General features: G+C 51.7%; 101 protein-coding genes, 1 tRNA gene and 2 pseudogenes. 50 read left to right on the forward strand and 54 right to left on the reverse strand.

All coding sequences use genetic code 11. The features are described from left to right. Positions 1-39: 39 nt before the first annotated feature. Positions 40-1,449, reverse strand: coding sequence for a sodium:alanine symporter family protein (locus Q0X97_RS08020; protein WP_302066815.1), 1,410 nt, complete (start codon positions 1,447-1,449; stop codon positions 40-42). Between the two features lie 301 nt (positions 1,450-1,750). Here Q0X97_RS08020 and Q0X97_RS08025 point away from each other — a divergent pair, with 301 nt between their 5' ends. After that, complete coding sequence (locus tag Q0X97_RS08025) at positions 1,751-2,479, forward strand: YebC/PmpR family DNA-binding transcriptional regulator (RefSeq protein WP_302066911.1); 729 nt, start codon at positions 1,751-1,753, stop codon at positions 2,477-2,479. A 204-nt stretch (positions 2,480-2,683) separates the two neighbouring features. Next, entirely contained in the window at positions 2,684-3,106 is a 423-nt protein-coding gene (locus Q0X97_RS08030; RefSeq protein ID WP_302066912.1) for a DUF302 domain-containing protein, read from the forward strand. Positions 3,107-3,290: 184 nt separating this feature from the next. Here Q0X97_RS08030 and Q0X97_RS08035 read toward each other — a convergent pair whose 3' ends face one another. After that, the gene (locus Q0X97_RS08035; RefSeq protein ID WP_302066816.1) at positions 3,291-3,662 is read right to left on the reverse strand and encodes an MliC family protein; all 372 of its coding nucleotides are present in this window, start codon (positions 3,660-3,662) and stop codon (positions 3,291-3,293) included. A gap of 291 nt (positions 3,663-3,953) precedes the next feature. On the opposite strand from Q0X97_RS08035, the gene ileS reads away from it, so the two are divergent. After that, entirely contained in the window at positions 3,954-6,740 is a 2,787-nt protein-coding gene (gene ileS, locus Q0X97_RS08040; protein WP_302066817.1) for an isoleucine--tRNA ligase, read from the forward strand. Positions 6,741-6,919: 179 nt separating this feature from the next. Here ileS and argG read toward each other — a convergent pair whose 3' ends face one another. Next, positions 6,920-8,275, reverse strand: a complete 1,356-nt coding sequence (gene argG, locus Q0X97_RS08045) for an argininosuccinate synthase (RefSeq protein ID WP_302066818.1) — start codon at positions 8,273-8,275, stop codon at positions 6,920-6,922. Between the two features lie 169 nt (positions 8,276-8,444). Between argG and Q0X97_RS08050 the strand changes: the two genes are divergently transcribed. Continuing rightward, positions 8,445-9,254 carry a molybdopterin-binding protein gene (locus Q0X97_RS08050; protein WP_302067703.1) on the forward strand — a complete coding sequence of 270 codons (810 nt, stop codon included), beginning with the start codon at positions 8,445-8,447 and terminating at the stop codon, positions 9,252-9,254. 53 nt (positions 9,255-9,307) lie between these two features. Here Q0X97_RS08050 and Q0X97_RS08055 read toward each other — a convergent pair whose 3' ends face one another. Then, positions 9,308-10,525, reverse strand: coding sequence for an aspartate kinase (locus Q0X97_RS08055; RefSeq protein ID WP_302066820.1), 1,218 nt, complete (start codon positions 10,523-10,525; stop codon positions 9,308-9,310). Between the two features lie 617 nt (positions 10,526-11,142). Between Q0X97_RS08055 and Q0X97_RS08060 the strand changes: the two genes are divergently transcribed. Together Q0X97_RS08060 and Q0X97_RS08065 are read left to right on the forward strand one after the other, a co-directional pair. Further along, the gene (locus Q0X97_RS08060; protein WP_302066821.1) at positions 11,143-12,660 is read left to right on the forward strand and encodes a TolC family protein; all 1,518 of its coding nucleotides are present in this window, start codon (positions 11,143-11,145) and stop codon (positions 12,658-12,660) included. Positions 12,661-12,770: 110 nt separating this feature from the next. Further along, complete coding sequence (locus Q0X97_RS08065; RefSeq protein WP_302066822.1) at positions 12,771-13,772, forward strand: HlyD family secretion protein; 1,002 nt, start codon at positions 12,771-12,773, stop codon at positions 13,770-13,772. Between the two features lie 150 nt (positions 13,773-13,922). Here Q0X97_RS08065 and trpB read toward each other — a convergent pair whose 3' ends face one another. After that, positions 13,923-15,125, reverse strand: a complete 1,203-nt coding sequence (gene trpB / locus Q0X97_RS08070; RefSeq protein ID WP_302066823.1) for a tryptophan synthase subunit beta — start codon at positions 15,123-15,125, stop codon at positions 13,923-13,925. A gap of 135 nt (positions 15,126-15,260) precedes the next feature. Then, entirely contained in the window at positions 15,261-15,887 is a 627-nt protein-coding gene (locus Q0X97_RS08075) for a phosphoribosylanthranilate isomerase (protein ID WP_302066824.1), read from the reverse strand. Positions 15,888-16,182: 295 nt separating this feature from the next. Between Q0X97_RS08075 and Q0X97_RS08080 the strand changes: the two genes are divergently transcribed. The 5 genes from Q0X97_RS08080 (at position 16,183) to Q0X97_RS08100 (ending at position 22,009) form a co-directional block, all read left to right on the forward strand. Beyond that, positions 16,183-16,650: an MliC family protein gene (locus tag Q0X97_RS08080; protein ID WP_302066825.1), complete on the forward strand. Its 468-nt coding sequence runs from the start codon at positions 16,183-16,185 to the stop codon at positions 16,648-16,650. Between the two features lie 297 nt (positions 16,651-16,947). Then, entirely contained in the window at positions 16,948-18,180 is a 1,233-nt protein-coding gene (gene gltS, locus Q0X97_RS08085; protein ID WP_302066826.1) for a sodium/glutamate symporter, read from the forward strand. Positions 18,181-18,279: 99 nt separating this feature from the next. After that, positions 18,280-19,296 carry a lysozyme inhibitor LprI family protein gene (locus Q0X97_RS08090; RefSeq protein WP_302066827.1) on the forward strand — a complete coding sequence of 339 codons (1,017 nt, stop codon included), beginning with the start codon at positions 18,280-18,282 and terminating at the stop codon, positions 19,294-19,296. Positions 19,297-19,703: 407 nt separating this feature from the next. Next, entirely contained in the window at positions 19,704-20,465 is a 762-nt protein-coding gene (locus Q0X97_RS08095) for a Slam-dependent surface lipoprotein (protein WP_302066828.1), read from the forward strand. Between the two features lie 131 nt (positions 20,466-20,596). Then, positions 20,597-22,009, forward strand: coding sequence for a surface lipoprotein assembly modifier (locus Q0X97_RS08100; RefSeq protein WP_302066829.1), 1,413 nt, complete (start codon positions 20,597-20,599; stop codon positions 22,007-22,009). 72 nt (positions 22,010-22,081) lie between these two features. On the opposite strand, the gene Q0X97_RS08105 is transcribed toward Q0X97_RS08100, so the two are convergent. Together Q0X97_RS08105 and Q0X97_RS08110 are read right to left on the reverse strand one after the other, a co-directional pair. After that, a complete protein-coding gene (locus tag Q0X97_RS08105) occupies positions 22,082-22,924 on the reverse strand; it encodes an RnfABCDGE type electron transport complex subunit B (protein WP_302066830.1) in 843 nt (280 codons plus the stop codon). A gap of 379 nt (positions 22,925-23,303) precedes the next feature. Continuing rightward, entirely contained in the window at positions 23,304-24,824 is a 1,521-nt protein-coding gene (locus Q0X97_RS08110; protein WP_302066831.1) for a YfcC family protein, read from the reverse strand. A 547-nt stretch (positions 24,825-25,371) separates the two neighbouring features. On the opposite strand from Q0X97_RS08110, the gene Q0X97_RS08115 reads away from it, so the two are divergent. Both Q0X97_RS08115 and Q0X97_RS08120 read left to right on the forward strand, forming a co-directional pair. Then, a complete protein-coding gene (locus tag Q0X97_RS08115; protein WP_302066832.1) occupies positions 25,372-26,805 on the forward strand; it encodes an NAD-dependent succinate-semialdehyde dehydrogenase in 1,434 nt (477 codons plus the stop codon). Between the two features lie 80 nt (positions 26,806-26,885). Then, entirely contained in the window at positions 26,886-27,359 is a 474-nt protein-coding gene (locus Q0X97_RS08120; RefSeq protein WP_302066913.1) for a YchJ family protein, read from the forward strand. 312 nt (positions 27,360-27,671) lie between these two features. Here the strand turns inward: Q0X97_RS08120 and Q0X97_RS08125 are convergent, their stop codons facing one another. Next, positions 27,672-28,460, reverse strand: a complete 789-nt coding sequence (locus Q0X97_RS08125) for an inositol monophosphatase family protein (protein ID WP_302066833.1) — start codon at positions 28,458-28,460, stop codon at positions 27,672-27,674. Positions 28,461-28,606: 146 nt separating this feature from the next. Here Q0X97_RS08125 and Q0X97_RS08130 point away from each other — a divergent pair, with 146 nt between their 5' ends. Further along, the gene (locus Q0X97_RS08130) at positions 28,607-29,332 is read left to right on the forward strand and encodes a 16S rRNA (uracil(1498)-N(3))-methyltransferase (RefSeq protein ID WP_302066834.1); all 726 of its coding nucleotides are present in this window, start codon (positions 28,607-28,609) and stop codon (positions 29,330-29,332) included. Between the two features lie 66 nt (positions 29,333-29,398). On the opposite strand, the gene Q0X97_RS08135 is transcribed toward Q0X97_RS08130, so the two are convergent. Further along, positions 29,399-31,855 carry a heavy metal translocating P-type ATPase gene (locus tag Q0X97_RS08135; protein WP_302066835.1) on the reverse strand — a complete coding sequence of 819 codons (2,457 nt, stop codon included), beginning with the start codon at positions 31,853-31,855 and terminating at the stop codon, positions 29,399-29,401. Positions 31,856-32,318: 463 nt separating this feature from the next. Between Q0X97_RS08135 and Q0X97_RS08140 the strand changes: the two genes are divergently transcribed. Further along, complete coding sequence (locus Q0X97_RS08140; RefSeq protein WP_302066836.1) at positions 32,319-32,456, forward strand: hypothetical protein; 138 nt, start codon at positions 32,319-32,321, stop codon at positions 32,454-32,456. 246 nt (positions 32,457-32,702) lie between these two features. On the opposite strand, the gene rfaD is transcribed toward Q0X97_RS08140, so the two are convergent. The 3 genes from rfaD to pyrF all read right to left on the reverse strand — a co-directional run bounded on the left by rfaD (position 32,703) and on the right by pyrF (position 35,544). Beyond that, positions 32,703-33,704 (reverse strand): ADP-glyceromanno-heptose 6-epimerase, encoded by a 1,002-nt coding sequence (rfaD, locus tag Q0X97_RS08145; RefSeq protein WP_302066837.1) that lies wholly within the window; start codon positions 33,702-33,704, stop codon positions 32,703-32,705. A gap of 61 nt (positions 33,705-33,765) precedes the next feature. Next, positions 33,766-34,749: a D-glycero-beta-D-manno-heptose-7-phosphate kinase gene (gene rfaE1, locus Q0X97_RS08150; protein WP_302066838.1), complete on the reverse strand. Its 984-nt coding sequence runs from the start codon at positions 34,747-34,749 to the stop codon at positions 33,766-33,768. 54 nt (positions 34,750-34,803) lie between these two features. Next, positions 34,804-35,544, reverse strand: coding sequence for an orotidine-5'-phosphate decarboxylase (gene pyrF / locus Q0X97_RS08155; protein ID WP_244741343.1), 741 nt, complete (start codon positions 35,542-35,544; stop codon positions 34,804-34,806). A 206-nt stretch (positions 35,545-35,750) separates the two neighbouring features. On the opposite strand from pyrF, the gene mnmC reads away from it, so the two are divergent. Beyond that, positions 35,751-37,448 carry an FAD-dependent 5-carboxymethylaminomethyl-2-thiouridine(34) oxidoreductase MnmC gene (mnmC, locus tag Q0X97_RS08160; RefSeq protein WP_302067704.1) on the forward strand — a complete coding sequence of 566 codons (1,698 nt, stop codon included), beginning with the start codon at positions 35,751-35,753 and terminating at the stop codon, positions 37,446-37,448. 215 nt (positions 37,449-37,663) lie between these two features. On the opposite strand, the gene Q0X97_RS08165 is transcribed toward mnmC, so the two are convergent. Both Q0X97_RS08165 and Q0X97_RS08170 read right to left on the reverse strand, forming a co-directional pair. Continuing rightward, on the reverse strand, positions 37,664-38,197 hold the full coding sequence (locus tag Q0X97_RS08165; protein WP_302066840.1) for an alpha/beta hydrolase: 534 nt from the start codon (positions 38,195-38,197) through the stop codon (positions 37,664-37,666). Positions 38,198-38,292: 95 nt separating this feature from the next. After that, complete coding sequence (locus Q0X97_RS08170; RefSeq protein WP_302066841.1) at positions 38,293-39,069, reverse strand: exodeoxyribonuclease III; 777 nt, start codon at positions 39,067-39,069, stop codon at positions 38,293-38,295. 169 nt (positions 39,070-39,238) lie between these two features. Between Q0X97_RS08170 and Q0X97_RS08175 the strand changes: the two genes are divergently transcribed. Together Q0X97_RS08175 and Q0X97_RS08180 are read left to right on the forward strand one after the other, a co-directional pair. Next, on the forward strand, positions 39,239-39,505 hold the full coding sequence (locus tag Q0X97_RS08175) for a type II toxin-antitoxin system RelB/DinJ family antitoxin (protein WP_302066842.1): 267 nt from the start codon (positions 39,239-39,241) through the stop codon (positions 39,503-39,505). Next, the gene (locus Q0X97_RS08180) at positions 39,492-39,758 is read left to right on the forward strand and encodes a type II toxin-antitoxin system YafQ family toxin (RefSeq protein ID WP_302066843.1); all 267 of its coding nucleotides are present in this window, start codon (positions 39,492-39,494) and stop codon (positions 39,756-39,758) included. Before Q0X97_RS08175 ends, Q0X97_RS08180 begins: the two co-directional genes overlap by 14 nt. A gap of 110 nt (positions 39,759-39,868) precedes the next feature. Here Q0X97_RS08180 and Q0X97_RS08185 read toward each other — a convergent pair whose 3' ends face one another. Then, entirely contained in the window at positions 39,869-42,382 is a 2,514-nt protein-coding gene (locus tag Q0X97_RS08185) for a TonB-dependent siderophore receptor (protein ID WP_302066844.1), read from the reverse strand. Positions 42,383-42,623: 241 nt separating this feature from the next. Here Q0X97_RS08185 and pyrE point away from each other — a divergent pair, with 241 nt between their 5' ends. From pyrE to Q0X97_RS08215, 6 genes are all read left to right on the forward strand, one after another. Continuing rightward, positions 42,624-43,265 (forward strand): orotate phosphoribosyltransferase, encoded by a 642-nt coding sequence (gene pyrE, locus Q0X97_RS08190; RefSeq protein ID WP_302066845.1) that lies wholly within the window; start codon positions 42,624-42,626, stop codon positions 43,263-43,265. Between the two features lie 221 nt (positions 43,266-43,486). Further along, on the forward strand, positions 43,487-43,906 hold the full coding sequence (locus tag Q0X97_RS08195; protein WP_302066846.1) for an MJ0042-type zinc finger domain-containing protein: 420 nt from the start codon (positions 43,487-43,489) through the stop codon (positions 43,904-43,906). Beyond that, positions 43,903-45,216 carry an amino-acid N-acetyltransferase gene (gene argA, locus Q0X97_RS08200; protein WP_302066847.1) on the forward strand — a complete coding sequence of 438 codons (1,314 nt, stop codon included), beginning with the start codon at positions 43,903-43,905 and terminating at the stop codon, positions 45,214-45,216. Before Q0X97_RS08195 ends, argA begins: the two co-directional genes overlap by 4 nt. 129 nt (positions 45,217-45,345) lie before the next feature. Beyond that, on the forward strand, positions 45,346-45,615 hold the full coding sequence (locus Q0X97_RS08205) for an oxidative damage protection protein (protein ID WP_302066848.1): 270 nt from the start codon (positions 45,346-45,348) through the stop codon (positions 45,613-45,615). 258 nt (positions 45,616-45,873) lie between these two features. Beyond that, positions 45,874-46,779 (forward strand): 1,4-dihydroxy-2-naphthoate octaprenyltransferase, encoded by a 906-nt coding sequence (menA, locus tag Q0X97_RS08210; RefSeq protein WP_302066849.1) that lies wholly within the window; start codon positions 45,874-45,876, stop codon positions 46,777-46,779. 119 nt (positions 46,780-46,898) lie between these two features. Further along, a complete protein-coding gene (locus tag Q0X97_RS08215; protein WP_302066850.1) occupies positions 46,899-47,588 on the forward strand; it encodes a Bax inhibitor-1 family protein in 690 nt (229 codons plus the stop codon). Positions 47,589-47,659: 71 nt separating this feature from the next. Here Q0X97_RS08215 and Q0X97_RS08220 read toward each other — a convergent pair whose 3' ends face one another. The 3 genes from Q0X97_RS08220 to Q0X97_RS08230 form a co-directional block, all read right to left on the reverse strand. Further along, entirely contained in the window at positions 47,660-48,598 is a 939-nt protein-coding gene (locus Q0X97_RS08220) for a metal ABC transporter solute-binding protein, Zn/Mn family (protein WP_302066851.1), read from the reverse strand. Positions 48,599-48,697: 99 nt separating this feature from the next. Further along, positions 48,698-49,573, reverse strand: coding sequence for a metal ABC transporter permease (locus Q0X97_RS08225; protein WP_302066852.1), 876 nt, complete (start codon positions 49,571-49,573; stop codon positions 48,698-48,700). 87 nt (positions 49,574-49,660) lie between these two features. Next, positions 49,661-50,386: a metal ABC transporter ATP-binding protein gene (locus Q0X97_RS08230; RefSeq protein WP_302066853.1), complete on the reverse strand. Its 726-nt coding sequence runs from the start codon at positions 50,384-50,386 to the stop codon at positions 49,661-49,663. Positions 50,387-50,803: 417 nt separating this feature from the next. Between Q0X97_RS08230 and Q0X97_RS08235 the strand changes: the two genes are divergently transcribed. Further along, positions 50,804-51,100 (forward strand): DUF2288 domain-containing protein, encoded by a 297-nt coding sequence (locus tag Q0X97_RS08235; protein ID WP_302066854.1) that lies wholly within the window; start codon positions 50,804-50,806, stop codon positions 51,098-51,100. Between the two features lie 110 nt (positions 51,101-51,210). Then, the gene (gene mutY, locus Q0X97_RS08240; protein ID WP_302066855.1) at positions 51,211-52,275 is read left to right on the forward strand and encodes an A/G-specific adenine glycosylase; all 1,065 of its coding nucleotides are present in this window, start codon (positions 51,211-51,213) and stop codon (positions 52,273-52,275) included. Positions 52,276-52,504: 229 nt separating this feature from the next. Here mutY and Q0X97_RS08245 read toward each other — a convergent pair. Together Q0X97_RS08245 and putA are read right to left on the reverse strand one after the other, a co-directional pair. Continuing rightward, positions 52,505-52,656: pseudogene (locus Q0X97_RS08245) on the reverse strand (signal peptidase); the annotation flags it as partial. A gap of 21 nt (positions 52,657-52,677) precedes the next feature. Continuing rightward, the gene (gene putA, locus Q0X97_RS08250) at positions 52,678-56,295 is read right to left on the reverse strand and encodes a bifunctional proline dehydrogenase/L-glutamate gamma-semialdehyde dehydrogenase PutA (protein ID WP_302066856.1); all 3,618 of its coding nucleotides are present in this window, start codon (positions 56,293-56,295) and stop codon (positions 52,678-52,680) included. A gap of 618 nt (positions 56,296-56,913) precedes the next feature. Between putA and Q0X97_RS08255 the strand changes: the two genes are divergently transcribed. Next, complete coding sequence (locus Q0X97_RS08255; protein WP_302067706.1) at positions 56,914-57,663, forward strand: isochorismatase family protein; 750 nt, start codon at positions 56,914-56,916, stop codon at positions 57,661-57,663. Positions 57,664-57,871: 208 nt separating this feature from the next. Here the strand turns inward: Q0X97_RS08255 and Q0X97_RS08260 are convergent, their stop codons facing one another. The 4 genes from Q0X97_RS08260 to Q0X97_RS08275 form a co-directional block, all read right to left on the reverse strand. After that, positions 57,872-57,994: a hypothetical protein gene (locus Q0X97_RS08260; protein ID WP_302066858.1), complete on the reverse strand. Its 123-nt coding sequence runs from the start codon at positions 57,992-57,994 to the stop codon at positions 57,872-57,874. 28 nt (positions 57,995-58,022) lie between these two features. Further along, positions 58,023-58,649 carry a hemolysin III family protein gene (locus Q0X97_RS08265; RefSeq protein ID WP_302066859.1) on the reverse strand — a complete coding sequence of 209 codons (627 nt, stop codon included), beginning with the start codon at positions 58,647-58,649 and terminating at the stop codon, positions 58,023-58,025. A 129-nt stretch (positions 58,650-58,778) separates the two neighbouring features. After that, positions 58,779-60,224 (reverse strand): dihydrolipoyl dehydrogenase, encoded by a 1,446-nt coding sequence (locus Q0X97_RS08270; RefSeq protein ID WP_302066860.1) that lies wholly within the window; start codon positions 60,222-60,224, stop codon positions 58,779-58,781. A 178-nt stretch (positions 60,225-60,402) separates the two neighbouring features. Then, positions 60,403-61,140 (reverse strand): glutathione peroxidase, encoded by a 738-nt coding sequence (locus Q0X97_RS08275; protein ID WP_302066861.1) that lies wholly within the window; start codon positions 61,138-61,140, stop codon positions 60,403-60,405. Positions 61,141-61,449: 309 nt separating this feature from the next. Here Q0X97_RS08275 and Q0X97_RS08280 point away from each other — a divergent pair, with 309 nt between their 5' ends. The 11 genes from Q0X97_RS08280 (at position 61,450) to pta (ending at position 71,783) form a co-directional block, all read left to right on the forward strand. Next, complete coding sequence (locus tag Q0X97_RS08280; RefSeq protein ID WP_302066862.1) at positions 61,450-61,977, forward strand: C40 family peptidase; 528 nt, start codon at positions 61,450-61,452, stop codon at positions 61,975-61,977. Positions 61,978-62,133: 156 nt separating this feature from the next. Further along, positions 62,134-62,667, forward strand: coding sequence for a septation protein A (locus Q0X97_RS08285; RefSeq protein WP_302066863.1), 534 nt, complete (start codon positions 62,134-62,136; stop codon positions 62,665-62,667). Positions 62,668-62,671: 4 nt separating this feature from the next. After that, positions 62,672-62,962, forward strand: a complete 291-nt coding sequence (locus tag Q0X97_RS08290; RefSeq protein WP_302066864.1) for a YciI family protein — start codon at positions 62,672-62,674, stop codon at positions 62,960-62,962. Continuing rightward, positions 62,962-63,243 (forward strand): BolA family transcriptional regulator, encoded by a 282-nt coding sequence (locus tag Q0X97_RS08295; protein ID WP_302066865.1) that lies wholly within the window; start codon positions 62,962-62,964, stop codon positions 63,241-63,243. Before Q0X97_RS08290 ends, Q0X97_RS08295 begins: the two co-directional genes overlap by 1 nt. 17 nt (positions 63,244-63,260) lie before the next feature. Beyond that, positions 63,261-64,133 (forward strand): peptidyl-prolyl cis-trans isomerase, encoded by an 873-nt coding sequence (locus Q0X97_RS08300; RefSeq protein WP_302066866.1) that lies wholly within the window; start codon positions 63,261-63,263, stop codon positions 64,131-64,133. Positions 64,134-64,154: 21 nt separating this feature from the next. Continuing rightward, positions 64,155-64,913: a peptidylprolyl isomerase gene (locus tag Q0X97_RS08305; protein WP_302066868.1), complete on the forward strand. Its 759-nt coding sequence runs from the start codon at positions 64,155-64,157 to the stop codon at positions 64,911-64,913. Positions 64,914-65,267: 354 nt separating this feature from the next. Continuing rightward, entirely contained in the window at positions 65,268-65,480 is a 213-nt protein-coding gene (gene rpsU, locus Q0X97_RS08310) for a 30S ribosomal protein S21 (RefSeq protein ID WP_003680926.1), read from the forward strand. Between the two features lie 129 nt (positions 65,481-65,609). Further along, a complete protein-coding gene (locus Q0X97_RS08315) occupies positions 65,610-66,056 on the forward strand; it encodes a GatB/YqeY domain-containing protein (protein WP_302066870.1) in 447 nt (148 codons plus the stop codon). Positions 66,057-66,112: 56 nt separating this feature from the next. Further along, positions 66,113-67,888, forward strand: coding sequence for a DNA primase (dnaG, locus tag Q0X97_RS08320; RefSeq protein WP_302066871.1), 1,776 nt, complete (start codon positions 66,113-66,115; stop codon positions 67,886-67,888). A gap of 152 nt (positions 67,889-68,040) precedes the next feature. Continuing rightward, a complete protein-coding gene (gene rpoD / locus Q0X97_RS08325) occupies positions 68,041-69,996 on the forward strand; it encodes an RNA polymerase sigma factor RpoD (protein ID WP_302066872.1) in 1,956 nt (651 codons plus the stop codon). A 281-nt stretch (positions 69,997-70,277) separates the two neighbouring features. Beyond that, positions 70,278-71,783 carry a phosphate acetyltransferase gene (gene pta, locus Q0X97_RS08330; protein WP_302066873.1) on the forward strand — a complete coding sequence of 502 codons (1,506 nt, stop codon included), beginning with the start codon at positions 70,278-70,280 and terminating at the stop codon, positions 71,781-71,783. A gap of 83 nt (positions 71,784-71,866) precedes the next feature. On the opposite strand, the gene Q0X97_RS08335 is transcribed toward pta, so the two are convergent. Next, positions 71,867-74,104, reverse strand: a complete 2,238-nt coding sequence (locus tag Q0X97_RS08335; RefSeq protein ID WP_302066874.1) for a nitric-oxide reductase large subunit — start codon at positions 74,102-74,104, stop codon at positions 71,867-71,869. Positions 74,105-74,518: 414 nt separating this feature from the next. Here Q0X97_RS08335 and nirK point away from each other — a divergent pair, with 414 nt between their 5' ends. The 7 genes from nirK (at position 74,519) to Q0X97_RS08370 (ending at position 84,862) form a co-directional block, all read left to right on the forward strand. After that, on the forward strand, positions 74,519-76,018 hold the full coding sequence (nirK, locus tag Q0X97_RS08340) for a copper-containing nitrite reductase (RefSeq protein WP_302066875.1): 1,500 nt from the start codon (positions 74,519-74,521) through the stop codon (positions 76,016-76,018). 278 nt (positions 76,019-76,296) lie between these two features. Further along, positions 76,297-77,052, forward strand: coding sequence for a formylglycine-generating enzyme family protein (locus tag Q0X97_RS08345; protein WP_302066876.1), 756 nt, complete (start codon positions 76,297-76,299; stop codon positions 77,050-77,052). A 731-nt stretch (positions 77,053-77,783) separates the two neighbouring features. Continuing rightward, complete coding sequence (locus tag Q0X97_RS08350; protein ID WP_302066877.1) at positions 77,784-79,103, forward strand: DUF445 domain-containing protein; 1,320 nt, start codon at positions 77,784-77,786, stop codon at positions 79,101-79,103. Positions 79,104-79,382: 279 nt separating this feature from the next. Next, entirely contained in the window at positions 79,383-80,609 is a 1,227-nt protein-coding gene (locus tag Q0X97_RS08355; protein ID WP_302067707.1) for a multidrug effflux MFS transporter, read from the forward strand. 177 nt (positions 80,610-80,786) lie between these two features. Beyond that, positions 80,787-81,869 carry a prephenate dehydratase gene (pheA, locus tag Q0X97_RS08360; RefSeq protein ID WP_302066879.1) on the forward strand — a complete coding sequence of 361 codons (1,083 nt, stop codon included), beginning with the start codon at positions 80,787-80,789 and terminating at the stop codon, positions 81,867-81,869. Between the two features lie 388 nt (positions 81,870-82,257). Continuing rightward, entirely contained in the window at positions 82,258-83,361 is a 1,104-nt protein-coding gene (gene porB, locus Q0X97_RS08365; RefSeq protein WP_302066880.1) for a trimeric porin PorB, read from the forward strand. A 217-nt stretch (positions 83,362-83,578) separates the two neighbouring features. Continuing rightward, positions 83,579-84,862 carry an AmpG family muropeptide MFS transporter gene (locus tag Q0X97_RS08370; RefSeq protein WP_302066881.1) on the forward strand — a complete coding sequence of 428 codons (1,284 nt, stop codon included), beginning with the start codon at positions 83,579-83,581 and terminating at the stop codon, positions 84,860-84,862. A gap of 75 nt (positions 84,863-84,937) precedes the next feature. Here the strand turns inward: Q0X97_RS08370 and Q0X97_RS08375 are convergent, their stop codons facing one another. Both Q0X97_RS08375 and Q0X97_RS08380 read right to left on the reverse strand, forming a co-directional pair. Then, on the reverse strand, positions 84,938-86,194 hold the full coding sequence (locus Q0X97_RS08375) for an OmpA family protein (RefSeq protein ID WP_302066882.1): 1,257 nt from the start codon (positions 86,192-86,194) through the stop codon (positions 84,938-84,940). 125 nt (positions 86,195-86,319) lie between these two features. Then, positions 86,320-86,958 carry an MBL fold metallo-hydrolase gene (locus Q0X97_RS08380; protein ID WP_302066883.1) on the reverse strand — a complete coding sequence of 213 codons (639 nt, stop codon included), beginning with the start codon at positions 86,956-86,958 and terminating at the stop codon, positions 86,320-86,322. A 75-nt stretch (positions 86,959-87,033) separates the two neighbouring features. Here Q0X97_RS08380 and Q0X97_RS08385 point away from each other — a divergent pair, with 75 nt between their 5' ends. Next, positions 87,034-87,855, forward strand: a complete 822-nt coding sequence (locus tag Q0X97_RS08385; RefSeq protein WP_302066884.1) for a DNA ligase — start codon at positions 87,034-87,036, stop codon at positions 87,853-87,855. Positions 87,856-88,500: 645 nt separating this feature from the next. Here the strand turns inward: Q0X97_RS08385 and Q0X97_RS08390 are convergent. From Q0X97_RS08390 to Q0X97_RS08415, 6 genes are all read right to left on the reverse strand, one after another. After that, entirely contained in the window at positions 88,501-88,665 is a 165-nt protein-coding gene (locus Q0X97_RS08390; protein ID WP_302067708.1) for a hypothetical protein, read from the reverse strand. 107 nt (positions 88,666-88,772) lie between these two features. After that, entirely contained in the window at positions 88,773-89,096 is a 324-nt protein-coding gene (locus Q0X97_RS08395; protein WP_085363837.1) for an addiction module antidote protein, read from the reverse strand. A gap of 46 nt (positions 89,097-89,142) precedes the next feature. Then, a complete protein-coding gene (locus tag Q0X97_RS08400) occupies positions 89,143-89,298 on the reverse strand; it encodes a hypothetical protein (RefSeq protein ID WP_302066885.1) in 156 nt (51 codons plus the stop codon). A 136-nt stretch (positions 89,299-89,434) separates the two neighbouring features. Then, positions 89,435-91,228: a DUF927 domain-containing protein gene (locus tag Q0X97_RS08405; RefSeq protein WP_302066886.1), complete on the reverse strand. Its 1,794-nt coding sequence runs from the start codon at positions 91,226-91,228 to the stop codon at positions 89,435-89,437. Between the two features lie 174 nt (positions 91,229-91,402). Continuing rightward, positions 91,403-92,548 (reverse strand): toprim domain-containing protein, encoded by a 1,146-nt coding sequence (locus Q0X97_RS08410; RefSeq protein ID WP_302066887.1) that lies wholly within the window; start codon positions 92,546-92,548, stop codon positions 91,403-91,405. After that, the gene (locus Q0X97_RS08415) at positions 92,511-92,804 is read right to left on the reverse strand and encodes a hypothetical protein (protein ID WP_302066888.1); all 294 of its coding nucleotides are present in this window, start codon (positions 92,802-92,804) and stop codon (positions 92,511-92,513) included. The genes Q0X97_RS08410 and Q0X97_RS08415 overlap by 38 nt, the downstream gene beginning before the upstream one ends. Here Q0X97_RS08415 and Q0X97_RS08420 point away from each other — a divergent pair. Continuing rightward, a complete protein-coding gene (locus Q0X97_RS08420; RefSeq protein WP_302066889.1) occupies positions 92,803-92,940 on the forward strand; it encodes a hypothetical protein in 138 nt (45 codons plus the stop codon). The genes Q0X97_RS08415 and Q0X97_RS08420 overlap by 2 nt on opposite strands. Positions 92,941-93,066: 126 nt before the next feature. Here the strand turns inward: Q0X97_RS08420 and Q0X97_RS08425 are convergent, their stop codons facing one another. The 10 genes from Q0X97_RS08425 to tpiA all read right to left on the reverse strand — a co-directional run bounded on the left by Q0X97_RS08425 (position 93,067) and on the right by tpiA (position 99,113). Then, positions 93,067-93,486, reverse strand: a complete 420-nt coding sequence (locus Q0X97_RS08425) for a hypothetical protein (protein WP_126303760.1) — start codon at positions 93,484-93,486, stop codon at positions 93,067-93,069. Positions 93,487-93,854: 368 nt separating this feature from the next. Further along, positions 93,855-94,340, reverse strand: coding sequence for a host-nuclease inhibitor Gam family protein (locus tag Q0X97_RS08430; protein ID WP_302066890.1), 486 nt, complete (start codon positions 94,338-94,340; stop codon positions 93,855-93,857). Positions 94,341-94,483: 143 nt separating this feature from the next. Continuing rightward, positions 94,484-94,633 carry a hypothetical protein gene (locus Q0X97_RS08435; RefSeq protein ID WP_302066891.1) on the reverse strand — a complete coding sequence of 50 codons (150 nt, stop codon included), beginning with the start codon at positions 94,631-94,633 and terminating at the stop codon, positions 94,484-94,486. Between the two features lie 15 nt (positions 94,634-94,648). Continuing rightward, positions 94,649-95,074 carry a hypothetical protein gene (locus Q0X97_RS08440; RefSeq protein ID WP_302066892.1) on the reverse strand — a complete coding sequence of 142 codons (426 nt, stop codon included), beginning with the start codon at positions 95,072-95,074 and terminating at the stop codon, positions 94,649-94,651. A gap of 28 nt (positions 95,075-95,102) precedes the next feature. Continuing rightward, complete coding sequence (locus Q0X97_RS08445; RefSeq protein WP_302067709.1) at positions 95,103-95,534, reverse strand: Mor transcription activator family protein; 432 nt, start codon at positions 95,532-95,534, stop codon at positions 95,103-95,105. Then, a complete protein-coding gene (locus Q0X97_RS08450; protein ID WP_126303753.1) occupies positions 95,531-95,758 on the reverse strand; it encodes an AlpA family transcriptional regulator in 228 nt (75 codons plus the stop codon). Before Q0X97_RS08450 ends, Q0X97_RS08445 begins: the two co-directional genes overlap by 4 nt. A 685-nt stretch (positions 95,759-96,443) precedes the next feature. Continuing rightward, positions 96,444-97,661 (reverse strand): integrase arm-type DNA-binding domain-containing protein, encoded by a 1,218-nt coding sequence (locus Q0X97_RS08455; protein ID WP_302066894.1) that lies wholly within the window; start codon positions 97,659-97,661, stop codon positions 96,444-96,446. A gap of 221 nt (positions 97,662-97,882) precedes the next feature. Next, positions 97,883-97,968 (reverse strand) — tRNA-Leu (locus Q0X97_RS08460). A gap of 30 nt (positions 97,969-97,998) precedes the next feature. Next, positions 97,999-98,352 (reverse strand): preprotein translocase subunit SecG, encoded by a 354-nt coding sequence (gene secG, locus Q0X97_RS08465; protein ID WP_302066895.1) that lies wholly within the window; start codon positions 98,350-98,352, stop codon positions 97,999-98,001. Positions 98,353-98,357: 5 nt separating this feature from the next. Next, positions 98,358-99,113, reverse strand: a complete 756-nt coding sequence (gene tpiA, locus Q0X97_RS08470; protein WP_302066896.1) for a triose-phosphate isomerase — start codon at positions 99,111-99,113, stop codon at positions 98,358-98,360. A gap of 276 nt (positions 99,114-99,389) precedes the next feature. Here tpiA and Q0X97_RS08475 point away from each other — a divergent pair, with 276 nt between their 5' ends. From Q0X97_RS08475 to Q0X97_RS08485, 3 genes are all read left to right on the forward strand, one after another. Then, positions 99,390-99,887, forward strand: a complete 498-nt coding sequence (locus Q0X97_RS08475; RefSeq protein WP_302066897.1) for a GAF domain-containing protein — start codon at positions 99,390-99,392, stop codon at positions 99,885-99,887. Positions 99,888-99,961: 74 nt separating this feature from the next. Continuing rightward, on the forward strand, positions 99,962-100,618 hold the full coding sequence (locus tag Q0X97_RS08480; protein ID WP_302066898.1) for a protein-L-isoaspartate O-methyltransferase: 657 nt from the start codon (positions 99,962-99,964) through the stop codon (positions 100,616-100,618). A 97-nt stretch (positions 100,619-100,715) separates the two neighbouring features. Next, positions 100,716-101,036, forward strand: coding sequence for a rhodanese-like domain-containing protein (locus Q0X97_RS08485; RefSeq protein ID WP_302066899.1), 321 nt, complete (start codon positions 100,716-100,718; stop codon positions 101,034-101,036). Positions 101,037-101,082: 46 nt separating this feature from the next. On the opposite strand, the gene Q0X97_RS08490 is transcribed toward Q0X97_RS08485, so the two are convergent. From Q0X97_RS08490 to Q0X97_RS08545, 10 genes and pseudogenes are all read right to left on the reverse strand, one after another. Continuing rightward, positions 101,083-101,673 (reverse strand): uracil-DNA glycosylase family protein, encoded by a 591-nt coding sequence (locus Q0X97_RS08490; RefSeq protein ID WP_302066900.1) that lies wholly within the window; start codon positions 101,671-101,673, stop codon positions 101,083-101,085. Positions 101,674-101,743: 70 nt separating this feature from the next. Continuing rightward, a pseudogene (gene rhuM / locus Q0X97_RS11900) lies at positions 101,744-102,495 on the reverse strand (RhuM family protein); the annotation flags it as partial. An 82-nt stretch (positions 102,496-102,577) separates the two neighbouring features. Next, complete coding sequence (locus Q0X97_RS08510) at positions 102,578-102,745, reverse strand: hypothetical protein (RefSeq protein WP_302066902.1); 168 nt, start codon at positions 102,743-102,745, stop codon at positions 102,578-102,580. A 390-nt stretch (positions 102,746-103,135) separates the two neighbouring features. Next, positions 103,136-103,807 carry an RloB family protein gene (locus Q0X97_RS08515; RefSeq protein WP_302066903.1) on the reverse strand — a complete coding sequence of 224 codons (672 nt, stop codon included), beginning with the start codon at positions 103,805-103,807 and terminating at the stop codon, positions 103,136-103,138. Between the two features lie 2 nt (positions 103,808-103,809). Next, on the reverse strand, positions 103,810-105,069 hold the full coding sequence (locus Q0X97_RS08520) for an ATP/GTP-binding protein (RefSeq protein ID WP_302066904.1): 1,260 nt from the start codon (positions 105,067-105,069) through the stop codon (positions 103,810-103,812). A 258-nt stretch (positions 105,070-105,327) separates the two neighbouring features. Next, entirely contained in the window at positions 105,328-107,613 is a 2,286-nt protein-coding gene (locus Q0X97_RS08525; RefSeq protein WP_302066906.1) for a Tex family protein, read from the reverse strand. A gap of 183 nt (positions 107,614-107,796) precedes the next feature. After that, positions 107,797-108,594 carry a glucose 1-dehydrogenase gene (locus Q0X97_RS08530; protein ID WP_302066907.1) on the reverse strand — a complete coding sequence of 266 codons (798 nt, stop codon included), beginning with the start codon at positions 108,592-108,594 and terminating at the stop codon, positions 107,797-107,799. 406 nt (positions 108,595-109,000) lie between these two features. After that, on the reverse strand, positions 109,001-110,044 hold the full coding sequence (locus Q0X97_RS08535; protein ID WP_302066908.1) for a DUF2157 domain-containing protein: 1,044 nt from the start codon (positions 110,042-110,044) through the stop codon (positions 109,001-109,003). A 105-nt stretch (positions 110,045-110,149) separates the two neighbouring features. Then, a complete protein-coding gene (locus Q0X97_RS08540; RefSeq protein ID WP_302066909.1) occupies positions 110,150-111,469 on the reverse strand; it encodes an MFS transporter in 1,320 nt (439 codons plus the stop codon). 163 nt (positions 111,470-111,632) lie between these two features. Continuing rightward, positions 111,633-112,736, reverse strand: a complete 1,104-nt coding sequence (locus tag Q0X97_RS08545) for an anhydro-N-acetylmuramic acid kinase (RefSeq protein ID WP_302066910.1) — start codon at positions 112,734-112,736, stop codon at positions 111,633-111,635. Between the last annotated feature and the right edge of the window lie 316 nt (positions 112,737-113,052).

Below are 113,052 nucleotides of genomic sequence, written 5' to 3' on the forward strand. Positions count from 1 at the left end.
CAAATAAAAGATGAATGCACCCTTTCGATAATGACCGCTTTATAGATGCTCTTGATAAGGGTAAGACAATTCCTGCCCTGCTTTTTTCTGACGCAGATAATCGTCAAACACTTCCCGCACTTCCTTACGCAATAAAAACAGCGCAATCAAGTTCGGCACCACCATAAAGCCGTTGAACATATCCGACATATTCCAAACCAAATCCACCTTGCCCAGCGTGCCGAGCACTATCGCCGCCAGCACCAGCAGGCGATATACGCTCAGGTATTTGTTTTTAAACAGATAGCGGATATTCGATTCGCCGAAATAATACCAGCCGATAATGGTGGTAAACGCAAAGAAAGTCAAACAAACGGCCAGTAGTTTTTGGCCGAAGCTGCCGAATGCAATATTGAAGGCTTCCTGCGTAACCGCCGCGCCTTTCAAGCCGAGCAGGTTGGCATCGGTAAGCAAAATAATCAACGCCGTGGCGGTGCACACCAGAATCGTGTCGATAAACACCCCTACAAAAGCCGCCATCCCCTGCTGAACGGGATGTTTCACATCGGCGGTGGCATGGGCATGCGGAGTGGAGCCCATACCCGCCTCATTGGAAAACAAACCGCGCGCCACACCGTAACGAACGGCTTCACGCATACCAATACCGGCCAAGCCGCCGCCCAATGCGGCAGGGCTGAACGCCGCCGTAAAAATATGCTGGATCATCGGCACGATATGGTTTGAAAAGCGGAATAAAATCACAATCGCGCACAAAATATACACTATCGCCATAAACGGCACGACCAATTGGGTAACTTTGGCAATACGGGTTACGCCGCCCATGATGATCATGCCTGCCAAAACAGCCAGCATGATTCCCACCGCCAACGACGGAATGTCAAACGCCACCGTTACCGCCGAAGCAATCGAGTTTGCCTGCGTTGCATTGCCGATAAAACCGAGTGCCAGAATAATCGCCACCGAGAAAATCCCGGCCAGCACTTTGGCCGCGGAAGAACCGATTTTCGACGGCAGCCCGCGTGAGATGTAAAACGCAGGGCCGCCGATATATTTGCCGTGGCTGACGATGCGGTATTTCTGCGCCAGCACCGCTTCGGAAAAAATAGTCGACATGCCGAGCAATGCCGAGAGCCACATCCAGAAAATCGCCCCCGGCCCGCCGGCCGTAATCGCCGTGGCCACGCCCGCCACATTGCCCGTACCGATCTGTGCCGACACCGCCACCGCCAGCGCTTGGAACTGCGACAGCGATTTGTGGTCTTTTTCCCCGTCTTGCTTTTTAAACAATCCGCCGAACACCATTTTCATCGCCGTACCGAATTTGGTAATCTGCGGTGCTCCGAGATACACGGTAAAAAACAAGCCGATGCCCAACAAGGCATAAATCAAAAGATAATCCCACAACACTGAATTGACAGCATTCACTACCGAGGACAACATCTCTTCCATGCTTTTCATCTCCGCAATACATAAAACAGCTAATCACATTGCCTTTTCCGCTTACAGCAGAAAAGGAAGCAATCATACCTTAAATTGACTCCTCTGCGACACCATCCGGCAAAGCTTGATTTATAACAGTCTCCCCCGCTTTACCATCAGTATCGGCCCATCCGCCCTCACAGGCCGTCTGAAAACTTTTCAGACGGCCGTGCGCTGCATTCAACCCCAAACCTTTTGTGCTAAAATGCACGCATCAAAATTACCCGCCCGCCCTGTTTACCGCAGGAGCGGCATTGAAAGGAAAAACAATATGGCAGGCCATAGCAAGTGGGCGAATATCCGCCACAAAAAAGAACGTCAAGATGCCAAACGCGGCAAGATTTTCACCCGTCTGATTAAAGAAATCACCGTAGCAGCCAAAATGGGCGGCGGCGATCCCGCATCCAATCCCCGCCTGCGCTTGGCAATGGACAAAGCATTCGACAACAACATGCCCAAAGACAACGTGCAGCGCGCTATCGACAAAGGCACGGGCAATTTGGAAGGCGCGGAATACGTCGAACTGCGCTACGAAGGCTATGGTATCGGCGGTGCCGCCTTGATGGTGGACTGCCTGACCGACAACAAAACCCGTACCGTTGCCGACGTGCGCCACGCGTTCAACAAAAACGGCGGCAACCTCGGCACCGACGGCTGCGTAGCTTTCAACTTCGTGCATCAAGGCTATCTGCTGTTCGCCCCGGGCGTAGACGAAGACGCATTAATGGAAGCAGCCCTCGAAGCCGGTGCGGAAGACGTAGTAACCAATGACGACGGTTCAATCGAAGTCATTACCGCTCCCAACGATTGGGCGGGCGTAAAAGCCGCACTCGAAACGGCAGGTTTCAAATCGGAAGACGGCGACGTTACCATGCGCGCCCAAAACGAAACCGAATTGGGCGGCGAAGATGCCGAAAAAATGCAGAAGCTGATTGATGCGCTGGAAGACTTGGACGATGTGCAAAACGTCTATACTTCCGCCGTATTAAATTTTGAGTGATTTGTAAGTTTCAGACGGCCTAAACGTCTAAATAAACGTCTAAATGTGTATTCAATAAAAAAACAGGTTTACATAAGCCTGCTTTTTATTTGGCTTTTTACCGTTCCACCTCATGCCTTTCTAACATTCGCCCCAAAAGGAGACGTTATGAAACCTTTGAAAACAGCCCTTTACCTGATCGCCGCCGCTACTCTGGCAGCTTGCATGCACACTCCGAATGCAGACAAACACGCCGATTCATCCGTACCCGCCACCCATTCCGTAGCCAGCCGTTACACCTTTAACGAAACCGTTTCCCGTCTGGAAAACACTATCAAAGCCAAAGGCATGGTTGTATTTACCGTTATCGACCACCAAGCCGCAGCGCAAAAATACGGTCTGACCATGCAACCGGCCAAAGTCATTGTGTTCGGCCAACCGAAAATAGGCACGCCGCTGATGTTGAAAGACCCTGAATTCGCCCTGCAGCTGCCCATGCGCGTACTGGTAACCGAAACCAACGGGGAAGTAAAAGCCGTATTTACCGATGTTCGTACCCTTATCCGCGACAGCCGCATTGAATACCGCGATGTGGAAAACACATTGGCCAATGCAGAAAAGCTGATTCGGAAAACCGTTAGCGAATAATGCTTGATATATTACGAGGCCGTCTGAAAACAAACTGAACCTTGAAAACCAAGCACCCAGACCAAAAACCCGATTTCTGTAAAACACAGAAATCGGGTCTATAAAGAAACAATCAAATCGTCCTTTTTCAGCAGTTTAATCCAAAAACCGTCGGACAATTTTTAATCTTCGGAAAGAAAATAAATTATTGGGCTTGACAAGAAGTTTCGGTTACATTGCCGTAGCGGTCGGTAAATGACAAGAAAGCTTGGCCGCCTTTTTCGTGCCATTCGGTTTTCTTATCGCCGGAAACATAGCGTTCACCCGAGCCTGAAACGGAACTTGACAGAGTGGCATTGTAACGTTTGTCATCCAAGCCATACTCCAAAGAAATACGGTCAGTGCCGATACGGTTGACATTTACGGTAAAGCCGTTTTGGCAGCTGAAACCGGACGCAGCTGAGTGGCTGTGGTCATGACCGTGGTTGTGATCATGGTGGTGGGTATGGCTCTCGGTAGCGCAAGCAGCCAACATCAACGCGACAGCCACAGGGGTAAGCATTTTTATAAATTTCATCAAATATTCCTTTTCATTGAAGTCATAGATATCGAGCCGTCCGAAGGCCGGCTACATACACATACTAACAGTCGTTCAGCTCCAATATCATCTGTCAGACATTAAGATTGTAACGTTTAACCTTCATTTACCCGGCTTTTCAAAGGCTGTTGTACTTTTCAGACTGCACAAAGCCTTATAAAATGAAGTAATTTTTTAGGCCAGAAAACAGGCCGTCTGAAAGCGGGCTGTGCGGGTTTCGCCAAAGCCGCTTGAATCACTGCTATATAAATAGATACAACCGAGACAACCATGACCGATTACAGTAAAACCGTCAATCTTCACGAATCACCTTTTCCCATGCGCGGCAACCTTGCCAAGCGCGAACCGGCGTGGGTAAAAGATTGGCAGGAGCAGCAACGCTACCAAAAACTGCGCCAAAAAGCACAAGGCCGCCCGAAATTCATTCTGCACGACGGCCCGCCCTATGCCAACGGCGACATCCACATCGGTCATGCCGTCAACAAAATCCTCAAAGACATCATCATCCGCAGCAAAACGCTGGCCGGTTTCGACGCGCCCTATGTGCCGGGCTGGGACTGCCACGGCCTGCCGATTGAAGTGATGGTGGAAAAACTGCACGGCAAAAACATGCCCGATGCCAAGTTCCGCGAACTGTGCCGCGAATATGCCGCCGAACAGATTGCCCGCCAGAAAAAAGACTTCATCCGCTTAGGCGTACTCGGCGATTGGGGCAAGCCTTACCTGACCATGGATTTCAAAACCGAAGCCGACACCGTGCGTACCCTCGGCGAAATCTACAAAGCCGGCTACCTCTACCGCGGCGAAAAACCCGTACAGTTCTGCTTGGACTGCGGCTCTTCGCTGGCCGAAGCCGAAGTGGAATACAAAGACAAAGTATCGCCCGCTATCGACGTAGCCTATCCGTTCAAAGACAACGCCGCCCTTGCCCAAGCCTTCGGTTTGGGTACCCTCGACGGAGAAGCCTTTGCCGTGATTTGGACAACCACGCCGTGGACATTGCCCGCCAGCCAAGCCGTCAGCGCGGGCGCGGAAGTGGTTTACCAATTAATCGACACGCCCAAAGGCAAACTCGTACTCGCCAAAGATTTGGCCGAAGACGCTTTGAAACGCTACGGCTTTTCAGACGGCCAAACCCGAGTGCTGGCCGAAACCACCGGCGACAAGCTCGAAAACCTGCACATGAGCCATCCGTTTTTAGAGCGCGACATCCCCATGCTCAACGGCGAACACGTTACCACCGATGCCGGTACCGGCTTGGTTCACACCGCACCTTCGCACGGTTTGGAAGACTATTTTGTCTGCCTGAAATACAGCATCACGCTCGACAACCCCGTTAACAGCGAAGGCCGCTACCGCAGCGACGTGCCGCGCGTGGCCGGCTTAACCGTTTGGGAAGCCAACGCCGTGATTATCGAATGGCTGCAAGAAGAAAACAGACTGCTTTCCCACGCCAAAATCGAACACAGCTACGCCCATTGCTGGCGGCACAAAACCCCGCTGATTTACCGCGCCACCGGCCAATGGTTTATCGGCATGGACAAAGCCGGAGCCAGCGGCAAAAACCTGCGCAACAACGCGCTCAAAGCCGTGGACGATACCGAATTCTTCCCCTCATGGGGCCGCGCCCGCCTGCAAGCCATGATTGAAGGCCGCCCCGACTGGGTAGTGTCGCGCCAACGCTATTGGGGCACGCCGATGACCTTCTTCGTTCACAAAGAAACCGGCGAACTGCACCCGCGTTCCGCCGAGCTTTTGGAAGAAGTGGCCAAACGCATCGAAGAAAAAGGCATCGAAGCATGGTTTTCGCTGGATGCCGCCGAACTTTTGGGCGCGGAAGCCGAACAATACGAAAAACTCAAAGACACTATGGACGTATGGTTCGATTCCGGCAGCACCCACTTTTCCGTGCTGAAACAGCGCGACGAGCTGGCTTGGCCTGCCGACCTTTACCTCGAAGGCAGCGACCAGCACCGCGGCTGGTTCCAATCGTCCATGCTCACCGGCTGCGCATCAATGGGCCGCGCACCTTACAAACAACTGCTCACGCACGGTTTTGTGGTGGATCAAAACGGCAGAAAAATGTCCAAATCGCTGGGCAACGTTGTCGCTCCGCAAGAAGTGTATAACGAATTCGGTGCCGACATCCTGCGCTTGTGGACGGCCTCTACCGATTACAGCGGCGAATTGGCGATTTCCAAAGAAATCCTCAAACGCGTTACCGAAAGCTACCGCCGCATCCGCAACACCTTGAGCTTCCTGTTTGCCAACCTGAGCGATTTCCGCCCCATCGAACATGCCGTACCGCAAGACCAAATGGTGGAAATCGACCGCTACGCCTTGATTCTGGCACGCCAACTGCAAGAGCGTTTGGCCGGCGATTACTACCCGCGTTATGCCTTCCACTTCGCCGTGAAAGACATCGTGAGCTTCTGTTCGGAAGACTTGGGCGCGTTCTACCTCGATATTTTGAAAGACCGCCTCTACACCATCCACACCGACAGCCATGCCCGCCGCAGCGCACAAACCGCGCTTTACCATATCACCCGCAGCTTGGTATTGCTGATTTCGCCGATTCTCTGCTTCACCGCAGAAGAAGCGTGGGACATCATCGGCGGCGGCGAAGAAGACAGCGTGCTGTTCCACACATGGCACGAATTCCCGCCCATCAACGAGAAGAGCGAAGCCGAACTCGTGAAAAAATGGCAAGCCGTGCGCCAAGTGCGCGAAGCGGCCACCGCCGCCATCGAGCCGTTGCGCACCGATAAAACCGTCGGTTCTTCTTTGCAGGCCGAAGTCGATATTACCGCCCCCGAAGATTTGGCGGGCTACCTGAAAATGCTCGGCGACGAATTGCGTTTCGTGTTGCTGGTGTCCAAAGCCACCGTTCACAAAGGCGAGGAGCTGGCGGTAACGGCCAAAGTGAGCAGCGGCGAAAAATGCGAACGCTGCTGGCACTACACCGACGACATCGGCGCGGTTGCCGAACATCCCACCATCTGCAAACGCTGTGCAGAAAACGTGGACGGCAAAGGTGAAGAACGCCACTACGCTTAAATATGTTAGTTCTTTTGCTTGAATGAAAGAACAAGAGGCCGTCTGAAAAATCTTTTCAGACGGCCTCCTTGTATTCGGACAGGCTTGGAAATCAGCCTTCCATTTTTACTTTCGCAACAAATAAAAAAGAAGCCTGATGCGTATGCACAGGCTCCTCCGTTATATTCCGGGCAAGCGGATTATTTATCGGCTTTATCAACCATTACCCAGTTACGCAACGAATCGACATGCTTAGACAACAGCCCTGCTTTTGAGTACAAGCCCAACTTAACATGGGTATCGGCAATATCCAGATTGCGCATGGTAAGCTGGCCGATACGGTCGGCCGGCGTGAATGCCGCATTTTCAACTTTTTCCATACTCAGGCGGTGCGGATGGTAAGTCAGATTGGGAGACTCCGTATTCAGCAGCGAATAATCATTGCCGCGGCGCAATTCCAACGTAACTTCACCGGTAATCGCTCTCGACACCCAACGCTGGCCGCTCTCACGCAATATCAATGCCTGCGGGTCGAACCAGCGGCCCTGATAAAGCAGGCGGCCCAAACGCAAGCCGTTGATGCGGTATTGTTCGATGGTGTCTTCGTTATGGATACTGGTTACCAACCGCTCGTAAGCAATGTGCAGCAACGCCATTCCCGGCGCTTCATAGATGCCGCGCGATTTGGCTTCGATAATACGGTTTTCGATTTGGTCGCTCATGCCCAAACCGTGCCGGCCGCCGATACGGTTGACTTCCAAAAACAGCTCTACCGGATTGGCGAATTCCCGGCCGTTCAACGCCACCGGCACGCCTTCTTCAAAGCGTACGCTCACTTCTTCGGGTTTGATTTCTACATTTTCATCCCAAAACGCCACGCCCATAATCGGGTTAACAATGTTGATGCCGCAGTTTAAAAACTCCAAATCTTTGGCTTCGTGCGTGGCTCCCAGCATGTTCGAATCGGTGGAATAGGCTTTTTCCGCCGACATTTTATAGTCGTAACCGTTGGCAATCAGAAACTCGCTCATTTCCTGACGGCCGCCCAATTCGTCGATAAAGGCTTGGTCGAGCCACGGTTTGTAGATACGCAGGTTGGGATTGGTCAGCAGGCCGTAACGGTAGAAACGTTCGATATCGTTGCCTTTGTAAGTAGAACCGTCGCCCCAAACATTAACGTCGTCTTCTTTCATGGCGGAAACCAGCATAACGCCGGTAACGGCCCGACCCAAAGGCGTGGTATTGAAATAAGTCGTGCCTGCGGTTCTGATATGGAATGCTCCGCATTGGATGGCGGTAATGCCTTCGTGGGCAAGCTGGCTGCGGCAGTCGATCAAACGTGCCTCAATGGCACCATACTCTTTGGCTTTTCGGGAAATTGCCTCATAATCGTCTTCATCGGGCTGCCCTAAATTGGCGGTGTAGGCATAAGTTTGTGCGCCCCTCAATTTCATCCACAACAAAGCGGCCGAGGTATCCAGGCCGCCTGAAAAAGCGATACCGACTTTTTGATTCATCGGCAGGTTTTGTAGAATAATATGTTCGTCTTGATTCATGTAAGATCCTATTTTTCTTTCTTTTGTTTAATGATATTTTCCTAACGGCCTTACTAACTGCCAATACCGATTCATTATTGTATGAATCAGTTGATTAGTCCAGCTTTAAAGTTTACTTTCTAGCCGTTTTCCGGGCCGTTTATATATTACACTTTTTACAGGATACGCAATGATCTACTTCAACTTAATCATTATCGGCGACGAAATTCTACAGGGCAGCCGTGCCGACAAACATTTTGCGTTTTTCAAAGCTTTATTGGAACGGCATGGATTAAAGCTCGGTCAGGTGCAATATTTGCCCGACGACCGCGATTTGCTGGTCAAACAGCTCCGCCGCAGCTTTTCAGACGGCCTACCGACTTTTGTTACCGGCGGCATCGGCTCCACGCCCGACGACCACACCCGCCAAGCCGCGGCCGAAGCGTTGGGGTTGCCGGTCGAACGCCATGTCGCCGCCGTGCCGTTTATTGAAGAAACCACCCTCGAACGCGGCGATTCGCTGGATTCCCCGTCGCACAAACAACGCCTGCTGATGGCCGACTTTCCCGCCGGAGCCGATCTGGTGCCCAACCCCTATAACAAAATCGCCGGTTTTTCGATACGCGAACATTATTTCTTTCCGGGCTTTCCCGTGATGGCGCACCCGATGGCCGAGTGGGTGTTGGATACCTACTATGCCGACCGCTTCTACCAAACGGAAAGCGCGCAACGTTCGGTGTGGTTGTTCGGCGTGCCCGAATCGCACGTTGCACCGATTATGCGCGATGTCGAACAGAAATACGGCGGCATTCGTTCCTTCAGCCTGCCGAGCGTGGGCTGGATAAGTAAAAGCGGCGAAAAAATTCCGCCGCACATCGAATTCAGCATCAAAGCCGAAGGCGAAGCCTGCCGCCAAATGGATACGGCATGGTCGGATGTGTTGGCACAATTGGCCGATACCCATGCCCGGATACAGAACCAAGCCCCCGAAGAAGCATAAACAAGAGGCCGTCTGAAAAACTTTTTCAGACGGCCTCTTTGCAATATCGGCGCTTAACCCAAATCGAAAGCTTTATGCAATACGCGGGTGGCCAATTCCATGTATTTCTCGTCAATCAGCACCGAAACTTTGATTTCGGAAGTCGAAATCATCTGGATGTTGATGCCTTCTTCGGCCAGCGTGCGGAACATTTTGGAAGCCACACCCACATGCGAACGCATGCCCAAGCCGACGATGGAAACTTTACATACGGTATCGTCGCCATCGATTTCAGCGGCACCGATGCTGTCTCTCATTGCGCGAAGCAGCTCCAATACCGGTTTGTAGTCGCCGCGCGGCACGGTGAATGAAAAATCGGTCGTGCCTTCGTCGCCTACATTTTGAATAATCATATCCACTTCGATATTGGCATCGGCTACCGCGCCTAAAATCTGATAAGCCACACCGGGTTTGTCGGGTACGCCGCGCACATTGATGCGGGCTTGGTTTTTATCGAATGCGATACCGGATACGGCAGCTCTTTCCATGTTGTTGTCCTCTTCAAAGGTAATTAATGTACCGTCGCCGCCTTCCTGCAAGCTGCTTAACACGCGCAGGCGGACTTTATATTTACCGGCGAATTCTACCGAACGAATCTGCAAAACTTTCGAGCCCAAGCTCGCCAATTCCAGCATTTCTTCAAAAGTAACCGTGTCCAAGCGGCGGGCTTCCGGCACCACGCGCGGGTCGGTGGTGTAAACGCCGTCGACATCGGTATAAATCTGGCACTCGTCGGCTTTCAAAGCGGCGGCCAGCGCAACGGCGGAAGTATCGGAACCGCCGCGGCCCAGCGTGGAAATATCGCCGTTGGCGTTCACACCCTGAAAGCCCGCCACAATCACCACTTTTCCGGCTTTCAAATCGGCACGGACGGCTTCATCATCGATTTCTTCAATGCGCGCTTTGGTATGGGCGTTGTCGGTTTTAACGGCCACCTGCCAACCGGTATAGCTTTTCGCGTCGACACCGATATTCTTCAAAGCCATCGCCAACAGGCCGATGGTTACCTGCTCGCCCGTAGCCAACACCACATCCAGCTCGCGCGGGTCGGGGAAATCCTGCATTTCGTGCGCCAAAGCTACCAAACGGTTGGTTTCGCCGCTCATGGCTGAAACCACCACTACCACGTCATGACCTTCGGCGCGGGTTTTGGCAACACGTTTGGCGACGTTTTTAATACGCTCGGCGGAACCTACCGAAGTACCGCCGTATTTTTGTACGATTAACGCCATTTTTCGTGCTCTCTTGATTTGGATTTGTGAAACTTGGAGAAACAAAATTCATTTAATAAAAGTGCCGCGCTCCGAAACCGGCGTTGCCGCATTTAATAAAACTGTCAATTTGTCCTACCATACCAACGATCGGGGCTATCTTTAAGGTTTAGCCGGAACATTATTACTATTTTTTACACGGAATACAAGGCACATCTGCTTTCAAATTACTGTGTATGTTCGGTTTTATACCGTGCCGTATCCCATCCGGAAACAGAACGCCCGCCACATCGTGCCTCCCCTTCTCCGCCCGCCCGACGATTCCGCCGTTTTTTTCTTAAAAGCGCCTATAAAATGCTTATGACACAGGCTTTCCAACAGGCCGTCTGAAAAAATTTTGCTGCGGCCGCCGCACGGAAGGGAACGGGATGCATTTAACATTTGTCTGAGTTTCAGCGGCCGCATCACCACCGAACAGCATAAGCCGCCGAACATTCCGAATCCATATTTCGTTTAACTGTTAAAGATAGATGCCCTGCACTATTTCTTCTATTGAAGCAAAAAAGGGCCAACTCTATAATTCCAATATTATATATTCAGCCGCATTGCGGCTTTTACTGCATTTAACCGTGTAAACAATGATGAAAAAACCGCTTTTACCGTTTGCTTTTTTAACCTTGCTGGCCGCACCTCTCGCCGCTGCCGAAATGCCGCCGGTTGTCGCGGAAGAAACCCCTTCCGCAACCGACACGCAGCCCGCAGCCAATAGCGAAGACGGCACCGGCACGTTGAGTTTTCAGGAAGCCCGGCAGGAATTGATGCGCAATTCGCCCAAAATCGCAGCGGCACAAGCGTTTGAATCGGTACGGCAATTACAGAGCGAAGCCGCAAAAGGATTGGGCGGCCCCAGCGTGGCCTTGGATGCCACCGCAATCAAATACCGCGTGCGCGGCGAAGCAGACATCAGAGACATCAAACATCAGGCTCTGAACAACACCCGCAGCAGCACTATTTTGAGCGGATTGGATCCTTCCGTATCTTCCTTACTCGACACCGTCACCAACCGCATTGCCGCCCACATTCCCGACGAAGTTTCCTACGATGCCAAAGGCAACACGCACAACGCCACCTTAATCGCCGTATGGCCTATGTATAACGGCGGCACCTCGAAAGCCGCCCGAAATCTGTTGAAAGCCCGTGCCGACGAAGCGGGAGCCGACACCTCGCTTACCGCCAACGAGTTGAACAGCACCTTGGCCGAACGCTATTTCGGCTCGCAGCTTGCACGCATGGCCGCCGGTTTGCACGATCAGGCCGTGCGCACCATTGCGCGCTACGACTACACCGCCAAACGCGCATTGGAAGAAGGCCTGATCGCCAAAGTGGAGCGTTTGGAAGCGCAGACCGCTTTTGAAAACGCCAAGCGCGATGCCGAAAAAGCGCACCACGATGCCGAGCTGGCCGAAACCGCCCTGCGCCGCCTGCTCGGACGTGAAACACCCGTCGAACAAACCACGCCTATTTTCCTGCTGACCAAACCGATCGAACCGCTGACACATTTCCAGCAGCTCGCCTTGGAAAAACACCCCGGCTTCAGCAAAGTGAACGCCAAAAAACATCAGGCCGAAGCACTGCATCAAGCCGGACAAGCGCGTTACAAACCCAACCTCAACCTCTTCGGCGCCTACGAAACCAAAAACAAAGCCAGTTGGATGGCGGGCGTAAACCTGCACTGGACGCTTTACAGCCAAGTCGACCGCAAAGCCATGAGCCGCGCCTCGGCACAACAGATTATCCAAGCCGAAAAAAGCAACGAAGACCTGCGCGAAAACATCATGCTGCTGGTTGAAAAAAATTGGCGCAACGTCGAAAACGCACGCACGGAATACATCCGCCGCGGCAGCAACGTCAATCTGGCCAAAGAAGTGTTGCACCTGAAAAAATCAGGTTTGCGCGAAGGCGTGAACACGGTGGCGGAGCTGATGAAAGCCGAAACCGAATTCACCAAAGCCAAAACCGAGCGTGCCAAAGCCGCCAACGACTATGTGCAGTCGCTGGCCAAACTGCTGGAAAGCAGCGGCATTCCCGAACGGCTGCACGATTACGAACATCAGGCCGATGTGAAACTGTTTATGAAAAACGGTGTCGTGCAATAATTTCAGACGGCCTCTCCGCCTTCAAACTACAAAGGCCGTCTGAAAACAACAAACAACCGCAAGCAAGCCCCCGCTCTGAATACAGGCCGTCTGAAAAAGAAAGAACATCCATGACAGAAAGCAAAAACAAAAACCGCTCCGCCGCTTTGATTCTCGTGCTGCTGATTCTCGTGTGCGCGGTTGCCTACGGCGTGTGGCTGGCCGCCAAACCCGATCCCGTGGTGCTGCAAGGCCAGATGGACGCGCAAGAAACCGATATCGCCGCCAAAGTGCCCGGCCGCATCAGCAAAATTTTCGTGAAAGAAGGCGAAAACATCGAAGCCGGCACGCAACTGATCGAGATGGACAGCCCCGAAATCACTGCCAAAATCAAACAGGCCAAAGCCGCGCAGGAAGCCGCCGAAGCCGTAGCGCGCAAAGCCGAACACGGTGCGCGCCCGCAGGAAATCGAAATGGCGCGCGCGCAATGGAAACGCGCCCAAGCTGCCGCCGACCTTGCCGAAACCACTTACCGCCGTGTGAAAAATTTGGCCGACGAGGGCTTGATGTCGCGCCAAAAACGCGATGAAGCCTACACCAACTACATCGCCAGCCGCGAACAGGCCGCCGCCGCCAAAGCACAATACGACATGGCCAAAACCGGCGCGCGCTCGGAAGACAAAGAGGCTGCCGAAGCCCAAGCCAAACAAGTTGCCGCCAAAGTGGAAGAAGCCGAAGTCGCACAGGCCGAAGCCAATCTGAAAAGCCCGATCAAAGGCCAAGTGGCGGACATAATGGCGGAAGAAGGCACCGTTGTGCCGCAAGGCGTGCCGGTGGTTACGTTGGTGGATTTGAAAGACCAATGGCTGGTGTTGAATGTGCGCGAAGATCATTTGCAAGCCTTCGGCTTGGGCAAAGAATTCGAAGGCACGATTCCCGCTTTGGGCGATCAGCCCGTGCGCTTCAAAGTGTTTGCCAGCAAAGTGCTTGCCGACTACGCCACATGGCGCGCCACCCGCAATAACGACGGCTTCGATATGCGCACTTTCGAAATCAAAGCCCGCCCCGTGCAGCCTTTGCAAAACGTCCGCCCCGGCATGAGCGTGCTGGTGCCCGCAGACCAAAAAATATAGCCGCCCACACCGCATTCATACGCAGCGGCAAAGCGCAAACCGTATGAATGCCGTCCGAACGGCCATTTCCCCTGCCATCAATTTCAGACGGCCTGCTATCGCCGTGAAACTTGATATTTCACAACGGTAACAGGCCGTCTGAAAACATGCTTACAACTCGATATTTTTCAATTTCGCCACGGTATTGATGTCTTTGTCGCCGCGGCCGGACAAATTCACCAGAATCACTTGGTCTTTGCCCATTTTCGGCGCTTCGGCCACTGCCCACGCCAGTGCGTGGCTGCTTTCCAGCGCGGGAATAATGCCTTCGTATCGGCACAACAAATCAAAGGCTTCCAGCGCGGCATCGTCGTTGGCGGCATGGTATTCGACGCGGCCGATGTCGGCCAGATGGCTGTGCTCGGGGCCGATGCCCGGGTAGTCCAAACCGGCGGATACGGAATGGGTGCCGACCACTTGGCCGTGCTCGTTCTGCATCAGATAGCTGCGGAAACCGTGCAATACGCCGATCGGGGCTTTGCTGGTAATCGGAGCGGCATGATTCGGCGTATCGACACCGAGCCCGCCCGCTTCCACACCGACCAAACGCACGCCGCTCTCTTTGATATAAGGATAAAACAAGCCGATGGCATTGGAGCCGCCGCCCACGCAGGCCACCGCCACATCGGGCTGGCGGCCGATGGCTTCCTGCATCTGCTCTTTGGCTTCGTTGCCGATCACGCATTGGAAATCGCGCACCATTTCGGGATAAGGCGCGGGGCCGGCGGCGGTGCCGATGATGTAGAACGTATCGTCCACCCGCGCCACCCACTCGCGCATGGCTTCGTTCATGGCGTCTTTCAAAGTGCGCGAACCACTGTCGACACTCACCACGTTCGCCCCCAACAGTTTCATGCGGAACACGTTCGGTGCTTGGCGTTGGATGTCGTCCGCACCCATATAAACGTGGCACTCCATACCGAAACGCGCGGCAACCGTAGCACTCGCCACACCGTGCTGGCCGGCTCCGGTTTCGGCAATCACGCGTTTTTTGCCCATGCGCTTGGCCAGCAACGCCTGACCGATGGTGTTGTTCACTTTATGCGCACCGGTGTGGTTGAGGTCTTCCCGCTTGAGCCAGATTTGCGCCCCGCCGAGTTTTTCGCTCAGTCGCGTGGCATGGTAAACCGGGCTGGGACGGCCGACGTAATGTTTCAAATCGTGGCGGAAGGCTTCCCAAAACGCCGGATCGTTTTTGGCTTCGCGGTAGGCTGCGGCCAATTCTTGCAATGCGGGAATCAATGTTTCGGAAACGTACACGCCGCCGTGTTCGCCGAAAAAGCCTTGCTCGTTGGGGAAGTTGTAGTTCTGCATAAAGGTTCCTTTGAAGAAAATCGCTTTTCAGACGGCCTCTCGAAGCCTTGCGGCAAATCCTGAAAGGCTGCCTGAAAACAAGATAAAACGGCAGATTGCCATTACCGGTGCGTGCCCGACCCAAGCTCCGTTTGTTTATATTTTTGACGGCTGCCGCACATTTTGTATGAACGCCGCCATTTTTTCGGCGGATTTTACGCCGGCCACGCTTTCCACGCCGCTGGAAATGTCAACAATTTGCGCGCCTGTGATTCTAACAGCTTCCGCCACATTTTCGGGAGTGAGGCCGCCTGAAAGTATCCAACGGTCGTTCGATTGCCCGGAAAGCATGCGCCAGTCGAAACTCTTGCCCGTGCCGCCGTATTCGCCGTCGACATGCGCGTCAAACAATACCGCGCGCGCGTCGGGAAACCGCCCGCAGGCCGTCTGAATATCTTCCGCACTCCGCACCCGCACCGCTTTAATGTAAGGCCGCTCGAACCGGCGGCAGAACTCGGGCGTTTCATCGCCGTGAAACTGAATCACGTCTATCGGCACCTGCGCCAAAATTTCGCGGATACGCGCTTCCGTTTCGTTCACAAACAACGCCACCACGCTCACGAACGGCGGCAGCGCGTCCACGATTTTCCGCGCCTGTTCGACGGTAACGAAACGTTTGCTTTTCTCGTAAAACACCAGCCCTACCGCATCCACGCCCAATGCGGCGGCGGTGCGGGCATCTTCGGGGCGGGTAAAGCCGCAAATTTTAGTACGGATTTTCATGTTTTGGTTTTCAAATTGCCGGCAACAGGGCGATTCTAAAAAATTAAAACGGAATTGGCTATGCAAAACTGACATCCGTTTACATATCCGATAAAAAGCCGAAGGCCGTCTGAAAAGTTTCAGACGGCCTTTAGCATGATTTTTCATTCCGTCCGGCAGAAAACAACAGCTTACCGCCGGATAGGAAAATTCTCGTTAAACCGCATTGCCATAAAATGCCGCCGTAACTAGCATATCATCCGGCACATAAGCCGATATGTAGATGTTTTTTATATTTTATAAAAGGAATATATCCATGAAAGCCAGCGCATTGATTTTATCCGTTGCAGCAGCCTTGACTACCGCGGCCTGTGTGGTTCCCTATGACTACGATCACCATCACGAGCGCGAACGCCACCATGAGCGCGGCTATGACCGCGACGACCACTACGACCGCGACCGTTACGATCACGACCGCCGCCGCGAACGCCGCGACGAGCGCAGCAAAGAACGCCGCGAGCGCAACATCCGCGCCGCCCGTTTCGAATGCCGCAACGGTTTGTATGTGAATGTCCGTCCCCTCGGTTCCGACCGCATCGAATTACGCTTGGACGACAAACGTTCCGTGCTGAACATCGCCCGCTCGGGTTCCGGTTCGCTTTATACCAGCAGCCGCGGTTTGTTCGGCAACCGTACCGAATGGCATCAGAAAGACGGCAGCGCCATCTTCAACTTTACCGATCCGTACGGCAACCGTGTGGAAACAACCTGCGCCGCTCTCTAAATAGAGGCCCTTTTCCTGCGAGGCCGTCTGAAAACCTGTTTTCAGACGGCCTTTTTAATGCCGCCGCCCCTGCTTACAACGAACTACTTTGTAGCTCCGCCTTGTTCTCACCGTGAAACAAAGCACCTTTTTCCATTGCCTATTTGATGAAAAATGTTTCACAAATCAAAAACATTCAATCTTTGACAAACCTTAACTATTCCCCTAATATTTCTCGCTTGGTCCTGATACGGTTAGATACAACCGGCATAGCCAATTGAAGAAAAACAAGTTTTGGTACTTTAGGAAGAAGAAACTATGGAATGGGTCTTTAACAGCTATTACACCCTGATTGCCGCCACCATTGTTTTGCTGGTCGGCAAAGTCATGGTCAACAAAATCAGATTTTTGCAAAATTTCAATATTCCCGAACCCGTGGCCGGCGGCTTGGTTGCCGCGATTATCCTGTATGCCCTGCATGCCGCTTACGGAGTCAGCTTCAAATTTGAAAAACCGCTGCAAGATGCATTTATGCTGATTTTCTTTATCTCCATCGGCTTAAGTGCAGACTTCTCCCGCCTGAAGGCCGGCGGCCTGCCCTTGATTGTTTTCACCGCTATCGTCGGCACCTACATTGCCGTCCAAAACGCCGTGGGCGTAGGATTGGCAACCGCTTTAGGGCAAAACCCGCTTATCGGCCTGATTACCGGTTCGATTACTTTAACCGGCGGCCACGGTACGGCAGGCGCGTGGGGGCCTGTGTTTGAGAGAGAATACGGTTTGGCCGGTGCCACCGGTTTGGGTTTAGCCAGTGCCACTTTCGGTTTGGTTGCCGGTGGCTTGATCGGCGGTCCGGTTGCCCGTCGCCTGATTAACAAAATGGGGCGCAAACCGTTGGACGGTGCGGCAATCAAAGCAACGGAACATGACGACAATACCGCCCAAAATACCGACGATGTTTTCGAACATCCTGCTCAAACCCGCTTGATCACAGCTTCGTCGGCTGTCGAAACGCTGGCCATGTTCGCAGCATGTTTAGCCTTTGCGGAAATTATGGACGGCATCGATAAAGAATACTTATACGACCTGCCCAAATTCGTTTGGGCCTTGGGCGGCGGCGTGATTTTGCGCAACATCCTTACCGCCATCTTCAAATTCAATATGTTCGACCGCGCCATCGACGTATTCGGCAATGCTTCACTGTCGCTCTTTCTGGCCATCGCCTTGTTGAACTTGAAACTGTGGGAGCTTTCCGGTTTGGCCGGCCCCGTAACCATTATTTTGGTTGTGCAAACTATTGTAATGGTGCTATATGCAACTTTCGTAACTTATATGTTTATGGGTCGCGACTACGACGCGGCGGTATTGTCGGCAGGCCATTGCGGTTTCGGTATGGGTGCCACACCCACCGCCGTAGCCAACATGCAGTCGATTACCGAACGTTTCGGCCCTTCCCATAAAGCTTTCCTGATTGTGCCGATGGTAGGTGCGTTTTTCGTAGATTTGATCAACGTTGCCATTCTCACCGGTTTTGTAAACTTCCTCAAATAAACGGCAAGTAAACTAAAAAGCACCTGCGACACCTTACCCGCCGCAGGTGCTTTTGCTATGATGCCATCTGAAACACATCAACCAGCCCAAAGGCGTATTATGCTAAAAAAATTACTCACTTTAACCCTGATTGCCTCGGCCTTGAGTGCCTGCGGTAACGAAAAACCCCAACCCGAAAACAAACTGCTTTGCGACAGCCCTGCCGTTGTTCAAAACGTCCGCATCAACGTTCAAGAAATCATCAAACAGGAAGCGCAAAACTTCGCCCGCTCCGACACCCGCCAATTTGTCGATGCCGATAAAATCATTGCCGCAGCCACCCAGCTCTCTATTTCTCTAGAGAATCCCGTACAGGAAACCAATGACGGCACGCCGGTATGCAAAGCCAATCTGAATATTAAGATTCCCGGCGAGATTTACGATACCGCCCAAACCAACAGCCCGCTGCTTTACGGCGAACGCTCTATCGAAAAATTAGTGCAAAGCCGCATCAACGGCACCCCGCTTTCCCACGACAAAGGCACATTCTCGCGCCCCTTGCGTTACACGCCTTCCGCCGCCGACGGGCAAACCGCCGTTAATTACGAAGATAACGCCCTCACCGCCACCGCACAAACCATCACAACCGCCCTATTGCCTTACGGCATCAAAAGCCTGCTGATGATTAACGGCCAAGCCGTCAGCCTTGAAGATGCGCTGAAACCGAGCCAGCCGCTCCCGGAACCGCCCCAAATCGATCCGCTGGACATTCTTGAAAACAATGCCGCCAGTGCAGCCGTCGCATCCGTTCTGCCGGATATTCCCGCTCCCGAAGTGCTCACGCCCGAAACCCGCCCCAGCGATATCCGTTTTTCGGCCAACGAATTGGAGCAGGCACGCAGCAACAATCAAGCGTCCAACAATGAAATCAACCGCATATGGAACACCATAGACAAATCCGTGCAAAGAGAGCTGCTGGAAGAACAACGCGAGTGGATTCAAAACAAAAACCTCAACTGCCGCCGTGCAGCCGCCCAAGCGGAAACCACTTTGCAGGCCGAATACCTGCAACTTCAATGCGACACCCGCATGACGCGCGAGCGCAGCCAATACCTGCAAGGATATTCGATTAACTAACCGGCCCGGTGCCGTTGCGAAGAGGCCGTCTGAAAGCATTCAGATGGCCTCTTTGTTATGAAATTGTAAAGCACGAAATTTTAACGTCCGGTTACACCAACCCTCTTTTAGCAAGGCTTCCGAAAGCACCCGAATGAAAACCGCCTATAAATTTCCATTCATCATTGAAACAAAATTGCGTATCCCTTCTATTTCTTCCCTCAAATTAAACGATTGCTTTTCAATCTTTGCAATATTTAAATATCTACTAATTCTTACCTAAGTTACGCTCCCTAGAATAACAACTGAAAACAATAGGTATGCAGGCATTTAAGCACAACATGTTTTCCCGATGCATGAACGCCTTCCCAACCGTGCCTGCTACCTATTGTTCCTACTACCTATCGGTTATCATCAAGGAGTTCGATATGAAAATTAATATGCAGAAAGCCACCGTAGCAATTTTAGCCGCTATCTTAGCTTCCGGTGCCTACGCCGGCAATTACGGTTACGGCGAAGCAGATGGCTACTGGGTGCCCAACGACCACGTAAAACCTTACAAAAAACACAAAAACAAATGGGGCAAACCCGCTTCTGAAGCCGAAGGTGAAAAAGTAATGAAAAATGCCGCCAGAAGATCCGGCATCCATTACAAAGACCTGAAATATTATTCAGCCCGTGCCGACAGAAATGGTGTTAAAACCATTCACGCCAAAGACCGCTACAGTGGCGAACATTTGGGCCGCTATGCTTTCAAAACCATTAAGAGCGGCGGTTCGGAGGTTTACTTCGGCGAGTGGGTAGGTAAAGAATATGCCAAAGGCACTAACCGTGGTGTTTACTATGTCGGCGACAAACGTGCAACCTACGTTCCGCATTCCGGTGTAGCCACTTATGCCGTTAAAGGCATTAACAACTACAGCGGCGGCAACCTGATGTCAGGTACATTGCGTGCCGACTTCGGTCAGAAAACACTGGTTGGCTCTATGAAAAACTCTGCGGTACACATGGACATCCATGCGCATATCAAACCTCATAAAGCCTCCTTTAAAGGTCATGCACGAGCCAACGGCCACTACGGTAAAACCGAAGGCCACTTCTTCGGACACGGAGCTTCCGCTCTGGCCGGCGTAGCCAAGTTCAAGACCAACCGTCATCTCGACACCGCTTACGGCGGCGTGAAAAAATAATGAAACATTCGGCGGACATTAGTGTCTAACGAAAAAAAGGCCTGCACCCGCAGGCCTTTTTTAAGTAATCGACAACGCTGTTGACTGTTGATTTTTTAACTTTAACTTTTTACTTCAGTAAGCAGGCACCTATGTTAAAAAAATCAGTTTGGTTGTGGTTGGCCGTCAGTTTTTCCGCTTTTGCCGAAGACAATACCGCGCAACGGCTATGGCAAAACACCCGTCAGGCCGTGCAAGGGCAGGAACGGAAAGTCCATGAAAACGAAACGCAGGCCGACACCGCTTTAGATCCTTCCGCTCAACCCGGCGAAGAAGATGTGGGCGAACGCCTGTTTATCGCCGTCAACCACAGCAACTGGCCCGAAGTGCGCAAACTGCTGGCGGAATACCGGCGGCAATCCGAATACGATCCCGACATCGCCCTCTTCGCCCAAGCTGCTTTGGCCCGTGCGGACGGCAACTGGAACGCGGCCAAACGCGATTACGAAACACTGCTGAAACGCCAGCCCGATTTTCTGCGCGGCCGTCTTGATTTTGCGCGTTTGTTATACGAAGGCCGTCTGAATCGGGAAGCCACATCCGAATTCGTCAAACTTCAGCAAGAGCCGCTGCCCGAAGCGGTAAAAGAAAACATCGCCTCGTTCCAAGAAGCCCTGAAAGAGCGCGAAAGCTGGCAAGGTTCGGTTTCTATCGGTGCGATATGGAACGACAACATCAACGAAGGTTCCAACGGATATGTGTGCCGGCTAGAAATCGACGGCGAATGTTTTGACAGCGCTTCCGGCGAACCTTCCATAGAAGCCGGCGGCATGAAGTATGAAGCCGCCGCAGTCAGACGCTGGCAAGTAACCGGCCACCACGGCGTATTCGTGCGCGGTTTAGGCTATGGGCGCGTTTACCGCAACCACACGCCCTACAACGAACATACCGCCAGCATCAGCACCGGCTACCAATTTGAAAACGCCCGCCATACCTTGGCCGTAGCCCCGCTGTTCGAGTGGAACAGCAAAGGCAATAAAACCAACAATCGCGCCTACGGCGTGCGCGGCGAGTGGAATATGGATCTCGACAATTGGTCGTGGAACACCGAAGCGGAATGGAAACATTTGGATTATGCCAACAAAGAAACCCTGCTCGACGGCTCGTTGGTTTCCGTATACAACACCCTTTCTTACATTCCGCGCGGCGACCTCATGGTTTACGTCGGCCTCGACTGGCAGCAGCGCAAAACGAAAGACGATACCGACTCCTACCGCCAAACCTCCGCCCGCGTAGGCATGGCAAAACTGTTTTCAGCCGGTTTCGATACCTCGTTAAACGCCACGTTCAGCCACAGAAGCCATAAAGCGGAAAATGCCATACTGGAAAAACGCCGCCGCGAAAACGAGCAGACTTATTTCTTAAACGTCGGCGCGGATCGTTGGAAAATAGCGGGCATGAAACCGGTATTGACGTTGAAACACCGCCGCATCAACAGCAATATCGATTGGCTGTATAACTCCAAACAGAACGAAGTAAGCATCTCTTTAACCAAAAACTTCTAAGCCTGCCCGATTTGTCGAAGAGGCCGTCTGAAAATATGATTCAGACGGCCTCTTCACTCTGTCGCAACCCATTTATTTGGCGGCTTTGGCTTCCTGAGCCGCTTTATATTCCCGCAGATACGCCAGTGCGGCGGTTTTTTCTTCTTCCGTGCCGTAACGCAAATCACGCTGGGCGCGGCGGAACGTAGCGCGTTCTTTCGCCTCTTCGAGCTGTTTGGCCTGATAAGCCTCGCGGTTGGCAGAAGTTGCCCGCTGGGTTTGCTGTGCCTGCGCCCGCGCCATCGCTTGCGCAATCAGGTCGGCGGGGTTAAACGCCGGCTTGGGCGAAGCAGGCTGTGCGGTTCGGCTTTGCAAACGTGCTTTGGTGGCGGCTTCGCGTTCGGCAAGCAACGCGCGGCGTTCGTCGGCATCGCGCCGTTTGCGGATTTCATGCCACTCGTAACGCCGCAGTGCATGGGCAGATGCGGCGAAGCGGGGTTCGGCACACTGCTCCGAATCGTGCAGCAACGGCAGATAATCCACTTCGACCGGCTGCATATGGATGCAATCCACCGGACAAGGAGCCACACACAAACCGCAACCCGTGCATTCGTTGCGGATAACGGTGTGCATCTGTTTGGACGCACCCATAATCGCATCAACCGGGCAGGCGCGGATGCAGGCCGTGCAACCGATGCAGGCGGCTTCGTCTATCCACGCCAATGCCTTTTCCTGAATATTGGTCGGAGCCAGCGGTGCCTTGCCCAACAGCCCCGCAATATCCAACATCACTTCCTCGCCCCCCGGCGCGCACAGATTGACCGCCGCCTCACCCGCCGCCAAGGCTTCGGCATAAGGCAGACAGCCTTGATAGCCGCATTCGCGGCATTGGGTTTGAGGTAAAAGTTTATTGATTCTGTTAACGGCGATATTCATTGAAACGGCTTGGTATCGGAAAAGTGCTTATTTTAACAGATTGGTACCGGTTTTTATGAATACCCATCAATACGGCACACTTAAGTAATAAGTTTCATTCCGAATATAAAACATTCCCTTTACTTAAACTCTGCTTTAAAAAAGAACCGGAACATCAAAATCCGGCAAAACAGTATATTTACTGTTCAACCCTTGCCGCTCCGGTTTTGTTTTTCCTTCTTTCCCATGCTTCTTGTTCATACAGACATTCGGGCATCAAACGCCTTTCCGTATCAATATGAATGATTGTTTTTACAATACTGCACAAACCGCAAGGTTACTTTGGCCGCCGAGACCGAAGTACCCTTTTACATTCAATATTTATTTAATTTTTATACCCTTATGTGTAAAGATAAACCTGAATAAGCAACAACACCGAACCGATTATCAGGAGAGCGCCAATCATAGGTGAAACAAACTTCACCCATTTATTAAACGGTATATGCAACATTTGTAACGTTACCAACACCAATCCCGTCGGAGCCAGAAAAAGCATCGCGTATTGCCCCCAGTTATAGGCCGACACCACAATATGTCTCGGGATGCCGACGGCATCTGCAAGCGGTGCCATAATCGGCATGGAAAGTACTGCCAAACCGGAAGAAGACGGCACAAACAAACCGAGGAAAATAAACACAACCAATTGAGCCAAAATAAATATGCTGCTTGGCATTCCGGCAACAAGATCAGACAAATAAGCCAAAATAGTATCTGAAACCATACCTTCTTCCAGCACCAAGTTTACCCCTCTGGCCAAGCCGATAATTAACGATACCGCAACAAGTTCCGATGCCCCTTTGGTAAAGGCGTTAACGATTTCATCTTCGGACAGCTTGGAAATAAACATAATAATAATGGCAAGGGTTAAAAATGATGCGGCCATTTCAGGGAACCACCAGCCTCCGGCCATCACCCCCCAAATCATTATTGGAAAAGCAATGCAGAAAATACTGAGGATAATTTTTCTTCTGGTACTGAATTCAAGATTTTGGTTTGCCTCATCGTGCTTAATATAACTTTGGACAAATTCTTCTCTTTCCGTATAAGTATAAGAAAAGGTCGGATCTGCCTTGAGTTTTTTACAGTACCAGTAAAGATAGGAAATTACGCACGCCGTACCTAAAACCAATCCGACGGCTCTGAATCCGATTCCTTCTGTAAACTGAATACCTGCCGCATTGGAGGCAATGACCACTGAAAACGGATTAACGGTAGAAAATGCCGTTCCCATAGAGGAAGCTAAGAAAATCGCACCGACACAAACAATGGCGTCATAGCCCAACGTTAAAAAAACTGGTACAAGAATCGGATAAAAAGCAACCGCTTCCTCTTCGATGCCGCAAGTAGTTCCACCAATGGCCATCAAAACGCACACACTGAAAACGATAAAAAATTCATTGCCTTTAGTTCGTTTGGCAAGGGCGGAAAGTCCCGCATTGAATGCTCCGGTTCTGTTTATCACACCGATCATGCCGCCAAGTACAAAAATAAACACCATCACATCCGCCGCTTCAATGGTGCCGTGAACCATACTGATTGCTATGTCTTGCAAACCTTTCGGATTTTGTTCAACCCTTTGGTAAGAGTTCGGAATCGCAACCGGCTTCCGGATGGTGCCTTCCGTAAAGTTTTTAAGGTCGATCTTGATATTCAGACTGTCTAACGATTCTTTGGTCGCCGGAAGATGCCGGTCTGCTTGTTGATAGGTTTTAACGACAAAATTATTATTACCCGAATCATAAGTCAATTTAGAATAAGAGCCCGCCGGTATGATCCAAGTGAGCCCGACGGCAATAATCAATATGAAGAACAAAATAGAAAATGCTGTGGGGAATTTAAATCTTTTTCTCATGCTCATCATAAACTCCTTTCATACGGCAAAATTTAAATAAATATGGCCGGACATCGAAGCCTTCTTCCAATGCAAAGATATGCTTGTTTAAATGCATCCCTTATTCCTCTGAAGAAATAATGATTCAATATCGGATACTCTTTACTCTTTCCATCATTCCTGTACCCGCCTTGCTGTTGACGGTAGCGGCAATACCGGATGACGCACCATGAACAGTATCTTTGCCCGTATGTCCAACAAAATTCGTTACGCCCTTAGGCTCCGTAGAACCCCGGCCAAACGCCATCCTGCCGATAACATCAAGATGCCCTTTCACAATCGCTTTTTTTATTTAGTCTGCCCCGATTTATATAAAGTTGCCGAACATCAGCAGTAATAACGAGAAAATCCACATCATTTTTTTTACGTTGCTTTTACTCGAACCGGTTTTTTTACCGTTTTGCAGGCCGTCTGAATAAAATCTTTCAGACGGCCTGCAAAACAATTCCAACCCGTAGATTTAAAAGCCTGTTGGTTATATTATCTCCATATACCGCCCAACGAAGGAGGCAGAATAATGAAAACCATTGAGCAATTATTACAACATCCCGATGTCGTCTTTTCACCCACGGCAAACGGTATCGCCGTACACAACCCTGCCACCGGCGACACGTTGGCCTATGTCAAAACCACCTCGCCAAACCGTCTGAACGAATTGATCGAACGCGCCGCCTCAGCCCAAAAACAATGGGCGGCCCGAACCGCTCTGGAGCGTGCCGATATTTTGTGGCGTTGGTACGCCTTGATGAAAGACAACAAAGAAAACCTCGCCCGTCTAATGACGATGGAACAAGGCAAACCGCTTGCCGAATCTCGCGGCGAAATCGATTACGCCGCCTCGTTTATCCGCTGGTTCGCCGAAGAAGCCCGCCGCATAGACGGCGATATCCTCACCCATGTGAAACACACGCAAAAACTGCTAGTGGTTAAACAGCCCATCGGCGTTACCGCCGCCATCACGCCGTGGAACTTCCCCGCCGCCATGATTACCCGCAAAGCCGCACCTGCGCTGGCCGTCGGCTGTGCCATGTTGGTAAAACCTGCCAGCCAAACGCCTTTAAGCGCCTACGCCCAAGCCGTGCTGGCTTATCAAGCGGGCATTCCGAAAGATTTGTTTGTGATCGTGAGCGGCAAGGCGGCCGAAATCAGCGATACTTTCGCGCAAAACCCGCTTATCCGTAAAATCAGCTTTACCGGCTCCACCGAAGTGGGCATCCAAATTTTCCGCAACAGCGCGGAGCACATCAAAAAACTGAGTTTGGAGCTGGGCGGCAACGCACCGTTTATCGTGTTTGATGATGCCGACTTGGAAAAAGCCGTAGAAGGCGCGTTAGCCAGCAAATTCCGCAACAGCGGCCAAACCTGCGTGTGTACCAACCGCCTGTACGTACAGGCGGGCGTATATGAAGAATTCTGCCGCCGCATTTCCGGCAAAGCGGCCGCACTCAAGCTGGGCAACGGTTTGCACGAAGGCGTGCGGCAAGGCCCGCTGATTGACGAAAAAGCCGTCCGCAAAGTGGAAGAACATATCGAAGACGCTTTGTCCAAAGGTGCAAGCTGTCTTACCGGCGGCAAGCGCAGCAGCTTGGGACGGACGTTTTTCGAGCCGACCGTATTGCGCGACGTTACCGCCGACATGCTGGTGGCGCACGAAGAAACTTTCGGCCCGTTATGCCCGATTTTCAAATTCGACACCGAAGAAGAAGCCCTCCGGCAAGCCAACGATACCGGCTTCGGCTTGGCCGGCTATCTGTTCACCAGCGACACCGCCCGCCAATGGCGCGTGGCCGAAGCGCTGGAATACGGCATGGTCGGCATCAATACGGGCATCATCAGCAACGAAGTCGCCCCGTTCGGCGGCGTGAAAATGAGCGGACTCGGACGAGAAGGCAGCAAATACGGTGTCGACGAATATCTCGAAATGAAATACATGTGTCTCGATTTGAGTTAAGCCCGCACACTGCCGGAGGCCGTCTGAAAACATTGTTCAGACGGCCTCGTATCCTCCCTACAATCATCAAACCACCTACCATGCCGTCTTCACAAAACTGCCCCTGCCAATCCGGCAAACCCTACGCCGACTGCTGCGCCCCCTTTCACGAAGGAACGCAGCTCCCGCCCACGGCCGAAGCCCTGATGCGTTCGCGTTATTGCGCTTATGTGCTGCACGATATCGATTACATTGTCGCCACCACCGTGCCCGAACAGCAGCCGCTGCTGGATAAGGCCGCCATGTCGGAATGGAGCCGTAACACGCAATGGCTGGGTTTGGAGGTGCTGAGGCATATTCCGAATATCGGCAAACACCACGCCCAAGTGGAATTCAAAGCCTATTTTGAAGAAAACGGCGGCAGGCAAAGCCATCACGAACTTTCCGCTTTTGTGAAGCCGCACCGACGCTGGTATTTCATCGACCCCACCGTGCCGCTTCCTACCATGAAACAGCCGTGCATTTGCGGTTCGGGTAAAAAATTCAAACAGTGCTGCGGCCGCTTTTTCAAATAGCCCTGCCGCCGCCGAGCCGTTCGGCGCGAAAATCTTTCTTGCAAAAAAATCAGGCCGTCTGAAACTTTATTGTTCAGACGGCCTCTTTATCAAAATGCCGTTTTACAGGCAAAAAAAAACCATCCATACCAAGGGAGAAGTATGAATGGTCAATTACATTGCGGGAAAACGTCTTACTGTTTCAACTGCTTCAAGGGAGAAAAGCAATCTCTGTCAGTGATGAACATTCTAGCTGAGTTAGCATTAAATTGCGTTAAGCTGTGCAAGATTTCCTCTCTTTTCACATGCATTTGTAATGAGACCTTCTAAAAACTACTGGTTTTCCCGTATCCATTTCAACCAGCGGGCAAAAAGCCCCTGATGCAATCCGGCAATAACCGAACGCTTGAACACATGTTCGCCGCTCCAAAAATCATCACCCTCCAAAGTGGCGATACAACCGCCCGCCTCTTCCAAGATCAGTGCGCCGGCGGCGTAATCCCACAACTTCTGCCCGCCGTGCACATAAATATCGTAGCGGCCCGCAGCCAGATAACACCAGTCGAGCGTGCTGCTGCCCATGCTGCGGAGGCTGCCGAACGGAGCCAGCGTATTCATGCGGCTGGACAGTTTGCCGGAACGCAAATATTTGATTTCCACACCGGCAATCGCTTCATGAAGCTGTTTTTCCACATTGCGGGCGGGCAGCGGGCGGCCGTTGAGAAACGCGCCTTTGCCCCGTTCGGCATAAAAACATTCGTCGCTCACGGGGTTGTAAATCACGCCCATTTGCGAGCGGCCGTTTTTCACATAGGCGCAGGAAAGGGCGAAATGCGGCAGGCCGTTGATGAAATTATTGGTGCCGTCGATCGGATCGACCACCCAAAGCCCGTGCCTGCCATGCCGCCACAATTCCATCTGTCGCTGCAAAGTCATTTCTTCGCCCAGCATCGGGCAGTCGATAATATCGGGCAGTCTCACCGCAAATGCCGCCTGCGCCGCCAAATCAGCCTCGGTAAGCAGCGAACCGTCCGGCTTCCGGCTGACGGCGACATCAAGAAAACGCGGCATCACTTCGCTGCGCGCCACTTCGCGTACCAGCACATGCAATTTGTCTAACACGGTTTTTCCTTAATCGTTATTATTGGTTTGCCCGACCGTTAAAGCGGAGGACGGCGGCAACGGTTTGCCATCGGGCCGCCGGCACTTGCCATTTCACGCCGAAAAAGCCAATATTAGCTTTTTTCCGCCAACGACCACAACCGAACATGCCCCGTTTTTACGTTTCCGCCGAACTACACTCCGAACAAACGCTTCAACTGCCCGATAACGTCGTGCGCCACCTGCATGTTTTGCGCGTGAGGCCGCACGAAGAAATCGTTTTATTCAACGGTAACGGCAAGGCTTATCCCGCCCGCCTGTCCCTTCTGGAAAAACGCCGCGCCGAAGCGGAAATTTTACGCGAAGAGCCGACCGGCAACGAATCGCCGCTGCGGATTACGCTGATACAGGCAGTGTCGGGGGGCGAACGCATGGATTTCACCCTGCAAAAAAGCGTCGAGCTCGGCGTGGCCGAAATCCGCCCCGTTTTGAGCGAGCGCTGCGTGGTGCGCTTAGACGGCGAGCGGGCCGACAAACGGGTGGCGCGCTGGCAGGAAATCGTGATTGCCGCCTGCGAACAAAGCGGGCGCAACATCGTGCCGCAGGTGTTGCCGCTGACTTCATACAAAGAAGCCCTGAACCGCCTGCCCGAAGCCGATGCCCGCCTGCTGATGAGCCTGAACAACGCCCGCAGCTTGAACGCCGTTGCCTCTGCTCCGCAACGCATCACGTTTATGGTCGGCCCCGAAGGAGGGTGGACGGCGGCGGAAGAGCAAACGGCTTTTAATGCGGGGTTCCAATCGGTTACGTTGGGTCCGCGCGTATTGCGCACGGAAACGGCTTCACTGGCCGCCATTGCCGCCATGCAGACTTTATGGGGCGATTTTGTTTGAAGCCCCAGCCGCATCGTCTGAAAAAGTTTATTCTATAAAACAAAACTTTTCAGACGGCCTTTTCCATCATTTGTCTTTCTTCAACAGCCTTAAGGCATTGGCCGATACCAGCAGCGAACTCAAGCTCATGCCCAGTGCGGCAATCCACGGGGTAACAAACCCCAGCACCGCCAGCGGCACGGCAATCAGGTTATACATGCTCGCCCAAGCCAAGTTTTGCCGGATAACGCTACGGGTTTTCTTCGCTTGCCGCACCATCAGCGGCAGCACACGCATATCGTCATTGAGCAGCACCACGTCCGCTCCGTCGCGGGCAATATCCGCGCCGCCCGCCACAGCCACCGATACGTCGGCCTGCGCCAGCACGGGCGCATCGTTGATGCCGTCGCCAACCATCAGCACCTTTCTGCCCTGCCGTTGCAGGGTTTCGACATAGGCCAGTTTGTCTTCGGGCGAGGCTTCGGCACGGTATGCGTCCAAACCGAGCTGCCGTGCCACCGTTTCGACGGCCACGGTACGGTCGCCGCTCAACACATGCAGGCGCGCGCCTTGCGATTTGAGTTCGGCCAGCATGTCGGCAATACCGCTTTTCACTTCGTCTTCCAGCAAAAAGGCCGTCTGAAAACCTTGTTGGTTGCCGAGATACACCATGCTGCCGCTGTGTTCGATATGGGCATCTTCAGGTAGCCTGCCTGCGATTTCCGCTACAAATTCCGCCCGGCCGATCACCCAGATTTGCCGTTCGCCGTTCACTTCCACTTGCGCGCTCACACCGTAGCCGACGCGGTTGATGCGCTGTTCGGTGCGGATATCGGGCATAACATCGCCATCGTTTGCATTGCAGCTCAAAATCGCCCGCGCGATCGGATGTTCGGACTGCATTTCCAAAGCCTGCACCACGGCAAGGGCTTCGGCGGTTTTCAGACGGCCTAAAGGAATGATGCGGGAAACCGTCAGCATGCCTTTGGTAAGCGTGCCGGTTTTGTCGAACACCACATCGTCGATTTGCGACAAAGTTTCCAAACTTTGGCTGCCGCCCACCAAGATGCCGTCTGAAGCCAACGTACCGGTGGAAGCCGCCAGCGCGGTCGGCGTGGCCAGCGACAACGCGCACGGGCAAGTAATCACCAGCAGCGACACGGTAATCCACAGCGCGGTCATCGCGTCGGCGTAAATCGTCCAACCGACAAACACCGGCACCGCTGACACCAGCAGGCTCATCACGAAAGACGAAGCATATTTGTCGGCCAGCTCGGCCAAACGCGGCTTTTGCGCCAGCGCACGGTCGAGCAGCTTGGCGATGTGCGACAGGCGGGTATCGCTGCCGACGGTATCGGTGCGGATAACCAGTGGGCTTGCCGTATTCAACGTGCCCGCCACCACCGCTGCACCCTGCCGCTTCGCCACCGGCAGGCTTTCGCCGGTAAGCATGGCCTCGTTTACTTCGCTCTCGCCGGCCAGCACCGTGCCATCCACCGGAATCACTTCGCCCGCCCGCACCACGATCACATCGCCCGCCTGCAACTGCACCACCGCCGCCTCTTCGCCGGCCTCGCTTTCGGGATAAGCGGGCAGCTTGTGGCAGAACGCAGGCACCAGCTTCACCAGCCGCTCCGCCGCATCTCCGGCCTTGCGCCGCGCGATTTGCTCCATATAACGCCCGCCCAGCAGCAGAAACACAAACATGGCGATGGATTCAAAATACAAGCCCTGCCCCGCATTGCTGAGCAGCCCGTAAATACCGGCGATAAAAGTCAGGATAATGGCAATCGCCACCGGCGTATCCATACCGATGCGGCGGTTTTTGAGGTCGCGCCAAGTGCCCTGATAAAACGGCACGGCGGAATAAAACATGGCGGGCAGCACCATCAGAAAAGCGCCCCAATGCAGAATACCCAGATACAGCGGTTCGATTTCGTTGCCGTAAAGATAAGTGGGCACGGCAAACATCATGGTCTGCATCATCGACAACCCCGCCACGGCAAGACGGATGAGCGACTGCTTGCGCTCTTTCTGCGCCTGCTCTTCCACCTTCTGCGCATCATAAGGCGCGGCGGTGTAACCCGTGTTTTGGATGCGCAGCAGAATATCCGACAACGCCGTCCGGCCGCTGTCCCACAACACGCGCACGCGGCGGGTGCTGTAATTCAAATCCACCCGCAACACGCCGTTCAAACGCAAAAGCTGTTGTTCGATCAGCCACACGCACGCGGCGCAAGTGATGCCGCCGAGCATCAGCACCGCCTCGCGCTCGTTGCCCTCCCCCGTTTCCACAAACCCCGCCTGCACTTCGGGCAAGTCGTACAGTTTGATTTGGTCGAGCACTTCCTGCGGCGGCAACGCGGCTTTTTCCGCATCCGCCGTACGCTGCTTGTAATAATTGCCCAAGCCGGCATCGATAATGCTCTGCGCCACCGCCTGACAGCCCGCACAACAGGCGGGATGGGTTTCGTTTTCGTATTGAATAGGTAAGTCGATGTTTTCGGGCACGTCCAGCCCGCAATGGAAGCATGTTTTTTTCATGGGCAACGATTGTACGCGCAGGGCTTTTTTCGGGCAATGAAGCCGCTTTTTTCAGACGGCCTGTGAAAGGTTAACTATCAACCTGAGTTATCGCGCGGAAACGGCAAATTTTTAATCCGCACCGCCATAGCTGCGCCGCCGCCGAATTTTACCTTAAATAATTGTCATACCCGTTTCGGTTAAATTGTTCGGCAAAACCTTTAAAAGGCTGTCTGAAACCGCTGTCTTTTATTTTCTTAAGTTAAAAAATCTATTTATCATTGACATTATATTACGCAAATTTACAACATTATTTTGTAATATTTCCCCTATTTTAATCGATTTAAACCATAAGCATTGACGGCAAGGCTTTTTAATTTCATAATTTTATGTAGTTAAAACGTACTAAAAAACAAATATAACAAAACAAAAGGAACTCGTTTCCTTCCAAACATTTGAAAACATTTCTTTACTCGGAGAACTCGTGATCGACCGTCTTATGCCTATTTTTGCCGTAATCGGCGTACTGTCTACCATCGGCTATATCGGGCTGACAGCGTGGGTGGTGTATGACAATCTGAGCAAAGGTAAAAAGAAAACGTTGCCCGGTTCGCACCGTTAGCAATTTGTTATATTTGTTAAAAAAATCCCTCCCAAACACACACTCTCCCTTCCTTAAAACTAAAAAAACGGCAATCGAAAAAGCCGGCAATACAAAACCTTAAATCATTGCTGAATAAAGGCCGTCTGAATCTTTCAGACGGCCCCTTTTTTATTTACAGCCTGCAAACCCGACCGCTTCAGCCCCATAACGGTATCTTTAAAAAAAACGAAGCAGCCGGCGCAACTTTATAGAAGCGCTGCCCGTTTACAGATTCGTCAACAACCAATGCACGTAACGGCTCACGCCTTCGTTCACGTCTAAAAACGCACCCTCATAACCAGCCTCGCGCAAACGGGAAATATCGGCCTCGGTAAAGCTCTGGTATTTGCCTTTGAGCGAATCGGGGAACGGGATGTAGCGGATCAGCTCTTCTTTCACCAATTCCTGCAAACTCATGGCTTGCTTGCCTTCGGCTACGCGGCAGGCGTTTACGGTGGCCGCGGCCAAATCGTTAAACGGCTGGCTGCGGCCGGTGCCCAAGTTGAAAATGCCTGATTTTTCAGGATTGTCGAAGAAGAACAGGTTCACTTTCACCACGTCTTCCACGCTCACGAAATCGCGGGTTTGCTCGCCGTTGCCATAGCCTTCGTTCTCGCCGAACAAATTCACATAGCCTTGCTCGCGGTATTGGTTGAAATGGTGGAACGCCACCGAAGCCATACGGCCTTTGTGCTGCTCGTGCGGGCCGTACACATTGAAATAACGGAAACCGGCCACTTGCGCGGTCAAGCCCTCTTCCATGCGGCGGCGCACCACTTGGTCGAACAAAAATTTGGAATAGCCGTACACATTGAGCGGTTTTTCCAATTCGCGCTCTTCGCGGAAAATCTCGCCTTTGCCGTACACCGCCGCGCTGGAGGCGTACAAGAACGGAATACGCTCATCCTGACACCAATCAAGCAGATCGAGACTGTATTGGTAATTGTTGTCCATCATATACAGGCCGTTGTGCTCCATGGTGTCGGAACACGCGCCGTCGTGGAACACGGCTTCGATATCGTCGAACGGCAGCAGATGCTCGCGCACTTGGCGGATGAATTCGTGTTTGTCGAGATAATGGGCGATTTCGCATTCGGCCAGATTTTTGAATTTCTCGCCGCGGGTCAGGTTGTCGACGGCAATGATGTCGGTAATGCCGCGTTCGTTCAGAGCCTTGACGATGTTGCTGCCGATAAAGCCGGCGGCACCGGTTACGATGATGGTCATAATCTTTTCCTTTTGGTCTTTAAAATAGGGGCTGACCGTATGAAAGCGAACTTGATGACTTTCAGACAGCCTGTTGTTCCTTCAAAGCAGCGCTGAGTTCGTCAAACGAACACACCGCCGTACCCAGTTTCGCCACCACTACACCGGCGGCGGTGTTGGCAATGTGCATGGCTTCGGGCAGGCTGAAACCGGCGGCCATGCCCAAGCCCATGCTGGCAATCACGGTGTCGCCTGCGCCGGATACGTCGTACACCTCTTGGGCGCGGGTGGGCTGGTGGTCGATTTGGCTGCTGCGGAACAGCGTCATGCCTTCTTCGCTGCGGGTCAGCAGCAGGGCTGCCAAATCCAGATTACGGCGCAGGTTTTGGGCTTTTTCGGTCAGCTCCTCTTCATTACGCCAACTGCCCACCACTTCTTTCAGTTCGGCGCGGTTGGGCGTAAGCAGGGTGGCTCCGGCGTATTTTTCGTAATCGTCGCCTTTCGGGTCGATCAATACGGGCTTGCCTGCCAAGCGCGCCCATTCGATCATGGAAGCAACGTGCAGCAGGCCGCCTTTGCCGTAGTCGGACAGCACCACGACATCGTATTCCGGCAGCAAGGCGCGGTATTGCTCTTTGACCGAATCGAGAATCTCGCGGTGCGGCATTTCTTCAAAATCGAGGCGGATAAGCTGCTGGTTGCGGGCGACGACGCGCAGTTTGACGGTGGTGGAAATTTCTTTGTCGCGCATCAGATACGAAGCCACGCCGTCTTGCTGCATCAATTTTTCCAGCGCATCGGCGGCTTCGTCGTTGCCGGTAACCGACAGCAACGCCGCTTTGCCGCCCAACGAAGCAATGTTGCGGGCCACGTTGGCGGCACCGCCCGCGCGTTGGTCGGTATTGGCGATTTTGGCAATCGGCACGGGGGCTTCGGGAGAAATGCGGGAAACGTCGCCGAACCAGTAACGGTCGAGCATCACGTCGCCCACCACTAAAACGCGTGCTTGTGCAAAGCGCGATTGCAATTGTTGTATATCGGTGTTGAGTACCATAGTAATATCCATTTATCTGTGTTTTCAGACGGCCTCTTCATGCTGCGGGAGGCCGTCTGAACATATTTAAATCGAAATCTGATTGGCTGCCGCATTCACTTCGCGCAACACGGCCACGGGGTCGGCTGCCTGCGTAATCGGCCGCCCCATCACCAAGTAGGTGGAACCCGCCGCCAACGCTTGCGCGGGGGTCATGATGCGGCGTTGGTCGTCGCTGTTGCCGGCGGTATCCAAACGGATGCCGGGCGTAACCAGCACAAATTCTCCGCCCAACTCGCGGCGCAGCGGCGCGGCTTCGTGGGCGGAACAGACTACACCGTCCAAACCGGAACTTTGCGCCAGTTTCGCCCAACGCAACACCAGCTCTTCTATGGGTTGATTGAGGCCGATTTCGGCAAGGTCGCTCTGCTCCATGCTGGTCAGCACGGTAACGCCGATCAGCAGCGGTTTTTGCGCATGGTTGGCAACGGCTTCGGCGGCGGCTTCCATCATGCGGCGGCCGCCCGAAGCGTGCATGTCCACCATCCACACGCCCATATCGGCGGCTACTTTGCAGGCGTGGGCTACGGTGTTGGGAATGTCGTGGTATTTCAAATCGAGAAACAGTTTGAAGCCTTGGTTGATCAGGCTTTCGGCAAGGTTGCGGCCGGTGGCGGTAAACAGTTCTTTGCCGATTTTCAGACGGCATAGGGAGGGATCGAGACGGCGCACAAAGGCAAGCGTGTCGTGTTCGTTGGCAAAGTCCAAAGCCACAATCACGGGCGTGCGGGCGGTTTCGGTTTGGAAGTCGGCGATTAATGGGTTCATAACGGGTTCCGTGGAATATTTTCAGACGTCCTTCGGCAGCGGTTTCACATCAAATACCGGCCGCAAACCGACATCTTGGCATGGCTTGCCGCCACAGGCCGTCTGAAATCATAAAATCGCACAAATTTTAGCAGCTTTCCAACCTGTTTGTCCGCCGTTTGCTCGTGATAAACTGGCTGCCCACACTATTTTCAGACGGCCTCATCATGAATTGTCTTGCTTGGAACCACCCGCCCGCGCTCAGCTGTTTGGCAGATGCCGTCCGCAACCATGCCAAACCGCTGTATCTGATTGTGTGCCTGCCCGACCGCCTAATTCCCGAATTCAGGCCGTCTGAAACCCCATGCGCGGAAGAAAGCGCGCTGCGGCAAGCCATAGCGGGCAAACTCGGCTGCATTCAGTTCAACGGAGCCAACGTGCTGGAAAACATCCTGCCCGGCGTGCATTTATGGCTGATGCCGTCTGAAAACGCCGCGCGGCTGGGCGAGCATTTTCCGCAGCCCGTGCAATGGCAGACCGAAGCCGTGCCGCAACTGCCGCCGCAACCAGTCAAACCGTGGTTCAGGCCGTCTGAACACCGCGCCGCACCCAATCGTGCCGTTATCGTCGGCGCAGGCATTGCCGGAGCAGCCACCGCCCGTGCGCTGGCAGAACACGGCCTGCCCGTTACCGTGTTGGAAGCCGCCGAACCCGCCAACGCCGCGTCCGGCAACCGCCAAGGGCTGCTGTATGCCAAGATTTCGCCGCACAATACCGAGCAGACCGAACTGCTGCTGTGCGGCTACGGCTACACCCGCCGCCTGCTCGAAACCCTGCTGCCGAACCGCGAAAGCTGGGGCGGCGACGGCGTGCTCCACCTCAACCACGATGCCGAAGAAACCCGCCGCAATCAGGCTTTGGGCGCACACGGCCACCACGCCCACCTTTACTGCCCCGTCGATGCCGAAGAAGCCGCACAAATTGCCGGCATCGAAACCGCACAAAGCGGCCTGTATTGGCCGCAAGGCGTGTGGCTGAACCCGCCCGCGCTCGTCCGCACCCTGCTCGACCATCCGCTGATTGAACTGCACACCCGCACGCCCGTGCTTGCCGCCGAACATAACGGCAACGAATGGCAAGTCCGCACACCTGCGCACACCTTCAGCGGCAGCCATTTGATTTACTGCACCGGCGCACACAGCCCGCAAGCCGCCGACCCCAACGTCTCCGCCCTGCCTTACCGCTTGGTGCGCGGGCAAACCGACCTTGCCGCCGCCGTGCCGTATTCCGAACAACTGCGCTGCGCCCTTTCCGGCGCCAGCTACATCAGCCCCGCATGGCAAGGCTTGCATTGCTACGGCGCAACCTTCGTCCAGCACGACACCGGCACCGACTGGCGCGAAAGCGACCGCCAAACCAACCGCGCCAACCTGCACGAGTTAAACGCACAACTGGCCGCGCAACTACTTTGGCGAAACTCGCAAAGCTCGTTTTGGCGAAGCTTACCAAGTTCGCTTTCAGACGGCCTTGACGGTTCTCATCAACACCAAAGGCCGTCTGAAACCCGTTCAGACGGCCTTACCCTGCAAGGCCACGCCGCCCTGCGCTGCGACAGCCCCGACCACCTGCCCATCGTCGGCGCACTCGGCGACATCGCCGCCATGCAAAGCGTGTACGCCAAACTCGCCCTCGACAAAAACTACCGCCTCAACGCCCCCTGCCCCTACCTGCCGAACGCCTACATCAACACCGCCCACGGCAGCCGCGGCCTTGCCACCGCCCCCATTTGCGCCGCCGCCATCGCCGCCGACATCCTCGGCCTGCCCAACCCGCTGTCGCAAAGAATCCGCCGCGCCCTCGCCCCCAACCGCACCGTTATCCGCGCCATCGTGCGGCAACAGCCGTTGTTGGGAAAGGCCGTCTGAAATGGTTTTAGGTTTTCAGACGGCCTATAGTCAATCAACTTATTTTTAATACAAAGCAGCAAGCCACAGACGGTACGGGTAGTACGGCAAGGCGCAGCAACGCGTAGTAAAAATTAAGTTGATTGACTATAAAAACGGCTCGGAACCGTTGCCGAATGATGATATGCAACGCTTCCGAGCCTTTGTTCATGCGTGTTCGGTATCACACCGCCTGCTCACGCCAGCAGCATCTCCTGCAACAGCTTCATCCCCCACTGCCAGCCGTGCAAAGGCGTATTCAGACGGCCTTCGTGAGGCGATACCAGCAACCGCGCCCCCCAAAGCCGTGCCTGCTGCTGCGCCCACGGCTGCGGGCAATCATCGTCGTGCCGGCCGATAACCAGAGCCGTTTTGCAATGGCAGCGCACCCGTTGCAAAGTGTGGCATTCGTCATCGGGAAACGCGCTTTGCAGCGGCGACACCAGCATCATGTTGCGGATACGCTTCTGCATATTCACATCGGCCGGATACAGCCACGCCAGCCAACCCGACACGCCCGCACCATGCGCGACAACGGCGACATTGTGTCCGTGTATGCTGTTCCATGCCGTCTGAACCGCTTCCTGCCATTGCCGGATACTTTGCCGGCGCGACACTCCCACCGTCCGCACGGTCGGATAACTGACCGCCCAGCGGTCGATCCACATTTCCGGCTCGTCGGCATCGCGTATCAGCAGCAGGGTTAAATCTTCAAGTTCTTGGCTTTGCATGGTTGGTGTTCGAAACAAAACGGATATTCAATTTTCAGACGGCCTCTTCAAAGGTTGAGGCCGTCTGAAAAACCATATGGCGGTTTCAAGAGTTTTCAGACGGCATAATCGTATGCCACCACCAGCGGCGCATGGTCGGAGAATTTTTCTTCTTTATACACATGCGCTTCCACCGCTTTGGCCGCCAGATCGGGCGTTACCATGTGGTAGTCGATACGCCACCCCACATCGTTCGCATACGCCTGCCCGCGGTTGCTCCACCAAGTGTAGCCGGGCACTTCGGGATACAGTGTGCGCCACATGTCCACCCAACCCAAGTCGGCAATCACTTTGCCTATCCACGCGCGTTCTTCCGGCAGAAAGCCCGAATTTTTCTGATTGCCTTTCCAGTTTTTCAAGTCGATGTTTTGATGGGCGATGTTCCAATCGCCGCACACCACGATATCGCGGCCTTCCGCTTTCATCTCGGCCAGCATGGGGTAAAACGCATCCAGAAAGCGGTATTTCAACTCTTGGCGTTCGGGTGCACTGGTGCCGCTGGGCAGATAAAGCGAAATCACGCTCAATTTGCCGAAATCGGCACGCACGAAACGGCCCTCGCTGTCGAATTCTTCAATGCCCATACCGATTTGCACATTGTCGGGGCGTTGCTTGCTGTATATCGCCACACCGCTGTAACCGCGTTTTTCGGCGCAATGCCATACGCCGTGCATACCGTGCGGATTTTTCATATCGTCCGACAAATCCGGCTCTTGGGCCTTTAATTCCTGCACGCATACAACGTCGGCCCCCGAAGCGGCAATGTATTCGTGAAAGCCTTTTTTATAGGCGGAGCGGATGCCGTTGACGTTGGCTGAGATGATTTTCAACATGATGGGTGTATTGTGAATCAAGAAAATAAAACGCGATTGTAGCAGAAGTCTTCCAGGCTTTGAGGCCGTCTGAAAAAAGAGAAACTTGTGTTTCCACTTCATTGGCACTTGTATTTTCAGACGGCCTCTGGGATAATTTGTCTATCAAATGATAAACAAAGGAAAGCAAATGGCTGCCAATGCACTTGTGAGTGTGCGCATCAACGAAGATGTGAAAAACCAAGCCGGCGCAGTATTGGCCGGTGCAGGTTTAACCATCTCCGACGTCATCCGCATGACACTGACCAAAATCGCCACCGAGCAACGCTTCAGCTTCGACTACCAGCCCAATGCCGAAACCGCACGCGTTTTAGCTTCCATGCAAAACGGCACGGAAACCCTGCACCGCGCCGACAGTGTGGAAGCATTGATGGAACAGCTGAATGAAAGCGATTGAATTCAGCAACGCATTCAAACGCGATTTCAAAAAATATCCTGTACTAGCGCTGTCAACGCGCTGGATTGAAGCACTCTACTGTATATGCAGCGAACAAACTCTGCCGCCTAAATTTTGCGACCACGCGCTCACGGGCAACTGGAACGGCTTTCGCGACTGCCACATCGAGCCTGATTTGGTGCTGATTTACCGCCATACGGAAAACACAGTCGAACTAGCACGAATCGGCACACACTCCGCGCTGTTCGGCTAACAAAACAGTTTCTGCACAAACGTCAACCAAGCATGGTCGACTTATGGTTTTAATCTCAAAGGCCGTCTGAAATTTAATTTTCAGACGGCCTCTTTATCTTACCATTTGGTTTACCAAGAATATTTCGCCCCCAGCCAGAATTGGCGGCCGATTTTATACGACACGTCGCGTTTTTTCTCCTGCCATTCGGGGGTATAAACTTTTTTGCCGACGATTTTGCGGTTAAACACGTTCAACACGTCCAAATTCACTTCCAGCTTTTTCGTTTTCGCCAGCGGTTTTGCCCACGAGAAATGCCAGTCTGCGATCAGCGCGGAATTGTATTTGATTTGGTCGAACTTGCTTAAATTGCCGACATAGCCTTGGCAAAGCCGCGCGCGTTCGGGGGTACAGCGGATATTTTCCTGCGTGTATTCCACCGTGCCGGGCGAGTAACGCCAGCGTTGCGTCCAGGTAAAATACCACTTGGGCACGGATAATTCGGTTTCGATAAAGGCGTTCCACGGCTGGTTGAAATCCATCGCAGGCAGGTTGTCGGGATCTTTCAGCTTGCCGTCCACCAATACTTTTTTCACGTCCCATTCGCTCCAGTCGTAGCGTTGGAACGTGCCGATTTGGTTGGAACGGCGTTTGTTGTAATCGGCACCCGCCCGCCAACTGAGCAAGGTCGGGCCGAGCGCCCAAGGGCGGTTCAGGCCGGCGGAAAAGCTGAAGGTGTCGTTGTCGGAACGGCCGGTATTCGCCAACACACGGTAGGTTTGGCCGCTTTCATCGGTTTTTTCTTTGGTTAAAAACTGGTTGCGGCTGTTGCGGCGCACCCATTTCAACTGCCATTCGCTGTTGCCGATATGTTGGCGCACGCCCAGATTCCATTCGTTGCTGTACGGCGTTTTCAAATCGCTGCCGTCGTAACGCGGCTCTTTCAATTCGCGCGATGTCCACGGGTCTCCCAGCTCGAAACGGTCGAAATTGCGTTGGAACACATAGGCGCTGCGCAATTTGTAGGTCAGCATTTCGCTGCCGTAATAACGGTTGGCTCCGCCGAATACATGTAGTTTGACCGCTTTCAGCGGCAGGCGGTAATCGAACGCAAACCGCGGGGCGATATCGGTATTTTTCAGGAAACCGTTGTAATCCAAGCGGATGCCTGGTTTCAAGCGCAGATTGCCTTTTTCGATATCGTCTTCAAGATAAAGGGCGAGGTTGTGCGTGCCTACTTTGATATTGGCCGGATAGTTGTAGGCATAGCTGGTAAAAAACTGTTCGCCCGGAATACATTCGGTACAGTCGGTACGGTCGGTTTTCCGCGGGCCGCCGTAAATAATGGTGGGCTTTTTGCGCTCGAAGCCTTTATCGGCATATTCCGCCTCCCAACCTGCGTTGAAGCGGTGTTTCCAACCGCGCCAATCCGCTTCGTTAAACTCGAAATGCTGTTGCAGATTGATGTGTTTGCCAAACGAACGGCTGGTGCCGATGCCGCCCACGGCCGCTTCATCCACTTCGGGATGGGTTGTCCAGTTTATCGACGGCGTGTCGTCGTTGTAGCGGTATAAATTGTCTTGATCGTAGGCGGTTTTTTCTTCCGTGCTGCGGTAGCTCAATTTGGTCTGCATCCTGCCGAAGCCGGCGTAGCGTTCCCAATCCAAGTCGAAACGCCAGCCGCCGCCGCCGTTGGTAAAGCGGCCGTCTTTATAGTTGGCCGGATGGTAAGTGGCATAATGCGGTGAATACATCACTGTTGCCGACAGATTGTTATCGTCGTCGATGCGGTGCGCGCCCCGCAGCAAAAAGGTTTCGGCCAAACGCCTTTGCTTGGTCGATTGTTTCAGATGCTGGTGGAAAAAAGGAATCGAAGAGCGCTGGCGGCTGTAAGAAAACAGCACCGCCGAATCTTTGCCCACAGGTTGGTTTACCGTGAGATTGGATTCATGCTTGGTAAATTTCGGCTGCGTGTTGGGCGACTGCGCCTCGCGATATTCGTCGGCATAGAGCGGGGCGATATAATGATGCGTCCAAGTGTGGCGCGTGGTGCGGTACGACAGGCTGCCGAATGCTTTTTCTCTGTTTGCTTTGATTAAATCGGCATCCACCACGCCGCCGGTAAAGCGGCCGTAGCGGGCGGAAATATTGCTGTCTTTAACCTTGATGTTTTCCACCAGCGAAGGGCTGATCCAAAACGCCTGCGGATGGCCTGCGGGCAGCGCGCCCACCGTGTGCGAATTCACCGTATCCGCATCCAACTGCGTATCGGAACCGTTGTGCGCGGGGTTGAGATTGCTGTCGTTGCTCACGCCGTCTATCGAAAAACGGTTGTTGTAAAACTTCTCGCCGTGAAACGAAATATTCGGCGGCGCAATTTCGCCGGCACTGTCGGCCGTGCCTTCGGTATTGGAAAACTGCACGCCCGGGCTGGTGCGCAACAAATCATTGATGGTGCCGTTGCCCTTAGGCGTAGCGGCGATTCTCTCTTGCTTCCATACGTTTCCTTCCGACTTGGCGGTATAACGCTCCCCTTTCACGACAACCGTATCCAAAGCCACTTTCTCATCTTGGAGAGGCTCCGCCGACAACGCCGAAGGAATGAACATCAACGACACTCCCAAAGCTATTTTTGTTTTTTGCATCTTCCGACTCTCAATTTACAAAATGTTATACTGTAACAATTATACGTAAACTTCTGTTATTGAGAAAAGAAAATTAAAACATTAAGCTGTGCGGTAGTTTTGCAAAACCTTCTTCCGAAACACCTCGAAGGTGCCGCAGCAATATTTGCCGATGCTTCCGGTTTTATTTCAGACGGCCTGTCGCCGCTTGCTGCCTTCGGCTATAATCGGCTTTATTTTTCCGCTGGAAAGAACCGCCAAAATGTCCGATTTCCGTCAAGATTTCCTGAAATTCGCCTTAGCGCAAAACGTTTTGAAGTTCGGCGAATTCACCACCAAAGCAGGCCGTCAGTCGCCTTATTTTTTCAATGCCGGTTTGTTTAACGACGGCGCGTCCACTTTGGCGTTGGCCAAATTCTATGCGCAGGCGATTATCGAGAGCAAAGTCGAATTCGATATGCTGTTCGGCCCGGCCTATAAAGGCATTATTCTGGCGGCGGCCACCGCCATGATGCTGGCCGAAAAAGGTGTGAACGTACCGTTTGCCTACAACCGCAAAGAAGCGAAAGACCACGGCGAGGGCGGCGTGTTGGTGGGCGCGCCGCTCAAAGGCCGCGTGTTGATTATCGACGACGTGATTTCGGCCGGCACGTCGGTGCGCGAATCGGTTAAGCTGATTGAGGCGGAAGGCGCAACCCCCGCCGCCGTTGCCATCGCGCTCGACCGCATGGAAAAAGGCACGGGCGACAAATCGGCCGTGCAGGAAGTGGAGCAGCAATACGGCCTGCCGGTGGTGGCGATTGCCAACCTGAAAGACTTGCTGGCTCTGCTGGAAAACAATGCCGAATTTGGTGCTTATCTGGAGCCGGTGCGCGCTTACCGTGAGCGTTACGGCGTGGCCTAAAGCCTTTATATAGAGCTTGTTTATCCGAATAAGCCGCCCGGCTCATGTTTTCAGACGGCCTCCTGCCGTCTGAAAACATTTATACACAAATCGAACATATCGCTGCGCTTTTAGACACAGAAGCCGCCACAATTCCGAATCTTCACGGGCTTAACTACACAGGCCGTCTGAAAACACTTAAAATACCCGTTCAAACAATAACTTTAAATCAAGAAAATACCATGCTCGTAAGCGTCTGTCCTCACTGCAAAACCCGCCACAGGGTTAAAGATACGCAATTGAATGTTGCACAAGGTTTCGTGGTATGCAGCAAATGCGAAGGTCTGTTTCAGGCCAAAGACTACATGCGTGAAATGCCGGATAATGCCAAAGCCGACCAGCTTCCCTACGCGGTTACCGACGTTAAACTCGTCCACAGCATCGGCCCCCAAGTGCGCACCCGCAAAGCCATGACCAAACACGAAATTGCCGACGTGCTCGACAATCTCTTGCCGCCCGACGGCAAAACGAAAGATGCCGCACCCGCCCGCGCCCGACGCGGCAATACGACCAAGCAGGAAAACATCAACTGGACCCTTGCTTCGTTTGTGGCACTTACCGTATTGATTATGCAGCTTTTCTATCTGATTTTATTGAGATGAACCCCGTTGTCGACTTCGTGCGCGACTTCCGTGAAGCCGCACCCTATATCAACTATCTGCGCGGCAAAACGCTGGTTATCGGCGTATCGAGCAGCCTGCTTTCAGGCTCCGCACTCAACACCCTTGCCGCCGATTTGAACCTGCTTGCCAGCTTGGGCGTGCGGCTGGTTGTGGTACACGGCTCCCGCGCCCAAATCAATGCCTTGGCCGAAGCCGACCGCCACACGCCCCAATACCATAACGGCCACCGCATCACCGACGAAACCACGCTCATCCATGCCAAGCAAGCCTGCGGCATGGTGCGCAGCGACATCGAAGCCGCCCTGTCCATCGGCATTTCCCGCGCGCCCCAGCGCGGTAGTTCGTTAAGCGTGGCGGGCGGCAATTTCGTTACCGCCCGCCCCTACGGTGTGATTGACGGAATCGACATGGGCTACACGGGGCATATTCGCAAAATCGACACCGACAGCATACGCCAACGCCTCGATAACGGTGCGCTGGTATTAATCAGCCCGCTGGGACACTCCCTCAGCGGCAAAACGTTCAACCTGAGCATGGGCGATATCGCCGAAGCCGCCGCCATTGCCCTGCAAGCGGAAAAACTGATCTATCTCGTCGAACAGGAAGGCATTCTCAATACGCAGGGCAACGTATTCCGCAACCTTTCCGCGCAAGAAGCCCGCACCCTGATTGAAACCGACCGCCATCACCCCGCCCAGAGCCGCCTGCTGCAATCCGCCATCAATGCAGTGGAAAACGGCGTACAGCGCACCCATGTGCTCAGCGGGCTGCAAGACGGCAGCTTGATCGGCGAGCTGTTTTCAAGGCAGGGAGTCGGCACCTCCATTGCCTGCGGTGCCTTCATGAACATACGCCGAGCCGAAATCAGCGATATTTCCGACATCATTACCCTCATCCGCCCGCTCGAAGAGCAAGGCATCCTGTTACGGCGGAGCCGCGAATATCTCGACGAACACATCAACGAATTTTTCGTTTTGGAACACGACCGCCAAATCTACGGCTGCGTGGCTCTGAAAACTTTTGCCGGCAGCCCCGACGGCGAACTGGCCGGTTTGGTTGTTTCCCCCGAAGCCAGAAAAGGCGGCTACGGCGAATTGTTGCTCGAACACCTGATTAACGAAGCCCACGCCCGCAAAATGCGCACCTTATTCGCCCTTTCCACCCAAACCGGCGAATGGTTTGTCGAACGCGGTTTTCAGACGGCCCCCGTAGAAGAGTTGCCCGAACAGCGGCAGCGCGAATACTACGAAAGCGGCCGCAATTCGCAAGTATTCGCCTACTACCTCTAACCTGTCCGCCCGTTAAAAGCGGCCCACCGAAAGCGAACTGCAGCACCGTCGGCCCGGGCAATATACAAACCCGCCGCGCTCCGATACAATCAAGGCCGTCTGAAACACTACATTCAAAAGGAAACCGACATGACCCGCATGGTTCACTGCATCAAACTCGGCAAAGAAGCCCCCGGCATGAAATTCGCCCCGCTGCCCAACGAGCTGGGCAAGCGCATTTTTGAAAACGTATCCCAAGAAGCATGGGACGCTTGGACACGCCACCAAACCATGCTCATCAACGAAAACCGCCTCAGCCTCGCCGATCCCCGTGCGCGCCAATATTTAGCGCAACAAATGGAAAACTACTTCTTCGGCGACGGAGCCGACCAAGTGCAAGGCTATGTGCCGCAAAAATAATCTTTCCGGATTGCTTTCGGAAAACAAGCAAAGGCCGTCTGAAAACAGTTTTCAGACGGCCTTTGCTTAACACCGGTTATCGGCTTGGCACTTGATGTTCCTTATCCGAGCCGAGAACCGCCGCAACCGATCGTATCCGACATACAACCCGTACACAGCCGAACTTCTCTGTAATCCCCCGTTATTGTATCCACATCAAATACTTTCAGACGGCCTCATATATAATCAGGCACTTTCCGTACCTTCGACAAATACCTTATGGCTTTCAAACACTGGCTCGCCGCCGCCCGCCTGCGTACTTTGCCGCTAGCCGCTGCGTCTGCATTATGCGGCGGCGTGTCGGCTGCCCTGAATCAGCAAAGCAATCCGCCGGTTTTGGTGTTGTGCGTCATGACCGCCGTCGCCCTGCAAATATTCAGCAATTTGGCCAACGATTACGGCGATGCCTGCAACGGTGCCGACTCCGCCGCCCGCCGCGGGCCGGAGCGCATGGTTAGTGCCGGGTACATCAGCCGCACCGTCATGAAACGCGGGCTGTTTGCCGCCGCCGTTATCTGCTGTGCGCTCGGCATCGCCCTTTTAGCAGCCGCCCTGCCCTCCATCGGCATGAGCGGACTGCAAAACTGGCTGTTGTGGCTGCTGCTCGGTGCGGCGGCGGTGGCGGCGGCATTCGCTTATACCGCCGGTAAAAAACCTTACGGCTATGTCGGTTTGGGCGATTTGGCCGTGCTGGTTTTCTTCGGCTGGCTCGGCGTGCTCGGTTGCGAATATCTGCAAACAGGCCGTCTGAACGCATGGTCGTGGTTGCCCGCCACCGCGCTCGGATTGTGGTGCAGCATGGTGTTGAACATCAACAATATGCGCGATATCAATAGCGATGCGGCCGCAGGCAAAACCACCGTCGCCGTGCGCTTGGGGCTGCGCCGCGCCAAGCTGTATCACACTGCTTTGCTGGCTGCGGCGGGGCTGATGTGGTGGGGTTGGCTGCCGCAATATTTCAACACGGCGGCGGCAGGCCGTCTGAATGCTTTTCTGCTGGCGGCATCACTCATCCACTTGTATTTTCTGAAAAAAGCCCAATCTTGCGCACAGCTCGACAAACTGCTGCCGCAATGGAGCATCACGGTTTTGCTGTGGGTGCTGCTGTTGTGGCTGCACGCGTGAAGCCGGTCGGCGGCACTTCAAACCGGTTGCGATAATTTTGCGCCAAAATCTTTGATTTGCTGCTAAAATCTTTTTTCATTCATTTTTTACACACATTCCTCAAATAGGGAGCAAACGCCATGCAAAACGACGTTTACCATTACACCCAAACCGCCGGCGCGGTGCAGAAAAACACCGTGCTGCGCAAAACCTACGGCCTGCTCGGTCTTTCTTTCATTCCCTGTGCTGCGGGCGCATTTTTGAGCAGCCAAATCGGTTTCAACTTATACAGCATGTTCGGCAACCGCTGGATTGCTTTCGGCGTGGTGCTGGCCTTTTTCTACGGCATGTGCTTTCTGATTGAAAAAAACCGTTACAGCAATGTGGGTGCCGCTCTGTTGATGGTGTTCACTTGCGGCATGGGCGTGCTGATCAGCCCGCTGCTGCAATACAGCCTCAGCTTCAGCAACGGCGCGAAAATCGTCGGCCTTGCCGCCGCCATGACCGCCGCCGTGTTCTTTACCATGGCTGCGATGGCGCGCCGTACCAAAGCCGATATGAATTCACTCGGCCGCTTCTTGATAGTGGGTGCCGTCGTGTTGATGGTAGGCGTAGTGGCCAATATGTTCCTGCAAATTCCTGCGCTGGGCTTAACCATTTCCGCCGGTTTTGTGATTTTCAGCTCGCTGGTGATCATGTGGCAGGTTCGTACCGTAATTGACGGCGGCGAAACCAGCCACATCAGCGCGGCTTTAACCATCTTCATTTCACTCTACAATATTTTCAGCAGCCTACTCAACATCTTGCTTTCTTTGAGCGGCGAAGATTAACTTACATTGAAACATCAAAAAAGAGGCCGTCTGAAAACTTTCAGACGGCCTTTCTTATCGGCAACCGCAGCTTATTGCTTCATTGCATCGGTTAACGCTTTCACATTGTAGCGGTACATGTTCACATAAGTATCCGCCGGTGCGCCGGTGCTCAAGGCATCGGAATACAGTTTTCCGCTTACTTTCACGCCGGTTTCTTGGGCGATGCGGTCAACCATGCGCGTGTCTTTGATGTTTTCGGCAAACACTGCCTTGATGCCGTCGCGCTTAATCTGGCGGATAATCGCCGCCACTTGTTTGGCAGACGGTTCGGCACTGCTGCTCACGCCTTGCGGGGCGATGAATTTGATGTTGTAACGCTTGCCCATATAGGCAAAAGCATCATGGCCGGTCAACACTTTACGTTGGTTTTGCGGCACGGCGTTAAAGGCCTTTTGAGTGTCTTCGTGCAGCTTTTTCAACTGGCCTTGATAGCCCGCCAAACGCTGCTGGTAGTAAGCCTTACCTTCGGGGTCGGCTTTAATCAGGGCGTTGGCGACGTTTTGGGCATACGTTTGCATCAGCACAGGATCGGTCCACACATGCGGATCGAATTCGCCGTGGTCGTGATGATAGTGGTCATGGCCGTGGTGGTCGTGATCATGGCCGTGATCGTGGTCATGATGGTGGTGTCCGCCTTCGGGTGCTTTCAGCGCTTTGATGCCCGCCGCAGCTTCGGCATAAGCGACTTTGCTTTGTTTCACGGCACGTTGCACGTCTGCCGCTTCCAAGCCCAACCCGTTTACCAACACCAACTTGGCCGAGCGGATTTTTTTCACGTCGCCGCTGGTCATGTGATAGGCATGTGCGTCTTGGTTGGGGCCTACCAGATTCTGTACGCTCACGCGCTCGCCGCCAACCTGCTTAGCCACATCGCCCAAAATGCTGAAACTGGTTACCACAGGCATGGGGGCGGCATACAGGCTGCCGGAAACCAAAGCGGCAATCAAACCGGTTTTCCAATGTTTCATAATTTTTCCTTTGCTATAACATAACTTTGGTTGATCTTACAACCCGCCGCAAATGTGCTTCAAACACATTTCAAGCAACAGGCCGTCTGAAAAGGATGTTTAAACTTTAAGGTGCCGCTTGTGCCGCAACCATTTCGGCACGATGCCGCCTTCCCAGCCGAGCAGTACCGAAAACAGATAAAGCACGCCGCACCACAGAATAATCGCGGGGCCGGAAGGGATTTCGATATAGTACGAAAACAACAGCCCGCCGAAGCCGCACAGCAAAGCCGCCGAAACCGACAGCAACAGCAACATGCCCATGCTCCGCGCCCACAGCCGTGCGGTAATCGCCGGCAGCATCATCAAACCCACCGACATCAACGTACCCAGTGCCTGAAATCCGGCCACCAGATTCATCACCACCAGCACCAAAAACAGCACGTGCCAAAAGCCGCCTTTGCCGTTTACCGCCTTTAAAAACAACGGATCTATGCTTTCCAACACCAGCGGCCGGTAAATCACCGCCAGCACCAGAATGGTTGCGCTGGCAACTGCCGCCACCAACTGCAAAGCGGGCAAATCCACCGCCAGCACCGAACCGAACAAGAGATGCAGCAAATCGATGCTGCTGCCGTTTTTACTGACCAACACCACGCCGATGGCAAGGCTGCTCAAATAAAACGCCGCAAAGTTCGCATCTTCTTTCAAAGTGGTAAAACGGCTCACCAATCCGGCCAGCAGCGCCATCAGCATTCCTGCTGCAAACCCGCCCACGCTCATGGCGGGCAGGCTCAATCCGGCAAACATGTAGCCGATGGCGGCACCGGGCAGCACCGCATGGCTGAGGGCATCGCCTACCAAACTCATGCGGCGCATTACCAGAAATACGCCCACGGGTGCTGCGCTCAGGGCGAGAAATACCACCGAGGCCAGCGCATAGCGCATGAAGTCGAATTCCGCAAACGGCCCGACGATTAATTCGTAAGCATTCATTTCGTTCTGTCTGAGGCCGTCTGAAAAAGTTCAAGCGGCCTTATTTATCTGTTTGTTTTCAGACGGCCTTTTATAATCCGGCCGCCGCTATACCGCACACCATTCGCCGGTTTCATGCCGCTGCACCGCTGCGTTTGCCTTTTGCAAAAAGCGGTCGGTCAACACCGATTCGGTGGCTCCGGCGGCAATTTTTTCGCGCGCAATCAGCAGGGTATTGGGAAAATACGCCCGCACCTGCTCGTAATCGTGCAATACGGCTATAACCGCCAGCCCTTCCTGATGGCAACGGCGCAGCACGTCCAAAAGCGCGTAGGTGGTTTTCGCGTCCACCGCGTTGAACGGTTCGTCCAACAAAAGAAACTTGGCATCCTGCACCAGCATGCGCGCGAACAATACCCGCTGGAACTGACCGTTGGACAAATGCGCAATCTGGCGTGAAGCAAAATCCGCCATTTCCACGCGCTGCAAAGCCTCTTGCACCCGTTGCCGCTGGCGGGCATTCACACTCCCGAAAAAGCCGATTTCATACCACAAGCCCATTGCTGCCAGCTCGAACACCGTCATCGGCTGGCTGCGGTCGATATCGGACTGCTGCGGCAGGTAGGCGATGTCTTTCCGCTGCAAACCCTGAAGGCGCACGCTGCCGGTATCGGCTTTCAGCAAACCGAGCACGGCTTTGAGCAGGGTGGATTTTCCCGCCCCGTTCGGGCCGAACACCGCCCACATGCTGCCGTCGGCAAATTCCATGTCCAAATGGTGCACGGCGGGAAACCGCTGATAGCTGACGGTAAGGTTTTCAACCACGATGCTCATGCTACGGCCCAAAAATAAACGCTCCACAGTAAGGCCAGCGCACATAGCGCCAGCAGCAAACGTTGGAGCAAACCGGTTAATAAAATCGAATTCATGGACACTTCTTAAAAGGTTTCAGACGGCCTGCGGATACATTGCTCTGGGCCGTCTGAAATCATCGCCAAATGAACGGATGATACTTTATAACAGTATGGTTGTAAAACAAAAAATTGACGAAAGCGTATTCTACACAATTTTCTGCCGCCCGTCTTCATGCCGTACAAATATAATTTCAGCCGGTCCGACGCCGATGCTTTCGTAAAACGAAACCGAGCGACATCCGGCCATTTTTCCAATCTGTGCCGAAATACCACCCACAACCGAAACCGCCGCCAAAAAATCGGTACAATACGTTTTTTCTTTTCACGGAAGCCCGTCATGTCCGAACCGCTATTGAACGACAAGCTCAACCTTGAAACCGCCCGCATCAACTGGCAGGAACTGCAACCCCACTTCGCCCGCGGAGCGGCAGTTTACGTCAGCCCCGATTTGGATTTGATCGACATCGCCCGCCGCATGGCCGACGACGACAGCACAACTTTGAGCGCACTGATGCGGCAAGGCAAATTCGGCTTAGTTAGCGAGGCACAGGCACGGCAGTTTCTGGCCGACAACCAAGACATGTGGGCGGTGGTGGTCGCACCGTGGGTATTGGTGCAGCCTTGCGCCGGCTGACCTTCCCCGATTGGCGGGAGGCCGTCTGAAAACCGGTTCCGACGGCCTCCGCACAATCACCGCCCCATTAACGATAAAATACGCTTTTTCAATTCAGACGGCCTCTTAACATGCCCTCCCTCCCCTCTTTCGCCGAACGCCTGATAAGCTGGCAGAAACGGCACGGCCGCCACCATCTGCCGTGGCAGGTGCGCGAAGCCTACAACGTATGGCTTTCCGAAATCATGTTGCAGCAAACCCAAGTGGCTACCGTGCTCGACTACTATCCCCGCTTCGTCGCCCGCTTTCCCACCGTGGAACAGCTTGCCGCCGCCCCGCAAGACGACGTATTGAGCCTGTGGGCCGGCTTGGGCTATTACAGCCGCGCCCGCAACCTGCACAAAGCCGCGCAGCAGGTGGTAAACGATTTCGGCGGCATCTTCCCGCAACAGCGCGGCGAATTGGAAAAACTCTGCGGCGTGGGTAGAAGCACGGCGGCGGCCATCGCCGCGTTTGCCTTCCACCGGCGCGAAACCATACTCGACGGCAACGTAAAACGCGTGCTCTGCCGCGTGTTTGCCCGCGACGGCAATCCGGCCGACAAAAAATTTGAAAACGAACTCTGGACGCTGGCCGAAAGCCTACTGCCCGAAAAAAACAGCGACATGCCCGCCTATACGCAAGGCTTGATGGACTTAGGCGCAACCGTATGCAAACGCACCAAACCGCTGTGCGGACAGTGCCCGATGGCGGACATCTGTGCGGCCAAAGCGCAAAACCGCATTGCCGAACTGCCGCGCAAAAAAACCGCCGCCGAAGTGCAAACCTTGCCGCTCTACTGGCTGGTGCTGCGCGATAAAAACGGCGCGTTATGGCTGGAAAAACGTCCGCAAAAAGGCATCTGGGGCGGCCTGTATTGCGTGCCGTGTTTTGAAACCCTCGACGCACTGCACAACTATGCCGCCCGCTTTAGCGATGTTTCAGACGGCCTCGAAGAACAAGCCCCGCTTACCCACCGCCTCACCCACCGCCTGCTACTGATTACGCCTTTTTGCGCCGCGATTCCGCAAGTCAGGCCGTCTGAAAACCTTTCGGACGGCCTGTGGGTGGCCAAACAGGATTTAGCCGCCTACGGCCTGCCCAAACCTTTGCACGGCTGGCTGAATAAAACGCAAAAGGATTTGTTCGGCGGTTGAACATATCGGATGAAAATACGGCCGGTACGTTTATTCTTGATACAAAGCGGCAAAGCGATGTGAAACCGATTCCGTCGCCGCATCGGCGCTTTACAAAAGCGTTCTCTTTCAACCAAACCACGGTAGGTCGTCGTAAAAATTAAGTTTGCCCGCCGTAACCCGTTCCGCTTCCATGCCGCCTTAGAAAACAACCGAGGCCGTCTGAAAACTTTTTCAGACGGCCTGAGACCTTATGCAAAACCCTCAGATGTGGATGCAGTTCAAGGCGTAGCAGCGCAGCGAGTGCAGACATATCACACGATAGGCAAACGAGCGAGCAGCGCACAACGCAGAAATGCGCCGCAAATGGGGGTTTTGCAAAGGTCTCGGCCTCGTTATGATTTAAGACGGCATCAAACCCGATCAGCTTTCTGCCATCGCCATCAAGCTTGCGTTTCCGCCCGCCGCAGTGGTGTTCACGCTGCGGCTGATTTCTTCGAACACCTGCAAAATGTCCAAGCCGTCGGCGGCATCGAGTATTTTGATGATTGCGCCGTCTTGCAGGGCGGTTTGCTGTTTGAGTTCGGCGGGAAGCGGCTCCAGCGAGGCCAGATGGCTGATGCCTTCGGGCACGTTGCGGCTGCTCACTTCAATCAGGCCGTCTGAATGTTCGCGCCAGATGGCCAGCGGGTGTTCTCGGGTAACGACTGCCGCCGAACCTGCCGCCGCCAGTTGAATCAGCGCGGCGAAGGCGTTTTCCAAGCTGCCGCCGTAAAGCCATACTTTTTCGGGTGCGCGCCACATGGCGGTGTTGCGCTCGCCCGTCGGCCCCGGCAGCTGGGTTTCGGCTTGGCGCAGGGTGTGTACGCGCGTTTCGCCCATCACTCTGCCCAAGCGCACTTTTTGTTCGTGGTCGAAGCCCATTTGCTGCATCAGTTTTTCCAATGCCGCCAACGCGGTTTCGTCGGCTTTGCCGTTGCGGGTGAGCGCGGGTATCTGCCATTTGCCGCGGCTGAGTTTTTGCAGGTAAAACGCGCCGCCTGCTTTGGGGCCGGTGCCCGACAAGCCGTGTCCGCCGAAAGGCTGTACGCCGACGACGGCACCGACGATATTGCGGTTCACATACACGTTACCCGCTTCGATGCGGCTGCAAATGTGCTCGATGGTGCCGTCGATGCGGCTGTGGATGCCGTGGGTGAGCGCGTAGCCTTTGCCGTTGATTTGCCGAATCAAACCGTCGAGTTCGTGCACGCGGTAACGCACCACATGCAGCACGGGGCCGAACACTTCGCGCTGCAAGTCGTTCAAATCGTTCAGTTCGAACAATATCGGCGCAACGAATGTGGCGTTGCCGCCGTTTTGGCGAAACTCGCTCAGCTCGTTTTCAGACGGCCTGATTTCGTGATACGACTTCGCTACGCCTTTCATTTTGTTGATGTGTGCCAGTAGGTTTTGCTGCGCTTCGGCATCAATCACGGGGCCGATGTCGGTGGCAAGGCGTATCGGATTGCCGACGTTCAGCTCACTCATCGCGCCTTTAATCATCCGAATCATGTGGTCGGCCACTTCTTCCTGCACGCACAAAATACGCAGGGCGGAACAACGCTGGCCGGCGCTGTCGAACGCGGAAGCCAGCACGTCCGTGCACACCTGCTCGGCCAGCGCGGTGCTGTCGACAATCATCGCGTTCATGCCACCGGTTTCGGCAATCAGCACGGGGTTGTCGGCACGGCGGCTCAGGGCTTGGTTAATCAGTTTGGCCACTTCGGTAGAGCCGGTGAAAATCACGCCGTTGATACGTTCGTCTTGCGTCAACGCCGCGCCCGCTTCGCCCGCCCCCAACACCAATTGCAGCGCATCTTTCGGCACGCCCGCTTCATGCAGCAGGCGCACGGCGTAATGGGCAATCAGGCAGGTTTGCTCGGCGGGCTTGGCAATCACGGCATTGCCGACGGCCAGCGCGGCCACGACTTCACCGACAAAAATCGCCAGCGGGAAATTCCACGGGCTGATAGCGACAATGGTGCCGACCGGTGCGCGTTCGGCGCAGGTGGTTTCGGCTTCGTCGGCATAATAGCGGCAGAAATCGACCGCTTCGCGCACTTCGGCAATGGCGTTGTTCAGCGTTTTACCCGCCTCGCGCACAGCCAGCATCATCAGCACTGGCATGTGCGCTTCGAGCAGGTCGGCAAAACGGCGCAGGCATTCTGCCCTTTCAGACGGCCTTTTGCCCGCCCATGCCCCTTCCGCAGCTTTGGCGGCGGCCACCACATCGCTGACGGAGGCCGTCTGAATAAAGGCGGCGGTGCCGACAATATCGCTGTGGTCGGCGGGATTGCGCACGGGCTGCGGTTCGCCGCTTGGTACGGCCACGGCGGTGATGGAGGCCGTCTGAAAATCTTGCTCTGCGGCGGTGTTCATCTCGTTTTGCAGTTGTTGCAGCACAAATTCATTGCTCAAATCCACGCCTTGCGAATTCAGACGGCCTGCCCCGTAAAGGTGGCGCGGCAACGGCAGCGCGGCGTGCATTTTGCCTTGTGTTTGTGCGGCGGCATCGAGCGGGCATTTGACTAAATCGTCAATGCTCACTTTTTCATCAACGATTTGGTTCACAAACGACGAATTGGCACCATTTTCCAGCAGGCGGCGCACCAGATAAGCCAGCAGCGTTTCATGCGTGCCCACCGGCGCGTAAATGCGGCAGCGGCGGCCCAAGTTGTTGGCGCCGACCACTTGGTCGTACAGCGTTTCGCCCATACCGTGCAGGCATTGGAATTCAAAATCTTTGCCCTGCCCCATTTGGTAAACCGCCGACAAGGTGTAAGCGTTGTGGGTGGCAAACTGCGGGAACACGGCATCTTGTGCGGCCAGCAGTTTGCGGGCGCAGGCGAGGTAAGATACGTCGGTGTGGACTTTGCGGGTGTAAACGGGATAGCCGTCCAAGCCGTCCACCTGCGCCCATTTGATTTCGCTGTCCCAATATGCGCCTTTCACCAAACGGATCATCAGTTTTTGCTTGTGGCGGCGGGCGAGGTCGATTAAATAATCAATCACAAACGGGCAGCGTTTCTGATAGGCCTGCACCACAAAACCGATGCCGTTGAAGCCGGCCAAATCGGCATCGCCGACCAATGCTTCCATCAGGTCGAGCGACAGTTCCAAACGGTTGGCTTCTTCGGCATCGATGTTCAGGCCGATATTGTATTGTTTCGCCAGCACAAACAGCTCTTTCAAACGCGGCAGCAGTTCGCTCATCACGCGTTCGTGCTGCGCGCGCGCATAACGCGGGTGGATGGCGGAAAGTTTCACCGAAATGCCGTTGCCTTCATACACGCCCGCACCCGACGCATCTTTGCCGATGGCGTGGATGGCGTTTACATAATCCTGATAATAGCGGTCGGCATCGGCCTGCGTCATCGCCGCTTCGCCGAGCATGTCGAACGAAAAACGGTAGCCCGATTTTTCGCGCTCTTTGCCGTTTTTCAATGCCTCTTCAATGGTTTGGCCGGTAACAAACTGCTTGCCCAACAAACGCATGGCGTAATCCACGCCCTTGCGTATCATCGGTTCGCCGCCTTTGCCGATGATGCGGGTTAAGGCCATGCCCAAAGTTTTATCGTCGTTGGCCGCGGTGAGCTTGCCGGTAATCAGCAGCCCCCATGCGGCGGCGTTCACAAACAGCGACGGGCTGTTGTTCAGATGGCTTTTCCAATTGCCGCCCGAAAGTTTGTCTTGAATCAGCTTGTTGCGGGTGGCATTGTCGGGAATCCTCAGCAGGGCTTCGGCCAAACACATCAGCGCCACACCTTCTTCGCTCGACAGTGAAAACTCGTGCATCAACGCATCCACGCCGCTGGCTTTGGTGCGGTCGGCCCGCACTTGCGCCACCAAACGGCGCGCCAGTTTCGCCGCTTCTTCTTTTTCCTCTGCACTCATTTCGGCGCGTTGCAGCATATCGGCCACCGCTTCGGCCTCGTCGCGGCGGTAGGCGGCGGTAACGGCATCACGCAAAGCGGATTGGGGTTGGGCAAAGTCAAACATGATATTTCTCCGAAACAGAATTATTTTGATAGCACAGCGGATTGTAGCGCAGGCCGTCTGAAAACTTCATCAAAATATCAAGGCGGGCAACAAAACCGCACTGATGCCGCAAGATAGGCATTTATATAGATAAGCAGACAGGCAGCCGGCAAACCACTTCTATTTCCAGATTACAGACATCGCAACCTTTGCAGCCGCCGGCCATGAGCGGCTTCACAGCATATGCAAATGCGCGGCCGACGGTGTTTTTGGGCAAGCCTTATACTGTTTATTCTGAAAGTACCGTTTATCCATACCCTCCCGTCGCCATGTAGCGTTACTTTTTTTTACAAAAACGGTGCACCACTTTATAAAAATATCTGCTCCACATCTGACTTTTTCGTATAAAAACAACACATCGAAACCGGAACACCGTCTTGCAATACCATATGAATATTTATATTTATTTATTAAAAATCAAATGATTAAATATATAAATAGAATAATTGGAAATATTTAATAAGATATATTTATCGCTAAATAGACATTAACAAAGATAATTGTTTACACGTTTTAAAATAATTATTGGAACAACACCATTTATCTTGATAATATGCCGCTCATCAAAAGAAAAAACGTTTGTCCGGCTTTCACGCCGCCCAGCAAACGGAAAGCAAGTTTAACCACGCAGGGGCAGACATCATGACTATTATCGCCATCGACCTTCAGCCGCAATGCAGATTTTCCTGCTTTGCCGCCAATGATCAGCAGTGTGTCCACCAACCGGAGCAAATTGTGCCCGAGCTGAATAATCAGGCGAGATTGGCGCACAAACGTGTTCTGATCGAAAACGTCTCCGCCCCCAAAGAAACCTTGTGTGCCAGCCATTGCACCAACGAATACGGCATCACCATTCCACAAAACCATTTTGTGTTTGTGCGCGAAAACTATTTGTCTATTCAGACATCGCAAAATGAAAACTGCCACGGTGCGCATTTATTGCGCGGCCTGCCGTGCCCTGCCGATTACGACCATGCCATCGAGGTGGAAGGCGAAGTAACCGACAGCGCATGTTTTCACGATAAAAAAGAATATTGCAGCACCGGCTTGGTTGAATGGCTGCATGCCCAAGAAGCCGAAACCATCATCATCGGCGGCTTGGCAACCGAACATTCTGTTCTGCAAACCGCCGCACACCTCAGTTGGTACAATGATAACTGGCACGTTATCGTTAACCTTTCCGCCTGCCGCGGCTACACCCCCGAGAGTGCGATTAAAGCCGTTTACACCATGCGCCAAGCCGGTGTAACCGTTGTAAGCAGTACCGAAGAGTTGCAGGCAGCCATCGAAAACGGCCCTGCCACCCGCGTAATGCGCAAAGTTTCATGATTGTTTTAAACTTCAGAATCTCTTAGCAGACACTCCCATCTGTAAGAGCACTTTTCAGGCCGTCTTTTCAGACGGCCTTTTTTTATCCGCACCGCAAATACGGCAAATACCCTTGTTTTCAAACAAAGCGGCAGGCTGCGTGCGGGGCAAACGGTACGGAACCGATTCCGTTGCCGCTTCAGCCGGCCTGCAAAACCTTCCCTTTAAATCAAGGCGCGGCAACACCGCAGTAAAAATTACGTTTTTCTGCCCCAGCTATTTTACAAACGGCTTTAATGCCGCCCTGCCCGACAAAAGCCGAGAGGCCGTCTGAAAATGCTTGCTCTAACATTTTCAGACGGCCTCTTAAGCTACTGCAGTCAAATCACATAAAAATATACGCAAATAAACTGCGCCAAGCTGCCGCCCAACACAAACAAATGCCAAATGCCGTGCCCGTGCTTGATCTTCGTATCGTTGATAAACCAATAAATTCCCGCACTGTACAACAGGCCGCCGAGCACCAGCCAAAACATTCCTTCCGGCGGCAGCGTTTTTACCAGCGGATAAATCGCCACCAACACCAGCCACCCCATCAACACATACAGAATCAGCGACAACAGCCGTTTTTCACTTTTACGGCCGATGGTCAGCTCCTGAATGATGCCAAACAAAGCCAGCCCCCATGATACGCCGAATAACGACCACCCCCACGCCCCTTGCAGCGTTACCAACGTAAACGGTGTGTAACTGCCTGCAATCAAAAGATAAATGGCGCAGTGGTCTATTTTCTGCAGCACTGCCTTCGCTTTCGGCTGAGGCACACTGTGATAGATTGTCGAACCTACATACAGCACAATCAGGCAAGTGCCGTAAGCCGCGGCACTGACCACTTTATAAACGTCCAGCGTCCCCACCGCCTTAATCAGCAGCAACACCATTCCCGTAATGGCCAATACCGCACCGGCCAAATGGCTGTATGCATTGAATCTTTCGCCTATATACATAATTAATAATGATTCTTATCTTTAGAATGTGAGCAGTTTACCCGATTCAATCCGCAAACGGCAGTTTGAAAGCATAAAATCCAGTTAAAAAGGCCGTCTGAAAATTTCAGACGGCCTTTTGCCATTTGCTTAATCACCCACGCATTCGGCACATTCGGTATGCACTTCGCCCAATTTCAGCTTGCTGTTGGCATCGCGCAAAGCGGTGCGCAAACCTTCTTCGATTACCGGATGGTAGAAAGGCATATCCAGCATTTGCGGAACGGTCATCTTCTGCTGATGCGCCCATGCCAGCAAATGTGCCAGATGCTCGGCAGCCGGGCCGACGATTTCCGCACCGATAAACAATCCCGTGCCTTGCTCGGCATACACGCGCATATGGCCTTTGTTGACCAACATCACGCGGCTGCGGCCTTGGTTGCGGAACGATACTTCGCCGATAACCACGCATTCGGGGTTTTTATAACGCTCCGTCACTTGAGCGTATTTCAAGCCGATAGAAGCAATCTGCGGGCTGGTGAACACCACACCGATGGTGCTGCGGCGCAAACCGTTTTGAATATTCGGATACATGCCCGCGTTGTCGCCGGCAATCTTGCCTTGATCGCTGGCTTCATGCAGCAGCGGCAGTTGGTTGGAAGCATCGCCTGCGATAAAGATATGCGGAATGCTGGTTTGCATGGTCAGCGGGTGGGCTTTCGGCACACCGCGGTTATCCAATTCGATATTGATGTTTTCCAAACCGATATTGTCGACGTTCGGGTGGCGGCCTATCGCGGCCAGCAGGTAATCTGCGGTAAATACCCCGCTTTCGCCGTTTTCAGACCAACTGATTTCCACTTCGCCCTTATCGTTCAGTTTGGCTTCGGTTTTCGCATCCAAATGCAATACCAATTCTTCGCCGAACACGGTTTTCGCTTCTTCCAATACCACCGGATCGGAAATGCCGCCAAGCATACCGCCGACACCGAAGATTTCTACTTGCACACCCAAGCGGTGCAAAGCCTGACCAAGCTCCAAGCCGATCACGCCGGGGCCGAATACGGCCACACGTTTAGGCAGGGTGTTCCATGAGAACACGTCGTCATTGATGATAACTTTATCACCCAAAGCCTGCCATTGAGGTAATACGATAGGACGCGAACCGGTGGCGATGACGATACGGTCGGCTTTGATTTGAGTGTGGTCGTCAATTTGAACGGTATGCTCGTCAACAAATTTGGCCGCGCCCATAATGCGTTTGTCGGCAGGCCATTCTTCCACATCGCTGACCACGAAACCCACAAAGCGGTCGCGCTCGGATTTCACGCGGTTCATCACTTCTTCGCCGTTCACGGTAACGCTGCTTTTATCCAAATGAACGCCGAACGGATCGGTATGCAGGGCATGATGGCGTGCCTCGGCAGCGGCAATCAGCAGTTTGGACGGCATACAGCCCACGCGGGCGCAAGTGGTGCCGAAAGTGTGGCTTTCGATCAGATAAACATTGTCGGTATGCAAACGCGCATTACGGAACGCACCCATGCCGGCAGTTCCGCCGCCGATTACCACAACGTCAGCTTGAATCTGTTTCATATTGTTTTTCCTTCGATGGGCGGTTTCCCGCCGCTAAAACTAAGAGTTATTCAGGCAGTATCGTCCGTATCGGCCCGCGACTGCCTGAATAACCCTTAAGCTATTCAGATGGGCCGTCTGAAAGCGAACTTTAGTGAGCTTCGCTAAAACGGCCCGGTTCGTACATCAACTAATCAGATTAGTTTTTAGCCAGATAGGCTTCCAAATCTTCGCTGCCGCCGATGTATTTACCGCCGATAAATACTTGCGGAGCGGTTGCTTTACCGGTGATGGCGCGTACGGAAACGATGCTGGTATCTTTGCCCAATACGATTTCTTCGTAAGCCAAACCTTTAGCTTCCAATGCCGCTTTGGCTTTGGCACAGAATTGGCAACCGGGTTTGGTGAAGATGGCCACAGATTCTTGAGCTTTCCAGTTCGGAGCAACGTATTTCAACATAGTGTCGGCATCGGAAACTTCAAAGGGGTCGCCTTCTTTTTCCGGCTCGATAAACATTTTTTCGATTTTGCCGTCGTTTACCAGCATAGAGTAACGCCAAGAGCGTTTGCCGAAGCCCAAGTTGTCTTTGTCAACCAGCATGCCCATGCCTTCGGTGAATTCACCGTTGCCGTCCGGAACCATGATGATGTTGTCGGACTCTTCGTCGGCCGCCCAAGCGTTCATTACGAAAGTGTCGTTCACAGATACGCACAAAATGCTGTCTACGCCGTTTTCTTTAAACGCTTTGGCCAGCTCGTTGTAGCGGGGCAGGTGGGTAGAAGAACAAGTGGGGGTAAATGCGCCCGGTAAAGAGAACACTACTACTTTTTTACCTTTGAACAAATCATCGGTAGAAACATCTTTCCAAGAATCACCAACGCGGGTGTGGAATACAACGCTCGGTACTTGCTGACCGGTACGATCTACTAAAGCCATTTTGATACTCCTGTCTTTAAAACGTTTAAATGAAAGGGATTAAACATAAATCGGAAAGAAAGATTTTAACTTATGTTTTTCAATCTGAATGATTTATAGTTCAAATAATGTACATTACGAAAAACTATGCCATTACTTTAAACACAACCAGACCAGAATAAACATATAAGGCTGCCTCATAAATAAAGCCAGTATGTTTTACGGAAATTTACAGACTCCCCTGACTCGCACCACACCCGCCCAACTCTACTTTTCAGACAGCCTTTTTTCCTTTATATTCAAAACCGTATCAACTTAAGGCAAATCGTCGTGAACATCCTGCATAAAACCCTTTTCATCGGCTGTTCCCTGTTATTGCTTGCCGCTTGCGGCGGCAGCCCGAAAACACCCCTCAGAAACAAAGCCGGGCAAACCGCCCGCAAGGTGCAACCGGTGCGCATTACCCATATCGACCGCGAACAAGGCGCTCAAGAATTGATGCTGCACAGTATCGATTTGATCGGCACACCTTACCGTTACGGCGGCAGCACTACGGCCGCCGGCTTCGATTGCAGCGGCATGGTTCAGTTTGTGTATAAAAATGCCTTGAATGTCAACCTGCCCCGCACCGCCCGCGATATGGCCGCCGCTTCCCGCCCTATTCCGCAAGGCCGTCTGAAAACAGGCGATCTCGTCTTCTTCAACACCGGCGGTTTGAGCAAATATTCGCACGTCGGCATGTATATCGGTAACGGCGAATTCATTCATGCGCCGTCCAGCCGCGGCGTGATACGCACCGAGAAACTCGACAGCCCATACTATTCGAAGCGGTTTATCGGCGCGCATACGTTTTTCTGACAAGAACAGCACCATCCGATGAGCAGATAATGGTTTTCAGACAGCCTAAAAAGCCGTATTTCAGATTTTTCAGAGCTTTTCATTATAAATAATGCAAAAGCCAGCTTCTGGCTGTATCATTAGATATTTGTCCAACCTAGTATCCGCTGTTTTAATATGAAAGTATTAAGCGATTTAATCGCCGTTATCCTGTTTTTCCTTACTTATACCTTTACCAAAAATATCGTTTGGGCAACAGCCGTTGCATTAGTCATCGGCGTGTTGCAGGCTTCGTTCACATGGATGAAGCACAAAAAACTCGATACCATGCAATGGGTAAGTTTGGTTTTAATTGTCGTGTTCGGCGGAGCCACCATTGTATTGCGCGATGCCCGTTTCATTATGTGGAAACCGACCCTGCTGTTTTGGTTCGGTGCACTGGCATTGGGCATCAGCCACGCCCTAAACAAAAGTGGCCTCAAAGCCATGCTGGGCAAAGAATTGAAACTCAACGACAATATTTGGCGCAAGCTCACTTGGGCATGGATTGCTTTTTTAATCTTCATGGGCGCGGCCAATCTTGCCGTTGCCTATACTTTCTCTGAAGCCCAATGGGTGAACTACAAACTCTTCGGCTCCACCGGCTTGATGATCGTATTCTTTATCGGACAAGGCCTTTACCTGAGCCGCCATTTACCGCAGGAGAATTGATTTTATGGAATATTACATGTTGCTCGCCACCGACGGCGACGACACGCACGAAGCACGCGCCGAAGCGCGTCCGGCCCACTTGGCACGTTTGGAAGCCCTGCAAGCCGAAGGCCGCCTGCTCACCGCCGGCCCCACACCGCTCCCCGACGAACCGGAACGCGTTTCAGGCAGTCTGATCATTGCAAAATTCGCCTCATTAGATGACGCGCAAGTATGGGCGGAACAGGACCCGTATGTAGATGCCGGCGTGTACAGCGAAATCCTGATCAAACCTTTTAAAGCCGTATTCAAATAATGAACATGGAACAGATTATCGAAGGCCGTCTGAACACCTTGGCACCCCAAGTGTTCGAATTCCGCGATGACAGCCACCTTCATGCCGGGCACGCAGGCAATACCGGCGGCGGACACTACGCCGTTTTGGTTGTCAGCGAAACCTTTGCTGGCGTAAACCGTGTTAACCGCCAACGCATGGTAAAAGAACTGTTGCACGACTTATTTTCAGACGGCCTGATACACGCCTTAAGCATTAAAGCGGCCACGCCCGACGAATATTTCAACCATCCCAACCCTTAAAATTTAAAGAGCTCCCCATGAAAAAAACCTATTTAATTTCTGCACTGATGTTAACCGTCTTCGCCGGCAGTTTGGCTGCTAAAACTCTGGTTACCGTGAACGGCACACCGATCGACAGCAAAACCATTGACGAACAAATAAAAATGCTGCGAAGCCAAAACAAACAAATCCAAGACACCCCCATACTGCGCCGCGACTTGATTGAACGTCAGGTAATGCTGACGTTGACCAACCAAGAAGCCAAGCACCTCAAACTAGATCAAGGTGCCGAATACAAACAAGTGCTCGAACAAGCCCGTGCTGCCGCCAAGCAGCAAGGAGCCGACAAACAGCCTCAGTTCAAACAACAATGGGCAGCCTACGAAAGCGAATTATTGCATCAAGCATTTATCACCCATGTAGTCCGCACCAATCCGGTTAAAGAAAGCGATGCCAAAGCTGCCTACGACGACTACAGCAAATTTTACAAAGGCAGCCAAGAAATCCAAATGGGCGAAATCATTACCCGCAGCAGCGGCGATGCCCAAAAAGCCATTGATGCCCTGAAAGCCAAGCAAAGCTTCAAAACCGTCGCCACCCGCTACACCATTGACCCGCAAGGCAAGAAGAGTGGCGGCATTGCCCCGATTTACGCCAACCTGAAAGACTTGGAAGTCAACGCCCCTACGCTTTACGCCGCGGTTAAAGACCTGAACAAAGGCGGCTACACACAACCGATAGAAAGCGACGACGGTTTGCTCGGCATATTTTATGTAAACGACAAACGCGCTTTCAATGTTCCTTCTTATGAAAGCGCCAAAAACAACCTGATGCAAGATTTGCAAGCCGCCCGCGTTGAAGCCGCCATCCAAGCCTTGTATCAAAAAGCCAAAATTCAGAACGCAAAATAAGTCTGAACCGGAAACCGACAAATGAAACGCAAATACACCATTTTGATGAGTGCCATAATCGCAGTTACTGCCGGATTTGCGATTGCCAAGGTTCCCGAAATCGAACGCGGGCGCATTGACAGCATGGTGGCCCAAGTGCTGAAACAGGGCGACAACACCCCCCATTCCACTCAAAAACCCGACGGCGCAGCCATCCGCAAAAATGTGATTGTCCAGCTGCAAAGTTTTGAAGTGCTGAAAAACGAAGCCTTCAAAATCGGTCTGAACAAAGACCCCGAAGTACAAAACCAGTGGAAAAATCTGGAAGCCCAGTTTTACGCTTCGCAATATGCCGCCTATTTGGAGCGCAACACCCAAGTGAGCGAAGCCGACCTGCGTGCGGCCTATGACCGACAAACCAATATGGTAAAACTCCAGCAAGTGCAATTTACTACGACGGCGGAAGCCCGCAGAGCACAAGAATTGCTGCTGAAAGGTTTGTCGTTCGAAGAACTGATGAAACGCCATCCCAACCCCGAACAGGAATTTGACGAGTTCATTTTCCCGCAACAACTTCCACCCGAATTGGGTCAAGTAATTGCCCCGATGACCCGCGGCCAAGTTACTGGCGAGCCTGTGAAATTCAACGGCAAATTCTATCTGTTCAAACTGGCCGCCGTGGAACGCAGCCCCGAAGCGCCACCGTTTGCTCAAATCAAAGACCAGCTTACCTTTCAGGCCAAACAACAGAAGGTTCAAGAGCAAATCGAAAAACTGCTGAAAGAAAACGGCGTGAAGTAATCCTTTCCGTTTCCCACAGGCCGTCTGAAAACACCGTCTTGTTTTCAGACGGCCTGTCCGCTTGCCTGCACACCCGAAACCGACACTGTAACACACCGCTTCCTTCAAAATCAAAACAACTGTTTTCTTGACAAGAACACCTGCCGATAAGATAATCCAAAAATTCATTGCAACCGTTTTATACGGTTGAACATATTTCTACGGCAGCCGAACCATGCCGTTTCGTTAGGAGGTGATGTTTTACATCACGGCGCGTATCCCGCCGCAAAAGCGATACGACAACGAATCAACCCTATTTTAGAAAGGCCGTCTGAAAACAGGCTGCCTCAAACGAATTTATTTAAGGAAATAAAAATGCCCGCTATCCGCGTAAAAGAAAACGAACCTTTTGAAGTTGCCATGCGCCGTTTCAAACGCGCCGTGGAAAAAACCGGCCTGTTAACCGAACTGCGTGCCCGTGAAGCTTATGAAAAGCCGACTACCGAGCGCAAACGCAAAAAAGCCGCTGCTGCAAAACGCCTGCAAAAACGTCTACGCAGCCAACAACTGCCTCCCAAAATGTACTAATTACAGGCTTTACTCTGTAATCTAAGCAAGACACACCGTAAGGCTCTGCCCTGCGGTGTTTTTGCCTTTATCGTATTGTTCCGGCATCATACATATATCCTTCAACCCGACTTTCAAAGCGAGCACGCCATGAACCTGAAAGAGCAACTTACCGAAGACATGAAAACCGCCATGCGCAACAAAGACAGCATCACTCTATCTACCGTGCGCCTGATCAATGCCGCTATCAAACAATATGAAGTCGACGAGCGGAGCGAAGCCGATGATGCCAAAATCACCGCCATCCTGACCAAAATGGTCAAACAACGCAAAGACAGCGCCAAAATCTACACCGATGCCGGCCGCAATGATTTGGCCGACAAAGAAAATGCCGAAATCGACGTACTCAACCGCTATCTGCCGCAGATGATGTCTGCCGACGAAATCCGTGCCGCCGTCGATGCCGCCATCGCTCAAACCGGCGCGTCCGGCATGGCCGACATGGGTAAAGTCATGGGCATTTTGAAAACCGATCTTGCCGGCAAAGCCGACATAGGCGAAGTCAACAAAATCCTAAAAGCGGCACTTACCGCCTAACACATAAGCAGAGGCCGCCTGAAAAAGTTTTCAGACGGCCTCCGACAGACAAAACCATGATACCCAGCGAATTCATAGACGAGCTGCTCGCCAAAGTCGATATCGTTGATATTATCGACGAACACGTTCCGCTGAAAAAAGGCGGCGTGAATTACATGGCCTGTTGCCCGTTTCACAAAGAGAAAACGCCGTCGTTTTCCGTGAGCCCGCAGAAACAGTTTTACCACTGCTTCGGTTGCGGCGCACACGGTTCAGCCATCGGGTTCGTTATGGAATACCAAGGTTTGAGCTTTACCGAAGCCGTGCAATATCTGGCCGACCGCGTAGGAATGACCGTACCCCGTGCGCGGGGCAGGCAGGACAACCCTGAAGCGGTGCGCGAGCGTAAAAAAAAGCGGCAAACGCTGGAAGAAACCACCGAAACCGCCGCCGCATTCTACATGCAGCAATTAAAACAAAACCAACACGCACAAACCTATCTGAACCGACGCGGTTTAAGCCCCGAAGTCATCGAACACTACGGCTTGGGTTACGCCCCCGACGGCTGGCAGCCGCTTGCACAAGTATTTAATCCCTACCCCAGCACGCCGCTGGTGGAAAGCGGGATGGTAATTGAAAAAGATGGCAAACATTACGACCGCTTCCGCGACCGCATCATGTTTCCCATCCGCAACCAGCGTGGGCAAGTGATCGGCTTCGGCGGACGCATCCTCGACAAAGGCGAACCCAAATACCTGAATTCCCCCGAAACACCGCTATTCGACAAAGGCCGCAACCTTTATGGTTTGCACGAAGGCCGTGCCGCCATCAAAGAAGCAGGGCGTATTTTAGTGGTAGAAGGCTATATGGATGTGGTTGCGCTGGCACAATTCGGCATCGGCTACGGTGTCGCATCACTCGGCACCGCCACCACCGCCGACCACATCAAATTGCTGATGCGCCAAACCGACAGCATTTATTTCTGCTTCGACGGCGACCGGGCGGGGAAAAAAGCCGCGTGGCGTGCATTGGAAAACGCCCTGCCGCAATTGAAAGACGACAAATCGCTGCATTTCCTGTTTCTGCCGGAAGAACACGACCCCGACAGCTACATCCGTGCTTACGGCAAAGAGCGGTTTGAAGATGCCCTATTGAATCAAAGCAAACCTCTGTCGGAATACTTCTGGGAAGCTCTTTCAGACGGCCTCAACCTGAATACACAGGAAGGCAAAGCGGAATTAGTCAAAACCAGTTCTCCCCTGTTGGCACAAATAACCGCTCCAGCCTTGGGTTTTCTGCTCAAACAAAAATTAAGCGGAATGGTCGGCATCGAACCCGACGACCTGGCCCGCCTGCTGGGACAAGAAGCGCCGAAACGACAAGCCAAACAAAAAAACTACAAGCTGCCTCAGGAAACCTTCCGGCAGCCGCAAATGTCCACACTGGTACAAAGACAAATCCGCAGCCTCTTGATAAATCCGGCATGGGCTGCATATATAGATTTGCCCGAATATCTGGCACTCACAGGCGATTTCGCCTGTTTGGCAAATTTGGCCGAATTGATCAAAAGCCTGCCCGCATTACCCAGTAGCGCGCAAATTTTGGAGCATATGCGCGGCACACCTTATGAAGCCACGCTCAACCACATTTTCCAAAACGCGCTCAACTCCCCCGAAGAATGGGAAAGCAACAGCGAGGAAGATTGCGAAAACTTCAAACTCGGCATAAAAAAGTTGCTAAATGAGTTAAAATACGCGCAAATCGACATGCTGAAACAAAAAAGCCTGCAAACAGGTCTGAGCGATGGAGAGAAAAAACTTCTGCTTACTTTATTGACACCTGCAACACGCTGATTTATCCGGCTGTCTGAAAACATATCCTTGCTGCAACCGAGTCGTCTCGAACCTACCGCAGAATACCCGTTTTCATCTTTTCAGACGGCCTCAACAGGCAGTTGCCTTTCCAACCATGGAAACCCGCCAACCGTTTTACCATAGAGATGACTATGTCTATCAAAAACACCAACGACAACGAATACGAAGAACAAGACGACAACCGCCCGCTTACGCTTGAAGAGCAGCGGGCGCGTTTGCGCCAGCTCATTATTATGGGCAAAGAGCGCGGTTACATCACCTATTCCGAAATCAATGATGCCTTGCCCGACGATATGTCGGATGCCGATCAGATCGACAACATCGTCAGCATGATTTCCGGCTTGGGCATCCAAGTAACCGAACAAGCTCCCGATGCCGAAGAAATGCTGATGAGCGACAACACCGCCGGCATGACCGACGATGATGCCGTTGCTGAAGCCGAGGCCGCCCTTTCCAGCGTAGACAGCGAATTCGGCCGCACCACCGATCCCGTACGCATGTATATGCGCGAAATGGGCCAAGTCGACCTGCTGACCCGCGAAGATGAAATCATCATCGCCAAAAAAATCGAAAATGCCCTGAAAAACATGGTGCAGGCCATCTCCGCCTGCCCCGGCTCGATTGCCGAAATTTTGGAGCTGATCAAACGCATCCGCGAAGATGAAATCAAAGTGGACGAAGTTATCGAAGCTATCATCGACCCCAACGAAGTATTGCTGAACGAATTGGGTTTGGGCCATCTGGAAACCAACAGCCCCATCGACAGCGGCAATGACAGCGATAGCGATGACAACGATAGCGACGATGATGGCGGCGACGATGACGAAAGCAGTGCCGAAGCCATTGCCGCGACCAATTTGGAAGAATTGAAGCAAAAAGTGCTGGAGCATTTCGAGCGTATCGAATCTGATTACGACAAAATGATTGCCGCCCTCAACAAGCACGACAGCCGCCATGCCGCCTATTTGGAGCACCGCGATGCCATTGCTTCCAAATTACTGGAAGTACGCTTTGCCACCCGCCAAATCGAAAGCCTGAGCAGCAACCTGCGTGAGCGCGTAGACAATATCCGTAAATTGGAACGTGAAATCCGCGATATTTGCTTAGATCGCGTACACATGGATCGCGACTACTTCATCAGCTACTTCCTGCCTGAAATCACACGTTTGGACTGGGTGGAAGAAGAAGTGGCCAAAGGCAAAGTATGGAGCAACGCACTTGATCGCTTCCGCCATGCCATTATTGAAAAGCAAACCGCTCTTTCCGATATGGAAACCGAAACTTGCATTTCCATCGACGAATTGAAAGAAATCAATAAAAACATGGTTATCAGCGAAAAAGAAACCGCTGCCGCCAAGCAGGAAATGATTCAAGCCAACTTGCGTCTGGTGATTTCGATTGCCAAAAAATACACCAATCGTGGCTTGCAGTTCCTTGATTTGATTCAAGAAGGCAACATCGGCTTGATGAAAGCCGTGGATAAATTCGAATACCGTCGCGGCTATAAATTCTCTACCTATGCCACTTGGTGGATCCGTCAGGCCATCACCCGCTCGATTGCCGACCAAGCGCGCACCATCCGTATTCCGGTTCACATGATTGAAACCATCAACAAAATGAACCGCATCTCGCGCCAATACCTGCAAGAAACCGGCGAAGAGCCCGATTCTGCCAAACTGGCCGAACTGATGGAAATGCCTGAAGATAAAATCCGCAAAATCATGAAAATCGCCAAAGAGCCGATTTCCATGGAAACGCCGATCGGTGATGACGACGATTCACACTTGGGCGATTTTATCGAAGACGTGAACAACGTCGCTCCGGCAGACGCGGCCATGTATTCGAGCCTGCATGAAGTAACCAAAGAAGTGCTGGAAAGCCTGACTCCGCGCGAAGCAAAAGTATTGCGTATGCGCTTCGGTATCGACATGAATACCGACCACACGCTGGAAGAAGTGGGCAAGCAGTTCGACGTTACCCGCGAACGTATCCGCCAAATTGAAGCGAAAGCATTGCGAAAACTGCGCCACCCGACGCGCAGCGATCGCTTGAGAAGTTTCCTCGACAGCGAAGAAAACAAACAGTAAACGGCATTTCAATGAAAAACGCGGACTTTTATTCGGTCTGCGTTTTTTATATCCTGTTTTTCAGACGGCCTTGTTTTTTATCAAACTAATTTCATTAATAAGAAAACAAATATTTTTTATCCGGCAAGGCTACAAATGTTTCATTCTATTGTATATTTAGCCCGTGCAGCAATTTAATGAAAATGCCGACGACATTAAAACGGCAATTTTTTGGTATAAAATGCCGTTTTAAAATGATAAAATTAGAAAAATCTCCCAACCCGGTTTATAAAGGATAAATTATGGCTAGTGTATTGATTGTTCCCGTTTCAACCCGTTCCGATGGCTGGGTCGTTACCCAAGCCGTTGCCGCTGCATTACCCGATTCCGCAATTATTCGTGCAATTGACGAAACAGGCGAAGCAGAAAAATTACTGAGCGCCGGTAAAGGCGACGATTGGCTCGATTCTCTGGTTGCTCAAGTATCCGGCCTCAATAGTGAAAATGTTGTCATAAAAGGCATTAAACCCGATGCCGAAAAAATCTTCCTCTCGACTCAAAACGTAGAACTCGCGTTGTCACTGGATGCCAATGTTGTATTCTCCGTATTCTCCGATAACGGCGATGTCGACCACTTGGTAAACAAACTGAACATTGCCAAACAAGCCTATGCCACGGCTCCCGGTGTATTAGCGGGTTTCATTTTAGACGGTTCGGACGAAGGCATCGGAGCCTCAGTAGCAGAGAAAACCGGCCTGAGTTATTTCGGTTCCGCTGATAAAATCGTGAATACCGATTTACTACTGAAAAAAACCGGTCGCATGTCGCCTGCGCAATTCCGCGTGAACATGATGGAATCTGCCCGCAAAGCCAATAAACGTATTGTGTTGCCCGAGGGTGCGGAACCGCGTACCGTTCAAGCTGCGGCCATCTGCCATGAAAAAGGCATCGCCCACTGCGTATTGCTGGCTCCGCGCGCGGAAGTAGAAGCCGTAGCCAAAGAACGCCACATTACTTTGCCCGATTCTTTGGAAATCATTGATCCGGCCACATTGATCGAACAATACGTCGAGCCGATGTGCGAACTGCGCAAGAGCAAAGGACTGACTCCCGAACAAGCCCGCGAGCAACTGCAAGACACGGTAGTGCTCGGCACCATGATGATGGCGCAAAACCATGTGGACGGCTTGGTATCCGGCGCGGTACACACTACTGCCAACACCATCCGCCCTGCCCTGCAACTGATTAAAACCGCTCCCGGTGCCAGCTTGGTATCCAGCGTATTCTTCATGTTGCTGCCTAACCAAGTGCTGGTTTACGGCGACTGCGCGGTAAACCCCGAGCCGACTGCCGAGCAACTGGCCGATATCGCCATCCAATCGGCCGATTCCGCCAAAGCCTTCGGTATTCCGCCCAAAGTAGCGATGATTTCCTACTCTACCGGTTCTTCAGGTTCCGGCCCTGCTGTGGATAAAGTGATTCAGGCAACCAACATTGTTCGTGAGAAACGCCCCGATATCGACATCGACGGCCCTCTGCAATACGATGCGGCAACCGTACCGAGCGTGGCAAAATCCAAAGCGCCGGACAGCAAAGTGGCCGGACAAGCCACTGTATTGGTGTTCCCCGACCTGAATACCGGTAACTGCACTTATAAAGCCGTGCAACGCAACGCCAATGTGTTGAGCGTGGGCCCGATGCTGCAAGGTTTGCGTAAACCGGTCAATGACTTATCACGCGGCGCGTTGGTGGACGACATTGTGTACACCATCGCTTTAACCGCCATTCAAGCCGTACAAATGGATTAATCAAAGCCTTTTGTTGATGTGAAGAAATAAGGCCGTCTGAAAACTTTTCAGACGGCCTTTCTACATTCTTCAAAACAGCATCATCACTTATCGCGGCTGAACACCATTTTGGTTGCCTGCCACGCTACGCAGCACGCACCGCCGATGAAGATTAAGTCGGCAACGGTACGAATCCAGCGCAAAGTATCAAGCAACTCTTGCTGCATAAAACCTTCGCTGCGGGCGTACCATAAACCTTGGGTGATGCTGGCATAAGACTGAATCACCCCGACGGGCAGCAGGCTGGTGATGATCATCAGCGTCAAGCCGCTGTTGAGCAGCCAGAAGCCCCATGTCATCAGGCTTTCACTGAATTCGATATTCGGTTTGATATAGCGGGCAACCAGCAGCACGAAGCCCAGTGCCAAGAAACCGTACACACCGAACAACGCAGCATGAGCATGCACCGCAGTAGTATTCAAGCCTTGCAGGTAATAGAGGGAAATCGGCGGGTTAATCAGAAAGCCGAACACGCCGGCACCGACCATGTTCCAGAATGCCACAGCTACGAAACACATCAGCGGCCAGCGCAGGCGTTTTGCCCACGGAGAGGCGTGTTGGTAAGACCAATGCTCATACGCTTCACGCCCCAGCAGAATCAGCGGCACCACCTCCAAAGCGGAGAACGATGCGCCCACCGCCATCACGGGAGTAGTGGTTCCTGAAAAATACAGGTGGTGGAAGGTACCGGGCACACCGCCGACCATAAACAGGCAGGCGGAAACCAAAGCGGTTACGGTGGCGGTGCGTTGCGATACCAAGCCCATATTGAAAAAGATAAATGCTAATGCAGCAGTGGCAAATACTTCAAAGAAGCCTTCAACCCACAGGTGCACTACCCACCAACGCCAGTATTCCATGATGGTTAAGCTGGTGTGTTCGCCGTAAAACAAGCCGGGTGCATAGAATAAACCCACACCAACCATAGAAGCGACAAAAATGGCGAGCATGTTTTTATCGATTTTTTGTTTGAACGCATTCATGGTACAGCGCAACATCAGGAACAGCCACAACAGCAGACCCACCATCAGCAGAATCTGCCAGAAGCGTCCCAAATCAAGATATTCGTAACCTTGATGGCCGAACCAAAAGTTCAAATCAGCCGGAATAGCGTGGCTCAAGGCCAAGAAGTTACCGCCGTAAGATCCCAGAACCACGATAAACAGAGCGATATACAAGAAATTCACGCCTGCACGTTGGAACTTCGGATCTTGGCCGCCATTGATGATGGGGGCGAGGAACAAACCCGCAGTCAGAAAGCCGGTGGCAATCCAGAAAATCGCAGACTGAATGTGCCATGTACGCACCAAGGCATACGGAAACCATTGCGAAATATCAATGCCGTAAAACTGCTGGCCTTCTACGGTGTAGTGCGCAGTTACGCCGCCAAGCAGCACTTGAGCCACAAACAAAGCAACGGTCAGGAAGACGTATTTGCCCAACGCTTTTTGAGACGGCGTGAGCATAACTTTCGACAAAGGATCTTCAGACGGCGCTTTCGGCTCTTCATCATGTTTTTTCAGGAACGAGAAGCCCCATACCAGCAAACCGATGCCCAACAACAGGAACACGATACTGGCGAAAGACCACATGTAGTTTTCGGTGGTCGGCACGTTGTTGACCAAAGGCTCGTGCGGCCAGTTGTTGGTGTAGGTCGCATCATGGTCGGGGCGGTTGGTGGAGGCTGCCCATGAAGTCCAGAAAAAGAAGTTGGTGAGCTTTTGGCGCGCCTCTTCACTCGGTAGCGTGCCGTTTTTCATGGCAAACGCTTCGCGGGTTTTAATCATCGAAGGATCGTCGCCGTAGAGCGTGATGTAATAAGGCGCAACCTGCTTCATTGCCTCGATACGGGTGTCGGACAACACCACTTTGCCTTGATCGTTGATGCGGCTGCCGTTGCGGTATTCATCGGCCAAACGCGCTTGGATATTCGCTTGTGCCGCTTTATCCAACTCGGCGTATTTCTTGCCGAATTCTTTGCCTGCGGTGATATCCAGCCATGCTTCGGCTTCGCGGTGCAGCCAGTCGGCCGTCCAGTCGGGGGCTTGATACGCGCCGTGGCCGAGTATCGAACCCAGCTCCATGCCGCCGGTGCTTTGCCATGCGGATTGACCGGCCAAGATATCTTGTTCGGAGATCACCGTTTCGCCCGAAGTAGAGACATAAGCTTGGGGAATCGGCGGCACCTGCCGGTAAACCTCGACACCTAAATAGCCGAGAATGGAAAAAGTAATGGTCAGCACCGCAATCAGCGAGTACCAGAGCTTTTTATACTGTCCCATTTTGCGCTCCTATGTTTGTATTGTTTTGAGTAATTTAAAAATTCATAAAATATGAATGTTAAAGATTGTAACATGGGGAAATTAAAAAAGGTACTGTCAGCCCGCTAAATTCATTCAAGTAATTGAGTATAGACTATTTTATTTAAATTATTTGCAAGATAAACACATATTTTCCGTAAGAACAAAAACTTATAAACTCAACTGAAAGGACTAAAAAGGCCGTCTGAAAAATAGTTCAAAAGTATTATTTAAATAAATAATATTCATATTTTATGAATTAATTGATTTGAATCAACGTTGTTAAAACGGCCTTAACACATAATCTGTGAAAAATAGTAAAAAAACCGTTTTCTCTACCTTCTTTTTTCTTTTCTTTGAAGTCTTTAAAGTGGAACAACAAAAAAGGAAACTACCATGAAACGCCACGTTTTATCTGCATTGATTGCCTCCGTATTCACGCTTTCCGCCTGCGACCAAAAAGCGGTTGAGAAACCCGCAGACACCGCTACTCCTGCTCCTGCGTCTGTCGAGCAAAAAGCCGATACGCAAGCACCGCAGGGTGAGCTGCCGGTGATTGATGCCGTGATGACGCACGCTCCGGAAGTGCCTCCGCCCGTTAACCGCGATTACCCCGCCAAAGTGATCGTTAAAATGGAAGTGATCGAAAAAGTCATGAAAATGGCCGACGGTGTGGATTACAAATATTGGACATTCGGCGGCCAAGTGCCGGGCCAATTCATCCGCGTGCGCGAAGGTGACCAAGTGGAAGTGCAGTTTTCCAACCACCCCAGTTCCACCGTACCGCATAACGTCGACTTCCATGCCGTAACCGGCCCCGGCGGCGGTGCGGAAGCGACCTTTACTGCGCCCGGCCACACTTCCACCTTCAGCTTCAAAGCCTTACAGCCCGGCCTGTATATCTACCACTGCGCCACCGCCCCCGTGGGTATGCATATCGCCAACGGTATGTACGGCCTGATTTTGGTCGAGCCTAAAGAAGGTTTGCCGAAAGTGGACAAAGAATTCTATGTGGTACAAGGCGACTTCTATACCAAAGGCAAATACGGCGAACGTGGCCTGCAACCTTTCGATATGGAAAAAGCCATTAAAGAACAACCTGATTATGTTGTCTTCAACGGCCATGTCGGTTCGATTGCCGGCGATAACGCCCTGAAAGCCAAAGTGGGCGAAAGCGTGCGGATTTTCGTGGGTAACGGCGGCCCCAACTTAGTGTCTTCCTTCCACGTGATCGGCGAAATCTTCGATAAAGTTTATGTGGAAGGCGGCAAACTGATTAACGAAAACATCCAAACCACTTTGGTGCCCGCAGGCGGTGCCGCCATCGTTGACTTCAAACTGGATGTTCCCGGCAGCTTCACACTGGTCGACCACTCTATTTTCCGTGCGTTTAACAAAGGTGCGCTGGGTCAACTGGTTGTTGAAGGGGATGCTAATAAAGAGATTTATTCGGGCAGACTCGGCGATGCCATTTATCAACCTGAAGGCGGTGCCATCCAAACCGTTCCGTTGACTGCCAGCGAAGCCGAACAAGCTGCCGCAGGCCCGACCAAAGCCTCCAGCAAAGAAGAACAAATCAAGTTGGGCGAGACTGTCTATAAATCCAACTGTTTGGCCTGCCACCAAGCCAACGGCCAAGGCGTGGAGGGTGCGTTCCCTCCGTTAGCGAAATCCGACTACTTGATGAAAGATCCGAAACGCGGCATTCATGCCATTCTGCGCGGCGTGAACGGTAAAATTACCGTAAACGGCAAAGAATACAACAGCGTCATGCCGGCGATGGCCTTGAACGACGAAGATGCGGCCAACGTATTGACTTACATTCTCAACAGCTTCGACAACGGCGGCGGACAAATTACCGCAGCCGACGTAGCCAAAGAGCGTGCAGCCAAGTAAGCCGTAAACAGGCCGTCTGAAAACAAACCTGTTTTCAGACGGCCTCATAAAATCACATACGCACAAAACTCTGATTCGATATAAAAAAGAAGAATCACCTGATTCTTCCACCATATTTGATACAGGCCAAAAACCGGATACCTATAAAGCAGTACGATGTCTGAAACACTACGGCATTGTCGGCTTTAACATGCGACGGTTGTTTTCTTTTCAGACGGCCTGTTTGTCATGCTGGAGGCCGTCTGAAAAGAAAACAGGCAACTGACGGGAGCCAAACCATGCACACAGCCAAACTGTTTCTCGCCGTTTTCCTGCTTGCCGCAGGCACGGCTGCCGCCGCCGACATGGTTAAAGTAAAAGGAGGCAGCTACCGCCCGCTGTATCTGAAAAAAGATACGCCCATGATTGCCGTCAAGCCCTTCCAAATGGATGTGTTACCGGTTACCAATGCCGATTTTGCCGATTTTGTGCAAAAGCATCCGCAATGGCAATACGGCAAAGTCGGCAGCAAACAGGCCGAACAAGGCTATCTGCGTCATTGGGTAAAAAGCGGCAACGGCTATGCCCCCAAACCGGAAGACTTGAAAAAGCCCGTAACCAATGTTTCGTGGTTTGCCGCCAATGCCTACTGCAATGCGCAAGGCAAACGCTTGCCGACAATGGATGAATGGGAATTCGCCGGACAAGCCTCCGCCACAAAAATCAACGGCACTGCCGAAGAAGGCTATAACCGCACCATTCTCGACTGGTACGCCGAAGGCAGCCGAAAAGGCTTGCGCGACGTAGGCAAAAGCAAACCCAATTATTGGGGCATTTACGATATGCACGGCCTGATTTGGGAATGGACAGAAGACTTTAACAGCAGCCTGCTCAGCTCCAACGCGGCGGCGGGCAACAATATGTTTTGCAGCGGCGCATCGGCAGGCTCCGCCGACCCCAGCGATTACGCCGCATTCATGCGCTACGGTATCCGCACCAGCCTGCAAGCCAAATTCGTACTGAATAACCTCGGTTTCCGCTGCGCGAAAAAATAATGTGTTTTTTGGTTGTCGATTATCTCCTTTTGTTTCCTTTTCTGCTCTCCATAAACAAGCAGCTTGGCGGTACTTCTAAATGATGTGCCGCCGTTTTTTTGCATCCGCCCGCCCAAATGCGTAAATAATCCCCCCGCCCGCCTTACGGAAATACGCGGAAATTGCCCATAACCTTGTGAGCAGCTTGTGGATAAATAAGGCTTGGAATTGAATCATATGAGAAATTTTCTATCGCTCAAAATTTAAGCAGATTACAGTACAAGCCACAAAAACTGTTTATCCAAATGTGTATTGCCTGTGTATAAAACGGATAAATCGTTATTTCTATAATAAAAAACAAAACTGATTAAAAATTCAGCACCTTATCAGATTTGATGCAAACGGCCATCCTCGCTCTATTTCAAGCCTAACCGGTTGTGGCGGAACGTTATATTTTCGTAGGATGCATGCAAGGGAAGTTTATTGTTCCCTTTCTTATCTCCGCTTTAAAAGGCTGCAAAATAAACGTCGTCGAGGTGCCGTTACCATAAGCATTGGCACAACCGGAACAAACACAACAACAAAACGCCGAAACATCTCTTTAAAGCCTAACCAAACTTACCATAACAAATATATTTCTAATCTTTAGCACTTCCTAAGCACGCCGGATAAAACACATGCAATAATTAAACATACCGCATGCCGTGTTGCAAAAGCATAAACAACAGCACACAAACTAAAAGGAGCAGCCCATGCACACCCTGTCTGCAGAAGTACGGACGCAAAAAGCTCGCGCCCGCCTCAAAAAAAGCCGCCGTCTGGCCACCGGGTTATTGTTGTCGGCTTGCGTACTGTTTACCGTATCGGCAATCTATATCAAACAATATCCCGCACTCGGTTATCTGAAAGCCTTTGCCGAAGCCTCAATGGTAGGTGCATTGGCCGACTGGTTCGCCGTTACCGCCCTATTCCGCCGCCCGCTGGGGCTACCGATACCGCACACCGCCATTCTGCCGCGCAACCAACACCGCATTGCCGACGAACTCGGGCGCTTTATCGAAAACAACTTCCTGCAAAGCAAGCCCATCGCCTTACGCGTTTATCAAGCTGCACCGAGCGAAAAGTTATTAAACTGGCTGGCTTCCGAACCAACCCGTACCCAATGGATGCCGTGGCTGGCTAAACAATTGGTTCCGCTTATCAAGATTGCCAAACCCGAACAAGTATCCCGCTTTTTAAGCCAACTTCTTACCGAGCAATACAGCGGCGACAAAATCGGCAAAACGCTTTCAGACGGCCTCTCTGCTTTAAAAACCCAAGGGCTGCACGAAACCCTGTTTACGGCCGTCTTAAAACAAACCTGCCGCTGGCTGAAAAACCCCGAAACCCGCGCCCTACTGGAACAAAACTTGTACGAATGGGCGGCAAGAATCAAAAGCGACAATCCCGGCGCATGGGAAAGATTGAAAGCCTCATTAAAAGGCACATTGGTAGACAAAGTGGACGGCTGGGTATCTGAAAAAGCCTTGGAATGGGCGGACTCCTATCTTGCCGCCGCACTGGAAGACCCCAACCACCGCATCCGCCGAAGTTTTGACGAACAGTTCGACCGCATCACGGAAGCTCTGCGCCATTCCCGACTGTGGCATAAAAAACTGGAGCGCGAAAAAAACCGCTTTGCCGAATCCCCCGCTTTGCACGAAATCCTGCAACAAAGCTGGCAAAGTCTGCAAACATGGACGGAAAACGATGTGGAAAAACCGGATTCCCTATGGCTGGCGCAATTAAACAAACTTCTCGACCACATGCTCGCCCAAGCGGCGAAATACCCGCAATTTATGCGCCGCACGGATGTGCGCATCTCGCTGATGGTGCGCGATTTTGTGATGCGCTACAAAGAAAAAGCCGCATTATTTGTATCCGACAAAGTAAAAGGCTGGGACAGCACGCAAATGGTCGAAAAACTGGAACTCAGCGTCGGCCGCGATTTACAGTTTATCCGCATCAACGGCACCTTAGTCGGCGGCTTGGTGGGGCTTGCCATTTATTGCGTGTCGCAATGGGCGTTTTGAACAAGATGCAGATTTTCCATACTGTAAAAAGCCGTCTTAAAATGCCGTCCCCATACTATATATATATAAAGTAACTTGAGGCCGTCTGAAAAACGCTCGGTTTTCAGACGGCCTCAAAGCAGCGTATAATTTCATCACAAACAAACCGCCTTCGGGCGGTTTCATTGTACGTTTTTCCCCGATTTTATTCTTTATATATAAGTAGTGAAGCAAGCGCTCGAATCCGCATGTTCCGCACGAGGGATTAAAAATTCACTACGCCTGCCCGAAAGACATTAAATGCCCCCTGCCCCGCAAACACTCGGCGACAAACAGATGGCCACACTGTTAGCCATGCTCGTTGCCTTAATGCCTTTTTCCGTTGATGCCTATCTGCCCGCCATTCCCGCAATGGCGGAAAGTCTGAATGCAGACATTCACCGTATCGAACAAAGCCTGAGTACCTTTCTGTTCGGCGTTGCCGCCGGTCAGATTATCGGCGGTTCGATTTCCGATATCAAAGGCCGCCGTATCGTCGCACTTACCGGCCTGCTGATTTATATCGCCAGCGTTATCGAGCTTGCTCTGGTTCAAACCGGCGAACAACTGCTGCTGTTACGGTTGGTACAGGCTTTCGGCGCGGGCATGACGGTAGTCGTGGTCGGCGCGGTTGTACGCGACAACTACGAAGGCAGAAAAGCCGCGCAAATGTTCGCCTTAATCGGCATCATCATGATGGCCGCCCCACTGGTTGCCCCGATGATCGGCGCAGTTTTGCAAAGCATCGGCGGCTGGCGGGCGATTTTCATATTCTTAGGTATTTATGCCGCTGCCGTTTGGCTGTTGTTACATCGTTTTCTCGCCAAACCGAACGCCACGGAAGCCATCGGCTTCGGCATTTTCCGCAATGTTGCCGGCCGCTACCGCCGCGTACTCGGCACCACGCCCGCATTAGGCTATCTGTTTTTCCAAGCCTTCAGCTTTTCCTCCATGTTTTGCTTCCTTACCGAATCATCATTCGTCTACATGAAGCTATACGGCATTTCCGCCCACACTTACGCATGGGTATTCGGTATGAACATCATTACCATGGCTTTTTTCAACCGCATTACCGCATGGCGGCTGAAGAGAGGCACCCACACACAAAAAATCCTGACTTGGGGCATCATCATCCAATTTACCGCCAACACCCTGATGTTTGTGTCCGTTTTAATCTTCAAACTGCCTCCCATGTGGCTGCTGGTCGGCTGCGTCATGATTTCCGTCGGCACGCAAGGTTTGGTAACCGCCAACACACAGGCGGGATTTATGAGCTATTTCAGAAAAGAAGGGGGCAGCGCCAATGCCGTACTGGGCGTGAGCCAGTCAGTGATCGGGGCCTTAATGGGTATGTTTACCACATGGCTGCACAACGGCACCGCCACCGTCATGTCAAGCATGATGCTGCTATCAACCGTTTGCGGTATCGTATTGTTATGGCTGTGCTCACACCGCGATTGGCACGAAAATCTCAAAAACGAAATATAAGTAGTATGTCAAGGTGCAGCAACGCCGTAGTAAAAATCAAGTTTATCTGCCATATCCGAACAGAGGCCGTCTGAAAACAAATACAGCATCAACCCCTTAAAACCGAATGCCCTTTCAGACGGCCTCAATGGTGCTAAAATCCACCATCCATACAAAAGATAAGATAAAAGGAATACCATGTCTGCCGACGACAAACTGCTGCCGCACCGCAATGCCATCGACAAAATCGATGCCACGATTCTCAACCTGCTCAACCAACGCGCCGGCCACGCACGCGCCATCGGCGAGCTCAAAGGCACCGGCACGGTATACCGCCCCGAACGGGAAGCGGCCGTCTTAAACCGCATCCAAAATCTCAACCACGGCCCTCTTCCCAACGAAGCCGTCGCCCGTCTTTTCCGCGAAATCATGAGCGAATGTCTCGCCGTCGAACGCCCGTTAACCATTTCCTATCTCGGGCCGGCAGGCACTTTTACCCAGCAAGCCGCCATCAAACACTTCGGCCATGCCGCACACACCCAAGCCTGCACAACCATCGACGAATGTTTCCGCCAAGTTGAGGCCCGTCAAGCCGATTATCTGGTCGCCCCCGTAGAAAACTCCACCGAAGGGAGCATAGGCCGCACCCTCGATTTACTATCCGTTTCCCCGCTGCAAGCCTGCGGCGAAGTCGTACTGCGGATTCACCACCACCTGCTGCGCAAAAACAGCAGCGAAAAAACCGGCATCAAAAAAATCTACGCCCACGCACAAGCACTCGCCCAGTGCCACGAATGGCTCAACCGCCACCTGCCTGATGCCGTACGCATCTCCGTATCCAGTAACGCCGAAGCAGCCCGCTTGGCTGCCGAATCAAACGAAGCCGCCGTTGCCGCCATTGCAGGACAAACCGCCGCCGAGCTCTACCGTTTAACCAAAGTGGCCGACAATATAGAAGACGAACCCAACAACACCACCCGCTTCCTCGTGCTCGGACACCAAACCACTACTCCCACAGGCCGAGACAAAACCTCGCTCGTCGTTTCCACTCCCAACAAAGCAGGAGCAGTCAACGCTCTGCTTAAACCATTTACCGAACAAAGCATTTCCATGACTAAATTCGAAAGCCGCCCCAGCAGGTCTGGTTTATGGGATTACCTCTTCTTCATCGATATAGAAGGGCATAAAGACGACACCAAAGTGCAGGCCGCTCTAACGGAGCTGAACGACAGAGCTTCATTCGTCAAAATCATCGGCTCATACCCGACGGCGATCTTATAAACCTTACCTATCGGCCTATGGCGATCTGGCCGTCTGAAGCCTGCCGACTGGCTTGCAATATCCGTACAAGCCAGTAAAACCAAGCTTCCGCAACTTCGTTTGCCAAAAAACAACAAAAAATGACAACTTGTTGTAATCCTGCCAAAAATTAATGGAAAATTTATAACCAACTGATTATATTAAATTTAATTAAATAATGTGGAAGAAACAACACACATTATGTTGCAAACGCATCAAACAGAAGCCGATAAAGTTTGTTTTTTTGCAACGAAGCAATTATATTAGCAGACATGAAATCGCTAACCTTGCGATGAGTGCAAAAGCTTAGATGGATTTCATACCTCCCCATTTAAGTTTGTTTTCTTAACGATAGAAAAGGAATACAGCAATGAAAAAAACTCTGATTGCTTTGACTCTGGCAACTTTGCCTGTAGCTGCTTTTGCCGACGTAACTCTGTACGGTCAAATCAAAGCTGGGGTAGAAGTTTCTAAAATTAAAACAGGTTCTGGCGTAAATAAAGACAAATCCAAAACTGCCACTGAAATCGCTGACTTCGGTTCACGCATTGGCTTCAAAGGTCATGAGCACATCGGTTCTGGTCTGAATGCTATCTGGCAAATTGAGAACAAAGTTTCTGTTGCTGGCGGTGGTGAATTGGCTGGTCGTGAGTCTTTCATCGGCTTGGAAGGTGGTTTCGGTAAAATCCGTGCCGGTAAGTTAGCTACCCAACTGGATGACATGGATCAAGTAGATCCGTGGGAATACAATAGTTCTGCTTTAGGCTTGGGCGTATTTACTCGTACCGGTAAGAAAGTAACTTCTATTAAATATGATACTCCTGTATTCGGTGGCTTCAGCGCTAATGTTCAATACACTCCGCGCGACAATGCCAATCCTGCTGATAAATATGATCACAAGCAACCTGCTAAAGATGCTTACTATGCTGGTTTAAACTATGAAAACTCTGGCTTCTTTGCACAATATGGTGTTGGTGTGCAAAAAAATGCTTACAATTTGATCGATGCTCAAGGTAATCCTGGTAAAGGTAAAACCGGACACGTTCACCGCATCGGAGGTGGCTACGATGCTAACAACTTATTTGTAGCAGTAGGTGCTCAATATGACAAAGGCTTTACTAACCTAGATACTTATGAGCGTGCCTTTACTGGTGAAGATAAACCAGACCGTCCTCTTACTTCTGATGAAGCTGGTGGTTTAGAAATTAAAGAAGTTGCTGTAACTGGTGCATACCGTTTTGGTAACGTAACTCCTCGCGTTTCTTACGCTCATGGTTGGGATGTTAAAGAGTTATCACAATCTAAAAAACCATCTATTAAAGATAGTAAATATGACCAAGTTATTGTAGGTGCTGACTACGATTTCTCTAAACGTACTACTGCTCTGGTTTCTGCTGGCTGGTTGAGAGCTGGTAAAGGTGACACTAAATACCAAAGTACTGCTGGCTTGGTTGGTCTGCGTCACAAATTCTAATCTACTGATTAGTTAGGAAAAGAGTCTGCTTTGTGCAGGCTCTTTTTTTATTACCTTTATTTTCACTTAATTTGAACCTCTCTCAATTACACCCCCATAAAATTATTCTTTATATATTCAATAAATATTTTCAGACGGCCTCTCCACTTCATTGTTACAATACAGCTTAAAACACAAGCTGCCTGCCTACCCTACAGCACAAATTCTGGGAGCATTCATGTCATCCAACACATCCAGCATTATGCGGCAGATTTTTTCCCGCCGCATGCTGATTTGTATTTTTACCGGCTTTACTTCCGGTCTTCCTTTATATTTTTTGATTAATCTGATTCCCGCTTGGCTGCGTAGTGAACATATCGACTTAAAGACCATCGGTCTGTTCGCTTTAATCGGCTTACCTTTCACTTGGAAGTTTATTTGGTCGCCCATCATAGATGCCGTACGCCTGCCCTTTTTAGGACGTAGACGCGGTTGGATGCTGGTTACACAAATCGGCCTGTTGCTAACATTAGCTGCTTATGCTTTCTTAAACCCGCAACAACATATCCCCATCATTATGGGGCTTTCTGTAGTGGTGGCATTTTTTTCTGCCAGCCAAGACATCGTTCTTGATGCTTTCCGGCGGGAAATATTAACTGACAATGAGTTGGGGTTAGGTAACGCTATACACGTCAATGCTTATCGGATTGCCGCGTTAATTCCGGGCTCTTTGTCTCTGGTACTGGCAGACATCATGCCGTGGCACAATGTTTTTTTGATTACGGCTCTGTTTATGTTACCCGGCCTGCTGATGACGTTATTCCTTGCCCAAGAACCGGATTTACCGCCTTCTTCTCCCAAAACTTTCAAACAAACCGTGGCAGATCCTTTTTATGAGTTTTTCAGCCGCAAAGGTGTAAAACAGGCGCTACTGGTATTGGCCTTCATTTTTCTCTATAAAATCGGCGACAGCATGGCCACCGCATTAGCTACGCCGTTTTATCTCGATATGGGATACAGCAAAACCGATATCGGCTTGATTGCCAAAAATGCCGGATTATGGCCTGCAGTTATTTTCGGTATCATCGGCGGCATCTGGATGTTGAAATTAGGTATAAATAAAGCATTATGGCTATTTGGTTTCGTGCAAATCGTAACGATTTTAGGATTCGTATGGCTGGCGGGATTCGGCCATTTTGAAACAGTAACCGCCACAGAGCGCTGGATGTTGGCCGGCGTTATCGGTGCGGAAGCCGTTGGAGTCGGGTTAGGAACAGCCGCGTTTGTGGCTTATATGGCACGGGAAACCAACCCTGCTTTTACCGCCACCCAATTGGCCTTGTTTACCAGCCTTGCTGCCGTACCCCGCACATTCATCAATGCCACTACCGGCTATTTGATTGAATGGTTGGGCTACGTTAACTTCTTTTGGCTTTGTTTCTTCCTAGCGGTACCCGGTATGTTACTGCTCTTTAAAGTGGCACCCTGGAACGGAGATAAAGCACAAACTCCGATATCGTAATCCCATAGCATCAAAAAGGCCGTCTGAAAACTTTTCAGACGGCCTCTGCAATTACCTTAGCATTGAAAGCTTAAATCAACCTTCCACTTTCACTTCAACACGACGGCCTTCTACATCGTTACCGATCGCCCCTGTGGTGCTCTCAGGTTTACGCAGTTCAATATTTTTGGCCTCTACGCCCTGAGCCTCAAAGAACGCTTTTACCGATTCGGCACGCTTTTTAGACAACTGCTGGTTGGCTTTGGCATTACCGGTACTATCGGCAAAACCGCTAATAACCAATTTTTTACCTTCTTTACCGGCAGCAATTACATCGGCCACAATCGCCTCCGCACCTTCAGCCACGTCGGATTTGGCAGTAGCGAAATAGAATTTGGCCACTCCGTCTTCATAAGTTACGCGGGCGACATCTGCCGTTTCTACTTTCACAGCCTCCGGTGCCGATGCTTCCGCTTCAGAAGCAGCCGGAGCAACGGCCGGCATAGATGCTTCTACCGGTTCAGACGGCATCACAGGAGACGCGGCTTCAACTTCTGCGGAAGCAGTTGCCATGCTCTCGGCTCCATCAGAAGCTGCTGAAGCCGACATTTCAGTGGTAGGCATCTGCGCCGGTTCTTCTTTACCTCCGCAACTCTTGAACGCGAATAAAGCCAGCAAAGCAGCCAATGCCAAAGCAATCCATTTGCCCAAACCGGAGCCTTTACCGGCAGCAGTAGCCGCAGCAGCACCGGCGGCCCCTGCTCCTACACCGCCCAATCCGCCGGCCAAGTGGGAAAGATTGCCAAACAAACCGCTCAAACTGCCGATTCCCAGAGCCGACAACATGCCTCCGCTCAACACTTTAGACAACCAGCTTTGCTGTTGCCCCAGCAAGCCCAACAATTGCCCCTGAGTCATATCATCATCTTGCACTTTACCGCGCAACACCGACAACACCAGCGGCAAAGCCAATGATAAGAGTGAACCGGCCGATGCTTTCGATACTCCGCTTTCTTGTGAAATCTGATCGGCTACATCGGCCGCATTGCCGCCCAACAAGTCCGGCAGAAGTCTTTTACCCCATTCGGCCAAACCTTCTAAGCCGCGGCCTTCGCCGGCTTGTTCCACCGCACCGCTCAACTGGCTTCCGGTAGCTCCTTTAATCAGGTCAAACAAGCCTGCTGCGTTGGCAGGATTATCGCCGACATGCTTAACCAATCCCGCAACAACGGCAGGCAGGGTTACTCCAGCAGCTTTCATGCTGTTTTCAGCATTCTCACCGTTACTGGTCAAATACTGGCCTAAAATGCCCCCCAGCTTGCCTTGCAATAAATTACCCAGATCGAAAGACATAATCACTCCTTGATGATGTTAAAACACCCTGTTAAACAGATATGTAAAACATACCCACCAACAATATTACATAACACCACATGCCCAAAGCAGCTTTACTGCCGCCGTTACCGTAACCTACGGCCTTAAGGCTGCAAAAACGGATTATGCTGTTTTTCATGTCCGATGGTTGTCATCCTACCGTGCCCCGGAATTACTTGGGTTTGTTCGGGCAACACCAGCAGTTTGCCTGTAATATTGTGAATCAGATCGGCATGATTTCCGCGAGGAAAGTCCGTTCGACCGATCGATTCATAAAACAAGACATCTCCGGCTACTAATAATTCCGTGTCTTTACAATAAAACACAACATGGCCGGGTGTATGGCCGGGGATATGCAGCACTTCAAACGTATAATTCCCCACAGTCAGCTTATCTCCCTCATGCAACCAACGGGTGGGCGTAAACGACGGAGAAACAGGAAAACCGTATTGTGCCGTCACATGAGGAAGCTGCTCCAACAAAAACAAATCGTCCTCATGCGGCCCCAACACAGGCACTTCCTGATGAGACAGCATTTCCACCACACCGCCCGCATGATCAAAATGACCGTGTGTCAGCCAAATTTCCTTCAAATTCAAACCGTGCTTATTGATTTGTTCCAATAAAAACGGCACATCTCCGCCCACATCGGTTAAGACGGCCTCACAGGTTTCATCATCCCAAATGAGGGTACAATTTTGACGAAACGGAGTTACTGCGATTATTTCACATTGCAAAGCCATGTTTATCAATTCCTTTATTTTTCAGAAAACTTGTAATAATATCCCTCAAAACTATTCAAATATTACAGGGAAATTATGAAAACCATCATACCTTTTTGCCTTTTATTTCTCACCTCTGCCGCCATCGCAGCACCCGATTTACTGCTCGCACAAGAATATAAAAATCAAAACATTACCGGCTGGGCCATGAGTGAAAAACTTGACGGAGTACGAGCCTATTGGAACGGCACGCAACTCATCAGCCGCCAAGGATACGCATTCACACCTCCCTCGGGCTACACTCGAAACTTCCCACCTTACCCGATAGACGGCGAACTATTCAGCCAACGCGGGCAGTTCGAACAAATCTCCGCTGCAGTGCGTTCGCATTCGGGTAATTGGAGCAACATCAAGCTACACGTTTTCGACGTTCCCCAAGCAAAAGGTAATCTTTACCAACGCTTGGCCGTCTTAAAACAATGGCTCTCACAACATCCCGAAGCCCCCATTACCATCATTCCGCAAACCCCTGTGCGCGATACCCATCATGCGGCAACGTTTTTAAAATTGGTTGAATCCAAAGGCGGGGAAGGCATCATGCTGCGCCATCCCGACAAACCCTACACCGGGGGCCGCAGCCCTTATTTATTAAAACTTAAAAGCAAACATGATGCCGAATGCACCGTAACCAAACATCACGAAGGAAAAGGCAAATACGCAGGCAAGTTGGGCGCATTAAGTTGTGCCAACCAATACGGCGAATTTCGTATAGGCAGTGGTTTCAAAGATGCCGACCGCAACAATCCACCAGCCATCGGCAGCAGCATCACTTACCGCTACCGAGGATTCACTCAAAAAGGCACACCCAGATTCGCTACTTTTTTGCGGATGCGCAATGACAGCCAACAGCAGCCATAAAAGTTCATTTTAAATCAATCAGACCAGAAATTTTTCATAAAAAGGCACTTCTATTCCAACAAAGGCAACCATCATTTCAAACAATAAAAAGGCCGTCTGAAAATATTTTCAGACGGACATCGAGACTTGAATCAGCCATTTAAATATTTGGTTTAATTATAAATTTTATTTCCATATTTGATAAATACCCCCAAATATACCCCCATCTTGCAAAAGTCAAAGCGTTTTGGGGCTGATTTTGTGGTTTTTTGGCGGCTTGGGGGCATGGGGTTTTGTTGGATTGAGTATAACGCATTTTGTACTGTTTTTCAGGCGGCCATAAAAAACACCAGCGGCGGGGCTGGTGTTTGTGTTTTCAGACGGCCTTATAAGCCTGCCAGTTGGTCGGGGTGGCAGTTATACACTTTGGCCAAAGTTTCGCGGGTTTTGGCCTGTGGGCGGCTGTTTAAACGCCCTAAAAAAACATTGCTATATATGCAAAACACTGCGGGAATGGCGGGTATGCGGGTATGATGGGGTTAAAGTATTGATATTAAATGATTAAATCATACCCGATATAGAGAAAATAGGCGGGTTGGTGCGGGTATGGGGTGCGTCTTTACATTATAAGTTTATGATTATAAAGCCATACCCGCACATACCCGCTCATACCTGCGTTAATTTATGTAAGCGGGTATGCGTGAAACCCTTATAAATAAAGGCTTGCAGGGGTGTTTTTAATTGCATACCCGCCATACCCGCTGATTTTTCGTTATCCTGTATAGGGAAAAATTTTTTATGAAATAATTTGATGATTTTTTGGTAAATCATTTCCTGATGGGAAATAATAAGGGGGCGGGCTTGGGTAATATAAGTTTTAAAAAGGCCGTCTGAACAATTACCCCTTGTTTCAGACGGCCTTTTTTGTATTTGGCAGTTTAGGGCTTTTCTGCCGTTTGCGGTGGCTTGGCCGTAAACGTCATTTGTACCCCCAACGCGTGTAATACTTTGGTAATGGTATCAAAGCGGGGTTTGGCATTGGGGGCTAGTGATTTGTATAGGCTTTCACGGGATACCCCCGCATCTTTGGCTACTTGCATTATGCCCCGCGCTTTGGCGGCGGTATTGATGGCCTGTAACAAAATATTGTTGTCGTTTGCGTCTATGGCTTCTTCTGCCGCTGCTTCCAAGAATAAGGCTATGTCTTCTTCGTCTTGCAAATAGCGGGCGGGGTCAAATGGGGTAATGGTGGTTTTAGTCATGGCTTAATTCCTGTTTGATTTGGTGGGCGCGGGCTATATCGGCTTGCTATGTGCCTTTGTCGCCGCCTATGGCTTTATGGTCGCCTAAGTTGCCCAATTGGGCGCGTGATAGGCGGGCGGCAATCTTGGCTTTGGCGCGTTTGTCTTTTAGGGCGGCAAGCCATGTTTCAAAGTGGTTTGTGGTTTTGATTTGGTATTCCATATATTGATTATGTATCCGATTGGATACATTGTCAATGCGTATGCCCTGCCGTTTCAGACGGCCATAAAAAACACCAGCGGCGGGGCTGGTGTCGGGTTGGTTTTCTGCCGATAAACCTTAAGGGCTTTCAGACGGCCTATTGTTCGGCTTGGTTGTCGCTGTCTTGGCTTGGCGGCTCTATGCCTACCAGCACATAAAAACGCCCTTTGCCATAGCGTTTGAATTGCCAGCGGCTGTCTTTCCCATCACGTTTCAGCCATTTAATGCCGAAAAGTACATTACAAGTCTTGTTTGTTTCAAAACTTTTGGATATTTCGTTTTCAAACACGGCGGGGATTATCCAAAATTCGTCTAAATGCGCTTGCTCTTTGCGCTTTCGATAGCCTGCGTGGTCTTGATTGGTAAATTCGCTGTTCCAATCCACAAAGCGCATGGATTCTGCGTAAAGTTGCATGAAGTCTATGGCCTGTTTGATGATTTGGTTGTCTTCATATTTGCCTGTGCCTGTACGGCTGTGCCATGCGTCGAAACATTGCTTGATGCCTGCCATGCCTACCCCTGCGCCTAAGCCTGTAATGCCGTGTTTGGCGGCCAGTTCCAGCGCGGCGGCGGTTATGGCAAAGCGTAGGGCAACGGTGCGGCTTTGGCCGTCGGTATCGGGCAACATGGCCATAAAGTCGGCCATTATGGCGCGGGCTTCGTTGATGGCTTTAGGGTCTTCCAATAGCAGGCGGATAAGGGCGCGGCCTGCGGTGCCGTGGTATCGCGCGGCGTGGGCGGTTATGGCTTCGCTTAAGGCTGCGCCTTTTTCGTGGCCGTGCAGGGTGTCAAAAACGCCTAAGCCTTTGCCTGCGTCGCTGGGAATATCGGGCAGGCGGGCGGCTTGGCCTGCGTTCCATTCTACGCCTGCCGTTCTTAGAAAGCTGTTTAGGGGCTTTTCGCCTGTGGAAAGCATGAAAATGCGCCAGCGGCTTAATTCTCGGTTGCCGCCGTCTTTTGCGCCCTGTACTTTGGAAACGCCGTTAATCACGGAATAGGCGGTTTGTGCTACGGCTTTGGCGTTGGCTTGTCCGATTTCGTCTAATACCAGTAAGCCGTCATTGCGGGCGGCGGCGGTGTTGGTAAAGCCTAAGCCTGTGCCTGTCCATGTCAGCATAAGCGTTTCAGGGTTGCCCCATACGGATAATGCGGCTTTGGCGGCGGTTGATTTGCCGTCGCGTGAATCGCCGAAAAGGTGGAATCCCCCTGCTTCGATATTCAACAGGCGGGCAAGCGGGGCGGCTAGGGCTGTGCCGATTGCCAAGCATAGGCGGCTGTTGCCTGCCATATAGCGGGCTATGCCTTGCTGCCAGTCTTCAAGGCTGCCGCTTTCGGTGTAGCTGTCGGCCTGTGATTTGTCGCCGTTGTAAATCACTTTGGCGGGCTGTTTTTTGGCGGTTATGGCTTCGCCGTTGGGCAGGATATAGGCTGTATTGTCGGCACACCAGCCCGCGCGGTTGGTTACGGTATAGCGTTCGTTGCTGCCGTCGGTTTGCAGATAATCGGCCAGTAATTCGCGTTTTCTGCGGCTTGCTATGACTGTAATGCCGTGTGATTGCAGGCGTTGCCAGTTTACGCCGATTTCGGCCATCGGCAGGGCTTCTATGCGGGCTTTGCGGGTTACGGCATCGCGCCAGCGGATAATGCGGTAATGGCTGCCCGTTTCGTCTGTGCCGCGCCCGATAAGCTCGATTGGGTCGGCCAGTTTCAGCGGGGGTTTTTCGTGTACTTCGCCGTACTTGTCGGTTTCTACGGCAATGTAGAAAACGCCGTTTTTGGTACATTGGAAATGCGGGCGCAATTCTGCTTGTTCAAACTCGGCAAGGGCGGCGGCCTGAATGGTTTCGGGGCTGGTGTCGGCGGTGTTGTCGTGTATGGTTTCGTTTTTCATGATGGTATTCCTGATTTTTCCTGTTTTGGGCGGCCTGTATCGGCTGCCCTTTTTGTTTGCTGGTGTATTTCAGACGGCAGGCGGGTAAATCTGCGCTGTTTGGGGTGTTATCCGCTTAGGTAAGGGGGTAAGCCGTCTGAAAGGGAAACGGGCTGAAAACGCAAATACGGCGGTTTACGGCGGGGCGGTCTGTTCGTCTTGGCGGCGGCTCAGTTCGTCCAAAGCGTCAAAGCCTGCCGTTTCGGGCTGCCATATCCGCGCCTTGATACCTGCCTTGATGGCTCTTACTGCCAAGCTGTGGGCGGCTTTCATGCCCGTGCGGTTGTCGTCGTTGTCGGCGCAGATAAACAGTTCCTGCGTTTCAGACGGCCATATAAACGAAGCCATGCCGTAAGCGGATAAGGCGGCAACGGCGGGCAGGCCGAAAAGGGCGCGGGCGGCAAAGGCGGTTTCTATGCCTTCGGCAACAATCAGGCGGCCTTGTGCGTCGGGTTGAAAAAGGTGTACCGCTGCGCCTTTCAGTGCATCGGGTAAACGGGATTGCATCTTTTTGGCGAGCAACGGCTCGCCTGTGTACGGGTGGTGGATATTCAGTTTGGTAAAGGCGGGGATATGGTTGCCGTTATCGCCGTATGGCTTGGTATAAACCGCATCAAGGTAGGTTTTATGCAAGCCCTGTAATTGGCCGTCTGCGGTGGTTACGGCGGCCAGCATGGCGGGGAAATAGCCGATTAACAGCGGCTTGGCTGTTTGGCCGTCGGTGTCGGTTGCCCATAGGGGTAAGGCTGCGTGATAGCGGATATTTAAGGCCGTCTGAAAAGCGGCGGCGGGCAGGCCGCGCCCGTGCAGATATTGCGCGGCGGGGTCTTGGCCGCTGATGGGTATGGCTTCGTGCCATAGATTCAGCAAGGCGGCCTGTTTGTCTTTCGGCGGGGCGGCGGGCTTGGCAGGGGGCAACGGGGTGCGGGGCTGGTGTTGCCCTGCTTGGCCGTCTGAAAAACCCAATAAAGCGGCGGTTTCGTTGGCGGCGGTGGCAAAGTCGTAGCCAAACACCAACATAAGCAAGTCAAAGCCGCTGCCGCCGTCGGGGGTGCATTGGTTGCAGATAAATGCGCCCGTGCCTTGATAGTCGGTGTAGCGGTAACGGTCTTTGCCGCCGCAATAGGGGCAGGGGCAATGTTTGCGGGGGTTAAGGTATTCGCGGGGAATGCCAAGCGCGGCATGGATTTCAGGCCAGCGGCCAGCGGCGGCGGCTTTCAGGTCGGATAGGTCGTAACGGCGGTTATTCATGGCCTGCCCCGCTTTCTGATACGGGTTCATACACTACGGCGGCAAGCGGGTTTTCTGTCCAATCGGCAGGAATGGCGGCGGTTTGGCTGGTGTGGTGGCGGGGTGTTTGGCTTTGGCCGTCTGAAACGGTGTTTATCGATACGGCAGGCGGCGCGGTGTGGGCGCGGGCGCGTTTGGCGGTGCATGATGAAAATGCAAGGGAAACCATGCAGGCGGCTAATGTGCCTGTGAAAATGGCGGCGGTTTTGGCGGCTTTAACGGCTTGCTTGTCTTGGCGGGTTGTCATGGCGTTTGCCTTTCGTTTGCTGTCTGTTGCCGTATCCGTTCGGCAGGCGGGTAAATCTGCGTTTTTTGGGGCGTTTGCCGTTTGGGTAAGGGGTAAGCCGTCTGAAAGCCCGAAACGCAATATGGCGCGTTTTTAAACGGGGTTTAAACGAGGTCTTACGTTTCTTTCGGGTGCAGAAAACCCGCCCTTGCCGTTTTACGGGCAGGGCAAGGCGTTTTAAAAAGGGGGTGTTTAGGGATTAGGGGGCGGTTTCAGACGGCCTTTAGCAGTTCGGCCATTCTTCGCCGCTGGGCTTTTGGGCTGCCTGTTTGGCGGCATTTTCCGCATCACGGCGCAATGTGGCGCGGTTATGCTCAAGCGTATAACTGATACCCGCCATTTCTTGCATGATTTGGCCTGTAATGCTCAAGGCGGCGCATAGGGTGTTATCGTCTTGGTTGGTGTAGTCCATATTGCAGGCGGCAAGGTCTGATACGGTCTTGCCCATATAAAGCAAAGTGCAGTTGATTTGCTCTTGTAAAACAACGGTGTCGGCTTCGCTTAATTTGCCGTCTCGTTGCCATTGGCTGATTTGGTTCGAAGCAATGGCTAAAAACGTGCCTATGCCGTCATGTTGTAAATTGAATAAGGGATTCTGTTTAGATTGCGGCGCGGCGGCCTGTTGGGTTTGATTTTGATTCATGATGTTTACCTTTCTATGTGGTCTTTCCGCCGCCGCTCACGTTCTCACGCGTGGGGCGGCAGACAAAGGGCAAAGTGTGAGAAACTGGCACATAGAACCAGTGGGCATAAAGCCCGCTTTGCCCCCGCCTGCCATTGAAAAAGGTAAAACAAGGGGAATGCAAACAATAGAAACGCCGCTGATATTCGGGCTATCGGATAGCTCTGATATTCGGGGCGGCTTGCTTGCCTATGTATTCAGCTTCTCACGGCTGGTTACTGGATTTACAGTAACGCGGCCATTATTGCCCCTGCTGCGGGCGGGTGTCAAGTACGTTTTTATGCCTGCTTGTTTGCGCGTTGCATATTGGGAACATTTGGGCGCGGTGGTTATGCCTGTAATATGATTTCTTCACTGCCTTTCACGATTTGCAGGCCGTTTATCGGGCGTTTGGCTAATGCGGCGGCATCGGCCAATACGGCAGTTTTGTTGATTTCTTCCTTTACGCGTATCAGGCGGGATAGTCGGCGGCGTTTGAGTTCGGCGATTACGGTTTCTGTATCGCTGCTTATCTGTACGGAATCGCGCCCGCTGCGCCATTTGATAAAGCCCGTGCCAATGGCTGCGGCTTTGCCTTTGCCGCCTGTAAGCTCGGTTTGATGGGCGGCGGCATAGGCTTTGATGCGGGTTTCCAGTTCGGCCATTCGTTCGGCCAATGGGGCGGTTTCGCTGTCATGTTTGGCTTTCAGGGCGGCCAGTTTGCCCGCTTGTTTATTTTCGGCCTGTTGCATTTGGCGGTTGATTTCCTGCCATTCGGCAAAGGCTGTTTTCAATTCGTCGGGCGTGGTAATGGCTGGTGTGTTTTGTTGGGTCATAAATCTTCCTTTTTGATTAAAATCAAATGGTTATATGCTTGATTGAGTTGCACTAATCCCGCCCCTGCCGTTTTACGGGCGGGGCTGGGGTGGGGTTGGCGGGATTGGTGCGGGGTTTCAGACGGCTTTGATGCTTGGCCGTATCAGCGGTAATGCAGATGCACACCCATTACAGGTGATTTACGTTTTGCATTTAATTTGTTTTGTCTTAGATGCTTATTGAGGTGTTTATTGGCTAAAGCAAAATTCATTTTGCTTGCTTTTGCCCTAGATGATTTTACATGTTTTGCCATGATTCCCCCCTTTCATTACCAGCTATGCGGCTGAAACCGTGTAGCCCGTGGTGTTGAAAAATGGTCTTCGGATACTACGGGCTCTATGCCGTTTTCTTCGTACCAGTCGGCAAGCATTTTTTGGCCTTGCGCGGGGTGGTCGATAATCCTGATTGTGCGTGTATATTGCACAAACTCGGCTTGCGCCAGTTTGTTGGTTGCTTCTTCGCCAATCACATCTTTGATTTTGTTGTACTGATTTTCAAACATGGCGTGATACGCATAATTTTTTGCGTATGGCATATCAAAATTAATCGGCTTAATAATATCGCCTTGTTCCTGAAAAGCATTAAACAGCTTGCAGGCGGATTCTTTGCCTATTGCATCTGCTATCCGTGAAAAATCAGATAATGGGTTGGTTGTAAACAAATGGATATTATCAACTGTCATTTGGTAAGCCATTTTAAATTTTCCTTTTATATCTAGTGAGTTAAGTTTTTAAAATAAACCATATTGCGCGGGCTGATAAACCGTATTTCACGGCTAAATCATTCACGGCGCGGGGGCTGGTTATGCCGCCGTTTGTGATTTCGTCAAAATCTTTTTTAATCACCATGTTTCGCAATCTGATTTTTGCTTTCAGACAATTTGAAACATAGAAACTACGGCTCCTTGCGGCAAACGCTTCTGTAAATTTTTCAGCGGCTTTATTGCCGATTGATTCTACTAATTCCGCGTAAAGCTTTTTTCCGTTTTTGGTTTTGTTTAATCCAATCGGCATATTTGCCCCGCCGTGTTTTTGAAAAAGATTTAGCGCGGCTTCTTCCCCTACTACGGTTTTAAGCTCGTGGAATTTATCGGGCATGATGTCGATTACTAAGGGCAGATTTTCACTTGTGATTTTAATGTCTTGTAAATTCATGCTTTGTCTCTTTCTGTGATAAGCCTTTTTTCTGCCAGTTTTTCGATATAGCCGCTGATTTCGCTTTCAAGCCAGCCCGTAGCGTTGGCTGATATTTTGAAAGGTTTGGGAAAATCTGCGTCATAGTGGCGGCTCTTGGGATTGGATTTGTACCAGACGGCGGCAGATGAAATACCTAATCGTGCTGCTACTTGCTTTACTCTCAAGATGGATTGGGTTGTCATGGTTTGATTGCCTTTGATGCTGTTGTATTGCTTTTTCAGCATAAAGCCATATTGAAATTTAAAACAAGTGAAGTGCTTGATTACAGTAAATTAATGTTTACTAATTTGATTATTAAAAATTAAATCCATTTAAAAATAAATAATAAATGATATTGACATTATTTGATTTTTTTAATGGGGGTTTAAAATCGTTTTAATACCCTGTTTAAACACTTGTTTTGCAGGCGTTTTGTCATGGCGGGGTTGTCTTTGCATAACTTTATGCTTTTTTATTCTTATGTCATTATGTTTATGGTCGTTTTCCAAACGTGAATTAACACATTGAAAAAAGCCATCGGGAATGATTCTGTCATTATTTTTTTGGTTAAATGTCGCATGGGCTTAAAACCTATTCATTGGCATCTGTGTTTATTGTTCATGGTAGGGGGGTGTTTATTTTGAGTTTGCGCTCTATTGAAAATTTGATAGTCAAAATTTATCAAAATAGGGGTTTGATTTTCATTTTTTCTTGGCAAAAATGATAAAAAAATGATTATTTTCTGATTGTTTTTAATCACTTTTTATCAAAAATCAGGCAGGTTTAAGCAAAAATTCCCGTTTATGGCGGGAAAAGTCGGGCAGTAGCAAGGGCATCGGCATAAAAAAACACCAGCGGCAGGGCTGGTGTTTTATATTTTCAAACGGCCTATTCTCGGCCAGCTGTTTCACTCTCAATCATGGCGCGGGCTTGGTTGTAACGCTCGCGTAAATAGTCTGAATACCATTGCATCATTTCTACCCTATGCGGCCAGTATTCTGCCCGATTGTAAGCGGCGCGGATTTTGTCTTTCGGCACATGGGCAAGCTGCCGTTCTATGGCATCGGGGTTAAAGTCCTGTTCGTTTAATACGCTGCTGGCCAAGCTGCGGAATCCGTGCGGCGTGGCCGTGCCTTTGTATCCTAGCCGCTCGATAATTCGGTTTAGGGTGGCTTCGCTGATAAATCCTGCCGTTTTTGTGCGGCTGGGGAATAAATAAGGCGTTTGTCCTGTGTGGCCGTGTAGCTCTTGCAGTAATTCCAGCGTCCAATCTGAAAGCGGTATCACATGGGCGCGGGGTAGCTTCATTCGCTCGGCGGGGATAGTCCATGTTTTCGCCTGCCAGTCTATTTCATGCCATTGGCCGCCGCGTAATTCGGTGCTTCTTACGAACACCAGCATAACCAGCATTACGGCTATGCGGTTTTGCGGGTCAATATCGGCCAATATCAAGCGGCGGTAAAACTCGGCCAGTTCTTCACGGGGTAAGGCGGGTAAATGGCGGGTTTCCGCTTTGGCCAAAAAGCCGCGTAATGGGGCGGCGGGGTTACGGTCGGTTATTTCCAGCATGGCGGCATAGCCATATACGGCGGCTATCCATTGCCTGATTTTTTCAGCGGTAGCGGTTGCATTGCGGGCGGCTATGCGCTCGATTACGGCTTTCACGTCTGCTACGGCTATACCGTCTATCTGTTGCCCGCCGATATACGGGAAAACGTCTTTTGAAAAGTGATTGAGAATGCGGGCGGCATTGTCGGGCTTCCAGCGGTGCAGGTTCTCGCTATGCCATCGGCGCGTTATTGCTTCAAAGGTATTGAGTAGGGCTGCCTGCCGCTCTTGCTTGGCCTGTTGCTTGGCTGCGCTGGGGTCTTGCCCTGTTGCAATCAGGCGGCGGGCATTTTCGGCGGCTTCTCGGGCTTCGCTTAAAGAAACGGTGGGATATTTGCCGATTGAAAGTAATTTTTCTTTGTCGTCTATGCGGTATTTCAACCGCCATAACTTCCCGCCCGCTGGTGTAACCTGTAAAAACATACCCTTGCCATCTGCCAGTTTGTATGGCTTGGCGGCGGGCTTGGCATTCTTTATTTGGCGGTCATTTAGCGGCATTTGGGGGTATTTTTTTAGGGGTGTTTTTCAGATACCCCTAAATATACCCCCGTTTTTTGGTTTATTCAATTAGACGGGATTTTACTGTATTGGATAATTAAGGCCGTCTGAAAACACCCTTAATCGGGCTGAAAGCCTTGCTATGCTTTAATCTTGGTTTATGGCGTTAGACGGTATTAGACGTAAAAAAACAGCCCGAAAATTGGGCTGTTTTCTTTTGATGGTGCCGACATCGAGACTTGAACTCGAACGACCTAGGGTCACTACCCCCTCAAGATAGCGTGTCTACCAATTCCACCATGTCGGCATAAAACTTTAAATTACGAAAACTTTGCTGTTACTTTTGCGGAGCAGTTGGCGTTTGATTCGGACTGCCCGCCGGCGCACCTTGGTTTTTCGCAGGGCTGCTTTGCTGTACATTGCTGAAATCCAAGCCATGCTTGGTTGCATGGGTATGGATATAGCCCATTGCGATGCAAGTTACAAAGAACACAGTAGCGGCAATTGCCGTACTACGGCTCAAAAAGTTGGCATTACCGCCCGAACCGAATACACCTTGTGCACTACCGCTGCCCGAACCGAATGTGGCACCTGCATCTGCACCTTTGCCGTGCTGCATCAAAACCAGCACCACTACGGCAAGGGCGGCAAAAATGTTGATAATCCAAATAACGGTTTTAAAAGCTTCCATAATCTCTATGATTCTTGTGCGGCGTTGATAATGGCGGTAAACGAATCATAAGATAATGATGCGCCGCCAACCAAGGCACCGTCAACACAGGGCACGGCAAAAATATCGGCTGCATTGTTTGCATTGACACTTCCGCCGTAAAGAACGCGGATTTTAACATCGTCGCCGCATAATGACAAGATTTGTTTGTAAATAAAAGCGTGCATTTCGGCAATCTGTTCGGTAGTGGCCACTTTGCCCGTACCGATGGCCCATACCGGCTCATAAGCGACAACTATTTTTTTAGTATCCAACCCTTTCAAAATGGAAAGTTGGTGTGCAATGACATCTTGCGCATGCCCTGCTTCCCGCTCCTCCAAACTTTCCCCGACGCACAGCAGCGGAATCAAACCCACATTTAATACGTTCTCCATTTTCTGGCGTTGGATTTCGTTTTTTTCGCCAAAATACAAACTGCGCTCGGAGTGGCCGATCAAAACGATATCCACTCCCACGTCCGCCATCATTTCGGCGGACACTTCGCCGGTATAGGCACCGTTACCGGCAAAACGGCTTACGTCTTGGGCACAAGTCAAGATGCGGTTGCCCAACACAATCTGCATGGCGTTATGCAGTTGCAGCAGATAAACCGTGGGGGCTGCCAAACCGATAGCCACACGGTCAACAGAGGGTAAGATGCGGAAACGGTGCATCAAAGCGTTATTGTTTTGCAAGCGACCGTTCATTTTCCAGTTACCAATAACCCATTTTTGTTCCCACATGGTTTATTCCTTTATGCTGAGCTAACAAAATACTTGCATTGTAACGCACATTCAAACATCGTGTGCATACTTGATGCGGCCAAAATCAATCGCAATGCATTACCCGTTTTGCAAATTTGTCTTTGCACATATGCAAACTCTATTTTCAGACGGCCTGTTAAAAATCCATTAGTCAGACCAACCGAAAAAAACTTTTGTTCCAAGCAAGCGGCCGACTCTTGACCGACTCTCTCCGAACCGCAATAATACCCAATTTTTTCAGACGGCCTTAAAATTATGCATACCCTTCAAATCAACAGCACCGAAAAAACAGCGGTTTACCAAGAAATCCTGCCGCAAATCGAAAGCCTGATCAGCGACGAACCCAACCTGATCGCCAATTTAGCCAATATTTCCGCCGTATTGAAAGCCGCATTCGGCTGGCTATGGGTGGGCTTCTATCTGGCAGACCACAACCGCCGCGAACTGGTACTCGGGCCGTTTCAAGGACCGTTGGCCTGTACACGCATTCCTTTCGGACGGGGAGTATGCGGACAATCTTGGGCGCAAAACAAAACCATCGTGGTGGAAGACGTAAACCGACACCCCGACCATATTGCCTGCTCATCATTATCGCAATCAGAAATCGTAGTGCCCATTTTCGACAAAAATCAGCAGCTTATTGCCGTTTTAGACGTAGATGCCGACCAAGTTTCCCAATTCGGTGAAACCGACGCACTTTACTTGGGCCAACTGGCAGACATCATCGCCGAACATCACAACGGGGCCGTCTGAAATACTGTCAAACCATATCCAAAACCATTATAATCACACACATATCACACCAACCACACTACACGGAGCACGGCATGAATTTTGAAAAAGCACGTTTCAACATGGTAGAACAACAAATCCGTCCTTGGGACGTGTTGGACTTCAACGTTCTCGATGCCTTAAGCGACATCCCGCGTGAACATTTCGTCGGCGAAGCCCATCAAGCATTGGCCTATGCCGACAAAACCCTGCCTTTGCCCAACGGCGGCAGTATGCTCGAACCTAAAATCGTTGCCCGCCTGATTCAAGGGCTGGCACTCAAATCCGAAGATAAAGTATTGGAAATTGGCACAGGTTCCGGCTATGCTTCCGCACTCTTACAAAAACTGGCCGGCACCGTTGTAACGGTGGATATTGATGCCGCGCAGCAGCAGCGCGCCAAAGCCGTGTTGGACAAACTCGGCTTAGACAGAATCACTTACCAAATCGGCGACGGCTTGGCAGGCGAAATCAGCGGCGGCCCGTTTGATGCCGTTTACGTCGGCGGAGGCGTGCCGGATATTCCTGAAATTTTGAAAACCCAACTCAAAAACGGCGGACGCATGGTGGTCGTGGTTGGAGAAGCCCCCGTGCAACACGCACTGCTGATTACCCGCAACGGCGACAACTTTACCGAAACCGTGCTGTTCGACACTTTGATTCCCACACTGCAAACGAAAACTTTACAGCCGGCAAGCAAATTCAACTTTTAATAATAGACCGACAAAAATATGCCGTCTGAACTTTTCAGACGGCATATTCGTTTAAACATATATCCCTACAACCTTTTATCACACACACACAACCAATATGATCCCCCAACTCAGCCCGACCGAACTGCAACAATGGCTTACCGACGGCCGACCGATAACCCTGCTCGATGTACGCACCGACGAAGAAGTCGCCTTCTGCGCCCTGCCCGATCACATCCACATACCCATGAACCTGATTCCGCTACGCCATAACGAACTGCCGGACGACCGCCCGATTGTGGTTTACTGCCACCACGGTATCCGCAGCTTGCACACAGCCATGTATTTGGCCGATATGGGATTTGAAAAACTGTATAACTTACAAGGCGGCATTGACGCGTGGTCGTTGCAAATCAACCCGACCGTGCCACGCTATTAATCTTCACAGGCCGTCTGAAAAGCATAAAAATCCCCTTTTCCGTTCTTCACAATAAGCCGATTTCCTCAAAAAACCGCCCGTACACCTCCGCCTTCTTCTCCAAAGCCAAAGGATACGCCCGCGAAGAAGAAGGCAGGCGGTAGAGCCGCAGCACACGCCCGCAATATTCCGCTTCCGCAAACCCGCCAATTTTCGGCTTGCCCGTTTCAGACGGCATCAAAGACAACAAAGTATCCGTCGCCAACTCCCCCGTAGTCATCACCGCTTGGCAAAGCGGCATTTGCGCCAACAAACCCTGCAAATCTACCGGCTCGACAATCTGCAAAAACTTATCCGAAGCATTGCCCTGCAAGCGGATAACTTTCTGTGCCGTATCGCTGATAGCAATGCCTTTATCCGCCAAAAATGCCCGCAACACTTCTTCTTTAAACGCCTTGCCACCCGCCTCGACAAAATAATCCTTATTGCCGAAAAACACCACACCGAAAATCCGCCACATATCGTTTTGAAAATTCGGATAATAAAAATCCATCTTCCAACGCGCACGCGGCGGCGGGAAAGAACCGAGCATCAATAGCTTGGCATTGGAAGGCGTGAAAGGGGGCAAGGGGTGGGTTTCAATATCGGAGCAGTTCATGGTTGAAGGAAATAAAATGATAAATTGGCAGCCGTTGAAATTTCAGACGGCCTAATCTGTTACAAAACGGCTACTCGGGCTTTTTAGCTTGCAAGCGCAATAATTCGGCAATATCGTTTTCTCCCTGCTGTTCTCTGATTTGACGCTGTGCAGCCATATAGCGTTCATATTCGGCTTCCGCTTTAGCATCGGCCTGTTTTTTGCTGATTTTACCTGCACCTTGCAGCACTTCACGATCGTTAAACGCTAAAAATTGATCCAGCTTTTCCGCCCAGTCCTTTAAAAACACTTGCTTTTTTCTCTGTGCCTGATCTTCGGCAAAATCCAGCCATATAGTAACTATGCGGTTTAACTGGCTGATTTCTTTTTCGTTTAAATAGTTTTTGGCCGTTTTAATATCTTTTTTACGAACTACGCCATCGGTCGTATGCGTTAAACCCATTAACCGGTTTGGAGGCATCGACACGCCGATAAACCAGCTCCGCAGCGGTATACCCAGTTGCTGCGAAATGCAGTTTGTTTTGAATGGTTTTAAAAAATTGCGTGGTTTCTTTAAAGCTGGGCTAATAATCCGCGGCCAGCGCAAAAATCTCACGCACACGTAAATACACCCGCTTTTCACTGGCGCAGATATCGCGGATGCGTTCCAGCAATTCATCCAAATAATCCGGAGCAGGCAATGTGCCGACCGGCGGATTTTTCAAACGTTCGTCATCCAGCACAAAGCTTTTTTGCAAGTACTCTCCCAAAGTGCGCGTCACCCATTGGCGGAATTGCGTAACGCACGCAGTAGCTGACAGCGATAATCATCGGCAGGGAATAATGCTTCAAACACCGTTTTACCTCGCGCCGGCCTTCGGTTTGAACTTGTAAGAATTACTTACAAGTTGCCGTTTTACTGATTTCATTTTCCTAATAAATGGCGTGGATATACCGGGTAACGGATTGCGGCGTAGGGATACAACCCAGCCATTTCCGCCTGCGTAAGCCAAAGCTGTCCGCCCAGCTCGCGCAAGATAAATTGGGACAGGCCGTCTGAAGTGGTGTAGAGGATTAAAGTATTGTCGGCCATGAGGTTTCTTTTTCAGGCTGCCTAAATGTTTGATAAAACAATTTTTTCATACGTAGCTATTTTATGCTTAGTCTGTACCTACGACTTTAGGAAGGAACCGAGCGTCAGGAATTTAGCATTAAACGGGGGGAATGGCGGCAGGGGGCGATGGTCATTTTTCAGACAGCCTTTCGGGTAGGGTGGGTTAAACCCACCAATTACTCATATCGCTCCAGTATTAATACGGTGGGTTTACATCCCTCCTACTCATGATAAAGGTTCTGCACGTTTTCAGACAGGCGTCCGCTCCAATAGGCGGGAAACAGCCCTTTTTGCACATCGCTGTGAAATGAAGAATGCAGCCAGCCACACTCACTACTTAATTAAAACAGCTTCTTATTAAGAAGCTGATTATCGCTTATTTAAATTTTTCAACTTTTCAACCAAAATATGCACTTTTGTAGAAGGATTATCGATCTGTTGATTTTCCGCTGCTTCTAATGATTTTTTTGAATTTGCAATTGCGGTATCTAGATTTTTTTGTAACTCATTAAATACATTAATTTTTCCCTTTTCGTACTCGGGTAAATATTGCTTTAACTGTTTAATTAATTCTGCAGATGAACTATCTGATGATGTTGGTTTTAAATACGGCTTAGTCGTATATGTAAAATGCAATAGTAACCAATACTCAAAACAAGGAACGGATGTTATGGAAAAAAATGTATTTTCTGGTCTGAAATTTTGAATATCATTTATTGCCTCTTGATAATTAGGGTGACAGTCTTTATCAAACACGCAATAAACTTCATCAAAAGGATTCCCTGCTTTATTTTCTTCTCTAAACCTTTTCTTTGCATGTTTAACAACGCTTTTGGGATCAGAACCACACTCATCACCAGCTATTTCAATATTCGCAGTGCTCAATCTATAATGGTTTCTTAAACCGATAAAATAGTTAGGCTCAGTTTTCCCCCCTTCGCAGACGATTAAAATCCGTTTATACGGTTCACAATACTTTTTCCGTTTTAATTCAGATGTTTTCTTGGCTTTTCGCTTTTTAAATAAATCATCACTACCCATACTTATCTCTCTAAATTAAAAGCATCAATAAACGGTAATGCTCCATATCGACCGGATAAATAACCTGCCTCCAAGTTTTCTTTTCCTTTTTTGGGACTGAAATCAGATAGAGGATAAAGAATAGAGGACTGCTTATTATCCCGTTCACAAAACCAAATCTGATCGCGACGGAAAACATTTTGGTTCAGAATGGATGTTTCATGTGTAGTAAAAATTAGTTGGGCATTTTTCGGATTGTTGGCGGGGGCATGGAATAACTCAACTAAAAACTGCACTAATTTAGGGTGCATATTCACATTCAGCTCATCAATACATAAGGTGTAACCATTTTCCAGCACATCTAAAATTGGCCCTGCAAATGAAAAGAATTTTTGAGTGCCGTCTGATTCATCATCGAAATCAAAAGAAATTGGATTTCCATGATTATCTTGATGGATTGTTTCTAAATCAAATCCTTTCTTACCTATTAATTTTTCAGATAAAAACTCTTTTAATGGTTCGGGCATATCATCAGGCAAATGAGAAGGGTCAAAATCCTCTGTTTTCACACTAATATTATCAATATTAAAATCAGCAGCTTTCAATAGCCTAACGATCTTATCTTTTTTACCTTCGGTACATTTCATTACAGTGAATCCAGGAGAAAAGCCATTTACACCACTAAACTTTAAATTATTATCAAACCAATCAAATAATGGTTTTAACTGTTCGCTATTTAACTGAACTGCTGTTGATAAAAATAAGGCGTTATCTCTAGTAGCTTGCTGCCAAACTTGTTTAGTACCTAAGAGAAAAGAACTGAACTTCCAATGATGTTTTTTTGCTTCATTGTCCCAAATCCGTTCAAACCATTTTTGAGAATGCCCTTTCGGATAAGCAAATAGCCATTCATCAAAAATTTGCGATTCTGTTGCGCTAAATCCATATTGATAACGGATATTTTGAACGATAAAAGTAATTTCAAATTCTGTAGGTTCTGCCAAACATTTTTTATCCAATTTAAATGGGGCAAGCGGCAGTTTGTCTCCGCGTTGTGAAGTATTGGTAACAATACGCTTCATTGTTTCTAATGCTTTAAGAAAATTAGATTTTCCACTTGCATTGGCACCATAAATTGCTGCCGTTTTCAACAGTTCCAGTCCCTTAATATTTTCAATACGGAAAGTATTACTTGGCTGTTCATCACCTTTTGTTTTTACCATACTGAAATTTTGTTGTTCACGGAAAGAACGGTAGTTACTCACAGTGAAGTCAATAAGCATACAAAGCCTCTTTTTCATGCTATTTTTGGAAAATTTTTCCAAAAATAGCATGAAAAAGATATTTGAACAAAATTTTTACACTCAGAATAAGACTATTGGCTTCCCTCATGCCAAAGAATGCCAAGTATCATCGGTTCTTAAACACAATCTTGGTTTCATATGGTAGTTCCACTTATTATCTACTTTGATGCAAAATGCCTGTCTGAAAATCTCCCCAGATTGGTTAAACCTATCTCCTCAACGGATTTTCAGACGACCTTACCTTTTCAATCTAGCAAACGCATCTGCCATTGCGGTGTTGCCTATCGGTTTTTCCTGTCGTTTGTTTTGTGGGCTGCCTAAGCGTTTGCCGTTTTCAGACGGCCTGCCGCTTCTTGCCGCACCGCTGCCTGCTTCGTCGTCCAAGCGCATGGTGAGGGCGATGCGTTTGCGGGCGGCGTCGACTTCCAGCACTTTTACTTTGACTACGTCGCCGGCCTTCACGACTTCGCGCGGGTCTTGGACGAATTTATTTGATAAGGCGGAGATGTGGACGAGGCCGTCTTGGTGGACGCCGATGTCGACGAATGCACCGAAGTTGGCGACGTTGCTCACTACGCCTTCCAAAATCATGCCGACTTGTAAATCGCTGATTTCGTTGATGCCTTCGGCAAAGGTGGCCGTCTGAAATTCGCCGCGCGGGTCGCGGCCGGGTTTTTCGAGTTCGGCGAGGATGTCCATGATGGTGGGCAGGCCGAATTGGTCGGTGGTGTAGCTGGTGGGCTTGATTTGTTTGATTTTTTCGCGGTTGCCGATGAGGTCGGCGGCTTTGATGTGCAGGTCGTCGAGCATTTTGGCGACAACGGGATAGGCTTCGGGGTGGACGGCGGATGCGTCCAGCGGTTCTTTGCCGCCGTTAATGCGTAAGAAGCCGGCGGCCTGCTCGTAGGTTTTTTCGCCGAGGCGCGGTACTTTGAGGAGTTTTTTGCGGCTGTCGAACGCGCCGTTTTCGTCGCGGTAGGCAACGATGTTTTGCGCCAGCGTGCTGTTGAGGCCGGAAATGCGCGCCAGCAGGGGGGCGGAGGCGGTGTTCACGTCTACTCCGACTGCGTTCACGCAGTCTTCCACCACGGCATCCAGCGATTTGGCGAGTTGGCTTTGGTTGACATCGTGCTGGTATTGGCCAACGCCGATGGATTTGGGGTCGATTTTCACTAATTCGGCCAGCGGGTCTTGCAGGCGGCGGGCGATGGAAACGGCGCCGCGCAGGGAAACGTCCAACTCGGGGAATTCTTTGGCGGCCAACTCCGAAGCGGAATAAACGGATGCGCCGGCTTCGCTGACGACGATTTTGTGCAATCCCATTTCAGGCAGGCCTTTCACCAATTCGCCGGCGAGTTTGTCGGTTTCGCGGCTGGCGGTGCCGTTGCCGATGGCAATCAGTTTCACGCCGTGTTGTTTGATGAGGCGGGCAAGGGTGGCTAAGGCGTTGTTTTCTTGGTGCAGATAGGCAACGGCGGTGTCGAGCAGCTTGCCGGTGTCGTCCACTACGGCCACTTTGATGCCGGTGCGGAAGCCGGGGTCGAGGCCCATGGTGGCGAGGCGGCCGGCGGGGGCGGCGAGCAGCAGGTCTTTGAGGTTGCGGGCGAACACGGTAATGGCGTCGGTGTCGGCGGCTTCTTTCAGACGGCCTAAGGCTTCAAGCTCCAGCGAGAGGAAGATTTTGGCGCGCCATGTGAGGCGCACGGTGTCGCGCAGCCATTTGTCGGCAGGGCGGCCTTGATCGGCGATGCCGAAATGTTTGGCGATGATTTTTTCGTATTCGCTCTGCTCGGTAATCGGGGTTTCGTCGGGTTGGTATTTGAGGGCGACTTGCAGCACGCCTTCGTTGCGGCCGCGCAATACGGCCAGTGCGCGGTGGCTCGGCATGCTGTGGACGGGTTCGCGGTGGTCGAAATAGTCTTTGAATTTTTCGCCGGCATCTTCTTGTCCGGCAACCACTTGGGCATGGATTTCGGCTTCGTTCCACAGTTTTTCGCGCAAGTTGCCGAGCAGTTCGGCATCTTCGGCGAACTGTTCCATCAGAATGGCGCGCGCACCGTCGAGCGCGGCTTTGGTGTCGGGTACTTGCTCGTTCAGATAGGCTTCGGCGGCGGTTTCGGGGTTTTCAGACGGCCTCTGCAACAAGCTGTCAGCCAAGGGCTGCAAACCGTTTTCGCGCGCGATTTGGGCTTTGGTGCGGCGTTTGGGTTTGTAGGGCAGGTAGAGGTCTTCGAGCGCGGTTTTGTTGTCGGCCGCTTCGATGGCCGTCTGAAGTTCGGGCGTAAGTTTGCCTTGTTCTTCAATGCTTTTTAAAACGGTTTGCTTGCGCTCTGCCAATTCGCGCAGGTATTGCAGACGCTCGGCGAGATGGCGCAGTTGGGTATCGTCCAGCCCACCGGTAACTTCTTTGCGGTAGCGGGCGATAAAGGGCACGGTGGCTCCGTCGTCGAGCAGTTCGACGGCGGCTTGGATTTGGGCGGCGGTGGCGTTTAATTCTGATGCGATGGTGGAAATGATGTTCATGGTGAAGGTGTTGAAGCTGAAAAAAAGGGAAAAGGATAGCGGTTTTGGGGAGGTTTGGCAAAGGAAAAGGCCGTCTGAAAACAGGGTTTTGCAGAAATGGAAATCATGTTTCAGACGGCCTTCGGGGATAGATACCGGCAGCGGCGGATAAAAGCATCTGCCGATGAAGTGCGGGTTATGTTTTTATTGCTTCGGGCTGGCCGATGTTCCGGCAAGCAAACCGCCGTCAATATTGAATTCGCTGCCAGTAATGTAGGTGGCTTCGTCGGAAGCCACCAACAGGGCAAGCATGGCCACTTCTTCCGATTGGCCGAAGCGGTGTACGGGAATATCGCGCACCATCGCTTCCATGATGGCGGTACGTTTTTCGCCTTCGCCGAGCATCGGTTCCCACATCGGGGTAAAGATGGCGGCCGGATGGATGGAATTGCAACGGATTTTCAGCCCTTGCTGCGCACAATAAAGGGCGACGCTTTTGCTGTGGTTGCGGATGGCGGCTTTGCTGGAAGCGTATGCGGCGGCGGAAGGAATACCGACAAGGCCGGAACGTGAGGAAATGTTGATAATCGAGCCGCTACCTTGCGGGCGCATGGCGCGGATGGCGCAACGGCAGCCGAGGAAAGTGCCGTCGAGGTTGGTGCGGTGTACGGCGTGCCAGTCGTCAAGGCTGGCGTGTTCGGGATTATGGACCGCTCCCTGCTCCAAACCGGTAATTCCGGCGTTGTTCACGAGAATATCGAGTTTGCCTTGCTCGGCGAGAATGGTTTGAACGGCTTTTTCCCAATCGTTTTCTTCGCGCACGTCCAGCGGCAGATAGCGGGCGTTGCTGCCGATGCTTTCGGCAACGCGTTCGCCTTCTTCGTGTCTGATGTCGCTGAGATAAACGAAAGCGCCTTCGGCGGCAAAGCTACGGGCGATGGCTTCGCCGATGCCGCGGGCAGCACCGGTAACAAGAGCGGTTTTTTGGGCAAGTCTGGGCATAACAGTCTCCGTTTCAAGCTGGTTAAAGATTGGATATGGAACAAAACCTTGTCAAAACGCTAAAAACCGATACAGTTCGGAGCATATGGCAACACAGCGGCGGCAGACACATCACGAGGCAGACAAACGGGCAACAACTCAGAAACACACCGCATATTGTGTTTTTGCAAAGGTTTCAGGGTTTTCCGTTTGGGCATTATACTCTCCGGCAAAACGAAATGGTTATCCGTTACCCTCACTCAAAAGGCATGTTTCCCGAATATAAAATCAATTTTTGATTTGATACAAAAAAAGCGGCTTTAACCGGAGCCGGTTTGAAGGAGAGGCCGTCTGAAAGCGGACTTTGTGAGCTTCGCCCAACCCCGCTCAACGGGCTTCGCTAAAACTTTTTCAGACGGCCTTTCGGCTATTGGAATTTACGCTGTAAAAAACGGCGCACCGCTTGCGGCATCTTGTTTTGCAGCTTTTGCGTATAAACCGCGTCGTTCTTCTGCCACCACACGCCGATGCATACAATCAGCAAACCGATCAGCGTGAGCGAAATCGGAAACAGCCAACTGTCTTTAAAAATCTTATCGGCCAGATGCCAGCAATAACCGAACATCCCCAGCACGCCGAACACGGCAAACACGCGGCGGCGGATTAATACGCCGGCGAACACCATGCCCATGTTCAACAAGAAATAAATAAACTTGTTCCACTCGCTGTCGGACTCCATAAAGCTCAGGCCGCCCCAAAACGTGATCACGCCGAAAAGATACAGCCAAAACGGATAATCGCGCCCGCTTCGGTTGCGGAAATCCACCCAAAACGCCAGCAGAATCATCACCGCGCCAAACAAAGCCGAAACCTGCTGCTTAAACGTCCAATCGTCAACCCCGCCGTGGCCGTAGAAAATCCAATCGGCAACGTCCATCGACATATACCACAGCGTTACCGCCACCGGCATCACCAAAAACGGATAGCGGTAACGCCACAGCATCACGGCAGCGGCGGCCAGCGTTGCCAGCTCCATCATCAGCCAGCGCCAGTCAATCCAATAATGGTAGTCGCGGTAAACCATCTTCTCGTCCGGCCAAAAACCCAATGCCTGCTGCGCACCGTAAACCGCCAGCGGCACCAGCACCACCACAAAAGTGGCGCAAATGCCCGCCGGAATGTGCAGACTGCGTTTGCGGAAATATTCGGTCAGCGCCACACCTGCCGTGCCGTAAACCAAACACAGCACCACAATCGCCGCCCCGCCGAAAGTTTCCCAGCCGAGGTTCATAAACAGCGACATTGCGCCGATGGCCAGCAGCCCGCCGAGATAATACAAAACATGGGTAAAGCTAAACTGCGGCACATGGCTGTTTTGCTGCTGCCAAAACGCCCACAAATCATCGGCTTGCCGCTCGTTGATAATGTGCCGCTCTACGGCCTGCCGCAAATGGCGTTTGCTGATGTCCATAGTCTGTTTCCTGAAACTGAAAGCCTGAGGCCGTCTGAAAAACAATAAAACACACTCTTGTTCTTCAGACGGCCTCCAGCCGTTTAAATTCAATTGCCGACGGTTTTACCTGCTGATGTCTTCCAGCGTGCGGCCTTTGGTTTCTTCACCGAGCACCACAATCACCGCCACCACAGCCATCAGCACGGCGGTAAACATCACGAAAATCCGCCCAAATCCGCCTTCGCTGCCGATCATCGCCGCAACCACCATCGGCGCGACAATCCCGCCGACACGGCCGACCGCACCCGCCCAACCGGAACCGAAGGCGCGGAAACGCACCGGATACAGCTCCGGCGTGTAAGTATAGAGCACGCCCCATGCGCCCAAATTGAAAAACGACATCCAGCAGCCCCAAAATATAATCATCGCCACTGAATCGCTGCGGCCGAAGAAATACGCACACACGGCGCAGGCAAACAGGAAACCTGCCAGCGTAGCCTTGCGGCCGATTTTTTCCACCAGCACCGCCGCCGCGAAATAGCCGGGCAATTGCGCCAGAATCATCACCAGCACATATTCAAAGGTTTTCACCACCGTATGCCCCTGCTCCACCAGCAGCTTCGGCAACCAAGTGAAAATGCCGTAATACGAAAACACGATGCCGAACCAAATCAGCCACAGCATCAAAGTGCGCTTGCCGAAAGGGGCCTGCCAGAGTTGGGCGAAACGGATTTTTTCCGCCGGCGGCAGCACGGGAACCACAGCCTCCCCAACCACCGGCCGCCCCGCTTGGGCTTCGAGCCTGCACACGATTTCATGCGCTTCCCGAATGCGCCCTTTGTGAAGCAGATACGGCACCGATTCCGGCAGTTGTTTCCACACGAAAAATGCGTAAAACACCGGCAGCGCGCCGATCAGAAACGCACTCTGCCAGCCGTAATGCGGAATAAAGAAATACGATGCCAACGCCGCCGCCAACCAACCCAAACCCCAGAAACTTTCCAGCAGCACGATAAAACGCCCGCGCACTTTCGGCGGCGCATATTCACTCACCAGCGACACCGCCACCGGCAACTGGCCGCCCAAGCCGAACCCGACCCAGAAGCGGAAAAACAGCAGGCTCTCGAGGTTCCAAGCAAAGGCGCACAAACCCGTGGCGATACTGTAAACCACCATCGTGGCGACAAATACGTTTTTACGGCCGATGCGGTCTGCAATACGGCCGCTCAACACCGCCCCCAAAGCCATGCCGATAAAGCCGGCGCTGACAATCCAACCCAGCTCCGACGGTGCCAAATTCCATTCCTTGCCCAAAGTCGCCAATACAAACGACACCATGCCGGTGTCCATGGCATCAAACAACCACCCCAACCCGATGAGCAGTAAAAGTTTGAGGTGGAATTTGCCGGCCGGCAGGCTTTGCAGGCGGGTAAGAATATCCATCTGTGTTTCCTCTTTAGATGATTAGGTTTATTGAGAACAAGTCGACTGAATCGTTTCAAATAAAGTAAAGCGGCAACGGCATCGGTTTCGCGCGCCCCTTTATATTGCCGCAATAATCGACAGGCCGTCTGAAAAAAGGTTTTCAGACGGCCTGCAAAGCCATTCAAGCGTAGTAGCCCGCGCCCAAAATACACGGTTTGCCCGCGCCGGTGGCATGATGCGGATTTCCGGCCGTGCCGTTCACCCAGCACGCAGCCAGCCAACCGAAAGCGGCCGCTTCGACCCATTGCGGATCGAGATTCAAAGCCGAGGTGCTGTGTACGGCGGTTTGCCGTGCGGCAAGGCGGGCGGTCAGGCTTTCCATCAAAGCCGCGTTTCTGATGCCGCCGCCGCAAACGTACAGATTCTTTGCTTCGGGGGCGGCAACGGCCACTGCGTCGGCAATGCTCTGCACGGTATATTCGAGCAAGGTCCGCAACACGTCATACGGATCGAGGCCGTCTGAAAGCTGGGGCAGCAGCCATTCGATCGAAAACAATTCGCGCCCCGTGCTTTTCGGGTGCGGCAAAGCGAAATAAGGATGGGCGAGCAGCCTGTCCAACAATTCGGGCAGTACTTTGCCCTGTGCGGCCTTTTCGCCGTTTTTATCGTAGGATTGCTGCCAAACGTGCCGAGTCCATGCGTCCATCAGCATATTGCCGGGGCCGGTATCGAAACCGAAAGCGGGGCTTTGCGGCGGCAGAACGCTGATGTTGGAAATACCGCCGATATTCAATACCACGCGGGTTTCTCCGGCACTGTGAAACAAAGCATGGTGAAAAGCGGGTACCAAAGGTGCCCCCTGCCCGCCCGCCGCCAAATCGCGGCTGCGGAAATCACCCACGGTAAAAATACCGCTCAACTCCGCCAACAACGGCAAATTGGCCAGTTGGATACTGTATCCCGCTTCCGGCGCATGGCGCACGGTTTGGCCGTGGCAGCCGATTGCGGCAATCTGTTCGGGCTTGAGATTCTGCTCCTCCAGAAGCAGGCCGACTGTGTCGGCATACAACCGGCTCAACTCCTGCGCCAAAACCATACTGCGGTGCAATTCGTTATGGCCGGTGTTTTGCAACGCCAGCAAATCGCTTTTCAGACGGCCTGAGTAAGGCAAGAAAACATGTGCCTCGGCGGCCTGCCAGCGGTTGCCTTCCATACGCACGAGCACGGCATCCGCACCGTCCATGCTGGTGCCGGACATTATTCCGATAAAAAGTTGTGAATCCATAATGAGGCCGTCTGAAAAAAGAAGCGTTATTGTAATACGGTTGGCAAGGCTTGGGATATCGGCGTTATGCAAGGGCTGCAACCTTTGCAAGCCCCGACGGGCGGCACGCGCGATGCGGAAACATGCCGCAGACAAGGTTTGGCAAAGGCCTGCGGCCGGCACAACCGCCGAACGATATAGTCGATCAACACATTTTTAATACAAGGCAGCAAGCCGCAGGCAGTACCGGTAGTATGACAAGGCGCAGCAACGCCGTAGTAAAAGTTAAGTTGATTGACTATACATGATGCCTCAACTGACTATCCGCCCATATAAA

The organism is Neisseria sp. MVDL19-042950 (assembly GCF_030504625.1).
Classification (GTDB): Bacteria; Pseudomonadota; Gammaproteobacteria; order Burkholderiales; family Neisseriaceae; genus Neisseria.

Excerpts from the sequence above, each read along its gene's own strand:
- Q0X97_RS08385 (WP_302066884.1), top strand. The coding sequence starts at position 87,034 with ATGAAAACCATCATACCTTTTTGCCTTTTATTTCTCACCTCTGCCGCC.
- mnmC (WP_302067704.1), top strand. The coding sequence starts at position 35,751 with ATGAATTGTCTTGCTTGGAACCACCCGCCCGCGCTCAGCTGTTTGGCA.
- Q0X97_RS08185 (WP_302066844.1), bottom strand. The coding sequence starts at position 42,382 with ATGCAAAAAACAAAAATAGCTTTGGGAGTGTCGTTGATGTTCATTCCT.
- Q0X97_RS08480 (WP_302066898.1), top strand. The coding sequence starts at position 99,962 with ATGAATTTTGAAAAAGCACGTTTCAACATGGTAGAACAACAAATCCGT.
- Q0X97_RS08315 (WP_302066870.1), top strand. The coding sequence starts at position 65,610 with ATGAACCTGAAAGAGCAACTTACCGAAGACATGAAAACCGCCATGCGC.
- Q0X97_RS08350 (WP_302066877.1), top strand. The coding sequence starts at position 77,784 with ATGCACACCCTGTCTGCAGAAGTACGGACGCAAAAAGCTCGCGCCCGC.
- Q0X97_RS08105 (WP_302066830.1), bottom strand. The coding sequence starts at position 22,924 with ATGAATATCGCCGTTAACAGAATCAATAAACTTTTACCTCAAACCCAA.
- Q0X97_RS08425 (WP_126303760.1), bottom strand. The coding sequence starts at position 93,486 with ATGAATCAAAATCAAACCCAACAGGCCGCCGCGCCGCAATCTAAACAG.
- Q0X97_RS08135 (WP_302066835.1), bottom strand. The coding sequence starts at position 31,855 with ATGAAAAAAACATGCTTCCATTGCGGGCTGGACGTGCCCGAAAACATC.
- Q0X97_RS08525 (WP_302066906.1), bottom strand. The coding sequence starts at position 107,613 with ATGAACATCATTTCCACCATCGCATCAGAATTAAACGCCACCGCCGCC.
- Q0X97_RS08195 (WP_302066846.1), top strand. The coding sequence starts at position 43,487 with ATGCTCGTAAGCGTCTGTCCTCACTGCAAAACCCGCCACAGGGTTAAA.
- pta (WP_302066873.1), top strand. The coding sequence starts at position 70,278 with ATGGCTAGTGTATTGATTGTTCCCGTTTCAACCCGTTCCGATGGCTGG.
- ileS (WP_302066817.1), top strand. The coding sequence starts at position 3,954 with ATGACCGATTACAGTAAAACCGTCAATCTTCACGAATCACCTTTTCCC.
- Q0X97_RS08205 (WP_302066848.1), top strand. The coding sequence starts at position 45,346 with ATGACCCGCATGGTTCACTGCATCAAACTCGGCAAAGAAGCCCCCGGC.
- Q0X97_RS08305 (WP_302066868.1), top strand. The coding sequence starts at position 64,155 with ATGAAACGCAAATACACCATTTTGATGAGTGCCATAATCGCAGTTACT.
- Q0X97_RS08215 (WP_302066850.1), top strand. The coding sequence starts at position 46,899 with ATGCAAAACGACGTTTACCATTACACCCAAACCGCCGGCGCGGTGCAG.
- Q0X97_RS08455 (WP_302066894.1), bottom strand. The coding sequence starts at position 97,661 with ATGCCGCTAAATGACCGCCAAATAAAGAATGCCAAGCCCGCCGCCAAG.
- nirK (WP_302066875.1), top strand. The coding sequence starts at position 74,519 with ATGAAACGCCACGTTTTATCTGCATTGATTGCCTCCGTATTCACGCTT.
- Q0X97_RS08355 (WP_302067707.1), top strand. The coding sequence starts at position 79,383 with ATGCCCCCTGCCCCGCAAACACTCGGCGACAAACAGATGGCCACACTG.
- argA (WP_302066847.1), top strand. The coding sequence starts at position 43,903 with ATGAACCCCGTTGTCGACTTCGTGCGCGACTTCCGTGAAGCCGCACCC.
- Q0X97_RS08545 (WP_302066910.1), bottom strand. The coding sequence starts at position 112,736 with ATGGATTCACAACTTTTTATCGGAATAATGTCCGGCACCAGCATGGAC.
- Q0X97_RS08265 (WP_302066859.1), bottom strand. The coding sequence starts at position 58,649 with ATGTATATAGGCGAAAGATTCAATGCATACAGCCATTTGGCCGGTGCG.
- Q0X97_RS08415 (WP_302066888.1), bottom strand. The coding sequence starts at position 92,804 with ATGACAACCCGCCAAGACAAGCAAGCCGTTAAAGCCGCCAAAACCGCC.
- Q0X97_RS08030 (WP_302066912.1), top strand. The coding sequence starts at position 2,684 with ATGCACACTCCGAATGCAGACAAACACGCCGATTCATCCGTACCCGCC.
- Q0X97_RS08230 (WP_302066853.1), bottom strand. The coding sequence starts at position 50,386 with ATGAGCATCGTGGTTGAAAACCTTACCGTCAGCTATCAGCGGTTTCCC.
- rfaE1 (WP_302066838.1), bottom strand. The coding sequence starts at position 34,749 with ATGGATATTACTATGGTACTCAACACCGATATACAACAATTGCAATCG.
- Q0X97_RS08165 (WP_302066840.1), bottom strand. The coding sequence starts at position 38,197 with ATGCAAAGCCAAGAACTTGAAGATTTAACCCTGCTGCTGATACGCGAT.
- Q0X97_RS08445 (WP_302067709.1), bottom strand. The coding sequence starts at position 95,534 with ATGAATTTACAAGACATTAAAATCACAAGTGAAAATCTGCCCTTAGTA.
- porB (WP_302066880.1), top strand. The coding sequence starts at position 82,258 with ATGAAAAAAACTCTGATTGCTTTGACTCTGGCAACTTTGCCTGTAGCT.
- rpsU (WP_003680926.1), top strand. The coding sequence starts at position 65,268 with ATGCCCGCTATCCGCGTAAAAGAAAACGAACCTTTTGAAGTTGCCATG.
- Q0X97_RS08395 (WP_085363837.1), bottom strand. The coding sequence starts at position 89,096 with ATGACTAAAACCACCATTACCCCATTTGACCCCGCCCGCTATTTGCAA.
- Q0X97_RS08025 (WP_302066911.1), top strand. The coding sequence starts at position 1,751 with ATGGCAGGCCATAGCAAGTGGGCGAATATCCGCCACAAAAAAGAACGT.
- Q0X97_RS08540 (WP_302066909.1), bottom strand. The coding sequence starts at position 111,469 with ATGGATATTCTTACCCGCCTGCAAAGCCTGCCGGCCGGCAAATTCCAC.
- Q0X97_RS08090 (WP_302066827.1), top strand. The coding sequence starts at position 18,280 with ATGCTAAAAAAATTACTCACTTTAACCCTGATTGCCTCGGCCTTGAGT.
- Q0X97_RS08270 (WP_302066860.1), bottom strand. The coding sequence starts at position 60,224 with ATGAAACAGATTCAAGCTGACGTTGTGGTAATCGGCGGCGGAACTGCC.
- Q0X97_RS08475 (WP_302066897.1), top strand. The coding sequence starts at position 99,390 with ATGCATACCCTTCAAATCAACAGCACCGAAAAAACAGCGGTTTACCAA.
- Q0X97_RS08225 (WP_302066852.1), bottom strand. The coding sequence starts at position 49,573 with ATGAATGCTTACGAATTAATCGTCGGGCCGTTTGCGGAATTCGACTTC.
- Q0X97_RS08095 (WP_302066828.1), top strand. The coding sequence starts at position 19,704 with ATGAAAATTAATATGCAGAAAGCCACCGTAGCAATTTTAGCCGCTATC.
- Q0X97_RS08130 (WP_302066834.1), top strand. The coding sequence starts at position 28,607 with ATGCCCCGTTTTTACGTTTCCGCCGAACTACACTCCGAACAAACGCTT.
- Q0X97_RS08410 (WP_302066887.1), bottom strand. The coding sequence starts at position 92,548 with ATGAACCCGTATCAGAAAGCGGGGCAGGCCATGAATAACCGCCGTTAC.
- rpoD (WP_302066872.1), top strand. The coding sequence starts at position 68,041 with ATGTCTATCAAAAACACCAACGACAACGAATACGAAGAACAAGACGAC.
- Q0X97_RS08515 (WP_302066903.1), bottom strand. The coding sequence starts at position 103,807 with ATGGGTAGTGATGATTTATTTAAAAAGCGAAAAGCCAAGAAAACATCT.
- Q0X97_RS08260 (WP_302066858.1), bottom strand. The coding sequence starts at position 57,994 with ATGTTAGAGCAAGCATTTTCAGACGGCCTCTCGGCTTTTGTCGGGCAG.
- Q0X97_RS08450 (WP_126303753.1), bottom strand. The coding sequence starts at position 95,758 with ATGACAACCCAATCCATCTTGAGAGTAAAGCAAGTAGCAGCACGATTA.
- Q0X97_RS08035 (WP_302066816.1), bottom strand. The coding sequence starts at position 3,662 with ATGAAATTTATAAAAATGCTTACCCCTGTGGCTGTCGCGTTGATGTTG.
- Q0X97_RS08420 (WP_302066889.1), top strand. The coding sequence starts at position 92,803 with ATGGCGTTTGCCTTTCGTTTGCTGTCTGTTGCCGTATCCGTTCGGCAG.
- Q0X97_RS08080 (WP_302066825.1), top strand. The coding sequence starts at position 16,183 with ATGAAAGCCAGCGCATTGATTTTATCCGTTGCAGCAGCCTTGACTACC.
- Q0X97_RS08375 (WP_302066882.1), bottom strand. The coding sequence starts at position 86,194 with ATGTCTTTCGATCTGGGTAATTTATTGCAAGGCAAGCTGGGGGGCATT.
- Q0X97_RS08100 (WP_302066829.1), top strand. The coding sequence starts at position 20,597 with ATGTTAAAAAAATCAGTTTGGTTGTGGTTGGCCGTCAGTTTTTCCGCT.
- Q0X97_RS08370 (WP_302066881.1), top strand. The coding sequence starts at position 83,579 with ATGTCATCCAACACATCCAGCATTATGCGGCAGATTTTTTCCCGCCGC.
- putA (WP_302066856.1), bottom strand. The coding sequence starts at position 56,295 with ATGTTTGACTTTGCCCAACCCCAATCCGCTTTGCGTGATGCCGTTACC.
- Q0X97_RS08075 (WP_302066824.1), bottom strand. The coding sequence starts at position 15,887 with ATGAAAATCCGTACTAAAATTTGCGGCTTTACCCGCCCCGAAGATGCC.
- secG (WP_302066895.1), bottom strand. The coding sequence starts at position 98,352 with ATGGAAGCTTTTAAAACCGTTATTTGGATTATCAACATTTTTGCCGCC.
- Q0X97_RS08110 (WP_302066831.1), bottom strand. The coding sequence starts at position 24,824 with ATGATGAGCATGAGAAAAAGATTTAAATTCCCCACAGCATTTTCTATT.
- Q0X97_RS08535 (WP_302066908.1), bottom strand. The coding sequence starts at position 110,044 with ATGGACATCAGCAAACGCCATTTGCGGCAGGCCGTAGAGCGGCACATT.
- Q0X97_RS08485 (WP_302066899.1), top strand. The coding sequence starts at position 100,716 with ATGATCCCCCAACTCAGCCCGACCGAACTGCAACAATGGCTTACCGAC.
- Q0X97_RS08335 (WP_302066874.1), bottom strand. The coding sequence starts at position 74,104 with ATGGGACAGTATAAAAAGCTCTGGTACTCGCTGATTGCGGTGCTGACC.
- Q0X97_RS08300 (WP_302066866.1), top strand. The coding sequence starts at position 63,261 with ATGAAAAAAACCTATTTAATTTCTGCACTGATGTTAACCGTCTTCGCC.
- Q0X97_RS08120 (WP_302066913.1), top strand. The coding sequence starts at position 26,886 with ATGCCGTCTTCACAAAACTGCCCCTGCCAATCCGGCAAACCCTACGCC.
- rfaD (WP_302066837.1), bottom strand. The coding sequence starts at position 33,704 with ATGACCATCATCGTAACCGGTGCCGCCGGCTTTATCGGCAGCAACATC.
- Q0X97_RS08400 (WP_302066885.1), bottom strand. The coding sequence starts at position 89,298 with ATGGAATACCAAATCAAAACCACAAACCACTTTGAAACATGGCTTGCC.
- Q0X97_RS08345 (WP_302066876.1), top strand. The coding sequence starts at position 76,297 with ATGCACACAGCCAAACTGTTTCTCGCCGTTTTCCTGCTTGCCGCAGGC.
- Q0X97_RS08520 (WP_302066904.1), bottom strand. The coding sequence starts at position 105,069 with ATGCTTATTGACTTCACTGTGAGTAACTACCGTTCTTTCCGTGAACAA.
- argG (WP_302066818.1), bottom strand. The coding sequence starts at position 8,275 with ATGAATCAAGACGAACATATTATTCTACAAAACCTGCCGATGAATCAA.
- mutY (WP_302066855.1), top strand. The coding sequence starts at position 51,211 with ATGCCCTCCCTCCCCTCTTTCGCCGAACGCCTGATAAGCTGGCAGAAA.
- gltS (WP_302066826.1), top strand. The coding sequence starts at position 16,948 with ATGGAATGGGTCTTTAACAGCTATTACACCCTGATTGCCGCCACCATT.
- pheA (WP_302066879.1), top strand. The coding sequence starts at position 80,787 with ATGTCTGCCGACGACAAACTGCTGCCGCACCGCAATGCCATCGACAAA.
- Q0X97_RS08220 (WP_302066851.1), bottom strand. The coding sequence starts at position 48,598 with ATGAAACATTGGAAAACCGGTTTGATTGCCGCTTTGGTTTCCGGCAGC.
- Q0X97_RS08380 (WP_302066883.1), bottom strand. The coding sequence starts at position 86,958 with ATGGCTTTGCAATGTGAAATAATCGCAGTAACTCCGTTTCGTCAAAAT.
- Q0X97_RS08055 (WP_302066820.1), bottom strand. The coding sequence starts at position 10,525 with ATGGCGTTAATCGTACAAAAATACGGCGGTACTTCGGTAGGTTCCGCC.
- Q0X97_RS08510 (WP_302066902.1), bottom strand. The coding sequence starts at position 102,745 with ATGGCCGACAATACTTTAATCCTCTACACCACTTCAGACGGCCTGTCC.
- Q0X97_RS08490 (WP_302066900.1), bottom strand. The coding sequence starts at position 101,673 with ATGAACTGCTCCGATATTGAAACCCACCCCTTGCCCCCTTTCACGCCT.
- dnaG (WP_302066871.1), top strand. The coding sequence starts at position 66,113 with ATGATACCCAGCGAATTCATAGACGAGCTGCTCGCCAAAGTCGATATC.
- Q0X97_RS08285 (WP_302066863.1), top strand. The coding sequence starts at position 62,134 with ATGAAAGTATTAAGCGATTTAATCGCCGTTATCCTGTTTTTCCTTACT.
- Q0X97_RS08440 (WP_302066892.1), bottom strand. The coding sequence starts at position 95,074 with ATGGCTTACCAAATGACAGTTGATAATATCCATTTGTTTACAACCAAC.
- Q0X97_RS08050 (WP_302067703.1), top strand. The coding sequence starts at position 8,445 with ATGATCTACTTCAACTTAATCATTATCGGCGACGAAATTCTACAGGGC.
- Q0X97_RS08435 (WP_302066891.1), bottom strand. The coding sequence starts at position 94,633 with ATGGCAAAACATGTAAAATCATCTAGGGCAAAAGCAAGCAAAATGAAT.
- Q0X97_RS08065 (WP_302066822.1), top strand. The coding sequence starts at position 12,771 with ATGACAGAAAGCAAAAACAAAAACCGCTCCGCCGCTTTGATTCTCGTG.
- Q0X97_RS08115 (WP_302066832.1), top strand. The coding sequence starts at position 25,372 with ATGAAAACCATTGAGCAATTATTACAACATCCCGATGTCGTCTTTTCA.
- Q0X97_RS08170 (WP_302066841.1), bottom strand. The coding sequence starts at position 39,069 with ATGTTGAAAATCATCTCAGCCAACGTCAACGGCATCCGCTCCGCCTAT.
- Q0X97_RS08405 (WP_302066886.1), bottom strand. The coding sequence starts at position 91,228 with ATGAAAAACGAAACCATACACGACAACACCGCCGACACCAGCCCCGAA.
- trpB (WP_302066823.1), bottom strand. The coding sequence starts at position 15,125 with ATGCAGAACTACAACTTCCCCAACGAGCAAGGCTTTTTCGGCGAACAC.
- Q0X97_RS08295 (WP_302066865.1), top strand. The coding sequence starts at position 62,962 with ATGAACATGGAACAGATTATCGAAGGCCGTCTGAACACCTTGGCACCC.
- Q0X97_RS08275 (WP_302066861.1), bottom strand. The coding sequence starts at position 61,140 with ATGGCTTTAGTAGATCGTACCGGTCAGCAAGTACCGAGCGTTGTATTC.
- Q0X97_RS08430 (WP_302066890.1), bottom strand. The coding sequence starts at position 94,340 with ATGACCCAACAAAACACACCAGCCATTACCACGCCCGACGAATTGAAA.
- Q0X97_RS08060 (WP_302066821.1), top strand. The coding sequence starts at position 11,143 with ATGATGAAAAAACCGCTTTTACCGTTTGCTTTTTTAACCTTGCTGGCC.
- Q0X97_RS08180 (WP_302066843.1), top strand. The coding sequence starts at position 39,492 with ATGAAAGCGATTGAATTCAGCAACGCATTCAAACGCGATTTCAAAAAA.
- tpiA (WP_302066896.1), bottom strand. The coding sequence starts at position 99,113 with ATGTGGGAACAAAAATGGGTTATTGGTAACTGGAAAATGAACGGTCGC.
- Q0X97_RS08020 (WP_302066815.1), bottom strand. The coding sequence starts at position 1,449 with ATGGAAGAGATGTTGTCCTCGGTAGTGAATGCTGTCAATTCAGTGTTG.
- Q0X97_RS08530 (WP_302066907.1), bottom strand. The coding sequence starts at position 108,594 with ATGCCCAGACTTGCCCAAAAAACCGCTCTTGTTACCGGTGCTGCCCGC.
- pyrF (WP_244741343.1), bottom strand. The coding sequence starts at position 35,544 with ATGAACCCATTAATCGCCGACTTCCAAACCGAAACCGCCCGCACGCCC.
- pyrE (WP_302066845.1), top strand. The coding sequence starts at position 42,624 with ATGTCCGATTTCCGTCAAGATTTCCTGAAATTCGCCTTAGCGCAAAAC.
- Q0X97_RS08175 (WP_302066842.1), top strand. The coding sequence starts at position 39,239 with ATGGCTGCCAATGCACTTGTGAGTGTGCGCATCAACGAAGATGTGAAA.
- menA (WP_302066849.1), top strand. The coding sequence starts at position 45,874 with ATGGCTTTCAAACACTGGCTCGCCGCCGCCCGCCTGCGTACTTTGCCG.
- Q0X97_RS08390 (WP_302067708.1), bottom strand. The coding sequence starts at position 88,665 with ATGATTTACCAAAAAATCATCAAATTATTTCATAAAAAATTTTTCCCT.
- Q0X97_RS08235 (WP_302066854.1), top strand. The coding sequence starts at position 50,804 with ATGTCCGAACCGCTATTGAACGACAAGCTCAACCTTGAAACCGCCCGC.
- Q0X97_RS08290 (WP_302066864.1), top strand. The coding sequence starts at position 62,672 with ATGGAATATTACATGTTGCTCGCCACCGACGGCGACGACACGCACGAA.